Origin of the sequence: Chryseobacterium cucumeris (genome assembly GCF_016775705.1) — a bacterium.
GTDB classification, from domain to species: domain Bacteria; phylum Bacteroidota; class Bacteroidia; order Flavobacteriales; family Weeksellaceae; genus Chryseobacterium; species Chryseobacterium cupriresistens.
On record NZ_CP068760.1, the window covers coordinates 4,729,060 to 4,813,364 of the forward strand.

Below are 84,305 nucleotides of genomic sequence, written 5' to 3' on the forward strand. Positions count from 1 at the left end.
GGTCTACAGATAAATCAAAAAAAATAATTTTGAAGTTTAAAAGTTAATTCCTACTTTTGCAACCTCAAAATTTGGCCTATTCGTCTAGTGGTCAGGACTCAAGATTTTCATTCTTGCAACAGGGGTTCGATTCCCCTATAGGCTACTAAACTACACCACTCAATCCCTGATCAATACAAGGTTCAGGGATTTTTTTATTCCAAAAGTCAACGGAATCTCCACGGATTTTAAAAGAACTCTCATACACGCTTTGTACAGGGCGAATTTCGAAAATCTTTTTTGTTCGCTAAAATTTTTCTTTCCTTTTGTTATCTTTGTATTTATTGAAGTTAATTCGAAAATATCTTGCTCTCAGGGCTGAAAGCCCCTTGAATTTGCTTCTTTTGTTTGAAAAGGAGCTTTTTGAGAAATACAAAAACAGGCTCAAAACAAGCCTGTTCTGTTTATAAAATTTATTTTTAACTTTTTTAATTATTTATTTACTACCTTGTCTTACTTCTGTGAAAATTTCTCCATTATCACTCACTTTATAATATATAAAGCTGTTAAAACTATGTTGTAAATAAATAGGATGACCATTCTCATCATTAATTACAAGTCCAGCTAGTTGATTTTTTCCCCAATCTTCCTCTCCGAAAAATACAGATACATTCCAAGAATTAATTTTTTCTCCATCCAAATAAAAATCTTTATTTTCACGAATAATCATTTTTTCTTTAGTATCATATATGAAATTTGTTTTCTCTAAAACATCTTTGGCAATTTCCTCAATTTGTTCTTTTGTATGCTTCATATCTATTTATTTTAATATTCCTAATTTTTTTAATTTGACTAACTCTTCCATTTCATCAATTACTAATTTTGGCTGTCCCATTGGTATTCTAATCTTATCATTTAAATATTCATAAGAATCAACCAATTCTCTTTTAGTCCATTTTTCTTTTGTTTTCCATATAGCTTCCCAAACCATTGTTTCATCTTCCCAAAGAGGTAATTTGGCATATTCTTCAGGGGATAATCTTTTCCAAGTTTTCATGTGAACCATTTCATGGAAAACTGTCAATTCTGAAACCTCTGAACGTAAAAACATAGTTTTAAGTCTTGGATTGAAAGAACCTACTACACCTCTTGCATTCCAGTCCTTAAGTTTTTGTTTCATTCCAAAGTCCTTATCTACAATTTTCAAATCTACATCATATAACTCCTTTAGCAGCTTTCGGAGCTTTTTTAATTCTTTTAAAGTTAATAATCTCCCTCCATCTAATCCAAAACTATCATCAATTTTTCTGAAAAGCTCTTCAATATCCTCAACTACTTCATCATGAATTCTATTACCACTTCCAAATATAGCATCAATTTTCTTTCTAATCCATTCCGCAACTTTACCACTTTTTATAGCTTCCAGCATTTCAAGAAACTCTTTCTCCAACCATTTGTAAAAGTCTTGTGCAGAATTAGCAATTTTCCCACCTAAATTTTTAGAGAGTTGTATTCCCTTCGCTCCTAACTCTTCTGCCTTAGCTGTTATTCTGCTGATTTTAGCTGACAGGTCTGCCACTAAAGAGCCTCCTCCTGTAAAATATGCAATAATAGCATCTAAGATAAGTTCAAATGCAACAGCACCAATGAAGTATGCCCAAAAATACTCATTATAATCTTTTATTGAAGAAAACTTCTTTTTTAGTACATCAATAACTTTTGATAGTTCTTTCCATATCTTACCTTCACTGAACAGACTTTTAATACCTGCAAGAAATTCTTTAGAATTTTTGGTAAATAAATCTACAAAATCTTCTATGAATTCTAATTTCTCTTGATGTTTTGCCAACTCTAACGGACTCATTTTTTCCATCTCCAAAAAAGGAATTTTATCCGTAACCATTGCTAATAGCATAATAACGGTTTGTGCTAAAGAAATTAAGCTATTGAGCAGACCACATAAAAAAGCGTTAATTTTTGCAACTTCTCGATTGACTTTCTCCACGATAATTGCACCAATACCTGAAAAAACTTCCAATATTTCATTAAAAAAAACTTTGAGCTTGTTATAGACATTTTTTATGCTTTCAGGGATATTATCTTCTATGAAATTCTTTAAATAGAAGACTACAGCAAAGAAAATATCGTCCGCTATTGTTGGGGTTGCTTTAACAACAGTTGAAACTATTGCCAGGGAAATTTCATCAAAATAATCTACAAAGTCTTTGAGCTTGTTAAATCCTTCACTTGCTATTTCAGAAGCATTCTGCATAGTTTTGTATTCTCTGGCAGAAATAGGAACAGGAATGATGGGCTTATATTTTGCTTCTTGTTTTTGAAATCCGCTTGTACCTACTTTATTTTGATAAGTACTGTACATCGGTAATACAAAATACTTCTCGTAATCATAATTTTCTTCCGTGAATTTCCAAGTTTCAACAGTTTCAATACCTCCTCTAAGCCAATCAGCCAATTGATTATTTAAAGAAAATACCTTTTTAAAGGCTTCGTTCAATTGGGTTTGTTCTGCAATTTCTAAATAGATTGCACCTTTCAAAAGAGTTTCGTTTATCTTTTTATCATCAGCAAGCTCTCTAACAAGATTGTCAAACCCACTTACAGTTATTGATTCTGTTGGAGTTACATATGTGGTATTTTGATTATTACTATAAATTCTGTTAAAGAAGTTTTTGGCATCTTTTCCCATTTTTACCCGACAGGCTGTGCCAAAAAAGTTACTTTTTTTAGGGTCATCTTCTTCATAGAAAACTTTAAATTGTTTCTCTTCTACACCCTCTTTTTCGTACCTATCAAACACTTCAACACCACTCTTACATAGTATGAAAGTATATTTTATGCGATCTGTTACTTTAGTTTCGGGGATTTTATCGAAATCTTCGGGAGGAACAACAAATGTTTCAAAAAACACACTGTTTTTTCCATAAGGGCTGTCAATGTCTCTGCTCAAGACGTAATTTAATCTTTGTATCATATCATTTGAATTTACTATGAGCCAAATGTAGATTCGGGTAACGACAGAACCTGACGTATTATATTTATTTTACTTGAGACTTCACCTCATAATATTGCTATTAGCAATATTTGTATTAAGAATTATTTGAAAAAAGCAATCCCTATATGTTATATGTCACAAAAGCATTATATTTGCAAAAAATTTATCCATAGTTGGTTCTACCAATAGGGTAACACTGATGAAAAATATTATTGATAAATCATTGTTTGCAGTTTTCTGCAGACCATCAAATTTTATATCATGCCGGATTTAAAAATACAAGAAGCGAAATTGCTTTTTAAGAAAATCCACTCTAACCCAAAAAGTTACGATTTACAAATCAATGAAGGCGGGATTACAGGCAGAGATGATAAAATCAGTTTCAGGCTTTACAGGACTGGAGAAAGGGTTGCTTTTGAAGTAACAATTGATGAACTTACTTTCACCAATACCACTGGAGAATGGAATAATGCACTGATCATGCTGGGAAATACGATCAAAAAATTAGAGAAAGAACAAGAAAATTTAAAAATAGAACAGGCAATAAATAAACTCAGAAAGTACCTATCAGAAGAAAATTAAAATTTTTAAAAATAAATTTGGTAGTTTAAAAAAAAGTTTATAGTTTTGCACTCACATTTAAACGATATGGCAAATCATAAATCAGCACTAAAGAGAATCAGACAAAACGAAACTAGAAGACTTCGTAACAGATATTACCACAAGACTGCTAGAACAGCTTTAAAAGCTTTAAGAAATGAAGAGAACAAAGCTGCTGCTACAGAACAATTGCCAAAAGTTATCGCTTTATTGGATAAATTAGCTAAGAAAAACATTATCCACAAAAACAAAGCAGCTAACTTGAAAAGCAAATTAACAAAGCACGTTAATAAATTAGCGTAACAATATAGCTGGCCCGTTCGTCTATCGGTTAGGACCTCAGATTTTCATTCTGGTAAGAGGGGTTCGATTCCCCTACGGGCTACTTACATCTTATAAGACCACTGTAACAACGGTGGTTTTATAAAGATTACTGTAGAAAAAGCTATATTAAAATAAATCTAACCGGCCCGTTCGTCTATCGGTTAGGACCTCAGATTTTCATTCTGGTAAGAGGGGTTCGATTCCCCTACGGGCTACAATAAGAGTTGACACTTATAAAAACAAAAGCTAACACATTACTTCGGTAATGGAAGATAGAGGGCCCGTTCGTCTATCGGTTAGGACCTCAGATTTTCATTCTGGTAAGAGGGGTTCGATTCCCCTACGGGCTACAAAAGGACTTTTTCGAAAGTCCTTTTTTTATTTCTATATACAGGATTCCGGTAATTTCTTTTCAACAAGATTAACAGATTTAAGCTTTCAACCGCACCTGGCTTTATCCAACTGAAACAATAATACATCAAACAAAAACATCTCACTGGTAAGATTTGTACATTATTTTCATTCCCAATGATGGAGTCATATTAAATTTCATCAAAAATATCACCATTTATGGAAATATTTTTTTTTACTTCTTCCATTAATCCTTACATTTGAATAAAACTATTCATTTTTAAAAAATATAACATGAAATTCAATTTATTTTCGGGAAGCCGATCCTCTTTAAAGGCCGGATTGATAGCTTTATTTTTATTTTCTACCAGCACAATGTCCTTGGCACAAAACAGAATTTATGCACACGCACAAAGCTCCGGAGTATTCGGAGTAGCCTGCCTGGGATGTCATATCGATAATCCCCTTAATGCCGTAGGAGATAACGAAGATGACTACTCAACAATGGTATTGGGAACAGCTCTGTTGGGAGGAATTCAGCAAACCCTGATTTTCCCTGACCTAAGATCTGACACAAGGCTGGTAGTAGGAATCGGAACAGACAACATACCATTATCTGTACAGTTGTTAAGCGGAGTAACGCTTGAAACAATGAATGGAGGTACATCCAATGATGATCGGAGAACAATTGATGTAAGCCTTCTTAAACTGGGCGCAACCCCAAACAGAGGTACAATAGAATTCAAACCTACAAAGCCTTATGATGGGATAAGAATCGGATTAACAGGCGGTGTTCTAAGCCTTGGCGGTGGTTTCAGAGTTTATTATGCTTACCAGGATCCATTGATGAATATCATGGCTCACAGTCAGAACGGACAGATTACTCTTGGTGGAAATGTTCCTGTAGAAGGTTCCGAAGTTATCCTGTACAATACTTCAGGAAAGGAAGTATTCCGTTCCAAGCTGACCTCAAATACATTTGAGCCGAAACAGCCGGAAGGTGTTTATATCATGAATGTACAAACGAAAGAAGGTAAAATCTATTCAAAAAAAATTGTAATCAAATAATTTAATTGATTACAGAATAAATGCAGTATACTTTTTTCAAGCTTGCCATATTTTTTACATTCATTTTCAAGCAACTACAAGCATTCACCCCATTAAATAATAATAAATCATTAATTGCAAATATCAATAAATTATTAACAAATCACATAATTATGAAATAAAATAAGCAACATAATTATTTTATTTATAAATTTACAAAAAAAACTAAAATCCAAAATTTTCTACATATGAAAACTTATTTATTATTGAGCCAACGCACGATGAAAGCTGCAGTTTTGGCATCATTCCTATTTTTAACCAGCACAATGTCTTTTGCTCAGATCGTAAAAACCTACGCAAGCAGCCAGACCAATCAGGTGCTAGGAGTATGCCTGGGTTGTGGTGTATTGAATCCTCAGAATGCTGTAGGGAGCAACGAGAATGACTATTCTACTCTACAGGTTTCAGTGGGGCTTCTTGCAAGAACAGAACAGACATTGATTTTCCCAACTACCAATATTGCGAACAATACCAATAAACTTGTTCTTGCGATAGGTTCAAACGGAACTCCTCTATCTGCACAGCTATTGGGCGGGGTATCTATTGAAACATTTAATGGAGATGTTTCCAATAACGATTACACAAGTCTTGCCACAAAACTGATCACTCTTGGAAGCGGAGATCCAAGCAAAGGGGAAATAGAGATGACGATGAACATCCCTTTTGACCGCATTAAAATAAATGTGAATTCCGGATTATTGAATATCGGTGGAGAGCTTAGAGTATACTATGCTTACCAGTACAAAGATCCTTTCATCAATTTCATGGCTCACAGCCAGGATGGGCAGTTCACTCTTGACAAAAATGTTTCTGCAGAAGGTTCCGAAGTTACTTTAACCAATACTTCAGGGAAAGAAGTATTCCGTTCCAAGCTGACATCAAATACTTTTGATACCAAACAGCCACAAGGGGTATATATTATGAAACTTCAGACAAAAGAAGGAAAAAAATACTCTAAAAAAGTGATTATCAAATAAAGAAGATATACAACAGAATGAACCCGGCAAGCTTTAAAAGCTTGCCGGGTTTTTTATATCATCCCCTATTGATTGGTCAATAAAAACCCCTGACCAAAATTGATCAGGGGTTAAAATAACAAGATTACTATCTGCAATAGTATTAGTTTTTGATTAATTTCTGCTGATATACCGCTTTATCGGTTACAGCTTTTACAATATAAATACCCTTTGGAAGTGCACTTACATTAATCTGACCATTGTTCAGCTGTACATTGATTACTCTGCCTGAAGCATCGTAAAGAGAAACATTCTGAATTTTCTCCTGCGTTTTAATCGTAAGAATATCTGTTACAGGATTTGGATAGATGCCAAACTCAAGCTTCTTAACCTCAGCAGTTGCTAATGTTGAAGCAGTACTGTTTACTGTAAGTGTTTTTTCAATCAATTTACCGTTTGAGTTAAAGCTGATCACAATATCAGATATACCTGAAACAAGCGGTGTCAGAACCAGCTCATCATTATTATTAATTACAGCAGAGACCGTGGTAGGATTGCTGTTTGATTTTACAGTTTTTACAACAGATACCGTCATATTATCGGCATCAGAAACTATTGATTTCAGATCAATTGTCGTTGTGTTTCCTGCAGTAACCTGTGAAGGGAAAACATTACTTACAACAGGAACTGAGTTATTGGTAAATACCGTCAGCGAAGGGAACCAATAGTAGTCGTTCAGAGTTTTTGTATTGATAAGGGCCCCGGTCATATCGTAGGTATGAACCCAGTTTTTCTGGTAGTGTGCTCCATATCCGCTTTCTGTGGTATTCAGAACCAACTCTCCGGTAACAGGGTTTACACGAAGAGCCGCTCCGTACGGAATTTGTTTAAACTGACCTGTTTGTCCTGGAATTGCAGCAAAGTTTTCGTTAAATGTTTTCGTTGTAACATCAAATCTCACAATCTGTGTTCCTGAGCTCCAGCTGCTTATTGAATTGATCCAATATAAAGCATTTTCTTTGTTACTTGCTGTGAATCTTCCGGCATTCCATGCGCCCCAGTCTCCGATATACTTTGTAGTTGGGATATTGTAGATCTGTGTTGCAAAAGTGGTAGGATTAATGCTGATCAGCTTCTGGTCCTGAATTCCCCATACACTTCCGTCTTTAGCCTGAACCACCGAGTAGAACCCTCCTGCAATAGTACTCACTATCGTATCGGTATTAGGATTAATCACTAAAATTCCTACTCCCTGTTTTACGGCAAAAACATATTGTGAAGTACGGATCATATTTCCGATCTGCCCATTTCCACCTGTTCCGGTAATTAAATTACCAACCTGTAAATTATCAATATTAAAAAGAACGATACCGGTGGAAGTACCGATATATCCTTTATGTTCATTAACGCCTACAAATGATCTTCCGTCACCGCCTCCGATGTTATTAAAACCAGCAATTTTCTGCATAGTCTGTGCATTGGCTACAACCAGTCTTCCGCCGGGAGTATATTGAGTATCTCCCCCATCAGCAGCCTGCTTTGATACGAAGTAAAATTTATCACCATAAATTGTTCCGTACTGTGTCGTTGCCCCGAAAGCCTGATTATTATTGGCATTACTGTACACACGGTAATTGATCTGGCCGTTATTATCAATGAAGTTTACAGAACCGTTGGTATGACCAAACCATTCTTCGTTCACCATAAAATATCCGTTGGTATAATTTGTAGAAGCTACATATGGAGAAACCGGAGTCATGGTAGAAGAAACAGGTGTTTCATTAAATCCTACATTGAAATTCCATACATCCCAGGAACCATTTTGCAATGCACGTGAGGAAGCTCCAACACTGGAATATCCGAAATCTGCATCCGTCGGATTCTTTACCCAGTACGCCCAATATCCGTTCACGGTCCAACCTGACTGCCAGTGATCGTTTGCAGCATCTACAATGGTGTAGCTGTCGAAATCATAAGCTGTCGTATTGACAAAACCATTGACCGGATATAACGGATAAGTGGTATTTCCGCTTTTGATCAGGGCATTGGTCCCCTGACCGTTCAGATCAAATCCAATCCCTCCGACTGCTGATCCAAATTGTGTTCCCTGATAAAGCAACGTATATAATCTGTGGTCTGCTTTAGCAATAGCTTTCAGCATATCTTCTCCGGTAGCACTTCCGTTCCATTTGAATCCCCAAACCACCGCATCAGGATTTTTACCGTCGTTCCACTGTACTACAAAAGCAGCCTGATTGGTTCCCGACCCTACCCAATACTGAATATCAGCAAAACTGATGGTAGTGGTATTAAGCTTGCTGATCCCTGAAATATCATTTCTGGGTACGCCCTGAACTTTTATCTGTGCATTCGATACGCATGCGAACAGAAAAAGCATCATAAAAAGATAAAACTTTTTCATTTTTTATTAATTTAAATAGATTGTATTATTATTTGAAATGTAAATCGTAAGCTCCTGCCACTTCTGTAGAAACTTCTCCCAGCCATCCGGCTTCCTGATTGACTCCTGTATATATTTTCATAAAGTCTACGCCCGGAAGTTTTACATATTTTCCACTTCTGTCTACCGCCCATGAAATATCAATATTGGAAGCTTCATCATTATTCGGAGCATTGTCTGCATATCCGAACTCATATGATTTTCCTACCCAATAGGATCCGTCCCCGTTCTGATCGTAGAAATTATTTGCCAGTCTTGTTCCAGAAAACCCGTAAGAACTTTCGGTAAACCATAAGGGATAATAGCTTTGTACGTGAAATGTATTTTTTGTTTTAAACCCCTGATTTCCGAGGTTGTCACTCCACTTGATATATTCAACATCGGTCTGCCAGAATTCAGTTCCGGCTACAGGTGTTTTATTTTCGTCAGGCTTAAAATAAGTTATGCTGTAATCTTTTACGGTAGCATTTTTAAAATATTCACTGCCTGCAATTTCGTACCATTCATCATTATCCGGCTTTCCATTTTTATTTCTGTCGTAGGCAACCATAATAATTCCCGGTTCGCAAGATCCTGAACGTTGATCCGCAGCATCATTTCCAAAGAATGCATTTCCCAGTACTTTAAAATCACGTCCATTCAGATTGGGAATCGTATGATCAAAACCAAACACTACATATCCGCCATAGCCACCAAGACTGATCATGGTGGAATTACCTCCTACCAACGATTCGTTGGCTTTCTGAAGCATATTCGCGGTAGTATTTCCTGGTAGATATTCCGGAATTTCGTTCATAAACTGCCCTACGGCAGGACGGAACTCTAATACTTTAGAAATATATTTACTGTAAGGTGTTTTTTCTTTGGTAACGATTATTTTAGAATGAAAAACCTGCTCGTTTCCTTTATTGTTAATCTTCAAAGTCAAAGGATAAGCATCTGCAGTAGGACTGATGAATTCAAGTTCTGAATTCTGAGAGATAATAGAGTCATTAATACTCCATGTAACCGATCCTGAAGCATTGGTAGGAATACTCAAAACCTTTAAACGTTCAATGGTATAGGAATCATCAAGTCCATTAAATGTAAATTCATTTTCATCATCATGTTTACAGGCTATCACTCCTACAAGGAAGCAGGATAGAAATCCGATTTTCAAATAAGTAAAGCTATTTCTGTTCATTTTTTAAAGTTTGGTTATTTGTATAAAAAAGCGAAGTGGGCAGGTATATTTCCCCCTTCCGTTTTCCATTTAAAGTGTCCGTTTTTATCAAAGCAATACACAAATCCCATGGATACATAATTTCTGGCATCTGTCATGTAGATATCTTCTGTGATGGGATTTACGGCAATGCCGTAAGGGGTTTTAATGGCATCTTCATATTCTTTATCAAAAATTCTGTTGGCAATGATCTGTTCTGTTTTTACATCAATGATTCCAAATGTCTTTTTATAGCTGTGGGTGTTGTAATTGAATTCATTTCCATAGAAATAGAGTTTATCATTTACGATTGTCATTTCACTCACGGAGAGATGAAAATCTTTCTTGACTGTTCCCGTGGCTGCATCTATGAGATAAAGACTGGAAGGAACATTATAATAATCTCCTCTTGAGGTTACATAGAGATCACCGTAATTATCTTTTTTAATGTGATGAAGATTGATGGCAACATTTATTTTTTTGAGTTCGGTAAAAGTATTCAGATCAATTACCGAAACAGTATTGTCATAATCGGGAGCTTTATATCCTCCGGAATTGGCAACAAATAAGGTATTTCCCACAATTTCTATTTCTTCGGGCTGATATCCTACCACTACCTCACGCTGGATGGAAAGAGAAGCCGTATCAATTTCCACTACTTTCCCCTTCGGTGCTTTCGGGTTAATCGCTACAGGTCCGGCGTAGCTGCTGGCATAAGCTTTTCCGTTTTTGAAAGCAAGGTATCGGCAGTTTTGTAATGGAATAGAAGTAATACGTTTAGCCGTTTTAGCATCCAGCACTTCAATTTTATTGGAAACATTGACTACGATATAGAGCTTGCTTCCATAAACTTTGATATCATTTCCTACATCTCCCAGCTCTTTTACCACATTGGGATTGATTTCTGCATAAATATTTCTAAAATAAGTTCCCTTGGTGTAATCAAAAAAATCCAGGGTACATTTATTACTCCCCATATTCCCTTCATTGAGCATATAGAAGCCTTTTATTGCTGTGTTTTCTGAAGGAAGTCCTTCCACCACTTCCTGACGGACAATAATTTCATCTGTACGGCATGAGGTAAGAAAAGCTAATACCAGAAATAAAAAATAAAAGTTTAGTTTTCTCATAGGGTAAAGTTTAGAATAAGTTTAAAGTTTCTTCCGGGCATCGGATAATTGAGGACCACATCATAGTACTGATTGAAAATATTATTCATCTCAAAGCTTACCTTAAACTGATGATTCGCCCAGTTGAATTTTTTCTGAACAGACAAATCGTGCGTATACCAGGGCTGCACATAATTGTATTGAATGTTATCCTGGTTCACGTCATATCTTTCTCCTACGTACATTGCACTGTAATTGAAACTCCAGTCTTTATAATCCGCCATCAGACTGAACGATCCGCTATGCCATGGGGTATAAGGAATCTGATTGCGGTAAAAAGTATCTTCAGGATCACTCATATCTCTTGCACTTTGATAAGTGTAGGAAAGCAACGGTCTAAGAATAACTTTTCCAAGCTGCATTTCAGTCTGTACATTCACATCAGCTCCAATGATTTCAACCATTCCCAGGTTCATCATCAGCCAGCGGAACATGCTTCCGTTCGGAGCTGCCACAATTTTATCCTGTACTTTGTTGTAGTAACCGTCTACTTTAGCATAAAATGTTTTAAAGAGACGGTTGTTATAATTCTTCTGATAGGTAAATCCTACATCGTACTGATTGGTAAATTCAGGTTTCAGGTAAGTATTTCCGATATTGGTATAATACAGATCATTGAAGGTCGGAAGTCTGAAAATTCTTTTATAGAAAGCCCTTAGAGTAAGCTCCGGAATTTTTTCCGGCTGATAGCTCATAAACACTGCAGGTGTCCACTCTCTGGCATCTCCCGGTCTTTTATTTTTTCTAACTTCTTCAAATGTAAAGGTTCCTAAAAGGCTTCCCAAAATTTTGAATCTGTTCCACTGATACGTTGTTGCTAATGCGACCAATGTAGTGTAGCGGGTAGGATAAGAAAAGTTATCCAGATTCGCGTCCAGATTATTGTACTGAAAATCTCCACTCAGGCTGACATCCCAATTGGGAGTGATTGAGTAAATATTGGAAGAGGAAAGATAAAGTTCCCTTTGAATGTAGGTATTATCGGTATAAATAATAGACTGCGAACGAACCGTGTCCATGAAATGGGTATAATCGTAGGCAAATTTTGCTTTCAGCTGTGTTTCAAATTTCGGGAACAGTTTTTTTCTCAGATTAGCCTGTACAAAATAATTCTCATCGGAAAGTCTCGCTCCTCTTCCTTCAAAGCGCCCGTTAACGATGGGTGCCGGCATTCCGCGGTTTGAAATATAACCGTAGCCACGGATATTCCAGCTTCCGTTATTTAAAGTTCCGTTGAGAGAAGTTTCAAAACGTTTTGCCCGAATATCTGAATCCTGTCTTTTGGCAATGGTATCATAGGCTTGCTGTCCGTCCGGATATTTCTTCGCGTACCGGAACCTGTAAATTCCGTCACTCTGCATAAATTCGCCACTGAAACTGGCAGAAACCCTGTCTGAAATTTTCTGCTCCAGCCGGAATGACGGATTGAAGAGGTCTATGGAAGCACTTTTGGCTCTTATCACAAGATTGGTTTTTCTTGTTCCTTTAAACACAGGAGTTTTAGGCTGTAAATAAATAGATCCTGAAGAACCGAAATCTTTTGCAGGTTGAAAAATTTCACTTTTCTGTCCGTTGTATAATGAAATTTCTTCCAGATCATCCAGAGAATACCTTCCCAGATCCACAAGGCCGTTTTGGGCATTTCCTAATTGAATTCCATCATAGAAAACACCTACATGCTGGCTTCCCATGCTTCGGATGTTGATGGTTTTCAAACCACCCAATCCGCCGTAATCTTTAATCTGCACACCCGAAAAATACCGCAGCGCATCTGCTACAGAATGACTGTTTAATCTTTCCAGCTGCTCTCCCTGCAGGGTTTGTGCAGGTATAATTTCTTTAAAATTCTTTTTGTAAAGATTGATTCCTTTAATAGTCTCTTCCTGAAGACTGTCTTTTTTCTTAGTTTGGGAAAACACAAGTTGAGATGTTAACACTAATATTGTGAAAACAGCTTTATGAATTGCAGAAGTAGTTAGTTTTGCTGCCATTAGCTCATTTAGGGTAATGAAGACGCTAATGGGGTATAAGAATACAACGATAAAGCACAGCTGTCACTGCACAGAATCATTGATGTCCTAAGCTTTATTCCACGAAAGCGTCAAACGATTATTGTCTGGCAGGTCTTCTGACTTACTCCATTTTTGAAATCCTTCCCATTAAAAAACAGTGGATATATTCTTCAAAAACTTGGTGTGGAGCTTACAGCAGCGGGTCTGTCCCGGATTTTCACCGGATTCCCTTTTAAGAGCTTTTTACGGCTCACCAAATTCCGGCAAAGATAAATAATTATTCCTAATCCCCAACTAAAATAATGATTTATAAACAATTAAAGCTCCCGAAGGAGCTTTAACATGATTTCAACAAGGGTTTCTTTTTAAATTCCAATATTCAGAAAAATACTGAATCTTGATTGAGCTTCAATATCTCCTCCCGCCAGGCGTGTGTACATGGGAAGCATGACTTCACTTCCCAGGCTCAGCTTTTTATAAGAGGCTTCAAATCCCAGTTTTCCGTACAAAGCGCTACCAGCAGTATTCGGCAGTGCCTCATCAAACTGTTTGTTCTGAGCGTAGACTTCTCCCTGAACTCCAGTTTTTACAGAGAATATAGATTTTTCATTTCCTGCAACCTGATAAAAACCCGTTGCTGCATAGTTCCATTGGTTTCCAAAACGGTAATTTTTCTTATTCTCTGTTTTGATCATATAGTCTGTATTGACCAATACGGCTACTTTATTTTTCTGAAACTTATAATTCAAAGCGGCCTGATAATCCCAGCTTCCGGTTCCCAGCTGAAAGCTAGGGTTGACACCGGATGCTCCTTTTTCATCAAACTTGCCAAGTGGAATTTTCACGCCCAAACCTCCACTCAGATGATGGAAATTATCTTTAGAGCTCATCAGCTGGTAAATTCCCATCAGGTTTAAATCTCCTATTCCATTGATTCTAATATCTCCCTGCATGGTTTTCTTTTCATGAAAATGGAATGGCAGACTCGCATAAACACTCAGCTTTTTAGTCAGAGGAATTTTCCCCCAAAGTTGCAGCGTATTGAAATACTGATCTTGGGTAAGGTCTTTTACAAACAAGTTCTCTTTAGCTTTGTAATGCTGCGCAAAATACTTAATTCCGACAAACTGTGGATTCAACAATGACTCAAAGCCGGAAGATCCGTTTCCTGCTGCACAGCCGCAAGCATCACAGTCATCATCAAAATTGAATCTGCTGAAAGTTTCCGGAGCAATATAAGCACTGTCTCTGATGATCTTTGCCTGATACTGACTAAACAGGATCAAACTTACTATCACTATAATCTTCTTCATGTCTTTTATAAATTATTCTGCAAATTTTGGATTGGATATAAAATTTTTATCCGATAATGTTTTCAGGAACGCAATGATCGATTGTTTTTCCTGGCTGTTCATAGCAATTCCTATGTGGCCGTTCTGTTTTAGCTGAGGATCAAGATTGGCATTATCTTCTACCTGATCAGAATAGAAATTAAGTACCGCCTCTAACGTGTAAAATCTTCCGTCATGCATATAAGGTGCGGTATATTCTATATTTCTTAAACTGGGAACACGGAATTTCATCCAGTCGACCTGGTTAAGAGTAACTCTGTAACGTCCGGCATCCTTGAATTCTGTATTGTAATACATTCCCGTATTTCTGAAACTCTCATCAGTAAATAATTCTCCGCTATGACAGGAAGCACATTTCTGATTGAATAATGCCATCCCCTGAGATTCTGCCGAAGTCAGCTGCTCTTTTCCCTGTCTGAACCGGTCATATTTTGAATCTGCAGAAATTAAGGAAGCCATAAACTGCGACAATGCTTTCAGAATTCTTTCTCCGGTAATAGTTTCGTCTCCATAAGCTTCCCTGAAAAGTTTTTTATACTTCTGGTCATCTTTTATTTTTGAAATGGCTTCCGGTATGGAACTGTCCATTTCATTCACATCAGTAATCGGGCTGATGGGCTGCTCATTCAGATTGTGAATCACTCCGTCCCACATATATCTTTTCAAAAAAGCCATATTCTGGATGGGCGGTGCATTCCTGATTCCGATTCTGTCGTCTACCCCATGGCTCACCGTATGACCATGATGGGTAAAAGCATTTTCCTGAATATGGCAAAAACCGCATGAAATGGTATTATTTCTTGAAAGCCTGCCTTCATAGAATAATTTTCGTCCTAGCTCCACTCCATTTTTGGTCACCGGATTAATGGATGTATCAAAAGTCATTTCCGGAAAATAAGAAGGAAACTCCAGATTGTAGGCTTCATCTTTTTCCAATGGCTGAATCACCTCATCAGAACATGAAATGCAACTCAATACAAATACAAGCAGAACCAGTATTGTTTTAACAAAAAAATTAATCATTATGAACGTGGTCTACTTTAAACATTTTTGTAAGATTATTGGTAACATCTACCAGGTGCTGGTTTGAACCCATCAGCATATCATTGGCTGTGGTAAGTGTAAGTGTCTTGTCTCCGCTCAAAAATTGGTTCAGATCTGCCAGAATATGGACAGAAGGACGAATTTTTGTCGTTACCCTTGCTGTTGTCGGAAGATTCAGTGTAATTTCGCGATACAGATCAGGTGTATTGTTGGCTGCAGTATTTCCCATATTTCCTGTGTGATTCATAAATTCTTTTGAAGGAGAATCTGTACCGTATTTCCCTTCCAGTTTTACAAATACATAACCGGCAGCCCATGACCAGGACATTCCCTTCTGCTTGGCTTTTGTCCAGAATTCAGCCTGTCCGTCCTGTCCCAGCAAATACGCTTTTTGACTCACGCCTAATCCAAATCTTATTTTTTTGTAATTGTTTTTCGGAACGCCATCCAGATTAAGATAAACAATTCCGGCTACCGCATCTGCCTGGTCTACGATAAAAGCTCCTTTGTCAGGATTATTTTCGTTGTATTTAAATTCGTTTCCGTTTTCGTCTATCAATGCAATATTACTGATGACGTATTTCAAAGCAGAAAAGTTATGTTTCTGTCCGTTAGCAGAAGTCTGAACCGTCTGATTTAGAACGATATCTCCCACATTGTTAAATCCGTTTTCAAATTTGATCTGAAGTTTTCCAGGCGTAGTATCCTGTGGGTTGTCATCATCCCTGCTGCTTCCGCAGGCTGTAAAAGAGAATACAGTAAAGGCAATAAAGAATAGTGATAAAAATTGAGAAATTTTCATTGTTGATTTTTTAAGTTGAATTAATTTGAATGGCTGTAACAGCATCGTTTTTTTACCACAAAAGGCACAAAAGTTCTTACACTTAAGTTGATCAAGTGGTAAATTTTATGCACAATAAGAACACTTAGCTTTTAATTTATATAAGCTTTTGTGACTTTTGTGGTTAATTAGTGATCGTTTAACTTAAAAAACCGGTGGTTTGAAAATATGGGTAAGAAACAGGAAATAATAGGTTGTTTCGTAGGTAAAATTGAAATTGAAAAACGAAATTTTTCCAGTAGTGTTGATCTCTGTAGTCTCCGGCAGAATATAGGTATCCAGAACTTTCTGCCCAGAGTTTTTGAGTTTCTGAAAAGGTGAAGATTCTGAATCATTGGCTTTGGCGAGCTCTTTACTCAGGTAACATTTTCCGTTACAGTGAACCTCCGGCCTGGTTTTATTGATACAGAGAACTTTAACAATATAATCATAATTTACAGCATACTCTACCACGGGCACTAAAGGTCTTAGCACCATATAGAAGGTAAAAAGTATGCTGTACAATATTTTCATCAAATTATTTCTTGCTTATCGCTTCGTCATATCTTCTGCTGATTTCTTTCCAGTTGGTAACATTCCAGATCGCGGTAAGATAATCTGCTCTTTTATTCTGATATTTTAAATAATAAGCATGCTCCCATACATCAATGCCGAAGATTGGAGTTCCTTTTTCTTCTACAACATCCATCAAAGGATTGTCCTGATTAGGAGTAGAGGAAACAAACAGTTTTCCATCTTTCCCTACAGAAAGCCAGGCCCATCCTGAACCAAAACGGTCTGCACCTGCCTTAGACATTTTTTCTTTAAAAGCATCCATACTTCCGAAAGTTTCATTGATGGCTTTTGCTAATTTTGCTGAAGGCTGTGTATTTTTCTGAGGAGTAAGAACCGTCCAGAACAATTCGTGGTTGTAATGTCCTCCTGCATTATTTCTTACTGCAGCAGGCAATTTTGAAACATTGGAAAGAATCTGAAACAAAGTTTCTTTTTCCTGTGGAGTTCCAGCAATGGCTTTATTCAAGTTAGCAGCATATGCTGCACCGTGTTTTGAATAATGAATTTCCATCGTTTGGGCATCAATATTTCCTTCCAAAGCATTATAAGCATAAGGAAGAGGCGTCTGCGAAAACTGAGCCATTGTAAATTGGGCTGCGAAAACTGCAGTTATAGCAGCTATTTTCAAAATCTTCATAATTTTTTTGTTTATGGTTGAACAATGTTTTCTTTTTAAGTGGGAGGTCGGTGATCGATGCTGGAAGTAATTGATGTTATAGCCTAACTTTTTCAACTTCTATTTCCTTTTACAGCCATCTCAAAAAACTGCTAGAGCTTCATAGTCTGGAATAACTTCCAGTTTCAGACATCCGGCTTCCCCCCTTTCCTATTTCAATAATTTTTTAATATCCTCAATAAGAATTTCTCTATCTGGGTGATATTTTCCTGTCAGCATAGGTGTTTTACCTTCCGGATCTCCATAATTCAGTCCTGAATAATAGAGAATAGGCATATTTTCCTTGTTGTATCTGCAACGGATATTCCCCTCCTGATCTACCAGCGCAATCATTCCGCTGTGGTTCAGGCTTTCTCCTTCATCTTCTTTATCACCTACGTAGATATTAAACTGATCCGCAAGTTTTCCAATATAGGTACGGTCTCCGGTCAGGAAGTGCCAGTTCGGAGATTTTGCACCAATTCTTTGGGCATGTTCTTTCAATGCTGCTGGTGTATCGTTTTCCGGATCAATACTGATGGAGATAATGCCAAAGTTGGGATCATTAATCTGGTTCTGAATCGCTTTCATATTGGTATTCATCACCGGGCATATGGTAGGACATTTGCTGAAGAAAAATTCTACGAGATATACTTTTCCCAGCATATCTTTATTGGTAACTTTTTTACTGTTCTGATCTGTAAGTTCAAAGTCCGGAACTTTCATCACAGTATAAAGGTTCTTTTTAAAATACCCCATTCCCACACCTATTCCCAGGAAAAGCAATGCAAATACCGCAATGGGTATGATCACTTTACTTTTATTTGCGGTCTTTTTATTTTTGGGCATATCTTTCAGGACTTTTTTTGAATTCACCTTTGCAGGAGACACTGCAAAAACCGTACGTTTTATTTTTATACACAGCAGTATCTTTTATAGATCCGGCAGTTTTCATGTGGCAGACAGGATCTTCTTCGTTCACTACCTGTACATTTTCTATTTTCTTCCCCGAGGAGTCCATGTGGCTTGCATGCTTTACCTGAGGAGTTTCCTTGGCACACGACAGTAATGATACTGACAGCAAGGCAGTCAAAATTATAGGAGATTTCATTTTAATGTTAAATTGAAATTAATAATGTTAAATAAAGTTATGATACCATATACAAGTCTGAAAAAAGCACAACAATTCTCAAGAAGAACTGATGTATTTCTTATTGCTTACAATGGTTCATTTGAATTATCGAATGCATCTTTAATGGTTTACTAATGAAAGCTTTATAAAGTTCCATCTTACAAACTAAAAATATAGTTTATAATAAAAATTAAACCAACGGAGGATGGAAAATCCTTGAAAAATATTCTGAAGAATGAGAATTAAAATAACTTGAATCGGGAATTTCAGAAAGTGATTCCGAATTCAAATGAGCGGAGAAGGAAAGGATATCGTGAGAAATAAAAACATCTAATCCAGCAATCTTTATGGTTTGGGAGCTGTTGGACTGTTTTTCTGTTTTAGCCAGCTCTTTTTCCACGTAGCATTTTCCTTTACAGGTTGACTGTGGTACATTTCTCTTCTCACAAAGGTTTTTCACAATATAATCATAATTCACGGCATAATTTACCAATGGCAAAACAGGACGTAATGCAACGGTAAAAATGATGAATATGGAAATGAATAACCTCACCGATTTTGTTCTCTGTTACAAATATACTACTTCAAAACTGTTTTATAACAGATTTATGATGAATGTCATTATGCTTATCTACTGTTACCTATAAAAATCACAAAACTGTGCCTGTCACCGGAATAATTTTATCCCGAACTTTGAGTAAGACTTTAGACCTAAATAAAAATTTAGTTCTTTATATACAATTTAATCTTGTTGATAAAAGCTTTGCTGATGTTTTTGGCAGAGCTTTTTTATATTCTTTGTTTTGTTGGAAATCGCAAAGTCTCAAGTTCTTTTTAAAATGCTTACTGTTTTAAGACGCAAGGATTTTATCTGCGATAATTTAATAAGACTAATAATGATTCTGAATGAGACTAATCATTAAGACATCATCTTGCTGAAAATCTTTGATTTTCTTGCGTCCTTAAAAACACCACAATTTTAATCTTCTTTGCGCCTTTGCGCTCATCCAACAAAAAATAGCTCAGCTGGATAGAGCATCTGCCTTCTAAGCAGACGGTCAAAGGTTCGAATCCTTTCGCGCTCACATAAAGACTTACTGGAAACAGTGAGTCTTTTTTGTTTTTATTCCCTCAAACAATAATTACTGAATAGAGCATCCCGATTTGTAATCGGGACGGCAAAACTTCGAATCCTTTCGCGCTCATATAAGACTTTCGGAAACAGTGAGTCTCTTTGTTTTAATACCTACAATTACTCAAACGAAAAAAAAGAAATGGGACATCCGGATTCATCATTATTTATTGAAAATAAAAGTTTATTAACCGGATAACTTATCCTTCCTGTTGAAAAAATCAATGTATAGCTTATATAAGATATCTCATTGTAACCGTATAAGCCCATATGATTCTGATGTATTATTTGATTTATTGTTCATTTTTCATCAGTAAATCTATTTTATATTTATTTTAAAAGTAGGATTTGCAGTATTAATTCTTAGTAAAAAACACAGGTAAAGAATGACTTACTCTTATTAATAAATTATTTTTTATTTCTTGTTAACGTCTTTGCGCAAAAGCAAACACAACAACCACACCATAACAAAGCCTATCTACAGTGCTTACAAACTATTAACATACATCATGCATACAACATAATAAACAACTCTACATATAGCACAAAAACAAAATGATGTATTTATGATGTATTCAATTATTCTTCTTGTTTGTTTTTTTTTTTGAAATTGCAGACAAATTACTGATTCTAAAGCACAAATAGATCAAAAAACCTTTATGATGCCTACAGGTGGGATTAATAGTCCCACCCGTTTTTTTAAATGGCATTATGCTGAATGACAAGAATCAATACACTGCAGATTATATAGATTATATCTTAATGAATTTATTTTATCATGTATCCATCTCATTCCTGTATTATCTTTAATTCTATAGCCATGAACACATTGAAAAACTTTAACAGGATAATCTATTGCCTGATTTTTACATTTTGTTGTTCTAAACTATTTCCACAACGCTATACTATACACCAAATAGATACTTTACTTATAAAAACCAATGAAGAACTCAGGACAAAATTATCTAACAAAGATCTTATCATCTGGAATCAAAAAATTATAAAATCCGCCATTAAGAATAAATATCCTAAGGGAGAAGCATGGGGTTATGCCAATATTGCGAATCGTCTATGGTTGACGGGAGAATTTAAAAAGGCTCTGGAATATCTGAGCTATGCGGAAAAGAAATCGAAAAAGATTAATGATGGCTTTCTTACCGGTAAAATCAATCAGGAGTATTCACAAGTCTATAACAGAATGAATCTACCCAAAATGGCTTTAGATTATAATTTAAAAGCCATGAAATATGCTTTAAGATTAAAAAAAGATAATCAGGACTGCCGTTTTTTCTTACGGTATGTCTATTCAACCCGGGCGGTTTATTTCAGCGGAACCCAACAGCTGGACTCATCACTTATCTATCTCCATAAAGCTATGAAAATTGATCCCAATCCTTTAGATATAGCCCATATAGCAAGGCATTATACAATATACAAGTGGAATTTAGATTCAGCCAACTCTTATTTTAAAAAAGCCTTTGACCTGTTAGAAACCCAAAGGTTTAAGCATAATAAGTACCAAACAGCAGTAGCCTTATATGATTATGGCATTTTTATGCAGGTACAGAAAAAAAATAACGAGGCTATTAATGCTTTCAGCCAATCTGTTAAACTGGCAAAAGAAGTAGACAGACCTCAGCTGGTTTTAAATGATTACAGATTGCTTGCCTCGGTGTACAAGGCGCTAAAAAAAACTGACAAAGAAGTTGAATATTTAAATAAAGCAGCCTCACTAAATGATAGTATATACAATAACCTAAGCAGTGCTATCACATTATCTTTCAATAAAATAGCTAAAGAAGATGAGGAAGAAAAAATGAAAGCTAAAAATCAAGCAGTTTTATGGTATGGAGGGATTTCATTTGTAATCATTACTGTATTGTCTCTTTATTTTTATCAGCAGATTAAAAGAAAGAAAAAAAAGCTTGTAGAAAGCAAACAAATCATTCTTCAGCAGGAAGAAGAAACAAAAATTCTAAAAAGAAAGCTCAGTGAAAATCATGAGCAGATCATCCAGCTGGCAAAGAAAAACAGTGTTGGTTTTTTATCATTATTTCAGAAGACTTATCCTGAAGTCTGCCAGCAGCTTTTAAAAATCAATCCTCGTCTTTCTCATTCCGATTTATCTTTCTGTGCTATGATATGGTTAGGATTCTCTTCAAAAGAAATTGCACAATATTCTTCAATGGAGCATAGATCTGTACAAACAAAAAAATACCGTTTACGCAAAAAATTATACCTTGATGCAGAAAGTGATCTCTATCAATCTATCAAATCAATATCTGAAACCGAATAATTTTAGAGGAACACAAACAGCTGTTTTTACTAATTAATAAATATGATGGTGGTTATCTGCAAACGGGTTTCATCATGACATTATACTAAAAATCCCTCAACCGTAATTGAGGGATTTTAATTACATTCTGATTTTATTTCAGTCTGTATGTATTTCCATTCCAAAGGTAAGTTTTGGAAGAATGTTTTTTCTTCTCTTTGTCTTTCTCGTCTACTTCCATATCTTCCACTTTTAAGATAAATGCATTGGGAATTCCTCCTTTATCATTTGGAAAAATATATTCTTCACTGTGATAAAAAACACCGGCATCCCCTACATTCATTAATTGCGGAAGAGTAATAAGTTTTTTATCCTTAAAAAGAACGTACTGATCATAGCCGGCAATTCCACAGGCTTCTCCGGAAACTGAAGCTTTAAGAGTAAATTCTACATTTTGAAGCTTGTGGCTGCTTTCAATATTAAAAGATGCTGAACTCAGTTCTTCTCCTTTTCCTGTATCAAAATACACCTCATCAAGGAGCATACTTCCTTCCAATACTTTTATTCCGGCAATATTCTGCTTTTCAGTCTCATTGAATTCTTTGTTCTTCCTGTCAATTGTTTTGGAAAGCCCAAAAAGGAAATCGTACCCGTTTTTATTGCGGTATCCTACACAAAGATTACCCCCCCAAATATATCCTTCCACTGTATTTTCACCTTTCTGATATGATATTTTATACCAGTTGGCAGCTCTTTCTCCCAATTTCAGAACGCCTTCTTCTTTTTTCAGAATCATTATCTGCTGATTGGTCTGAAGTGAATCTACAATCTGGGCATTTACTGTGGGATCTAATCTCACCCGGGTCCAATCTGTAAAGATCTTCTGCGTTTTATTTTCTTCGAAACCAAAGATACCATCTGCATATACTTCATTTTCCTGAGCTGTAAAAAACTGCAGCATCAGTAAAAGTAAAGCTGTCCATAAAGCTTTCATATTCGTATTTTGTTTTTTTGTGTGTTATTTTTCAAGCAGAAGACTTACCCATTCTTCACGCTGCAACTTCTTTTTAAGCCCTAGTCCGCTCTCTTTACATACTTCCAGAATATCATCTACATCAAAGAAGCAAAGGCCTGAAAGTAATAATTTTCCACCGTCATTCAATACAGAAACATAGGTTGGGATATCTGAAATCAGGATATTCCTGTTGATATTGGCTAAAATGATATCATAATTTTCTTTCCCTAAGTTTTCTGCAGTTCCCTGTTCAATATCCAGTTCTACATTATTTCTTACTGCATTTTCTTTTGAGTTTTCTACTGACCATTCATCAATATCGATAGCTTTGGTATCTCCGGCGCCCTGCTGTTTTGCATAAATGGCTAATACGGAAGTTCCGCATCCCATATCCAATACTTTTTTACCCTTGAAATCAATATCCATCATTTGCTGGATCATCAAATGGGTTGTAGGGTGATGCCCCGTTCCGAAAGACATTTTAGGCTGAATGATAATTTCATGCATTCCCGGTACAGATTCGTGGAACTCTGCTCTGATCAATACTTTATCATCTATATTAATTGGAGAAAAATTCTTTTCCCATTCTTCGTTCCAGTTGATGTTCGGCATTTCTTCGAAAGAATATTCGATTTTTACGTTTTCGTTTTCAAAGATCGGAAGTCCTTTCAACTGATCTTCGTGAAACAAATCTGTCTGGATATATCCTAAAATTCCGTCAATTTCTTCTGTAAAGCTGTCAAAGCCTATTTCTATAAGCTCTGCCATTAATATCTCATTCCAGGGTTGTAATGGAGAAATTTTGAAATTGAATTCTAAATAATTTTGCATGTGAATAATTTCTGCAAAAATACTAATGTTATTACTGTTAAAAAAATGATGGAGTCATTTTTGGCTGAAACCGGGGAGTTTTATGTTTTTTAAATTGTGGATGTGGTAAAAAAGTTTATTTGTGAATTTTTTCTCCCACAAATTATACGGATGACACAGATGATTGCATCGTATTTTCAATAGAGGCGGGTTTTAGCCCGTCTTCAAAATCATGACAAATTTCCATTGGCTTCAGCCGAAACTTATTTTTTCTATCCTAAAGGCTATGTAGATTTTTTAAAATGCGAAAGATTGTAAGTTTGGGCTAAAGCCTAAGAAACATACAAAATAAAGCGGGCAAAAGCCCGCTCCTATTGAATTTTATTGTTCATGAGAAGAATTCTTGTTAACAGCTTTAGACTTTAAACATTAAACTCTGAACTTTAAATTTTTAAATCTCTTAAGGATTCGTAGAGAAAATAGAACCGTTAGCGATCAGCGCTCTTCTGTTCATTTTGAGAATATCTCTTACCCATTCTGCGAAATCTTCCGGTTGTAATACTTTGTCAGGATTTCCGTCTGTAAGACCGCCCTGGATGCTCATATCTGAAGCAATTGTACTTGGAGTCAAGGTGATGACACGGATATTTTGTTTTCTCCATTCTGCCATCATGGATTGAGAAAGAGATACTACGGCTGCTTTTGAAGCGGCGTATGCAGACATATTCGGTCCCCCTTTCAGCCCTGCAGTAGAAGCTACGTTCACGATATCACCTTCTCCTTTAGCTTTCATAAATGGATAAGCTGCCTTAGCTGCATAATACACCCCGAAAAGATTGGTTTTAATCACCTGCTCCCATGTTTCGGATGGCATTTCTTCGATCGATCCAAAGTCTCCGATTCCCGCATTATTGATCAGAATATCAATTCCTCCCAACTGCTCTGCTAAAGATTCTATTCCAGCTTTTACCTGAATTTCATTGTCTACAGAAAATACGGCATATGCTGAATTTACTCCTGATTTTTTGATTTCTTCAACCGTCATTTTAAGGTTTTCCTCGTTTCTTCCTGTAATGGCAACGTTTACTCCTTCATTAGCCAAAGCAAGTGCAACAGCTTTTCCTAATCCTCTTCCACCACCTGTTATGATGGCATTTTTTCCGTTTATATTCATAGTAATGATACTTTTCTTGATACAAAGTTACGAAAGAACATTTTTACGAAACAGCGAAAACATGGATTTAATAGTTTTTTAATTGTTTATCGTAAAACTCGATAAAAATTAAAACCGGCTCATAAGAACCGGTTTCAAATCTAAAAAAGGTATAGTAAAAAAAATAAAAAGCTTAAGGAATCTGGATGGCGTTCTGAACTTCAAATTCTTCTGAAGCTGAGAATTCATTTCCATACATGTCTACAGCTTTCACCTCAACTTTGTGTTTTCCTAATGCTAATTTCTTAGGAAAATCCGCTTCCCAGATATGTTTTGACATTTCAGGATTGGAAGGTCTTCTTCCCGGAAGAATTTTCTCTGTAGAATCCCATTTGAAAACAGAAAGAGCAAAATTCGGGTCGATGGTTTCATCATATGTCATTTCTTCCCATTTTCCACCGTCTATTCTGTATTCTACCTTGTCTTTTTTGCTTCCCATGAAGAAATTGGCCAGTACTTTGGCAGAAGTTCTTGAGGAAGGAATTACTTTCGGAACATATAATTTGATCTGATAGTCTTCCGGTTTTCCGGCTGTTCTGTATTTTACTTTATACTGATTGTCTGTAAAGCTGATGAAAGAATATCCTTTTGCGGTTCCGTCTCTCATGGTTGAGGTAGGAAGTCCGGCATCATCCGGTGTTCCTGAGTACCAGTCGCCGCAGGTAGTTCCAACATTATATTCGTGTAATTCTTTTATTCCGTTCCAGCCTGCTTTTTTGCCATAGAAAATCTGTTGCTGGATATGGGTATGTGCTGACAAAAGCAATACATTCTGGAAAGGATTTAAGAAATCAAATAATTTCTGACGGTCCGCATTTCTGAAGTTGTCTTCATTATTATGTTCCAATGGAATATGGAAAGAAATGACAATCAGTTTATTCTTATCAACCAGTTTCAGATCGTTTTCAATAAACTGAAGCTGATCTTCGCGGAATCCACCCCAATATCCTTTACCGTCTCTCGGGTCCGGATAAAGAATATCATCCAGAATGATGAAGTGTACATTACCATAGTTGAAAGCGTAATTGGCCGGACCAAAGTTCGATTCAAATGTTTCATCGGAAAGCTTGTCTTCTTTTGCATCATAATTCATATCATGATTTCCCATCACATTATACCAAGGCAGTCCAACTTCTTTCATAACGTCTGCATAAGGTTTCTGAAGGCTTAGATTATCACCTACCAAATCTCCCAGACTGATTCCCAGTACTGCATTTTTCTTGGTATTTTTCACTTCGTTTACGATTCCTCTTTTGAAGTAATCCAGTTCTTTTTCTGTGTAAGGCTGAGGATCACCGAAAACAAGGATGTCAAAATTTTTGTTTTCGTTTTGCTTATAAAGCGGGAAGTTCAGTTCTTTGGGAAGGTCTCCTGTGGGAGCAACTCCTTTGTATTTAAAATCTGCAGGGGATCCATTGGGTTTATGATGATAATAAAACTGTGGAAGATTGTTTGTATTTAAAGCTGTCTGATACCCTGAAGGTTTGATGACAAAAATACTCTGATCTTCCTGAACCGGAAGACTGTATCTACCGTTTTTATCCGTAAGAACTACCTGAACACCATTAGAAACGGCTACTCCTTCAATTCCTTTTTCGCGGTTTTCTTTCTTTTGGTTTTTGTTACTGTCTTCATATACATATCCAGACACAGAAGCTTGTGAGAAAGCCATTGCTGAAACCAGCATACAAGGCATGATGTATTTTATATTGATACTCATTTTTTTAATTTTTAAATTATTTTAATCTTTAAATCACAATTATTTATTCCACCACATTTTCACATTGATATTGTCTCCTCCCATTGATTGTACGGCTGCATTATAGTTATCCGCATTCATTACTTTTGTAGCGGTAGGATACATGAATCTCACAGGCATCTGTCCGCCGTTCTGAAGTCCGCCGTTATTTGGAAGTGCCGGAAGTTTCGTACGTCTGTACTCATACCATTGCTGATGATCAACAAAAAACAGGGAAATGTATTTCTGAAGCATAATTTTTTCCAGAGAACCGTCATACGCCACTTTAGGATTACTGAAGTAATTGGCAGGAACTGTTGCTCCCCATTGTTCGATTATAGATTTCACCCCGGTTTCGTAATAGGTCTGCTGATTTCCTGCAATAATTCCTTTATTAACCAATTCTGCCAGAATAAACTGTACTTCAGAATAGGTCATGATTAAAATCTTTAAAGGTGCTTTCGCCAGGTTCTGGTTCAGGTTGGAAGGCTGATAGTTGAAAGATGTTCCCAACGCATATCCTGATGGAGCTCCTTTATAACCAAGATCTTCTCCTGACGTTGCTTTAGCCTTAGTGAAAAACATGCTCAGTCTTGGATCATTATTATCTTTCATGGCATTAACAAAGAATTCACCTGCTGCCCTGTACGCTGTAAAATCCTGTGGACGGGCGATCGGCGGTAAATAAGGAGATATTCCGGAAAGTGGCAGCACTGCGCTGTCTGTGTTATTCTGGAAAATTGGGTATTGTGCCGGATTATTGATAATTTCCTGAATTCTTTCATACACATTCACTTCTCCGTTCCGGCTTAGAATTCTGGTCAGTAATCTTAATGACAGAGAGTTACAGAATTTTTTCCATCCTAAAATTCCGGTCTGACTATTTGTATTGGCGTTATAAAACAGATCTGTTTCCGTTAATGCCTGATTGGTATTGAATAACGAGTTGGCTGTTTTCAGGTCATTTAACAGCTGGATATAAACATCTTTCTGCTTATCATATTTTGGTTTTAAAATATTTTCTTCAACTCTTAATGCTTCAGATAAAGGGATATCCCCAAAAGCATCAGTAAGATTGGAGGCAATCCATGCGTTCAGGACCATTGAAATCGCCAGATAATTATTATTCTGTTCTTTTGTTGCATATTTTCTAAGATCGCTTACCTGCTTAAGCCATCTGTAAGAAGTATTCCAGTATCCGTTACCACTTTTTTCATCCATATAATATCTGCTGTAGGAATTTCCTTCGTTGGGAAAGTCTAAAGCGATCTGCATGATATCAAATGTAAAATCATCTGCCCTGTTATAGCCATAACTTCCCATTTCATACTGTATCGGAGCGAGAAGGCTGCCAACTGAAGGGTCTTTAACTTTACTGGTATCTGTATTCATTTCATCAAAGGTTCTGTCACAGGATTGAAGCATGAAAACAGAAACTGCCAATGTCAGATGTATGATTATTTTTTTCATTTTTAAAATTTTAGAATTTAAGATTTAACTGAAAACCAACTGTTCTTGCTGTCGGAAGCTGTCCCATTTCCACTCCCGGAGTGATGGTTGCATTGTCCAGTGTAGCCACTTCAGGGTCAAACATCGGGAACTTGGTCCACATCCATAAGTTCTTTCCGAAAATGGCAATGGTAAGATCATCCAGACCTATAGATTTTATGGTTTCTTTCGGGAAGGAATAAGCAATTCTTGCATCTCTGAGTTTAATAAAATCTGTACTGAAGCTGTTGGTCTCCACATTGGCTCTCCTGTAATAATCTCCGTAATAAGAAGATACCAGTACTCCTTTTGTGTTGGGACTGAAGGAGCCATCAGGGTTCTGAACTACTCCGTCTCCTACAATCATTCCGCCAGGGTTGTCTCTTCCCGGAAGTGTCGATTTCAGCTTACCCTGTTCAGACATTTTATGATGTGACTGAGAATATGCAATACCACCATACTGACCGTCAAATGAGAAACTGATCGTAAAGTTTTTGATTTTGAAATCATTCTGAAGACCGGCCCTCCATTTAGGGAATGCATTTCCAACTTTTTCAATATCTGCGGGTCTCGCAGGAAGCCCGTTGTCTCCGTAAATTACTTTTCCTTCCGGGTTTCTTAATAATTTAAATCCATACATATCTCCCAGCGAACCTCCTACTTCCATTTTATAGAATACTACATCTCCTACGTTGGAAACAATGCCATCAAAGCCTTCAGGAAGGGTCATTACCCTGTTTTCGTTGGTAGACCAGTTTCCACCTACTTTCCATGAGAAATCTTTGCCTTTTACAGCTAAGATATCGGCAGAAAGTTCCAAACCTCTGTTTCGGATTTTTCCCGCATTAATGATCCTTTTGGAATATCCAGCTTCGGTGGGTAACGATACAGGGATGATCTGGTTTTCACTGAAATTCTGGTAGGCAGTAAGATTCAGGTTCAATCTGTTTTTGAAAAGGCTGAAATCCATACCGGCTTCTATATTGGTATTTTTCTCAGGTTTAAGGGTAGGATTATTAAAAGTGGTAGGTGCTACTACACTTCCTGTAATGTTGCTTGCTGTATAATAATTGTCCAAAAGATAAGGATCACTGTCAATCCCTACTTTTGCCCATGAAGCTCTCAGTTTCCACAAGTTCAGATTATTGCTTTTCAGATTAAAAATATCTGATAAAATGAAACTGGTACTCACCGAAGGATAAAAGAATGATCTGTTTTGCTTCGGAAGCGTAGAGCTCCAGTCGTTTCTTCCGGTAACGTCCACAAATACTTTATTGTCATATCCCAGGGTAAGTAAACCGTAAACACTGTCTACATGTTTATCTCTGGGTGCCGGATATTTAACCGGAATAGAAAGTGCGTTGGTAAGGCTGTATTCTCCTGCTGTTTTCAGTCCGATGGCCTGATAATCATTAAGCAGGTATTCATTATAACGGATGCTTCCCCCTGCTGACGCTGAAATACTGAATTTATTCCAGTCTGCTTTATAAGAAAATAAAAGATCGTTATTATATTCCTGGTTTTTGATAAACTGCTCTCTATAGAAACCTTTCAGGTAATTGGCAGAACTCCATGGCCTTTTGGTCGTTCTTTTTTCATTCAGGATTTCAATTCCTGACCTCAACATTAAGCTGAAATTTTTATTAAACTGATAATCTGCCGTGATATTCCCTGTAATGGTCTTCTTTCTGACTCCATTCAGCATTTCGTAAGCAATCATGTAAGGGTTGTCTATATAAGAACTGAACGGATGGATCTGATCAACCTGTTCCTGCCCTGGCTTCCAGATCGGCTTATACCACTCCAGATCCACATTGGGATTCTGGAAGATCATGAAATAGGAAATCGACTGATTGTTGTATCCCGTCGCAGGAAGGTTGTCACTGGTAGTAGTGTTATAAGCAAATTTTGTTGATATTTTTAATTTTTGGGTAAGCTGATGGGCAAAAGATAAGGCAAAATTGAACCTGTCAAAACCTGTATTCGGCATCATCCACTCGTTATTAAGGTAAGTAAGTGAAGATCTGAAGCTGGTTTTCTCGTTGGAGCTTTCTACCGAGATACTGTTCGAGTAAGTAGAACCTGTTCTCCAGAAACCTTTAATATTATTTTCATAAGGTCTCCACAATTGTCTTTCCTTGCTCTGCCCCATTACGTTAGGATCGTATTGGAAATAATATTGTCCGGCGAATTTAGGACCAAAAGCACTACTGGTTCCTCCGGTACTTGGTCCATCAGGAGAAAGGCCATAAGAATAGTAAAAGTTTCCTGCTGTATTGGTGGCCAGTGTTCCCTGCCCGTATTCGTATTGCCAGTCCGGCCATTTCAATACGGAATCAAAGCTTGAGGAAGAGTTAAAAGTGACTCTCAGTTTTCCGTTTTTAGTTTTGCCGGATTTTGTAGTGATCATTAAGGCTCCATTGGCAGCGCGTGATCCGTATAATGCGGCTGCAGAAGCTCCTTTCAATACCGTTACGGATTCAATATCATCCGGATTGATGCTGTTCAATCCATTTCCAAGATCGATGGGAACATCGCCGCCGGAACCTGCTCCATAGGCTGCTGTACCGGAACCTGTGGTAGAATTCCCTAATGGCACTCCATCCACTACAATAAGAGCATAGTTGTGATCCATCATAATGGATTTTTCCCCTCTCAAAGTAATTCTGGAAGTTCCCAACGGTCCTGCTCCGGCGGTCTGGATTTTAAGGCCTGCCACCTTCCCTTCCATGGATTGCGCCCAGTTGTTGTTCTGGGTTTCTTCAAATGTTTTGGCATCTACTTTTTCGGCAACATACCCTAAAGCTCTGTCGTGCCTCTTGATTCCCAAAGCAGTTACAACTACTTCATCAATTCCTTTAATGGTGTCCTTTTTAGCTTTCTGCTGAGCTGCCAGATTAACGCTGACTAATCCTAACAGCGACAAAACCAACAGTTTTTGTGTCTCTTTACGCATTTCCTTTTTGTTTGCGCAAAATTAGAACGACATTACCAGGATGATCTTAACATAGTTTTAACGTTTCTTAAAAATTTATTAAACCATATGTTAATCCAGTCTTAACAACACTATTTAAACAACTAATAAACAAACACTTAAGCAATTAAGTATTTTTAATATGGTTTCCAGACTGTATTTATGTACCTTTATTGTCTTGCATTGAGATAATACCAAACAAAACAATCAAACCACTGAATTACAGAATATTAAAATCAAAATTCAATCACCTGTTTCTTCATTCATTATCAAAAAGAAGTTCTCAGCTCCTAAAAAAAACAGCCTGCTTCCTTATAAGGGGCAGACTGTATAAATTTTTGGTTATTTGTGGAGATGGTTAAAAAATTTTGTTTGACCACCCCGTCAAAAATTCTTTGATTTTTGACACTCCTCCGGAGGAGGTCCTTCAGTTGCTATATTTCTGAAGATGTTAAATCTATTTATTCTTCAACTGATCAGGAATATTGGTTGTTACGAACCCGATTCCTTGTTTTTTCAATTCTTCATAAACAGCAACGTCATTTACGGTCCATGAATTGGTAATTAACCCTAATGCTTTTGCATCAGCAATCCATGTTGGGTTTTTCTGGAAGATGCTGTAGTGGTAATCCATACCGTCCAATCCTTCTTTTTTGATCTGCTCAGGAGACAGTTCACCGTTCAGATATTGTACTTTAAAAGACGGAGCCAGTTTTTTGATCTCTTTGCAGATATTAAGGCTGAAAGAAATAAACTCACTTTGAGATTCCAGCTTCATATCTTTAATCATTTTGATCGTTTTCTCCGTGATTTCATTTTCTATTTCCGGAGTTTTCGCTGGCTTGATCTCAACGATCAGCTTCAGAGATTTGTCTTTTTTTCCCTGTTTTAAATAATCTTTTAAGGTCGGGAATTTTTCTCCGTTGGATAATTTCAAGGCTTCCAGTTCTTTGAAAGGAGTTTCTGAAATTTCCATTTTACCATGGTGTTCATCATGATTGATCACCAATACACCATCTTTTGTCATTCTTACATCAAATTCAGACCCATATATTTTTAATTTCTGGGCATTTTCCAATGATTGAATTGAATTCTCTGTTGTTGGAGGCTGAGCCTGGAAATATCCTCTATGGGCAATAATCTGGGTTTGTGCTTTCATCATAACTGTACTTAAAACTGCTAACCCTAAGATAAAATTTTTCATAATATAATTTTAAATTATTAAAATAAAGTCGTGAAACTTCCTGATAAAGGTAGTTATTACAAAATAAAACCCAAAAGACATAAAAGATTTACTGATTAAAGCTAAGTGAGATTTACCATAGCCGGCTCAATTTCTTTTATGTCTTCAGTGGTTAAGAAAGGTAAAAGTTAGAAACTGTATTTCGCACCGATCTGGATCTGGTAAGGATTTCCTGTCAGAGGAACCAAACCGCCTCCACTTACGTTTTTGGTGTATTCGTACTGCATCGTGTCTTTATTAAACTTCGTCACTTTATACAGAGAAGTATTTCCATATGATTTGTTTACACCCCATTCTTTGTTCAGAAGGTTGGCAACATTGAAAATATCTACGGAAAGTTCGAAAGCTCCCACTTTATCGAATTTAATTTTTTTCGCTACACGAACGTCCCAGACTCCATAGAAACCATTTTTACCACCATTACGTTCTGCAATTTTTCCGTTGTATTCAGTGATATAATCTTTCAGAGCCTGCCCTACCTGTGGATCATCCAAAATAGATTGGGTAAGATTCGGGAAGATAAAAGCAAGGTCGTTGGAATCTACGAAGTCTCCGTTGATATTTCCTCCTGTTGTTGCAGAGAAACGGGTTCCTCCAATTCCTGAATACCTGATTCCCAGTGTGAAGCCTGCAATGGTAGGAGAGTTTCCATAGATCACAACTTTATTTCTGAACTGGTTGTCAGAATAGGTCATTCTTAAATCTCTAGGATCACTCTGAATCATCGTAGACAATGTTGCAGAGTTGGCTACATTTCCGTTGTAAGAAGTATTGTCTTTAATATCAGACCATGTATAACTTGCGGTGATTTCTCCATCTTTCCAGTAACGGTAACTTGTATCGATTACGAATGAGAACTGGTTTACTTTACCATCGCTCACCAATTCCAGTACTCTTCCGAAATTATTATTGATTCTTCCCTGTTTCCAGTCGAAACTTACACTGTTATTAGCATTATTGGTAATAGCTCCTGTAGGGATAAATACTCCTCTTCCGCCTTCGTTAGCCAGTGTAAAGAAAGGATTGGCCACCATGTTTCTGTCGTAATAATAGTAATTGTTTCGACCTAAAGCCATATATCCTGCAATTCCTGCTCTGAACCTTTCATTGAAGAAGTGGGTATAAGAAATATTGGCTTTATAAACGATCGGGATCTTTGCATCCTTACCGGTGTAGTTGATCGTTGGAATCTGCTTCTGAGAAAGGGACGGAACCGTATTGTAATCATCTCTATAGCTGTTGAAATCCGGGAACGGAACATCTTTACCCGTTACATCCACAGTAGCCAGATGTTTTCCATCAAATACAAGGTTATTGATGATCATATAATTGTTGATGTCGGAAGAGAAAATTCCGGCACCGAACTTCAGGAAGTCTTTATTTCCTTCATTGATGTTCCAGTCAAACTGGAATCTTGGCTGGATCACAAATGATTTGATCTGATTATCGGTTCTGATTCCCATTTCATCAAACAGTTTCTGGTTGAATTCTGCTTTCGGGTAACCACTGTAATCTAATCTCAAACCAGCCATTAAATCAAGTCCTTTAGCTACTTTGGTCTGGAATTGCCCATAGAGACCAATGTTCCAGATATTTGATCTGACAGACGGATCGGCCACCAAAGGAACTTCTCTATAGAATCGGTAAGGTGTCATGGTCTCAAAATTGCTCATTCCCTGGAAATGGAATCTTCCGTTCACCTCACTTCCGTATACCGATTTTGCTGTTGTATACATAAGGTCAGCCCCAAACGTATATTTTACCTTATCTGTATTATAGTATAGGTTATCTACGATCTGGAACACATTATTTCTGAAGCTTTCCTGAGCAAAGCGGTGTCCGCCGATCTGAATATTCGTAGATCCCGCACTTGAAGAAACTCCTTCAACAATAGCTCTTGGTACAGGTTTTCCTAATTGATTGTTCTGGTAACTGTCCTGGAAAGTATAAAGATACTGCGCCTTTAATTCGTTGGTTAAGTTAGGTCTCAGATTTGATCTTAAGGTCAATAATAAACTGTTATCAAGATTTTTGTCATTTCCGTACGACTCAAAAAAATTGATATTGGTATTATCACCTAATCCGTTTTTGTTAAGATCGTAAGTAAAGTTATTTCTAAGCGTTAATAAATGCTTTTCATTAATCTGCCAGTCTAGACGTAAGAAACCGGCATCAGAGTTTCTCACTTTATCAAAAGTTCCGAATTGCGGGCTGCTTCCTACTCCATATTTAGCTCTTGCAATATCCAGGAACTGATTAAGCGTCTGCGTAGTTGTGTTGAATCTCTTCTCATCATCCGGAGATTTGATATCAGCAATCACTAAAGGTCTTGAATCCAACTGATGATCCCATGCTACGAAGAAGTGCAGTTTATTTTTAATGATCGGACCGCCTAATGAAAATCCGAACTGAGAAGTGGAGAAATCATTATTTCTTTTGTTTCCTCTGATATCATAAGGGCTGGAAAGCCAGTTTGTTCTTAAATATTCCCAGGCACTTCCGGAAAACTTATTGGTTCCTGATTTGGTAACAGCACTTACTGTTCCTCCTCCACTTCTTCCCAATGTAACATCATATTGGTTGGTAGTGATTTTGAATTCACGTACTGCTTCAATGGAGATGGAGAATGGTGCACCGCTTCGGCTCGTTGTTGATCCTGCAGAAGTAGGATTTTTTGCGGTCATCCCATCAATCGTAAAGTTGGTGGAAGATCCAAGCTGACCGGAAAGGTTTCCTCCTTTTCCGCTTAACGGAGACAGTTCCGTAAGATTGGTGAAGTTTCGTCCGTTCACCGGAAGCATGCTGATGTTTTTCGCAGAAATTGCGGTAGCTGCTCCCAGGTTTCCGATCTTGTTTTTAAGGTTTCCTGTAATTTTTACTTCCTCAATAGTCTTTTCGTTTCCCAGATCCATATTCACGGTCACCTGATCTCCGAAGTTGACATTATAACCTTCTTTTTTATCATCATTCACAATGACCGTGTAAGGCCCGCCAAGAGGAATTTCTTTAAAAATATATTCCCCTTTTGAGTTGGTTTCCGTTTCCGTTCTGAATCCTGTGGACTCATTCACGATCGTTACTTTCACTTTTTCCTGAGCCGTACTTCCCGGTCCGGTAACTTTCCCTACAATAGAAGCCTGCGTGGTCTGGGCATAAGCCATTGTCCCAAGCCCTAAAAACAATAATCCCAGTACAATCTTTACTTTTTTCATTTCTTCCGAAGATCTATATTATTAATTTTTTGATGTTAGCCCGGAAACCTCTTTGATTTTCACGATGATAGATCACTATGAGGTTTCTTTCAATCAGATGTGCAAAGGTATTTTGACTTTAAGAGCGGGGTGTTTAAGAAAGTTTTAACATTTTTTTAATTAAATCAGAACGTTAGGTTAAATTAGTTTAAACATATGTTTTATGTTATACAGAACCAATCTGTTAAAGCATATTAAGCATTTTTAATTTTCCTGTACTATTTTATTCTGTTATTTTTTAAATGCAATTACTTTAGTTATTTTTGCTCAAAAGATAGAAAAGCAATGTCTGAAAACATTCAACAAAAGATAGAAAAGCTCCGCAAAGAGCTTCACCAGCATAACGAAAACTACTACCAACTGGATACTCCTACCATTACAGATTATGAATTTGACATGCTTCTGGAGGAGCTACAGGATCTGGAGGCCAGGTACCCAGAGTTTTATGATGAAAATTCTCCTACAGTTCGGGTAGGTGGTGGTGTTACCAAGGTTTTCCCCACGATTCAGCATAAATTCAGAATGTATTCACTGGATAATTCGTATGATTTTGACGATCTGGAAGACTGGGAGAAACGAATCATCAAAACCATTGAAGATCCTGTAGAATTTGTTGCTGAGCTGAAGTATGACGGTGCATCCATTTCTATTCTTTATGAAAACGGAAAACTGTCTCAGGCGGTTACGCGTGGTGATGGTTTCCAGGGTGATGAGATTACCCCAAACGTGAGAACCATTTCAGATATTCCTCTGACTTTAAAAGGTGATTTCCCTGCTCATTTTTTTATGCGTGGTGAAATTTATCTGACCAGAAAAAACTTTGACAAAATCAATAGACTGCGTGAGGAAGAAGGCCTTGATCCCTTCATGAATCCAAGAAATACGGCCAGCGGAAGTTTGAAAATGCAGGACAGCGCTGAGGTAAGAAAACGCGGACTTTCTTCTGTATTGTATCAGTTTATTTCTGATGAAGTTCCTGCGGAAACCCATTGGGAACTGCTTCAGAAAGCTCAGAGCTGGGGCTTCAAAACCTCCCAGCAGGCCAAATTATGTAAAACAATGGCTGAGGTACAGGAGTTTATCACGTTCTGGGACACAGAACGTCATAATCTACCATTTGAAATTGATGGTATTGTTTTAAAAGTCAATTCATTACAACAACAAAGACAGCTTGGCTATACGGCCAAATCTCCCCGTTGGGCAATGGCATACAAATTTAAAGCAGAAAAAGTAGAAACAGAACTTCAGAGTGTCTCTTATCAGGTGGGAAGAACCGGAGCTATTACTCCTGTTGCTAATCTTAAACCTGTATTACTGGCCGGAACCATTGTGAAAAGAGCTTCTCTGCACAATGAAGATATCATCAAAAAGCTGGATCTTCATGAACATGATTTCGTGTACGTAGAAAAAGGAGGTGAAATTATTCCTAAAATTGTAGGGGTAAACACAGATAAAAGAACGGAAGAAAGCAGAGAAATTGAATATATCAAACATTGTCCTGAATGTGGTACCGAGCTGGTAAAAATTGAAGATCAGGCCATCCATTTCTGTCCGAATGAGCTTCACTGTCCGCCACAGGTAGTAGGAAGAATGATTCACTATGTTTCCAGAAAAGCTTTGAATATTGATAATCTTGGAAGTGAAACTATTGAACAGCTGTACAGAGAAAAACTGATTGAAAATCCTGCTGACTTCTATACTTTAACAAAAGAACAGCTCCTTCCGTTGGAAAGAATGGCTGAAAAATCTGCCCAGAATATCATCACAGGAATTGAAAAATCCAAAGAGATTCCTTTTGAAAAGGTATTGTATGGGATTGGGATTAAGCATGTGGGAGAAACGGTTGCCAAGAAACTGGTTAAAAACTTCCCGACGATTGAAGAATTGAAAAATGCAACCGTAGAAGAGCTTTGTCAGGTAGAAGATATCGGAGCTAAAATTGCAGTGAGTATTGTTGATTTCTTCCAGAATTCTGAAAACGTGTTGATGATCGAGCGATTGAAATCTTACGGAGTACAGCTTGAAAAAGGAGAAAGTACCAATGAGGTTCTATCCAATGTTCTGGAAGGAAAAACTTTCCTGTTCACCGGAAAATTGTCATTATTCACCAGAGAATCTGCAGAAGAAATGGTAGAAAAGCATGGTGGGAAAAATATTTCTGCAGTTTCAAAAAACCTCAACTATCTTGTAGTAGGTGAAAAAGCAGGAAGCAAGCTGAAAAAAGCACAGGATATCGGAACAATTGAAATTCTGGATGAGCAGCAGTTTCTGGATCTGATTGAAAAGCAGTAAAATTTAAAAATATTTTCAAAAAAACCATTGATTTTTTTTCAATGGTTTTTTTATATTTTTGAAACATACTCGATGCTTTACTTAAAAACAATAATAGTATACGGAGTACTCTCTCCTGCATTAGGCAAGATCAGCCTGATATGTTCCTTATTCCTGTAGTAATCTGTGTAAGGCTCTTTGGTGATAATCTTTCCTTTCTCGGTTTCTTTATACCCGGCAGTCAATATCAGTTTAAGATACTGCTCATAGTCTTTTTTGTCATTAAACTCAAACTCAATCCGATCTTCATATTTTTCTTCTTTGTATTCAAACTTTCCGATTTTCGAGCTATAGTCTGGAGCTTCGTATTCGGTTAAAAGGAAACCTAAGCCTTCTGTTCTGTCATAAAATTTGAACTGAAGCTGTTTCATTTCCTTTTTAAACTCCTCCATTGTCAGTTTATTGAATCCTTTAAGCTGTTCTACTGTAAAGGTCTGAGCAGAGATCTGAATACTCAGTACAACTGAGAATAATAGGAGTCCTAACGTTTTTCTCATTTCTATTTTTATCGCAAATATAAAATAATCCTTATGAAACCGGCAGTCTGAAATAAAACGTACTTCCATTATTCAGAGAACTCTTCACTCCTATTTCTCCATGTTGTTTTTCAATGAAATTCTTGGAGATTGCTAAGCCCAGCCCCGTCCCGTTCTGATGTTCTCCGGGAACCTGGAAATAGCGGTCAAAGATCTGGCGGTGGTATTGTTCATCAATTCCGCTTCCGGTATCAATAATACTGAACTGAATAAATGCATTGAGTTTTTCTACCACGATCTTAATATTTTCATCCTGAAAAGAGTGCTTCACCGCATTGGTCAGGAAATTATTCATTACCCAGACGGTTTTATCAAAATCTGCGGTCACCGCATCACTGTCTTCCAGAAGATATTCTGTGCTGATGTAGATATTTTTCTGCTCCGCCAGTTTTTCAACATTCTTTACAGCAGTCTGTACAATTTCTTTCGGAGAACATTTCCCAATAGTCAGTCTGATATTTCCGGATTCTACCTGAGAAAGATTCAGCAATTCTCCAGTGATATCCAATAATCGCTGTCCGTCTTCATTGATACTTTTCAATAATTCCTGCTGCTGCTCATTCAGTTCTCCGAACTTTTGGTTTCCAAGAAGCTGAACACCCATTTTGATAGCTGAAATCGGAGTTTTCAATTCATGGGAAATGGTTGCAATGAAGTTGGTTTTGGCAAAATCAAGCTCTTTAAAAGGCGTAATGTTTCTCAACAATATTACCTTTCCTATATTTTTTTTCTCCTTTTCTCCTGTTTTTACAATATTGATGGGAATAATATCCTGTTCAAAATAGTTTTCCTTATTATCGCGGACAATTTTAATCGGATCTTTTACCGGATGATCTATATTTTTCAGCAGTTCACGCATCAGATCATTATTGATGGCTACTTCATGAGCCGTTTTTCCAATAATATCTTCCTTATGGAGATTCGTGATCTTTAAAGCTTCATCATTGATCATGTAGATAAAATGATTCTCATCCAGACCAATTACCGCATCATGCATATTATTGACCAACGTTTCGATCCGTTTTTTATCCATCAGCTGCTTGGAAAGCGTGCTGCTTTCGTACTCCTGAAGTTTCTCCGCCATGGTATTGAAGGAATCTGCCAGACTGTTGAATTCTTCACTTCCTTTAAAATGAACCCTCTCGCTATAGTTTTTATCGGCAATCTGTTTGATACTGAAGGTCAATTGATTGATAGGCTCTGCAATGGTTTGCGGCAAATTGAAAAGCAGGATAAAAGCAATCAGAAAGCATACAGTACCTAAACTTACGATCCAAAAAGTAGCATTTTCTGCTGTTATAATCGCAATGTCACTTTTTCGTTCTATTCCCTTCATATTCAAAGACATGATCTTCGAAAGATCTTCACGGATAAGCTTTTCTTTATTGATATCGGGAGCTTTAAGGTAGCTGTTGAAATGCAGATTCAGATTCTGAGTGGCTTCTTTTTCTCCAAATTCTGTAAGGTTCTTTTCCTGAAGCTTATTATTTTTTCGAAAATCTGCTATGGCAACGGTACTGTCTGTACTGATATTATCCAATGCCAAAAGCATATTTTTGGAAAATTCCAGGCTGTTGTAATTGGCCGTAAGGATCTTTTCAGTATCGGATTTTAATTTATTGATGTATACAGAACCTATCACTGAAAGCAGAACGATCAGTAAAAATAAAAGGCCCACGCCTAAGGTAAGTTTCGTTTTAAGTTTCATTACTTTTAAGATAAAATAATAATATCTATCTGTCTTTCATTCAGCCTGTTCATAAGGGTATAGATCCAGCTGTATCCCAACATTCGCTGCCAGAAACTGGCGTGAGGTTTTCCAATACAGACCGTCGTGATGTTATGAGCAATCACATATTCCAGAATCCCGTTGTGGACACTGCTTTCTTTGATGCGGACTACTTTGGCACCTAATTCCTGTGCTAAATTAAAATTATTAATTAAATACCGTTGTTTGTCCAATGCAATTTTTTCCGGATTTTCAGAGGGCTTCTGAACGTACAAAACAGTCCATGGACTGTTATAGTAGCTGGCTAATCTGGCGGTTTTACGGATAATTGTTTTAGCAATCTTCTCATTACTGCTGATACAGGCCAGGAATTTTATGGGCTTAAAATTTTCGGTTTTGATCTCTGTTTCCACCTTTCTCTCCACGTGGGTGGCCACTTCTTTTAAAGCCAATTCACGAAGCTGCAGAATATGTCCGCTCTGGAAGAAATTACTAAGCGCCGTCTGAATTTTTTCTTTTTTATAGATTTTTCCCTCTTTTAAACGGGTCAGCAGCTCATCAGCCGTAAGGTCAATATTGACTACTTCATCTGCTAGCGCCAGTATTTTATCCGGAACCCGCTCTGTTACTTCTACCCCGGTAATTTTCTTTACCTCTTCATTCAGGCTTTCGATATGCTGGATATTCATAGCACTGATGACGTTGATTCCGTTATCAAGAATTTCCAGTACATCCTGCCATCTTTTTTTATTTTTGGAACCTTCTACGTTGGTATGGGCCAGCTCGTCTACTAACACGACTTCAGGATGTTCATTGATAATGGCCTGAAGATCCATCTCCTCAAGGTTTTTTCCTTTATAAAAAACTGATTTCCTTTCAATTTGAGGAATTCCTTCTACAAGAGCTTCAGTTTCTTCACGGCCATGCGTTTCAATATAGCCAATCTTTACATCAATGCCATTTCGCAAAAGGGAATGCGCTTCCTGGAGCATACGGAAGGTCTTTCCTACACCTGCACTCATCCCTATATAAATTTTGAATTTTCCTTTACGGGATTTTTGAATCAGTTCTAAAAAATCTTTTGCTGATGACATTGATTTTATTCTTTTTAATTTTACTTTAAGCACTATTTTCTGTGGCTAAACCGATTTTAAAACCAGACTGCTAAGCTTGACGTTATAAAGAAATTTCCTTTTTTAAATTCATCATTTTTAGCAAAAATGGCGTCTTTTGAAGTAAAACCTCTCGCTTCTGTGCGGAAAACTACATTTTTGAATATGGCATAGTCTACATTGAGAGAATATCCGAAGGTCTGAAATCCATTGGGAGTTTCTGTACTGATAATCACGCCGTTTTTATCATTATAATATTCCAGTCTTCCCGCTAATGCCCATTTGCTGTCCAATTGATATTTCATCTGAACATTCGGGCTATACCAGATATTATACTGCTCGCTTCCTTTTGATTTCTGCTCAGCGCCAATATCAAATCCCAATATAGCCGAAAACTGATCTGTCAGTTGAAAGCTTCCGTACAAATCATGGAAGTAACGCATTCTTTTATCTTCTTTTGCTTTATCATTTCCTATGAATGAGCTGCTGTTCAAAGTAATTTTATCAGTTGGTTTATAGGTTACCTGGTGACCAAAAGAAATACTCTGGTTTCCCTCAGGTTTGGCTATTCTCTGCCATCCGTTCAATACCAGTCCGCTTAAAAACCATCTCCCATTATCTGAAGTATAGGAAATCTTAGCTCCGGTTTCAAAATACGGAGAGTTCTCTGCAGCTAAGCTTCTTGTCAGATTAACATTGTCTTTTCCTATAGCACTTTCCCATCCAATATGGGAAGGCATGATCCCTGCATCAATCCATAAATTCTTATTCTTTGATAATCTGATTCCTACATTGGCTTCGTTTACATAACGCAGTGCATTTTGTTCTGCTGCCATATTATCCTGGGCATAGGTTCCGGCCATTAAAGCTACATTAGCACGGATATTTTCGCTCTGATAATTGGCTTTAACCAATCCCAGGTTAAGGTTCATTTCATTGTGCCTGTTATAGGAATACAAAAAGTTTTGACGAATATGATTACCAGGCTCATTAAAATCATACGTATAAAAAAGTTCTGCATAAGCGGAAAAGGTCACTTTATTACTTGTTTTTAATGAATCTGATGATTGGGCTTTTGAGAAAAACATTCCCAATACGGCTCCTATAACTAAATATTTTTTCACGTTATTTTTATATTATTTAAGAGTATAAGAAGAATTTAGCTATTAAGAAAAGATAAGGATTTACCAGCGAATTATAAATGAGAAATATTTTAAAATCGTAGATTTTTTTGTGTAGCTCCTTCAATCATCTTAATGGCTTCAATTCTTCTTTTTATCATTGTATGATTTGAATTATTTTAATTGATCTAAAGCAATATTAAGCTTCAGAACATTTACTTTTGACGGTCCGAAAAGTCCTAAGAAAGGCTTTTCAGTCTGATTATTAATTAAGCTTTTGATCTGTTCCTCTGAAATACTTCTCACTTTTGCAATTCTTTTTGCCTGGTATAAAGCCCCTTCTTGAGAAATATCCGGATCCAGTCCGCTTCCGCTGGCGGTTACCAATTCTACAGGAACTTTAGCATTACCCATTTCAGGATTGTCCATTTTTAAAGTATCAATTCTTTTCTGTACAATTTCCAGATATTCTTTATTGCTTGGACCTTTGTTGCTTCCTCCACTTCCCGCTGCGTTATAATCGACAGAGGATGGACGACCGTGGAAATATTTTTCAGACTTAAATTCCTGCCCGATATTGGCATAAAACTTCTGCCCTTTATTGTAAACAATTTCTCCGTTTCCTTTGTTAGGAAGTATTTTAGAACCTCCATAAACCACTGCCAGATAAATACCAGTAACTAGCAACATGACAAGAGTTAATCTGAATGCTGAAACAATATGATTTTTCATTTTTTTAATTTTAATAGAATAAACTGATTACCAGATCAATGATTTTGATTCCGATGAACGGAACGATTACTCCGCCTAACCCATAGATCAAAAGGTTTCTTCTTAATAATGCACTGGCACCGATGGGCTTGTAAGCAACTCCTTTCAACGCCAGCGGAATCAGGAACGGAATAATCACCGCATTGAAAATAACCGCTGATAATATGGCTGTTTCAGGACTGTGAAGGTTCATAATGTTCAGCTTCTGAAGAGAAGGAATAAAAGTGATAAAGAGCGCCGGAATAATGGCAAAATACTTTGCTACGTCGTTTGCAATACTGAAAGTGGTCAACGTTCCTCTGGTCATCAATAGCTGTTTACCGATTTCTACAATTTCGATCAGCTTTGTAGGGTCATTATCCAGGTCTACCATGTTGCCGGCTTCTTTAGCAGCCTGCGTTCCGCTGTTCATCGCAACACCTACATCTGCCTGGGCTAGTGCCGGAGCATCATTGGTTCCGTCTCCCATCATCGCTACCAGCTTACCTTCCTGCTGTTCCTTTTTGATGTAATTCATTTTGTCTTCAGGTTTAGCTTCGGCAATAAAGTCGTCTACCCCTGCTTTTTCAGCAATGAATTTTGCAGTCAGAGGATTATCTCCTGTTACCATTACCGTTTTCACTCCCATTTTTCTCAGTCTCTGGAAACGTTCCTGAATTCCGGTTTTAATAATATCCTGAAGTTCAATAACGCCCCAAACTTTTTCATTAACGGCTACTACTAAAGGAGTTCCTCCGTTTTCAGAAATTTTGGTTACCGCATCCTGGGTTTCCTGTGGGAAGATATTCCCGGCTTTTTCAGTCAGTTTTTTTATTGTATCGTAAGCTCCTTTACGGATTCTTGTTTCGTCAAAATCAATTCCTGAAGTTCTTGTTTCTGCAGTAAAATCGATATACGTAGGATTGGAAACCAATAAATCTTCAGTTTTTAAGGCACTCAGTTCAATGATAGATTTTCCTTCCGGTGTTTCATCCGCTACAGAACTTAATGCTGATGCTTTAATAAATTCTTCAAGCTGAATTCCATTGGCGGGGTGAAATTGAGTTGCTTTTCTGTTTCCGATGGTAATTGTTCCGGTTTTATCCAAAAGCAATACATCAATATCTCCTGCTGTTTCCACTGCTTTTCCACTTTTAGTAATCACATTCGCTCTCAGCGCTCTGTCCATCCCCGCTATCCCGATTGCAGAAAGCAGACCTCCGATGGTTGTCGGAATAAGACAAACGAAAAGAGATATAAATGCCGCTATGGTAATCGGAGTCTGCGCATAATCTGCAAAAGGTTTTAAAGTGAGGGTAACAATAATAAATGTAAGCGTGAATCCTGCTAAAAGTATGGTTAATGCGATTTCGTTGGGTGTTTTCTGTCTTGACGCTCCTTCTACAAGAGCAATCATTTTATCTAAGAAGGATTCTCCGGGTTTTGTGGTTACTCTTACTTTAATTCTGTCTGACAATACTTTCGTTCCTCCTGTTACAGAACTTTTGTCTCCACCCGCTTCACGGATGACAGGTGCACTTTCTCCGGTAATAGCAGACTCATCAATGGTAGCAAGACCTTCAATAATCTCACCATCCATCGGAATCTGATCTCCGGCTTCACAAAGGAAAATATCACCTAAGGTCATTTCAGCAGACATCTTCAGCCTTGTTTCTACCTGAAATCCCGGCTTGTTATCAAGTACCAGTTTGGCCGGAGTTTCTTCCCTTGTTTTTCTAAGGGTATCAGCCTGCGCTTTTCCCCTTGCCTCTGCAATAGCTTCTGCAAAATTGGCAAACAAAACGGTGAAAAATAAAATTATAAATACTAAAAAGTTGTAGGAAAAGCTTCCCTGGGTTTTATCACCGGTAAGGCTGAACATGCTTACGATAAACATGACGATGGTTCCGATTTCTACCAGGAACATTACCGGATTTTTAAACATAATTTTCGGATTCAGCTTTACGAAGGACTGTTTTATCGCTTCGTTGACCAAATCTCTTTGAAACAATGTTTGTGACTGATTTTTCATTTTTTTGAAAGAATTTATATCATTGTAAATCAATAGTAACCATCAAGGTCTGCCGGATAATAAGGATAGATATGGATAATATTAAGTGAACGTTTCGTAAGTGTCAGACTAGTTTCCTTACACTTTTCAGCTTCCTTAATGGTTGAATATTGATTTTAATTTTTAATGTTCAAATTTATTTTGAGAAATATTGAATCTGCTCTGCAATAGGGCCTAAAGTCAATGCAGGGAAGAAAGACAACGCTGCAATCAGTAAAATCACTGCCAGAGTCATGAATCCGAAAGTTGCCGTATCTGTTTTCAATGTTCCTGAACTTTCAGGGATATATTTCTTCTGTGCCAACAGACCTGCAATGGCTACCGGTCCTATGATCGGGATAAATCTTGAGAGTAACAGAACAATTCCCGTTGAGATATTCCACCAGGGTGTATTATCTCCAAGCCCTTCAAATCCGGATCCGTTATTCGCTGCAGAAGAAGTAAACTCATACAGCATTTCACTGAAACCATGGAAGCCGGGATTATTCAATGTTTTTGCCCCAAATTCTGGTAGATAAGCCGTTAAAGCTGTTCCTGCAAGAATTAAGAAAGGATGAAATAAAGCCACAATCATTGCGATTTTCATCTCTTTGGCTTCAATCTTTTTACCCATAAATTCCGGGGTTCTTCCTACCATCAGACCACTGATAAACACCGCCAGAATGATAAAGATGAAATAGTTCAGAATTCCGACTCCACAGCCTCCGTAGAAGCAGTTGATCATCATCGCAAGCAATTCATTCATTCCCGAAAGCGGCATTGTACTGTCATGCATTGAGTTCACAGATCCTGTTGAAATAACTGTGGTTGCAATACTCCAGTAGCCGGACGCTGCACTTCCGAAACGGATTTCTTTACCTTCCATAGCTCCCAGGCTGTTATCTGTTCCCATTTTTGTGATCAAAGGATTTCCTCCTGTTTCATTCACGATATTCGGAATGGTAAGTGCCAGAAAACCGACCGTCATTACCGTAAAAATCACCCATGAAAGTTTTCTTTTATTCAGATAAAAACCCAGTGCAAATACCAATGCAAACGGAATGATCATCTGAGCGATCATCTCTGTCATATTGGTCATATAATTGGGATTTTCAAGCGGGTGCGCAGAGTTGGCTCCGAAAAATCCACCTCCGTTAGTTCCCAAATGTTTGATCGCAACAAATGCAGATACAGGCCCTCTGGAAACATCAGCTTTCTGACCTTCCAGTGTTATAATGTGATCTTTTCCTTCGAATGTCATCGGACTTCCGTTAATAGAAAGTACTAAAGCAACAATTACACTTATCGGAACCAGGATCCTGACCATTGATTTGGTGAAAAAATCGTAGAAGTTCCCAAGTTCGGTACTTGTTTTTTCTTTAAAAGCCTTGAAAAGGACAGCCATTGCCGCCATTCCCGTTGCAGCCGTAACAAACTGTAAAAACATCAGATAAAGCTGGCTCAGATAACTTACTCCTGTTTCTCCTGAATAATGCTGTAAATTACAGTTCACTAAGAATGAAATGGTAGTATTAAAAGCCAGATCGGGTGACATATTTGGATTCCCATCAGGGTTCAAAGGAAGCCATGCCTGATTCAGCAAAAGAAGGAAACCTATGATGAACCAAACCAGATTGATCGCCAGCATGGCATACATATTCTGTTTCCAGTTCATCTGGCGTGTAGGATTAATTCCCGAAACTTTATAAATTAACTTTTCAATGGGTTCAAAAACCGGATCCAGAAAAGTCTTTTTGTATCCGTAGACATTAGCTATATATTTCCCTAAAAATATTCCGATAACTAATGTGATAGCAAACATTGCTATAATGCCTAAAATCTCTGTATTCATGACTAATTAAAATTTTTCAGGTTTCATTAAAACATAACAGATATACACAAAGGCAAGTATTGAGAGGAAAAATAAACTCCACATAATTTATATTCTATCAAAAAATTCAACTGATTTATACAAAAGCCAAAACAATACTGCAAAAAGCAGAATTAAACTTATGAGCATCATATTTTAATCATTAGGGTTAAAAGAGTCAACAATACGTACGATACAATCAGCAGACTAAAAGTCGAGTGCTCCCGTTTTTTAAACGTTTTTCTTGAAATTGTCATTTTTAAATATTTTATTCGAAGACTATATGCCAAAAGAAAGTCCATTCTGAAAAACAAACACCCAAACAATTGAATAACAATATATTAAAACTAAATACTAAACTATATAAAAACAGAAAAGCCTATCAAAATGATAGGCTCTTTATTAAAATGATAAAAGGTTTATTTTAATCCGTATTCTTCAAGTTTACGGTACAATGTGGCAATACCGATTTCCAGTAAACGGGCAGCTTCTGCCTTGTTACCTTTTGTATACTGTAGAACCTTCTGTATGTGAATTTTTTCCAGTGATCTGATACTTAAAGAATCACTTTCAGGAACAGCTTTTTCCGAATAATGGGGAAGACTTTCTGCGTCAAGGATATTGTTATCCATCAAAATCAAGCTGCGTTCCACGGCATTTCTCAGTTCACGGATATTTCCTTTCCAGTCGTTTCGTTCCAGTACTTTATAGTAATCAGGATTTACCTGAACTCCTGTCAGATGAAGTTTATGAGAAAAAATATCTATAAAATGCTTGGCAATAGCTTTCAGGTCTTCTTTTCGTTCTCTTAATGGCGGAAGCATGATCTCAAAGACATTCAGCCTGAAATAAAGGTCTTCTCTGAAATTTCCCTGCTTTATTTCATCTATCAGGTCTCTGTTGGTAGCAGCAATTAACCTGAAGTCAGATTTAGAAACTTTGGTTTCACCCATTTTGATAAATTCCCTGGTTTCTAAAACTCTGAGCAGTTTTGCCTGAAGTTCTATTGGCATCTCACCGATTTCATCCAAAAACAGAGTTCCTCCGTTAGCTTCTTCAATCAATCCTTTCTTATCTTTCAAAGCTCCAGTAAAAGCACCTTGTTTATGACCAAAAAGCTCGCTTTCCAGAATTTCTTTACTGAATGCTGAACAATTAATCGCTACAAAACTGTTTTTCTTCCTGTCACTTCCTTCGTGAATGGCACTCGCAAAAACTTCCTTACCCGTTCCGGTTTCCCCTGTAAGAAGAACAGCAGCATCCGTTAAAGCTACTTTTTCAGCCAGTTTCTTAGCCTGCAAAATAAGTGGTGATTTACCTATTATCTGATTAAACCCTTTCGTCACAGCCTGTTGAACAACCCTCGATTTATTGTCTTTTACCTTATCAAGAGCCTTATACACCAATGGGATTATTTTCTCATTATCATCTCCTTTCACCAGATAATCATAAGCACCATTCTTCATAGCCTGTACAGCATCCGTAATATTACCGAATGCCGTCATCAGGATAATTTCAAGCTGTGGATATTTAGTTTTGATAGCCTTTACCAGCTCTACCCCAAAAGCATCAGGCAGACGAACATCGCTCAGAACAACATCAAATTCATATTGCTCCAGCATCGTCATTGCCGAACGCGCCGTAGAAGCTTCTTTTACATTAAAATTCTCTTGGGAAAGGATCATTCCTAGTAATTTAAGGAGTTTGATCTCATCATCGATGATCAGAATATTTCCTGACATTGTAATTATTTTTGGAAAACTGGTACAAACTTATTGAATTTATTCGAGGAAAACGGGGTAATAGAAGGAAATAGTTTACTGAACACCACTTGAGATTTCAGGAGCTGTTTCCCGCTATCCATTCATACTCCTCGCGCCTGCGCTCCCGCCCTGAGCAAAGCCGCAGGGTCCCACACTCCAACCCATTCACCCTCCAACCCAGCTGCGGGGTAACCATTCCTATCGGGGCTAGGATGGTGAATGAATCATCAATGATAAATTATAAAATGATGTAACGAAGTCCGGGATACCGATTCCGTGGTTATCTTTCAATGGAGTTATTGGTTGCAATGGCGTCTTTCTTTTTATTTGGCCTGCTTCTTTCCTACTGTGTCATTCCGCAGGAATCCAAGCTCTTTTATTAGAGTCTTTATGATTTTTTTAACTCAGACGGTTTGATACTGTAAAATTGTTTGATGATACTTTGTTGAGACTCCTACGGAGTGACAATTGGAGTGTATGCTGTCCAGCATAAGTGATCAATGATAGGTGATAAGTGATAGTTGATCAATCATAGTTGATTGATGTATCGTTTATCAATTATTATTCATTGCTTATTGCTTATAAGCTTAGCTTGGGTATAAAACAAAAAAATCCTTTATCACAATGATAAAGGATTTTTTAAAAATAAAATAAAAACTGGCGGCGGCCTACTCTCCCGCGTTAGCAGTACCATCGGCGCTGGTGGGCTTAACTTCTGTGCATATTCAGAGACAACTTGTCGTTTGAATGCCTCACTGTATTCTTGGACAGGGGACGATGTTTTTTTTAGATTCATAAGGGTGACTAATTTTATGGTTTTTTAGTCAACCTTTTTCAGGACGAGACAGTACATAAAAAAACCTCAGTAAAAACTGAGGTTTTAATTTTTATAAAACGCTTAAATTATGCGTTTGGTTCTACAGATACGAAAGATCTGTTGTTTGCTTTCTTTCTGAAAACTACTTTACCATCTACTAATGCAAACAAAGTGTGATCTTTACCGATTCCCACGTTATCACCTGGGTGGTGCTGAGTACCTCTTTGTCTAACAATAATATTTCCGGCAATAGCTTCTTGTCCTCCGAAAATCTTCACACCTAATCTTTTAGAGTGAGACTCTCTACCGTTCTTGGAACTACCGACTCCTTTCTTGTGTGCCATTTTATTACTGGATTATTTATTAAGTGCTTTAAATTGATCGATGTTCTTAATGATAGCAGCATCAACTTCTTCATGAGTAAGAACATTCTTTTCTAATTCAACTTTAACTGCTTTACCTAAAGTAATTAAAGTTTCTCTGTTCTCTTTAGACTGAGACAAGTTGTTTTTCTTTAAGTGATAGTTCAACTCGTGATCTTCACCAAAGTTAACAGTTGCGTTGTCAGAAAGAACTTCACCTTTCACAGTTTCTTTTTTAGCAGCAGCTTTTTTAGCACCACCTTCAAAACCTGTAATACCAGTGATTACGATTTGAGTTAAAGATTGTCTGTGACCGTTTTTCACTTTGTAACCTTTTCTTCTTTTCTTTTTGAAAACGATTACTTTATCAGCTTTAACGTGGTCAAGGATCTCTGCTTCTACAGTGATTCCGTTTACAGCTGGGGCGCCTACAGTGATTGCACCGTTTACAGTAAGAAGAACTTTATCGAAAGAAACTTTTCCTCCTTTATCTCCTTTTAAACGGTTTACAAACAACTTCTGGTCTTGCTCAACTTTGTATTGAAGCCCTGCTATTTCTACAATTGCAAACATTGTTTATAAATTTTTAGTTATTTCGAGGTGCAAATATACATATAAATTTCTAAATAGCTTACAATCAAAGCAATGTTTTTTTAAATAAAACCTTATTCACTTTATTTTGATTAATTTTTTTTATTAATGTACTCACAATTAAGAGATAATTTCATAAATTCGTTTTACCAAATTGATATTATATATGAAAAGAAACTTTAATCTCTGCTTACTAGCAGGTGCCATTGCTGTAACTTCATTGACAGCATGTAGTGATGACCAAATGGACAACAATGTTCAACCTCAACAAGAAGCACTGAGTGCAAAAGTTGATCAGCCGGGAACTACTGAAAAAGGATGCTCCTATGTAGACAACAACTGGAGCACCAATTCAGTCTTACTGACCGGGCTTCAAAACTCCACAGACACCAATTTTATGAACGGCCAGATGACCAGAATTGCAAGCATGTGGGGAAGAAGCACCCCTACTCTGCGTTTTGTAAATGATCCGTCCAATTTCAATTCAACCTACAATGCTATTTCCTACTCAACAGGAAAGATCTATTATGGGTACGCTATTTATTATGATGCAAAATCAAAAGGCGGCGATATTGTAAACGCAATGATTCTTGCTCATGAATACGGACATCAGCTGCAGTATATTTTCAATCTTCCTTCTGTATCGGAGTCAACGTACAGACCAAACGAGCTTGAGGCAGATGGTTTTGCAGGATATTATCTGAGAAGACCTAACGGGTACAATAAAACCAGCTTCCCGGAAATTGCGGCAGCCTATGAGTTTGCTCAAAGTATCGGTGACTATCAGACAACAAATGTAAACCACCATGGAACACCAGCGCAGAGAAGATCAGCAGTTCGTTTAGGATTCCTTCTGGGCCAGTACGATCTTAATGCCTCCAATTTCGATTACAACTTCTTTTATTATTATCAGGGAGTTTTAAATGGTACTTATAAGATGGCTAAAAACACAGTAAATCCTGAAATTGATGCCTACATGAGTCAATATATAGATGAGCTGAGAAAAATTCAGACAGGAGAAATTTCTGCTGAAGAATTTAAACATCTTCAATAAACGAGAACATTCATTTTTAGCATATTTAAGAAAGGAGGCGGGCAGTATGTTCCGCCCCTTTTTTGTTTAAAAAATCTTTTATGTCTTAAACAATCAATTTGTTTGTATTTTTGAAAAAATTACAAAGAACTTCCAACCCACCTATAATGAACAGAGATCTCTATATTGATTTCGCCAAAGGACTGGCAACACTTTCCATCATATTTATCCATACCGCTTTCTGGTCTGGACAATTTTATATTCCCGCTGAAGTAAGAGTTTTCTCGCTTGTTTTTGACGTAGCTCTTTTTTATGCTTTGAGCGGAATCACTTCGGGAGCGAATATTGAAAAAACATTATATCGTCTTCTGAAACTCCAGATCACCTATATGATTTTTGTGACTTTCCTGTTCTTTTTAGATTACTTCTTTAAAGTGTTTGGCCTGAGTTTCTTTTCCATGGAATGGCTGCAGAACTTTTATTCAACATTTGGATCCAAATACTCCGCAACCAGTGTTTCAGCATACCCTCAATGGGAAAATCTCGGAAACTGGTATCTTCATCAGTACACCAATGCCGACACGTTTCCGGTAGTAATGGGAAGCTTCTGGTATTTAAAAGTCTATTATGTACTTACCGTTTTCGGTGTACTTATTTTAAGGTTCTTCCCGAAACATATCAATTGGTTCATCGGACTTTGTATTGCTCTAACCTTGCTATTCAATATCTTCCCGGAATATTACCCAACAGGACAAGTGGGATATGTTGCTTTCTACCTTGCTGTTTTTTTAACAGGACACAAAATGCGTGGAAAAAAGATCTCCACCAAAGCAATTCCTGTACTATATGCACTTACAGGAATGGCTCTTATATGGATGTTCTGGTACTATGGAGGAGATATTTTCTACAAAATCAATAGAAATAAATTCCCGCCGAAAATCCCTTATATCATCTGGGCATTATTCTCTCTGGTAACCTTATTTGTTCTTTACAACCGGCTGAAGATCACAAAAGAAAACTTTATTACCTATATCGGGAAGAATGCTATTTTCTTCTATTTTGCACAGGGAATAAGCTCTTCGCTCGTTTATTTCCTGGTAGTTCCACTAAAAGAAAATATGCCATGGAGGCTTTTAATGCTCATTATTTATGGGATTAATATTATTTTAGCCTTCATTATTTCAGCAGGATTGAAAAAAGTAGATGAAACAGGCTGGAGACTTTTAGAATACTTCAGGAAAAACACAGCCATTAATAAATCATAATAATTATATCTTTTAAAGGTCAAAATTTTTAATGAAAGTTTTGGAGAGATCAATTTTTAGTCCAAGAGTAAAAACACTTTTTTCTCTTTCTCCCAATGATGTTTTACCCATAGAAATTCTTTGTTCTGAATAAATCTGGACAAAATTAAAGGGGTGATAAGAAACACCAACAATACAATCATTCCTTTTAAAACCCGGATCCAGATGATACTGCCCGGAAATTATTTCTGTATTTTTTATGTCCGGGACATATAAATTATATCCCGCAAGAATAGAAAACTTATCAAGTTTATATTTTCCAAAAAACTCCAGTCCTTTAGCATTGAATACCATAATTGATTGAGCTACCTCCATTCCAGGGTTCTGATAAAAACTCTGTGAAAAATCTCCGTTTTTATGCAGAACAAAAAGAACACTCCAATCCAAAATTTTCCCGGTGTACTTTGCTCCTAAAGAAAAATAAGTGGGTTGGCCGGTAATACCTATTGCCCCGCCATTCTGTATTAGACGGTCACTCAGAAAAGCCCTGTTATAAGCTGCTCCGGCAAAAAAACCATCTGTAATTTTATATTGAACAGAGCCACCAAATCCATCAATAAAATGATCATTATTTCCCCCTCTGGCCTGGATCTGCCCTCCGATATACAGATTTCCAAAGCGGTTACGGTAAATAAGGGCCTGATCCGCACGTCCTGTTCCGGTTTCTCCACCATCAGTACCTCCGACAAATGTAGCAGATGCTCTTGCCCCAAAAACATTAAACCGGTCAGTGTAAGAAGTGATGTCCCGATAAACACCCCATTGCTTCCCAATGGTAAGGATTCCATATTTCCCCAGATCAATTCCCAAATAACCAAGCCTATTACCGAAAACCTGTCTAGATTGTGAGGATTCTATCGAAACAAATCCACTGGAAAGGCTTCCATCCACATTAAATGAGGTACTTCCACGAAACATATTTAACTGCACTTCTCCGCCTGCAATAAAACCCAATGTTCCTTTTTTGATATTCAGCTCCATTCCGATTCTTGATGCATTTTCCTGAAGTTCCATTTTATGGTCATACACTGCCATATGACCGCGAAGACTCGCATAGGGTCTTAGAGATATTTCAACTGAATCTTTTACATTTTGACCATAGACAGGTAGTCCTTTCACCGTAAAAAGTAATGAAAATAGCATGGGCAAATAGTATTGTCTAATCATTGTGATTGAGTCATTAGTTTTTTTATTACCGTAAAATAACAGGATATCATTAATTCATATTTGCAATGCTACAAAAAAGACAGTTCTGATTGTACAAAATTCAATAGAAAATAAAATCTGTCACATCAGAAGCATTAAATATGTCCAATTTGTTTAAATTTACAAAAAATTTACAACATGTTTAAGTTGAAACTACCTACCGACCCAAGGTGGGCAAATATTGCAGAAGGAAACATTGGAGAAATTTTAACGGATCATGCCTGGTGTGAGCAAAAAGCAGCAACCAATGCAATAGGCCTGATCACGATGCTTCCGGAATATCCTGAGATTGTAACAGAACTTCTTGCCATTGCACAGGAAGAACTGGATCATTTCAATCAGGTACATGAAATCATCAAAAAAAGAGGCTTTACTTTTGGAAGAGCAAGAAAAGATGATTACGTGAATGAGCTGGCAAAATTTATCATTCAGGGAAGCAGAGAAGACCTCATCGTAGACAAAATGCTGTTTGCCGCAATGATTGAAGCCAGAAGCTGCGAGAGATTCAAAGTTCTTACCGAAAATATCAAAGACGAAGAGCTTAAAGTTTTTTACAAAGAACTGATGATTTCCGAAGCCAATCATTACACTACTTTTATCGGCTTTGCAAGACAACTGGGAAATCCTGAAAAAGTAAACAAACGTTGGGAAGAATGGCTGGAATATGAGGCCAGCATTATTAAATCCTACGGAAATAAAGAAACGATTCACGGTTAAAATAAAATAGTAAAGAATACACCTTGAAGAAGCCAAGCTTTGAAAATATTGCCAATCTGTTCCTGAAGAATTTTTTTCAGGGGTTGGTTATCATTGGGCCTATCGGGCTTACTATTTTTGTGATCTGGTATATTGTAAGTGCGATTGACAACCTTGTGCCTTCTCTTGCCAAGCAGATTCCGGGGCTTGTATTTGTATCTATCATCCTGTTTACGGCTATTCTGGGGTATTTAGGAAATAAATTCGTAGTCGGAAGATTCTTTTTCGACACGATGGACAGCTTGCTGGAGAAAACTCCGGGAGTAAAACACATCTATACTCCTACGAAAGACGTCATGTCTTCATTTGTAGGCGACAAGAAAAAATTCAACGATCCCGTATGGGTAAAAACCAATGAAAATCCGGAAATCTGGAGAATTGGCTTTTTAACTCAAAAAGAAATGTCGGACGTTGATAAGCATAATTACGTTGCGGTATATCTTCCCCACTCGTATGCCATCTCGGGCTGGGTAATTGTTACTGAAGAAAAAAACATCAAACCTGTAGTAGGAATGACAGCAGCTTCTGCCATGAAATTTGCTGTGAGCGGCGGTGTAGCCGGATTCCATTCTGATGAAAATATATTTAAGGCTCCGGAATAATCCCTTTTCCGACTTATCTATACATTGATGAATTTTGAAAAATTATTTTCAAGCACATTTTCTTTACAAACAATTTAAAACATAATTTAACTCATGAATTTACCGTACGCGGAACCTTTCCGCATTAAAATGGTGGAAGAAATCTATCAATCCACCAGAGAAGAAAGAGAGCAATGGCTTAAAGAAGCTAATTATAACCTTTTCAACCTAAGATCTTCACATGTTTATATTGACCTGCTTACCGATTCAGGAACGGGGGCTATGTCTGATAAACAATGGGCTGCTTTAATGACCGGAGATGAAAGCTATGCCGGATCACGTTCTTTTGAACAATTACAAAAAACTGTTGAAAGAATAACAGGATTCAAATATTTATTACCAACCCACCAGGGAAGAGCTGCTGAAAACGTCCTTTTCTCAGTATTGGTAAAAGAAGGTGATGTAGTTCCTGGGAACTCGCATTTTGATACGACAAAAGGTCATATCGAATTCAGAAAGGCACATGCAATTGACTGTACGATAGACGAAGCTTTTGATATTAATGATCTTCATCCTTTCAAAGGAAATATTAACCTTGAAAAACTGGAAGAAGTTTATAAAAGCCATCCTAAAGAAAACATCCCTTTCTGTTTAATTACCATTACCTGTAATTCTTCAGGAGGACAGCCTGTTTCTTTGGAAAACATGAAGGCAGTAAAAGCCCTTTCCGACCAATATGGAATTCCTGTATTTTTTGATTCAGCGAGATTTGCTGAAAATGCTTACTTCATCAAACAAAGAGAAGCAGGACAGGAAAACAGAAGCATTAAAGATATCTGTAAGGAAATTTTCTCTTACGGAGACGGAATGACTATGAGTTCTAAAAAAGATGGTTTAGTAAACATCGGAGGATTTATAGCTTTGAGTAACGAAGAAGTTTTCAGAAAAGCATCCAATTTCACCATCATTTACGAAGGTTTTATTACTTATGGAGGAATGGCGGGAAGAGATATGGCAGCATTAGCTGTAGGTCTGGATGAAGCTACTGAGTTTGCTTATCTTGAAAGCAGAATCTCTCAGGTTGAATATCTGGGTAATAAATTAATTGAATACGGAATTCCTGTTCAAAAGCCTATCGGAGGACATGCTGTATTCATCGATTCTTTAAACTTTCTTCCAAATGTATCCCGTGAAGAATATCCGGCTCAGACATTAGGGCTGGAAATTTATAAGGAGGCAGGGATCAGAACTGTAGAAATCGGAACATTATTGGCAGACAGAGATCCTGCTACTAGAGAAAACCGTTATCCGAAGTTAGAGCTGGTACGACTGGCTATTCCAAGAAGAACCTACACCAACAACCACATGGATTATATTGCTGCTGCTATCAGAAACGTATATGAAAGACGTGATGAAATAGCAAAAGGATACAAGATTACGTGGGAACCGGAAATCTTAAGACACTTTACTGTTCAGCTTGAAAAAGCTTAATCATAAAACCGGAATTTCTTCCGGTTTTTTTATGCACCAAAACTAAGCGTTTTTAAGCAAAAAACAATCTTAATTTCACATTACCACTTAAATAAATTAAGGCTATTTAAATATTGAAAAAAAATCTTTTTTATAAATAAATATAAACCAAACATATACTTTTATTATCCGGCTTATCTTACTCTTTTTATCTTATTTTTCAGGAAATCAAAATTAAATTAAGCCGTTTTTTGAAATAGTGAATGTTTTTAATTTAATTTTGTATTGATCTAAAGGATTAAAAAAATACTTAAAAAACCAACCTGAAAAATACTTTATTCCGAAAAATGAAGAAAATTGCTGTCGTGGGCGCCGGTATTTCCGGCTTAAGCATGGCGAATTACTTAGAAAAATACAATATTGATTATCATATTTACGAAAGGAGAAAAAAGAAAGATCTGGCAGGTCACGGCTTTCTCATTCCGAAAGAAGGAATGGATTATCTTTATCAGATCATTGATCCTGATCTTCTTCTCCAACATGGAAATTTTCTGAAAAAATACATCCAATATTCACACACCGGAAAAATTCTCGCAGAAAAAGAACTGAACAATGTTTTCGCCATTTCAAGGCATGCATTAATCAGTTTATTGACACAAAACCTCACTCCAGGCAAGATAACTTATGAAGAAACTATTATTCCTGATGAGCTGCAGAATGGAAAACTGAAACTTTCTGACGGAACTGAGATTGACGCTGATATTGCAGTGATCTCTGATGGCTCCAGAAGCCGGATCAGAAGAAATCTTTTTCAAGATGAAATCATGAGAATAGTAAGAGAAAGTGAAGTCGTCAATATCATTCAGAATAAAGAAATTGCGGATGTTATTGATAATGACTTTATGAAGTTTCACCACGAGGAAGGTGGACTGACTTTCGGTATTCTCAAGCTTTCTGAAGATACCATCCTTTGGTATTCACAGTTTGATAATCAAAAATATATGATCAGTGAATGTTCCGCAGAAAACTTAAAGAAATATATGCTTGACATTTTCGAAAACTGGCATCCTTTAGTCCCGGAAATTATACAGAAATCACATTATAAAAATGTACATTTATGGAATGTATATGAACTGGAAGAGTTAAACCCTTTTTACAAAGATAATTTCGTATTCATCGGGGATGCAGCGCACCCACTTATTCCATTTACCAGCCAGGGAGTTACCTCAGCTCTGAAAGATGCCTTTGTATTAACGAAATACTTAGTTGAAGAAGAAAACATGCAGAAAGTCTTCCATAAATATGAGGCAGGCAGAAAGCCCGAAATAGAGATTCACATTCATAATGGAAGAACATTGCTTAAGCAGTTTTTACTCCCGCTCCATCAACAGACTGAAAATATTTTACCTATATCCTATAAATAAATATGTTTACCAATAACGACATCAACTTTGAAGCCCTGAAAAGAAAAGCCTACAACGGAAGATGGGCCACCCTGGCAGACGGAATCATTCCTCTTACGGCAGCCGATCCCGATTTCAGAACAGCTCCTGAAATAGAACAGGGAATTATTGAATACCTGAAAGACGGATATCTAAGCTATGGGCCATTTTCCGGACTTCCTGAGTTTAAGAAAAGCGTTGCAGATCATTTTAATACAGAAAAGCATGGTAATTTCTCCCCAGAAAATGTTTTGGCAGTGAATAGTGCTGCTCAGGGAATGTTTCTCATCGCATCCTATGTTCTTAACCCCGGAGACGAAGCCATTATTCTGGATCCTGTTGATTTCCTTTTCAAAAAATCAGTGGAAACAGTAGGCGGAAAAGTAATGCTTTGCCCAGTAGATACAACAACAGGAGACATTGATTTTGAAAGCCTGGTTTCTTTAATTAACTCCAAAACCAAACTTATCAGCCTATGCAACCCGCACAATCCGCTTGGAAAAGTGTATTCTAAAGAAGTTTTAATACAAGTGGCGGAAATTGCATCGGCTCATGATCTTTGGGTAATGAGTGATGAAATCTGGAGTGATATTATTTATGATGATAAAGACTTCCATACCTATTCTTCCGTTTCAGAGAAGGCAAAGAGAAAGAGCTTTACCGTTTACGGATTTTCAAAATCATTCGGAATAGCAGGATTAAGAATAGGTGCTATCTTATGTAATGACCAAGATATTCTTGAAGACTTCACAGAAAAATCCAATTTCAATTCCACAATAGAAGGTGTTTCTACTTTATCGCAGATTGCAGCAAGCGTAGCTCTGGAGAAAGCGAAACCCTGGTATAAAGAGTTTCTGACGCACTTGCAAAGCAACAGAGATCTTGCGTTCAGACTATTAAGCCGTTCAGAAATTGTAACCCCTAATCTGCCCGAGGCTACGTTTGTATTGTTTCCAAAGATTGAAAACGGAATGTCAAGTGATGAGTTCGCCCAGCATGTTCTGCAGCAGGGAAAAGTAGCCATTGTTCCGGGATCAGAAAGGTGGTTCGGCAAAGGAGCCGAAGGACATATAAGAATTTGCTTTTCTACATCCACGGAAATTTTGGAAGAAGGAATTAACAGAATCATTACCAGCTTTTAACGTTAAAATTTTTAATTAAATTTGGGTAATTAATTATTATTTTTCCGAATTTATCACAAATCAATGCTAAATTAAGATATTCATACTAAATATTTAAATTTAATATGGATATAAAAATAAATATTGATAATTTTGATTAAATCATCACTCAAATTATCAATATGAAGATAAAATACATCAGCATCATTTTACTTGGAGTGTCTACCCTCTCTTATGCCCAGCAGATAAAAGACACGTTGAAAGAATCCAAGATCGACGAAGTAGCCATTACAGGAAGCCGTAACAAAAAGAGAACGGTGATTAATACGCCTGTTCCTATTGACATCATCGACATTAAGCAGGTAAGCCAGTCTACAGGGCAGATAGAAGTCAATCAGCTTTTGCAATTTTCTGCGCCCTCTTTCAACTCCAACAAGCAATCAGGATCTGATGGTGCTGATGCTGTAGATCCAGCAACTTTAAGAGGTCTTGGTCCCGATCAGACCTTACTTTTATTGAATGGAAAAAGATATCACCAGTCTTCACTGATCAACCTTTTTGGAACCAAAGGAAGAGGAAACACCGGATATGACATGAACACCATTCCGATCGGTGCTATAAAAAGAGTGGAAGTTCTTCGTGACGGAGCTTCCGCCCAATACGGTTCTGATGCTATTGCAGGAGTTATCAACGTTATTTTGAATGACAGAGACAAAGGTTTTGAAGGAAATGCTTTTTATGGCATGAACCTTTTTAAAAGCCCCGGAAACAATGATGTTGTTTCTGATCACAAAGTAGACGGAACGACCTTTGATTTCAGTGGAAATTTAGGGACCAAAATAGGCTCAAAAGGCGGTTTTGGAAACTTTACAGTAGAGTTTGTTAATAAAGATTACGCCATACGAAACGCAAATCCGGATATTTACACAGCTCCAAGACAGCGTTTCGGAGATGCCAAGGCTCAAAATATTTACTTTTTCGGAAATATTGAACTTCCTTTGTCTGATGGTCTGAAATTCTATTCCCGCCAGGGTTTTTCACATAGAAATACTAAGGCTTATGCATGGACCAGAACCCCTGATGCAGACGGTAATATCCCTGAAGTTTACCCTACAGGATTTAATCCGATTGAAAACACCAGCATTACGGATTTCACATTTGACAATGGAATAAGGTTCAAAGTTGCTGACTGGGATGTAGATTTTTATAATGCTTTTGGCAACAACAGATTCACTTATCAGATCGATAATACAATTAATGCCACTTTAGGAGTCAAATCTCCAACAAGCTTTAATGCAGGAGGACATTCTCTGCTGCAGAATACAACAGGATTTAATGCCGTGAAACAATTTAAGGTACTGGAAGGACTGAATATTGCTTTCGGATCAGAATTCAGATATGAAAAATTTGATATCATTAAAGGAGAAGAGGCCTCCTATACCATGTATGATAAAAACGGAAATCCTGTTACACCAGACACCCCTGAGAGTTTACTGGTTACCAACCCTTTAAATGACAATAGCGTAAGGCCAGGCGGTTCGCAGGGATTCCCGGGGTATTCTACAGATATTGGTAAAAGCAGAAATAACTTTGCTGCCTACATAGATACTGAACTGGATGTGACTAAAAACTGGATGATAAGCGTTGCCGGAAGGTTTGAAAATTATAATGATTTCGGAAGTACACTGAATGGTAAGTTTGCTACACGATATGCATTTACTCCTCAGTTTGCTTTCCGCGGATCTGTTTCTACGGGGTTCAGGGCTCCTTCTTTGGCTCAAAAATACTACAGCCAGCAGTTTACTAACTTTCAGGAAGGTGAATTGGTGACTATTCAGCTGGCGTCTAATGACAGCAAACTGGCAAGCAGTCTCGGAATTCCTCAATTGAAACAGGAAACATCGGTGAACGGGAGTGCAGGATTCACTTTTAACACAGGAAAATTCACGGCGACAGTGGATGGATATTATATTGAGGTAAAAAACAGAATTGTTCTTACCGGATATTTTACACAGGCAGACCTGCCGGCAGAGGTTCAGGCAGAAAATCCGTTTATTGATCAGGTACAGTTCTTTTCTAACGCAATTGATACGCGCACGAAAGGAGTTGATCTTATCTTAAGCTATAATGAAAATATAGGATCCGGAAAGCTGACGGCTACTTTAGCAGGGAACTATAATGACATGGAAATCACCAAAGTAAACACTTCGGAAAAGCTGGCAGGAAAAGAAGACATTTACCTGAGCGAAAGAGAAAAGGCTTTTATTCTTGCTTCTGCTCCGAAAACAAAAGTGAATTTAAACCTCAATTATAAGATCAGTAAATTCAATGCAAACCTTCAGCTGGTAAGATTTGATAAGGTCACGCTCATTGGTTATGACGGTACAGAACAGGTTTATAATCCAAAAGTAACAACAGACCTTTCTTTTGGTTATGAATTTAGTAAGAATCTCAATGTAACCCTGGGCAGTAAAAATCTGTTCAACAGATATCCTACCCTGCAAACCACTCAGGTAAGTGATGGAAACACAGAAGGTGGAGGTATTTTTGATCCTGTTCAGATGGGATTTTCCGGAAGACAGGTTTTTGCCAGACTAAATTTTAAGTTTTAAGAGAATAAAAAGAAACTGTATCAAAATGTCATTCTGAACACAGACTGAAGGTCTGCGAACGTAGTTCAACAATGTAGTGAAGAATCTTATGTTATTGATTTATAAATGAGATTCTTCCTTCGTCAGAATGACAAAGGTGAAATTATTAACCTTTGATACAGTTTTTTTCCTATTTTTTTGAAATTTTATAAAGTTTACCGCTATCTGTTACGGCATACAGATTTCCATCCATTCCATTTAATACATCCCGGAAACGCTCTTTCTGATCTGCAAGAAGACGTTCTTCTCCTACTACTTTATTGTCTTTCATGACAATTCTGTCAATATGCTCACCGCTTAAACATCCGATAAACAGATTTCCTTTCCATTCGTCTATATTTCCTGTATAAAAAGTTATTCCACTTGGTGAGATCACAGGATCCCAATAATAGACCGGCTGTTCTGTTCCTTCTTTTTGAGTGATACCCTGTCCTACTTTATCTCCGGAATATTCAATTCCATAGGTTACATCTCCCCAACCGTAATTTTTTCCGGGTTGGATCAGATTGATTTCATCACCACCTCTTGGCCCCATTTCAACATCCCAGAGATTGCCATTGGGATCGATAGCCATTCCTTGCGGGTTTCGGACTCCATAAGCATAGATTTCCGGTTTATATCCTGATTTTCCGATAAAAGGATTTCCCGGAGCCGGTTGCCCATCCTTTGTAATTTTTAAAATTTTCCCAAGATAATTATCTGTTTTCTGGGCATATACACGGGTAACTTTATCTGATCTTTCTCCTGTGCTGACAAATAAGTTTCCATCTTTATCAAAAGCAAGACGGCTTCCATAATGTTTATCTCCATCATAAGAAGGTTCTGCACGGAAAATAACTTTTACCTCTGAAATACTTTTAAGATCTGCCGAAAGCTTGCCTTTCGCAACAGATGTTAAGTTTCCTTTTCCAAATGGTTCCGAGAAGCTGAAAAAAATAATACTATTGGTTTTAAAATCAGGATCAAGAGCGACATCCAGCATTCCGCCCTGCCCTTTTGAATCTACTTTTGGAAAGCCTTCTATTTTGGAGACCTGCTTTCCATCTGGTGAAACAATATTCATGTACCCTTTCTTATCGGTGACTAGGAATTTTCCGTCAGGTAAATTGATAATGCCCCAGGGCCTTCCCAAATCTTTATTTAGTATTTCAATATTATAGGCTGTTGTCGACTTTACAGCCTTAATTCTTGTCTGTCCTTTAAATGCCGGCCTGTAATCAGAATTAGGGTTTTCTGTTTCTACACTTCCGTCATTTCCTGTCTTTTGAGCATTCGCATGATTCTCTTTGCACGAAGATAAAAAAAGAAAAAGGCTTACTACAGGAATGTAAAATGAATTGATTTTCATATTATTATGATCAGGTGTAATACAACGAATGGAAAAATAATGCCAATAACCATTTAGGAGAAAATGAAATTCTGAACCGGGAACTTTTAAAAACAGTCACTGAAATCAGTAATGAAACAGTATGGATACCTGCAGTGAAAGATGGAAAAGCCATTGCTTCAGTATTGAAAGTTTCCGCAACGATGACTTTTAACCGACCCTAACAATAAAGCGCTACTTTTAGCGCTTTCAATTTTTCTTAATCAGACAACTTCAAAAAATCAAAAATTAAGGTTTGATAAGTTAAAATTTTATTATCAAAATATTCACCTTCAAAACATTATACAGCCTAATAATTTCTTTCGTATTTTTGTTGTATACATTCTTTTCTATGGATTTTAAGCTTCACTCAGAATATAAACCTACCGGAGACCAGCCTCAGGCAATTGAAAAACTTACTGAAGGAATAGAGATCGGTGAAAAATATCAAACGCTTCTGGGGGTAACAGGTTCCGGAAAAACCTTTACTGTTGCGAATGTTATACAAAAAGTACAACGTCCAACTCTGGTACTGGCACACAATAAAACGCTTGCTGCACAGCTCTTCATGGAGTTTAAAGAATTTTTTCCCGAAAACGCAGTGGAATACTTTGTCAGCTACTATGATTACTACCAGCCCGAGGCCTATATTGCTACCACAGGAACTTATATTGAAAAAGACCTGAGCATCAATGAAGAGGTAGAAAAACTACGTCTTTCTGCAACTGCCAGCCTTCTTTCGGGAAGGAGAGACGTTTTGATTGTAGCTTCTGTTTCATGTATTTATGGTATCGGAAACCCTACGGAATTTCATAAATCTTTGATTTCTATCGCCATTGGTGAGAAAGTGACAAGAACTGCACTTCTCCATTCGCTAGTTAATGCACTGTATGCCAGAACACTGAATGAATTCCAGAGAGGAACATTTCGTGTAAAAGGGGACGTCATTGATGTTTTCCCTGCATATACTGATAATGCAATCAGAATTCAGTTTTTTGGAGATGAAATTGAAAAGATTCAAAGTTTCGATCCTGTTACTGGAAATGTAGAGGATAATTTTGATCAGATCCAGATTTATCCTGCCAATCTTTTTGTAACATCGAAGGAGACCTTAAATGGCGCCATTAAAGAGATTCAGGATGACATGGTAAAACAGGTTGATTTCTTTAGCTCTGTCGGGAAGCCTTTAGAAGCAAAACGCCTTCAGGAAAGAACAGAACTGGATCTTGAAATGATTAAAGAACTGGGCTATTGCTCAGGAATTGAGAACTATTCAAGGTATCTTGACGGCCGTCTTCCGGGAACGAGACCCTTCTGCCTGATTGATTATTTCCCTAAAGACTTTTTAATGGTTATCGACGAAAGCCACGTTACCGTTCCACAGGTTCATGCCATGTACGGAGGAGACCGAAGCAGAAAAGAAGCATTGGTGGAATACGGTTTCAGACTTCCGGCAGCAATGGACAACAGACCTTTAAAGTTTGAAGAATTTGAAGCTATTCAGAATCAGGTTATTTATGTTTCTGCTACACCTGCAGATTATGAACTGGAAAAAACGGGAGGCACTTATATAGAACAGATTATCCGTCCTACAGGGCTTTTAGATCCGATTATCGAAGTAAGACCTTCACTGAACCAGATTGATGATCTGATGGAAGAAATCCAGAAAAGAGCCGATGCGGATGAAAGAGTACTGGTGACTACTTTAACCAAGAAAATGGCGGAAGAACTTACCAAGTACTTCACCAAATTCGGAATCAGAACGAGATATATTCACTCAGATGTAGAGACCCTGGAGCGTATTCAGATTATGCAGGATCTTCGTTTAGGGCTTTTTGATGTATTGATTGGGGTTAACTTATTAAGAGAAGGTCTGGATTTACCTGAAGTTTCTCTGGTTGCCATTCTGGATGCTGATAAAGAAGGAATGCTGAGAAGCAGAAGATCAATGATCCAGACCGTAGGGCGTGCCGCAAGAAACGTGAACGGAAAAGCAATCATGTATGCAGACAAAATCACAAAATCTATGCAGGCTACCCTGGATGAAACCGAATACCGCCGTGCCAAGCAAATGCAGTACAATGAAGAGCACGGTCTGAAGCCAAAAGCATTAAATAAAAAGATATCCGAAAATCTCGTAGGAAGAAGCAAAGACTTCCCTGATGAAAAATATACACAAAAAGAAATCCTTCAGAAAGTTGCCGAAACAAAGGCAACCTACGCTACCGAAGATATCGAGAAAATGATTGCCCAGAAACAAAAAGAAATGGAAGCGGCAGCAAAAAATCTCGACTTTATTAAAGCTGCCAAGCTGAGAGATGAAATTTCAGCATTGAAAGCGTAAAAGGATTAATGATAAAATAATTTCGGCGGCATCTTCGATGCCGCCGAAACTATATACTAAAATGGGTATTTTTTAATTTTTTTATAATCCATTCCTTACTGCTGCCCTGATAGGAGTCAAAAGATCCATCAATCCGTTTAACTTGATTTCGTAAACCGTTGAAAGCTGCATTCCCAATTTTCCTTTTGGCATTCCGTTTTTATTAAACCATTCCAGATAGCTGATGGGAAGATCCACCAGAACCGTTCCTTCATATTTACCGAAAGGCATTTTCATGACACAGATTTCTTTTAATATTTCGGGATTAAGTCCTTCCACTTTTATATAATTAAATTAATTGTTCTTTAATATCATCCTGAGCAGGCAGTTCAAGATCCGGAGGAGTATCTTCATCCGAAAATTCGTTTCTGTATACCTGCACCAGAAGAAGTGTCAATGAGATCAGAATAGGTCCGAAAATCAACCCCATAAACCCAAACAGATTCATTCCCATGATGATTCCGAATACGGTATTCAATGGGTGAATATTTTCCAGTTTCTTTAAAAGGGTAAAACGTAGAAGATTATCAGTAAGTCCTACCACCACAAGGCAGTAGATCGCTAAACCAATTCCTTGTCCGGTATTACCTTCAGCAATCATAAAAATACACACCGGAACGTAGATAATAGCCGTTCCTACCACAGGAATTACAGAAGCGGCAGCCGTTAATGCAAAAAGCAATGCTGCTCCCGGTGCACCAAAAATCAGATAACCGATGAGAGCTACAACCCCCTGCCCTACCGCTACAACCGGAATTCCGATAGCATTTGCCATGATTAATTTTCTCATTTTATCGCCGATCAAAGAGATATTTGCTCTCTTCAGCGGAGCGGAAGAAGTCAGAATCTTTTCAAAGAGCCTCGGTCTTTCCAACATAAAATAGAGAATAAAATACATGGACATCACAACTGTAAGCGTATTGAATGTCCCGCTGACTGCAGAAGTAGAAAATTTTCCTACATTATCTTTCAGTTTTGCCATATTTTCTTTGCTCAGAATATCAAACCCTGTTTTTGAGAAAATATAAGCATGTATTTTATCCAGGAAAACATTGAACTTGGCCATATAAGCCTGTGCATTTCCCAGTTTATCAATAATCAGATCGGCAATAAAATAGATCGGAAGAATAAGAACAATAAGACTTGCAAACATCAATGCAAAAGCAGCCAGTGACGGTTTCCATTTCTTTTCTTCCTGCAGATAAAAATTATACTTTCTGCAGACCACATAAATGGTAATCGCTCCCAGAACCGAGGGAATAAACAATGCCAGATTAAAGCAGATCAATCCGGTCAATACCAGAATGATGGCCAGTAACGACATCTGCTTTATCGCAACACTGCTTATTTGTTTGTCCTTATTCATCATGTATTTTATATTTTATTTGCTGTACATAATCTGTCTTGGTTTTCCTAAGAAAGCGCAATACGTAGAGTACATTACAATCATAATAAACGGAGCAGTCAGGATAATCCCTATTCCACAAAGAATAATTCCTGCAATAGAAATCAAAAATCCTAAAAATCCGGTTAATAAGAAAGTTCCATAATTTTCTTTAGCAATATTGAACGACTTTGATAAAGCCTCTGTAGCTGAAGCATTTTCAAATAACAGAATCGGATATCCTATTAAAAGGAAAGGATATACAAAAATGATAGGCAGAACGCATAATGCCAAAGCAATGGAAGAAATTATCCACGCAAGAAGACTATAAATCAAAATGTTTACAAAATTCTGGCGGTATCCGATAAAAAGATCAGAAAATTCAATCGGACTTTTGGTATTGTATTTATTGACCATATAGATCAATCCTACATACAAGGGAGATAATAAAAGGCCGAAAAGGCTGGATGCTCCCATATATAAAGGAAGTCCCGGAGCACTCCAGTAATTAAAATCTCCTCCTGATTTCATTTCTTCCACCATAGAAGCAGAGTCAAACCCGGTAAGCATTTGAATAACAGAGCCTCCGATCAGGTAGATGATCATAGCTACAATTCCGTAACCGAAAACGCCTTTGTACATTTCAAAAGCATGAGAAATAATTGATCCCGTTTCTCTGTTGGGTACAGAGCCCTGCTGATCAAATTCGTTAAATTCAGACATAGTTTAAATATTTAATGATTTTACCAAATTTACTTTTTTTTAGTAAAAAATCCCATTAAACACGAATGAATTTTAACTTTTCTCTGAAAAAACTGTTTTATACAATGAGTAAATCATTGCATTCCAAAAAGGAAAAGTAAATAATCCTCCAATAAAAAATAAGGCAAAGCCCAAGTACTTAAATAGAAAGGCAACGATTACACATACCGTTATTTCCAGAAAATACATTCTGAGTGCTTTAAAATTCAGGGAAATGGATTCAAAGATTCTTTTATTGGTAAAAAACATCAACGGAGCAACAAATACAGTTGCTATCACCCAAACAATTCCAAGAATAATAGTCTGGGCAGCATTGATATAAATGAAAAACCAGAAAATATAATATCCTATGTACTTAAAAAAGTTAAGTCCATTATATCCCACCAGTAAATCTCCCAGTTCCAGCTTTTCTTTAAGATCAATTTTTCTGTAAATCTGATAAAACCCGATATTGAGAGGATAAAGAAAAATCATAGTTCCCACAATCATCAGAGAAAAATTCTGAAATTCCGGAGTAGAAACCATTTTAGTATATTGTGCAGCATAGGCCTGCATACCATCCTTAAGATACTTGCTAGTTTCCATGTACTGACTCAAAATATTATATTTGAGATCTGCGGCGAAAAATACTGTGAGGAAAATTCCAAAGTAAAAAATGGAAAACATCAACTGAAAAACGAGTGTTTTATTCCAATAAAAAAAAGCCTGCTTCAATATAAAATCTATTCCCGGTTTCTGAGGATATTTGTTCTGCATCATAAAAAATTTATGCAAAAGTAAACATCAATAAGTACTTTTGCAGAATGTTTTCAGTGAATCATCAAAAATTTATGGAAATGGACGAACTTTCCCTTCGGAAAGTTCCCTATTTTTTCATCATCGACTTTCTCTCGGAGAATGTTGAAATCTATCAGGAAAATGAAATTGAAAAACAGGGTTTAATTGTTGATTTTCAAGAATTTTCAACCTCAAAAGAAACTCATGCGCTGAATAAAAAAGTAGTTTGGAAATCCTTTCCTGAAACATTGGAGAGCTTTCAGGCCGGCTTTGATAAAGTTCAGAAAAATATTCTTTTGGGAAACTCTTACTTAGTAAACTACACTAGAAAAACACGTATTGAGACTAATTTAACCCTGGAAGAAATTTTTTATCATTCAAATGCGAAATACAAAGTTTTTTATAAAGATTTTTTTGTATTTTTTTCTCCGGAAACTTTTGTAAAGATCATTGACGGAAAAATTTTCACCTATCCCATGAAAGGAACCATTGATGCATCTATTGAAAATGCAGCAGAAATTCTTAAAAATGATAAAAAGGAGAAGGCAGAACATTACACGGTTGTAGATCTCCTCCGGAATGATCTAAGCATGGTAGCTGACGATGTAAAGGTGGATCAGTTCCAACAGATTGATTTTATCAAAACCCGGCAGAAGGATCTGTATGCAATGAGTTCCGAAATTTCAGGGATGATAAAACCTGAATATGAGGGAAAAGTAGGAAGTATTATGAAGAAACTGCTTCCCGCAGGCTCTATTTTAGGAGCTCCCAAACCTAAAACACTGGAAATTATTCTGGATGCGGAAGGGTACGACAGAGGATATTACACGGGAATCTGTGGTTGGTTTGACGGCCAAAATGTAGACAGCTGTGTAATGATACGCTTTATTGAAAAAGAAGAAGATCAATTGTATTTCAAAAGCGGAGGCGGTATAACGCACATGAGCAAATTAGAAGACGAATATCAGGAAATGAAAAATAAAATCTATGTCCCAATTCATTGAAAGCATTAAAGTAGAAGATCAGGAGGTTTTTCTATTGGATCTACATCAGAAACGTGTCAACCAAACATTTTCCCATTTCGGGAAAGAAGACTGTATTGATCTGGCCAAGATCTATAAAAATCTGCAGCATGATGAAGATGGTCTTTTCAAGCTGAGAATTGCTTATGACCTTGATAAAAAGATCAGAACACAGATGATTCCTTATGCGATTCCCGAAATACAGGACTTTCAGCTGGTGGAAAACAACAGCTTTGATTATTCATTCAAGTTTGAAGACCGCAAAGAGCTTGATAAAATGAAGATGAAAGCAAAAGCAGAAGAAATTATCATTGTTAAAAATAATCATATCACTGAGACCTCTTTCTCCAACATTTTATTTTTAAAAGGAAAAGACTGGTTTACCCCTTCTACTTACCTGTTGAACGGTGTGCAGAGACAACATCTTTTAAAGCATAAAAAGATCAAAGAAACGGAGATCACTTTACAGAATATAAAGCAATTCACCCATTTCCAGATCATTAATGCATTGAATGATTTTGATGATATGTTTATCTATCCTATCGATAGAATTATCAATCTGCCGGGGAGTGAAGAATATCTTGACCTTTAAATTTATTTCATAAATTCAAAATACGATTTCAGTACATCTGCGCTGTTCTTCCCGTGAGTATTTACTTCCAGGATTTTTGGCTGCGCATCAGGTTTGAAAAAATTCTCAAGAACTCTGTCCAGGGTAAGCTCATCCTCTACCCGAATGTAGGAGAAGCCAAAATGTTTCGCCAAAGACTCGGCATTCTTGCGGTGTTTTGTGGCAATAAATTCGTCTAATGTATTCGGGTTGGCATTTCCAGGTCCCGGAATGATTTTAAAGATATTGCCTTCACCATTATTGAAGATCATAATTCTTACAAACGGTGGAATATATTGGTTCCAAAGACCATTGATATCATAGAAAAAACTCAGGTCTCCTGTAATCAATAAAGTTGGGTTTTCATTTTTAATGGCAAATCCCATTGCCGTAGAAGTGGATCCGTCAATACCACTTGTTCCTCTGTTACAGTACATTTTTCTCTTCCCAAAATCAAACAGCTGCGCATATCTGATCCCCGAGGAGTTACTGAAATGAATATTATAATTCTCAGGAATTGTTTGTGACGCTTTATTGAAGAAATAAAAATCTGAGAAATCAATTGTATTTAAAAACTGTTCGTGTTTAGCATCTTTTTTATCCCTTAAGACGTCCCAAAGGTTATAATAAGGCCTTGGTTCCAGATTGATAAATTTCAGCAGTTTTGAGAAGAAAACCTCAGGTTTTACCTCGATCTTTTCTGTGAGTGAGAAATAAGTATCAGGCTGCCACACTTCATCCAGATGCCAATGTTGTTTAGGACGGGCACTTCTGAGGAATTGTTTTACTTTTTTGGAAACCACATTCTGCCCAACTGTAATCAACAGGTCAGGAGCATATGTTTTGTAATCCTCTTCTGTAAAATTGAAAATATAACGGTCTATATGTTTGAAGAATTTTTCATGATGCAGGTTTGAATTGGCTTCACTCAGTACCACAACAGAATGGTTTTTCACCAACTGAGTCAGCTGGTTTTCCAGTTCCGGACTGTAGTCTCTTGTTCCCACCAACAGCATAATTCTTTGTGAAGTATGCCATTCTGCAATCAGATTGGACGGAATTTCATACTCTTTATGCTTAATTGTCTTTTCTACCGTAGGAAAAGTAGGAAGCTCTGAAACCAGCTCATACAAAGGTTCTTCCAGAGGAATATTAATATGTACCGGACCTTGCTTCTCAAAGCAAAGTTCGATAGCTTTTTTAATGATATCGAAATTAATATCTTCTGCATTCTCCTTACTGTCTTCCAAAAGCTGGAAATCACCATAGGAATGCTGATGAAAAACATCCTTCTGCCTGATCGTTTGCCCATCGAATATATCAACAAAATCTGTCGGCCTGTCTGCAGTAAGTACCAAAAGGGGCACATTCTGATAAAATGCTTCCGTAACCGCAGGATAATAATTAACTACCGCAGATCCGCTGGTACACGTAACAGCTACTGGTTTTTTCTCACTTTTCGCCATTCCCATTGCAACAAAAGCAGCACTTCTTTCGTCTACAATGCTGTAACAGTTGAAACTATCTACCTCTGAAAAATGGATGGCCAAAGGAGCATTTCTCGACCCCGGAGAAATTACGATATCTGCAATTCCGTACTGCTGAAGAAGATGTGCAAGTATTTGGATACTTCTCTTAGAAGAATATTTTTTCATACAGCAAATTTAACTTATAAATAATGATTTTAAAATCATTTAATTTAAAAAAAATGTAATTTTGCTGTTCGTAAATTTCTAAAAATGGATAAAATACCTAGTGTAGACCTGCGTGATTTCCTTTCGGGCAACCCGGAACGCAAACAGAAATTTGTAAATGAAATCGGAAAAGCTTATGAAGAAATTGGTTTTGTAGCCTTAAAAGGCCACTTTCTTGATGACAACCTAGTGGATGATTTGTATGGAGAGGTAAAAAACTTTTTTGAACAGCCAGTGGAAACGAAACAAAAGTATGAGATTCCAGGAATTGGTGGCCAGAGAGGTTATGTAGGATTCGGTAAAGAAACTGCAAAAGGTTTCAAAAAAGGAGACTTAAAAGAATTTTGGCACTTTGGACAGTATCTGTCTGATGATTCAAAATACAGAACTGAGTATCCGGACAACGTAATCGTTGAAGAACTTCCAAGATTCAACGAAGTTGGTAAAGAAGCATTCCAGATGCTTGAGAAAACAGGACAGTATGTGTTAAGAGCTTTAGCATTACACCTTGGTTTAGATGAATTTTATTTTGATGACAAGATCGCAGAAGGAAATTCTATTTTAAGACCGATTCACTATCCGCCAATCACTGAAGAACCGGATGATGCGGTAAGAGCAGCTGCTCACGGAGACATCAACCTTATCACTCTTTTAATGGGAGCACAAGGAAAAGGTCTTCAGGTTCAAAATCACAACGGAGAATGGATTGATGCCATTGCAGAACCGGATGAATTGATGATCAATGTTGGTGACATGCTTTCAAGACATACCAACAACAAATTGAAATCTACCATCCACAGAGTGGTAAACCCACCAAGAGAAATGTGGAGCACTTCAAGATATTCAATTCCTTTCTTTATGCATCCAATCAGTGCCATGTCTTTAAATGCACTTGAGAACTGTGTAGATGAAAACAATCCTAAATTATACGAAGATACTACCGCCGGAGAATTCCTGCATGAAAGATTGATCGAACTGGGATTGATTAAAAAATAAAAGAAACGGCTGTCTCTATAGAGGCAGCCGTTATTATTTACATATTCATTTTACTTATTTTTATCCCGTTATACAATAAAATTCGGGGCAAGGAGTGGGTTGTGTAAAAGTTCCCCATGGACAGATACAGGTATAAGTATCGCCGCCACCTCCAGGATTTTGTCCTCCTCCGGGACCCCCAACATAAGGGACACATTTTCCATTTGAACAGATTTCTCCGGCAGAACATCCTCCTTCTCCCGGTCCGCCTCCTTCAAAACAATACGCCGGGAAATTTTCTCCCGCAACAATACATTTTCTGTCTTCTCTTGAAAGTTTTTTAAAATTTTTCATAGTTATTGGTTTTTGGTATTCCTACTCTATAAGCTTTTCGGGTAACGCTAGCTTAAAATTACTATTTATTATATTAATAATTAGTCAATTAAAAACTAAAAAAGTCTTAAACCGTAAAAGAATATAGAAAGCTATATTAAATTTAATTTTTAAATATACCACACATTGTATAATTAAAAATATTTTAATTATTTTTACTTTAACAACAAATTTTTAATTAAAACTATATGAAAAACCTAAAAAAACTACAAAAGAACCAATTAAAGAACATTTCAGGTGGAGCTAATCTTCCGGAAACAGATTTCTGTATGTATTACTGCAACGGAACCATTGTTTGTGCAACCTGCAGCGATGACTTCAAATGCCCGGACACGAACAGTGATATGTAAGATAAAAAATCAAAATGTCATCAATAAGAACCGTTTCTGCAGAGAAGCGGTTTTTTATTTCTTTTGGATTAAAATAAAGCAGATTTCAGCCACGCAGACCTATTTATAATGATAAGGCGATAAGCAATTTATGAGCTTAAAAAGAGGAAAATGATTTCTATCCTACAAATAGCAGACTAAACAGATAAAACTTTTCTTGTAAATAGCGTCTTTCTATTTCATTTGTGCTGCTTCTTTCCACTGTGCCATTTCGTAGGAATCCAGACTCTTTTTATAGAGTTTAAAGCTTCAAAAGGTAGAGAGTTCCAACGGCGTCTTTCTCCTTCATTTGTGTCGCTTCTTTCCTACTGTGTCATTCCGCAGGAATCCAAGCTCTTTTATTAGAGTTTAAAACATTAAAAAGGAAAGAAGGAAGTAATACTTAAGTTATGAGCTAATGCTTTGATGAGACTCCTACGGAGTGACAAATAGTTAGAATAAACGATAGTAAGTGAAAGCAAAGAATGAACAGCCGTAACAATGAATAATTTTAGGCTGAACCGGGGTAATGATCTTTCAATAGTGTCATACATCCCTTTCCAATTGTGCTATGGTTCAACTGGCGTCTTTCTTTTTATTTGGCCTGCTTCTTTCCTACTGTGTCATTCCGCAGGAATCCAGCCTCCTTTATTAGAGTCTTAATGATTTTTTTAACTCAGACGGTTTGATACTGTAAAATTGTTTGATGATACTTTGTTGAGACTCCTACGGAGTGACAATTGGAGTGTATGCTGTCCAGCATAAGTGATCAATGATAGGTGATAAGTGTGGGTATAAAACAAAAAAATCCTTTATCACAATGATAAAGGATTTTTTAAAAATAAAATAAAAACTGGCGGCGGCCTACTCTCCCGCGTTAGCAGTACCATCGGCGCTGGTGGGCTTAACTTCTGTGTTCGGAATGGGAACAGGTGAGCCCCACCGCTAAAACCACCCTAAAGAAGGTATATAGCTTTAAGCATTAGGCCTGAAGCCTTAAGCTTATTGCGTTTTAAGCGATAAAAACTTTCACAAAGACAAAACCTTCGCTGCGCATAAAGAACTTGTCATTTATTATATTATAATTTCATATAGCAACCATAGGCTATAAATCTACGGGTAATTAGTACTACTTGGCTATGACATTACTGTCTTTACACCTATAGCCTATCAACGTCGTCATCTACAACGACCCTTAAAAGATGTCTCATCTTGAGGCGAGTTTCGCACTTATATGCTTTCAGTGCTTATCTCTTCCAAACGTAGCTACTCAGCGGTGCACCTGGCGGTACAACTGATACACCAGAGGTTTGTTCAATTCGGTCCTCTCGTACTAGAATCAAGCCCTCTCAAACATCTAACGCCCGCAATAGATAGAGACCGAACTGTCTCACGACGTTCTGAACCCAGCTCGCGTGCCACTTTAATGGGCGAACAGCCCAACCCTTGGGACCTTCTCCAGCCCCAGGATGTGACGAGCCGACATCGAGGTGCCGAACCTCCCCGTCGATGTGAGCTCTTGGGGGAGACTAGCCTGTTATCCCCGGAGTACCTTTTATCCTATGAGCGATGGCCCTTCCATACGGAACCACCGGATCACTATGTCCTGCTTTCGCACCTGATCGACTTGTTGGTCTCACAGTCAAGCACCCTTATGCCATTACACTCTACGCACGGTTACCAAGCGTGCTGAGGGTACCTTTGAAAGCCTCCGTTACTCTTTTGGAGGCGACCACCCCAGTCAAACTACCCACCACGCAATGTCCTTCTGAAAGAAGTTAGGCTCCAAGTAAGTAAAGGGTGGTATTTCAACGTCGGCTCCACAAACACTAGCGTGCCTGCTTCAAAGCCTCCCACCTATCCTACACATTACTTACTCAAAGTCAATACGAAGTTATAGTAAAGGTTCACAGGGTCTTTTCGTCCCATTGCGGGTAATCGGCATCTTCACCGATACTACAATTTCACCGAGCTCGTGGCTGAGACAGTGCCCAGATCGTTACACCATTCGTGCAGGTCGGAACTTACCCGACAAGGAATTTCGCTACCTTAGGACCGTTATAGTTACGGCCGCCGTTTACTGGGGCTTCAGTTAATGCCTTCGCTTACGCTAAGCACCTTCCTTAACCTTCCAGCACCGGGCAGGTGTCAGACCCTATACAGCATCTTTCGATTTAGCAGAGTCCTGTGTTTTTGATAAACAGTCGCCTGGGCCTCTTCACTGCGGCCACCATTGCTGATGGCGTCTCTTCTTCCGAAGTTACGAGACTATTTTGCCTAGTTCCTTAGCCACGACTCACTCGAGCACCTTAGGATTCTCTCCTCGACCACCTGTGTCGGTTTTGGTACGGGTTGCTTCACTTCGGCTTTTCTTGGATCAGATTACACTACAGCAGCTTCGCCCGAAGGCTAGGCCTTGACTATTCCGTCAGTCTCCAGCAGCTACATCCAACCGTCCCCTTTTATTGTGAGCAAGTATGGGAATATTAACCCATTGTCCATCCACTACCCCTTTCGGGTTCGCGTTAGGTCCCGACTAACCCTCAGCTGATTAGCATGGCTGAGGAAGCCTTGGTCTTTCGGTGAGCAGGTTTCTCGCCTGCTTTATCGTTACTTATGCCTACATTTTCTTTTCTATCCGCTCCACAATACCTCACAGTACTGCTTCGGCGCAAATAGAATGCTCTCCTACCAGATATATAAAATATAAATCCATAGCTTCGGTAATATGTTTATGCCCGATTATTATCCATGCCGGACCGCTCGACTAGTGAGCTGTTACGCACTCTTTAAATGAATGGCTGCTTCCAAGCCAACATCCTAGCTGTCAATGCAGTCCAACCGCGTTGTTTCAACTTAACATATATTTTGGGACCTTAGCTGTTGGTCTGGGTTCTTTCCCTCTCGGACATGGACCTTAGCACCCATGCCCTCACTGCCGTAGAACATTTATTAGCATTCGGAGTTTGTCAGGAATTGGTAGGCGATGAAACCCCCGCATCCAATCAGTAGCTCTACCTCTAATAAACTTATATACGACGCTGCACCTAAATGCATTTCGGAGAGTACGAGCTATCTCCCAGTTTGATTGGCCTTTCACCCCTACCCACAGGTCATCCGAAGACTTTTCAACGTCAACCGGTTCGGTCCTCCACTCTGTGTTACCAGAGCTTCAACCTGCCCATGGGTAGATCACAAGGTTTCGCGTCTAATCCTACTAACTATGCGCCCTATTCAGACTCGCTTTCGCTCCGGCTCCGGTACTTAATACCTTAACCTCGCTAGTAAAATTAACTCGTAGGCTCATTATGCAAAAGGCACGCCGTCACAGCATTACGCTGCTCCGACCGCTTGTAGGCGTACGGTTTCAGGTTCTATTTCACCCTTCTATTCGAAGTGCTTTTCACCTTTCCTTCACAGTACTTGTTCACTATCGGTCTTTCAGGAGTATTTAGCCTTGGAGGATGGTCCCCCCATATTCAGACAGGATTTCACGTGTCCCGCCCTACTCATTTATCATCTTAATATGCCTTTCGAGTACAGGATTATCACCTTCTATGATTGTTCTTTCCAGAACATTCCTCTAAACATAAAAAGACTTTTGGGCTAATCCGCTTTCGCTCGCCACTACTTACGGAATCTCTTCGATTTCTTTTCCTCCGGGTACTTAGATGTTTCAGTTCTCCGGGTTTGCTCCTCTTACGAGGTGACATATCTTCAATATGCCGGGTTGCCCCATTCGGATATCTGCGGATCAATTCGTGTGTGCCAATCCCCGCAGCTTTTCGCAGCTTACCACGTCCTTCGTCGCCTCTGAAAGCCTAGGCATCCGCCATACGCCCTTAACGATTTCTTTCCTATTGGTTACTCAAGCGCTTTATGCGCTCGGTTTTCTCTTTGTGATGTCTTTACCGTTAATGTCAATGATCTTAAATCTATTTCTGATTTAATTCGCAAATATTGTTTTTGGCTCTATTTGCTTTTTTAAAACTAAACCATCTATGATGGTGGAGAATAAGGGAGTCGAACCCTTGACCTCCTGCGTGCAAGGCAGGCGCTCTAGCCAGCTGAGCTAATTCCCCCTCTAGGTGCTGCAGGCCTTACACTATAAGCTTTAGGCGTATCGCCTACTGCTTCCAGCTTAATGCTTACCGCTTTAATTAGTAGTCTCGGGCAGGCTCGAACTGCCGACCTCTACATTATCAGTGTAGCGCTCTAACCAGCTGAGCTACGAGACTGTCTTTTAGACGTAAAAGATGATAGACTGATAGATAATAGACTAATTTCTTCGTCTTTCTCTCTCTGCTTTTATCTTCTTTGCCTCTCTCAATCCCTTTACTAATTTCTAGTGGGTTTTGTATTTTTAATATAAATCAACCAAACAAAAAACTAAAGCTATTGCTTTAAGTAAGTATGATGTACTTGCGTACTGATTTTTGTTTAACGTCTAATGACGCTCTAAAATGAGATGTTCCAGCCGCACCTTCCGGTACGGCTACCTTGTTACGACTTAGCCCTAGTTACCTGTTTTACCCTAGGCAGCTCCTGTTACGGTCACCGACTTCAGGTACCCCAGACTTCCATGGCTTGACGGGCGGTGTGTACAAGGCCCGGGAACGTATTCACCGCGCCATGGCTGATGCGCGATTACTAGCGATTCCAGCTTCATAGAGTCGAGTTGCAGACTCCAATCCGAACTGAGACCGGCTTTCGAGATTTGCATCACTTCGCAGTGTAGCTGCCCTCTGTACCGGCCATTGTATTACGTGTGTGGCCCAAGGCGTAAGGGCCGTGATGATTTGACGTCATCCCCACCTTCCTCTCTACTTGCGTAGGCAGTCTCACTAGAGTCCCCAACTTAATGATGGCAACTAGTGACAGGGGTTGCGCTCGTTGCAGGACTTAACCTAACACCTCACGGCACGAGCTGACGACAACCATGCAGCACCTTGAAAAATGTCCGAAGAAAAGTCTATTTCTAAACCTGTCATTTCCCATTTAAGCCTTGGTAAGGTTCCTCGCGTATCATCGAATTAAACCACATAATCCACCGCTTGTGCGGGCCCCCGTCAATTCCTTTGAGTTTCAAACTTGCGTTCGTACTCCCCAGGTGGCTAACTTATCACTTTCGCTTAGTCTCTGAAACTTACATTCCAAAAACGAGTTAGCATCGTTTACGGCGTGGACTACCAGGGTATCTAATCCTGTTCGCTCCCCACGCTTTCGTCCATCAGCGTCAGTTGTTGCTTAGTAACCTGCCTTCGCAATTGGTGTTCTAAGTAATATCTATGCATTTCACCGCTACACTACTTATTCCAGCTACTTCAACAACACTCAAGACCTGCAGTATCAATGGCAGTTTCACAGTTAAGCTGTGAGATTTCACCACTGACTTACAGATCCGCCTACGGACCCTTTAAACCCAATAAATCCGGATAACGCTTGCACCCTCCGTATTACCGCGGCTGCTGGCACGGAGTTAGCCGGTGCTTATTCGTATAGTACCTTCAGCTACCCTCACGAGGGTAGGTTTATCCCTATACAAAAGAAGTTTACAACCCATAGGGCCGTCGTCCTTCACGCGGGATGGCTGGATCAGGCTCTCACCCATTGTCCAATATTCCTCACTGCTGCCTCCCGTAGGAGTCTGGTCCGTGTCTCAGTACCAGTGTGGGGGATCACCCTCTCAGGCCCCCTAAAGATCGCAGACTTGGTGAGCCGTTACCTCACCAACTATCTAATCTTGCGCGTGCCCATCTCTATCCACCGGAGTTTTCAATACCGAATGATGCCATCCAGTATATTATGGGGTATTAATCTTCCTTTCGAAAGGCTATCCCCCAGATAAAGGCAGGTTGCACACGTGTTCCGCACCCGTACGCCGCTCTCAAGATCCCGAAAGATCTCTACCGCTCGGCTTGCATGTGTTAGGCCTCCCGCTAGCGTTCATCCTGAGCCAGGATCAAACTCTCCATTGTATGTTTGTCTGACTCACTCAAAGTTTTTAACGCTTTAGTTTTTCCTTACTTGGTTGTTATATTGTATGTCAATGATCTTTATATCTTCCGCTTTTCAACGAAGCAATCTCTCTGTCAGTGTCGCTCCGTATTTGCGAGTGCAAAAGTAAAACTTTATTTTTTAATGACCAAATGTTTTTGAAGAAAATTTTAAAGTTTTTTAAGTAACCTTAACCCTTCTCAAAACCTCAATCTCTATACTCCTGCGCTCCCTCTAATTGGGACTGCAAAGATACAAACTCTTTTTAAACTGTGTCTCGTCCTGAAAAAGGTTGACTAAAAAACCATAAAATTAGTCACCCTTATGAATCTAAAAAAAACATCGTCCCCTGTCCAAGAATACAGTGAGGCATTCAAACGACAAGTTGTCTCTGAATATGAACGGGGATTATATACAAAATCCCAATTGCAAACTCGATACAATATTCGGGGTAATTCATGCATTTCTAGTTGGTTAATAAAATATGGTAACTTTACTTATGAAAAACAATTAAGTAAAGGCAGACCTATGAAAGATCCACAGAAACAAAAGATTAAAGAGCTTGAAGCTGCTTTATCCAAAAAGGAAGAAGAGCTCAAAGTGTTTAAGAGATTTATAGAAATCGCAGAGCGTGAGTTGAAGATTGAAATTGTAAAAAAGTCTGGTTCCAATCAATCCAGGAAATAAGGCCGTATACAAATCTTTCACTGGAAGATATCTGCCGATTGTTTGGATACAGTAAACAAGCTTATTATAAAAGGAAGAAACAGCCTGATTCTATCAATAATCAAAAAAGGATTATAGAACTGGTATTATCACTTCGTAAAAAGATGCCTAAAATAGGGACTCGAAAACTTTATGTATTACTTAAAAATGATTTTTCAAAAGAGGACCTTCATATAGGAAGAGATCGGCTGTTTCAACTTTTAAGATCGAATTATCTTTTAATTCCCAGAAGACACAGTTATTTTAAAACAACCAATTCCAGACATTGGATGAAGAAATACCCGAATATTATTAAAGAAAAGGAGTTGAAATGTTCAGAAAAAGTTTGGGTTGCAGATATTACCTATCTGAAGACTAAAGAGAAAAATTATTATCTTCATTTGATTACCGATGCCTATTCAAAGAAAATTGTAGGATATGAACTAAGTGATAATTTACAGACTGCCTCCACATTGAAAGCATTAAAACAAGCCATAAAGAACAGGGTGTATAAACATTCTTTAATTCATCATTCAGACAGAGGATTGCAGTATTGTAGTAAAGAATATACTGAGACGTTAAGGAAAAGTGATATTCTTATCAGTATGACCGAGAACTCGGATCCTTATGAGAATGCTGTAGCAGAGAGGGTAAACGGCATTCTGAAATATGAGTTTGGATTGATTGATACTTTTGAAAACTTTAAGAATCTCTCACAGCAGCTTGACCAATCAATTTATTATTATAATAATTTAAGACCTCATTTTTCCCTAAATTATAACATCCCTAGCCAAGTGCATATGAAAAATAACGTGAAATTAAAAACATACAAAAAACAAAATCAGAATAGGAAAATTCCTACTCTGATTTAAGTATATTTGAAATATTAAACTAGTCAACCTTTTTCAGGACTAGTCAGGGGTGTATCATGAAAGATTTGCTCATTTTCTTTATGCAAAGGAAGAAAAAACAGTCATTGTGCTGCCTAATAAGATCAGTAATTTCATCAGGACTCTGGATATCAAAACCATTACCGATAAAAGCTGTTCCATAGCTATTACACAGTTTGGTTTAAGCAGAAAACTAGAATTATGGCAACCCGCAAACCTTGTGTATAAAGAACTTCAGCAGCTAAGCCGCGAGAAAAACCAGGTTATTCAGGAAAGGGTAAGGTGTATGAATCAGCTGCATGCTGAAAAGACTCAAGCTCTTCCGAATTCAAGAACCATAAAACGGCTGACCGAGCGTATTTCGCTATTGAAAAAACAGGAGAAAGAAATTAATGAGGATATGCTTGCACAGGTAAAGAAAAGTCCTGAGGCTACCAGGGGAGTTAATCTGTTGAGCAGTATTCCGGGTATTGGAAAATCAACGGCAATTGCTGTTTTAGCTGAAACCAATGGTTTTGAGCTAATCAGAAATAAAAAACAACTGGTAAGTTATGCAGGATTAGATATCCGCGAGAAACAGTCCGGAACATCAATAAAAGGTAAGCCAAGAATTAGTAAGAAAGGAAATAAAAATATTCGAAAAACATTACATTTTCCTGCCATGACAGCCGTCAAAATGAATAAAAACCATCAGGATTTGTTTCAAAGAATTACAGAAAAAACAGGAATTAAAATGAAGGGATTGGTTGCTGTACAAAGAAAACTCTTGGAACTGATGTATATTTTATTTAAAAATAAAACTTTTTACTTCTCAAAACCTCAATCTCTATACTCCTGCGCTCCCTCTAATTGGGACTGCAAAGATACAAACTCTTTTTAAACTGGCAACTTTTTTTACAAAAAATTTTAAAGTTTTTTTCGTCCGTCTCTTTTTGGAAGTAATATCGTTTCTGCCCATCTAAAGGCTCTTCTGCGCTACTGTTCTACTCTCGTTTTCAGTGGGGCAAAGATAGGAACTTCCCACAACGCAAAACAAGTTTATTGAACATAAATTTTACATTACGGTGATATTTGTTCCTAAAGGACTGGGTAGCAGGGGGAAAAATTTTAAACATTTGTTTGGAAGATCGGGGTGAGAGCGTGGGAGTGTGGGAGAGTTTGAGTGTTTGAGTGTTTAGGGGGAGAGAGGGATGATTCGGGGTGCGGGATGCGAGGATTTGGGGTAACTATGATCAAATAAGGTATATATTATATAGAGACCAAATTATATAAGAGAGCTGACTTTCTTCGACCACACTCCAACTCCTTCCTTCCATTCCAAACAAATGTTTAAAATTTTTCTCCCTGCCTTCCAGTCCTTTAGGAATAAATATCACTGTAATGTAAAATTTATGTTAAATAAACTTGTTTTGCGTTGTGGGAAGTTCCTATCTTTGCCCCACTGAAAACGAGAGTAGAACAGTAGCGCAGAAGCGCCTTTAGATAGGCAGAGACAATATTACTTCAAAAAAGAGACGGACGAAAAAAACTTTAAAATTTTTTGTAAAAAAAGTTGCCAGTTTAAAAAGAGTTTGTATCTTTGCAGTCCCAATTAGAGGGAGCGCAGGAGTATAGAGATTGAGGTTTTGAGAAGCTGAAAATCTTTGATTTTCCTGCGCCTTACAAAACATATCAATATTGAAAACTTTGCGACCTTGCGTTTAAAACAATAATAAGCCATTGTATTAATCAGTAAGAATAAATACTTTTTTGAGAGCACGCGAAAAACGTGCTTTTTTTATGATGATCCATCTGCTTATTTTTGGTTGGAAATCGCAAAGACGCAAGTTCTTATTATAGGGACGCTGTTTAAGGCGCAAAGATTTTATCTCCGATAAAATTGCTGTACCCAATATACTTACCTGCTGAAAATCTTTGATTTTCCTGCGCCTTACAAAACATATCAATATTGAAAACTTTGCGACCTTTATAGCAATTTTATCGGAGATAAAATCCTTGCGCCTTAAACAGCGTCCCTATAATAAGAACTTGCGCCTTTGCGATTTCCAACCAAAATATGATAAACAGATATCCACAAAAAAGCACGTTTTCACGTGCTCTCAAAAAAGTATTTATTCTTACTGATTAATACAATGGCTTATTATTGTTTTAAACGCAAGGTCGCAAAGTTTTCAATATTGATATGTTTTGTAAGGCGCAGGAAAATCAAAGATTTTCAGCAGGTAAGTATATTGGGTATCTAAGTACAGAAATCAAAGATTATAAAGTTTTTAGCAACAGCGAAAAAGGCTTTGAATCACTTCTTAAATGGGTGTACAGCAAAAAGACACTTAATATAGAGGTTATTTTTGTCATGGAGGCTACAGGGGTGTATCATGAAAGATTTGCTCATTTTCTTTATGCAAAGGAAGAAAAAACAGTCATTGTGCTGCCTAATAAGATCAGTAATTTCATCAGGACTCTGGATATCAAAACCATTACCGATAAAAGCT

At 37.6% G+C, this 84,305-nt stretch carries 63 protein-coding genes, 6 tRNA genes, 3 rRNA genes and 1 riboswitch (1 of these 73 running past the window's edge); of the genes, 27 read left to right on the forward strand and 45 right to left on the reverse strand.

The genetic code is table 11. The features are described from left to right. Both JNG87_RS21265 and JNG87_RS21270 read left to right on the forward strand, forming a co-directional pair. Positions 1-13: the end of an N-acetylmuramoyl-L-alanine amidase gene (locus JNG87_RS21265; protein ID WP_202840895.1), read on the forward strand. It extends 1,274 nt beyond the left edge of the window; only the last 13 of its 1,287 coding nucleotides appear in the window; its start codon lies off the left edge, out of view; it ends in the stop codon at positions 11-13. Positions 14-73: 60 nt separating this feature from the next. Beyond that, positions 74-145: transfer RNA gene (locus tag JNG87_RS21270), tRNA-Glu, on the forward strand. Between the two features lie 330 nt (positions 146-475). On the opposite strand, the gene JNG87_RS21275 is transcribed toward JNG87_RS21270, so the two are convergent. Further along, the gene (locus JNG87_RS21275; protein WP_202840897.1) at positions 476-793 is read right to left on the reverse strand and encodes a hypothetical protein; all 318 of its coding nucleotides are present in this window, start codon (positions 791-793) and stop codon (positions 476-478) included. 6 nt (positions 794-799) lie between these two features. Then, complete coding sequence (locus JNG87_RS21280; RefSeq protein WP_202840899.1) at positions 800-2,971, reverse strand: zincin-like metallopeptidase toxin domain-containing protein; 2,172 nt, start codon at positions 2,969-2,971, stop codon at positions 800-802. Between the two features lie 282 nt (positions 2,972-3,253). On the opposite strand from JNG87_RS21280, the gene JNG87_RS21285 reads away from it, so the two are divergent. The 7 genes from JNG87_RS21285 to JNG87_RS21315 all read left to right on the forward strand — a co-directional run bounded on the left by JNG87_RS21285 (position 3,254) and on the right by JNG87_RS21315 (position 6,351). Then, a complete protein-coding gene (locus JNG87_RS21285) occupies positions 3,254-3,574 on the forward strand; it encodes a hypothetical protein (RefSeq protein ID WP_105683297.1) in 321 nt (106 codons plus the stop codon). Positions 3,575-3,640: 66 nt separating this feature from the next. Continuing rightward, positions 3,641-3,895 carry a 30S ribosomal protein S20 gene (gene rpsT / locus JNG87_RS21290; RefSeq protein WP_002983073.1) on the forward strand — a complete coding sequence of 85 codons (255 nt, stop codon included), beginning with the start codon at positions 3,641-3,643 and terminating at the stop codon, positions 3,893-3,895. Between the two features lie 10 nt (positions 3,896-3,905). Beyond that, positions 3,906-3,977 (forward strand) — tRNA-Glu (locus JNG87_RS21295). Between the two features lie 82 nt (positions 3,978-4,059). Further along, positions 4,060-4,131: transfer RNA gene (locus JNG87_RS21300), tRNA-Glu, on the forward strand. 63 nt (positions 4,132-4,194) lie between these two features. Next, a tRNA-Glu gene (locus JNG87_RS21305) sits at positions 4,195-4,266 on the forward strand. Positions 4,267-4,561: 295 nt separating this feature from the next. Further along, positions 4,562-5,335: a T9SS type A sorting domain-containing protein gene (locus tag JNG87_RS21310; RefSeq protein ID WP_202840901.1), complete on the forward strand. Its 774-nt coding sequence runs from the start codon at positions 4,562-4,564 to the stop codon at positions 5,333-5,335. A 227-nt stretch (positions 5,336-5,562) separates the two neighbouring features. Continuing rightward, positions 5,563-6,351, forward strand: coding sequence for a T9SS type A sorting domain-containing protein (locus JNG87_RS21315; protein ID WP_202840902.1), 789 nt, complete (start codon positions 5,563-5,565; stop codon positions 6,349-6,351). Between the two features lie 142 nt (positions 6,352-6,493). Here JNG87_RS21315 and JNG87_RS21320 read toward each other — a convergent pair whose 3' ends face one another. From JNG87_RS21320 to JNG87_RS21375, 12 genes are all read right to left on the reverse strand, one after another. Then, positions 6,494-8,752, reverse strand: a complete 2,259-nt coding sequence (locus tag JNG87_RS21320; protein WP_202840903.1) for a DUF5074 domain-containing protein — start codon at positions 8,750-8,752, stop codon at positions 6,494-6,496. 28 nt (positions 8,753-8,780) lie between these two features. Beyond that, positions 8,781-9,974 carry a cell surface protein gene (locus JNG87_RS21325; RefSeq protein WP_202840904.1) on the reverse strand — a complete coding sequence of 398 codons (1,194 nt, stop codon included), beginning with the start codon at positions 9,972-9,974 and terminating at the stop codon, positions 8,781-8,783. Positions 9,975-9,988: 14 nt separating this feature from the next. Continuing rightward, the gene (locus tag JNG87_RS21330) at positions 9,989-11,122 is read right to left on the reverse strand and encodes a YncE family protein (protein ID WP_202840905.1); all 1,134 of its coding nucleotides are present in this window, start codon (positions 11,120-11,122) and stop codon (positions 9,989-9,991) included. Next, the gene (locus JNG87_RS21335) at positions 11,119-13,152 is read right to left on the reverse strand and encodes a TonB-dependent receptor plug domain-containing protein (protein ID WP_202840906.1); all 2,034 of its coding nucleotides are present in this window, start codon (positions 13,150-13,152) and stop codon (positions 11,119-11,121) included. The genes JNG87_RS21330 and JNG87_RS21335 overlap by 4 nt, the downstream gene beginning before the upstream one ends. Before the next feature lie 109 nt (positions 13,153-13,261). Then, positions 13,262-13,446: riboswitch (cobalamin riboswitch) on the reverse strand. A gap of 92 nt (positions 13,447-13,538) precedes the next feature. Further along, positions 13,539-14,486, reverse strand: a complete 948-nt coding sequence (locus JNG87_RS21340; protein WP_202840907.1) for a transporter — start codon at positions 14,484-14,486, stop codon at positions 13,539-13,541. Between the two features lie 12 nt (positions 14,487-14,498). Further along, on the reverse strand, positions 14,499-15,548 hold the full coding sequence (locus JNG87_RS21345; RefSeq protein ID WP_202840909.1) for a cytochrome-c peroxidase: 1,050 nt from the start codon (positions 15,546-15,548) through the stop codon (positions 14,499-14,501). Then, a complete protein-coding gene (locus tag JNG87_RS21350) occupies positions 15,541-16,371 on the reverse strand; it encodes an MbnP family protein (protein ID WP_202840911.1) in 831 nt (276 codons plus the stop codon). Before JNG87_RS21350 ends, JNG87_RS21345 begins: the two co-directional genes overlap by 8 nt. 183 nt (positions 16,372-16,554) lie before the next feature. Further along, the gene (locus JNG87_RS21355; RefSeq protein ID WP_238349637.1) at positions 16,555-16,923 is read right to left on the reverse strand and encodes a hypothetical protein; all 369 of its coding nucleotides are present in this window, start codon (positions 16,921-16,923) and stop codon (positions 16,555-16,557) included. A gap of 4 nt (positions 16,924-16,927) precedes the next feature. Next, complete coding sequence (locus JNG87_RS21360; protein WP_317193487.1) at positions 16,928-17,602, reverse strand: superoxide dismutase; 675 nt, start codon at positions 17,600-17,602, stop codon at positions 16,928-16,930. 189 nt (positions 17,603-17,791) lie between these two features. Next, positions 17,792-18,469: an SCO family protein gene (locus JNG87_RS21365; protein WP_202840913.1), complete on the reverse strand. Its 678-nt coding sequence runs from the start codon at positions 18,467-18,469 to the stop codon at positions 17,792-17,794. Further along, entirely contained in the window at positions 18,456-18,731 is a 276-nt protein-coding gene (locus JNG87_RS21370) for a YHS domain-containing protein (protein WP_062673491.1), read from the reverse strand. Before JNG87_RS21370 ends, JNG87_RS21365 begins: the two co-directional genes overlap by 14 nt. 211 nt (positions 18,732-18,942) lie before the next feature. Beyond that, positions 18,943-19,305, reverse strand: coding sequence for a hypothetical protein (locus tag JNG87_RS21375; RefSeq protein ID WP_062673489.1), 363 nt, complete (start codon positions 19,303-19,305; stop codon positions 18,943-18,945). A gap of 1,399 nt (positions 19,306-20,704) precedes the next feature. Here JNG87_RS21375 and JNG87_RS21380 point away from each other — a divergent pair. Further along, positions 20,705-22,180 (forward strand): tetratricopeptide repeat protein, encoded by a 1,476-nt coding sequence (locus JNG87_RS21380; RefSeq protein WP_202840914.1) that lies wholly within the window; start codon positions 20,705-20,707, stop codon positions 22,178-22,180. 133 nt (positions 22,181-22,313) lie between these two features. On the opposite strand, the gene JNG87_RS21385 is transcribed toward JNG87_RS21380, so the two are convergent. The 8 genes from JNG87_RS21385 to JNG87_RS21420 form a co-directional block, all read right to left on the reverse strand. Next, positions 22,314-23,153, reverse strand: coding sequence for an SH3 domain-containing protein (locus JNG87_RS21385; RefSeq protein WP_202840915.1), 840 nt, complete (start codon positions 23,151-23,153; stop codon positions 22,314-22,316). Positions 23,154-23,177: 24 nt separating this feature from the next. After that, the gene (gene prmA / locus JNG87_RS21390; protein ID WP_202840916.1) at positions 23,178-24,005 is read right to left on the reverse strand and encodes a 50S ribosomal protein L11 methyltransferase; all 828 of its coding nucleotides are present in this window, start codon (positions 24,003-24,005) and stop codon (positions 23,178-23,180) included. A 439-nt stretch (positions 24,006-24,444) separates the two neighbouring features. Beyond that, positions 24,445-25,158: a 3-ketoacyl-ACP reductase gene (locus JNG87_RS21395; RefSeq protein WP_110011813.1), complete on the reverse strand. Its 714-nt coding sequence runs from the start codon at positions 25,156-25,158 to the stop codon at positions 24,445-24,447. 172 nt (positions 25,159-25,330) lie between these two features. Beyond that, positions 25,331-26,893: a calcineurin-like phosphoesterase C-terminal domain-containing protein gene (locus JNG87_RS21400; protein ID WP_202844400.1), complete on the reverse strand. Its 1,563-nt coding sequence runs from the start codon at positions 26,891-26,893 to the stop codon at positions 25,331-25,333. Positions 26,894-26,956: 63 nt separating this feature from the next. Beyond that, entirely contained in the window at positions 26,957-28,405 is a 1,449-nt protein-coding gene (locus tag JNG87_RS21405; protein WP_202840917.1) for a SusD/RagB family nutrient-binding outer membrane lipoprotein, read from the reverse strand. Positions 28,406-28,415: 10 nt separating this feature from the next. Then, positions 28,416-31,379 carry a SusC/RagA family TonB-linked outer membrane protein gene (locus JNG87_RS21410; protein WP_202840918.1) on the reverse strand — a complete coding sequence of 988 codons (2,964 nt, stop codon included), beginning with the start codon at positions 31,377-31,379 and terminating at the stop codon, positions 28,416-28,418. Positions 31,380-31,854: 475 nt separating this feature from the next. Continuing rightward, the gene (locus JNG87_RS21415) at positions 31,855-32,601 is read right to left on the reverse strand and encodes a glycerophosphodiester phosphodiesterase family protein (RefSeq protein ID WP_202840920.1); all 747 of its coding nucleotides are present in this window, start codon (positions 32,599-32,601) and stop codon (positions 31,855-31,857) included. 167 nt (positions 32,602-32,768) lie between these two features. Continuing rightward, positions 32,769-35,852 carry a TonB-dependent receptor gene (locus JNG87_RS21420; protein WP_202840923.1) on the reverse strand — a complete coding sequence of 1,028 codons (3,084 nt, stop codon included), beginning with the start codon at positions 35,850-35,852 and terminating at the stop codon, positions 32,769-32,771. 324 nt (positions 35,853-36,176) lie between these two features. On the opposite strand from JNG87_RS21420, the gene ligA reads away from it, so the two are divergent. After that, positions 36,177-38,183 carry an NAD-dependent DNA ligase LigA gene (gene ligA / locus JNG87_RS21425; RefSeq protein ID WP_202840925.1) on the forward strand — a complete coding sequence of 669 codons (2,007 nt, stop codon included), beginning with the start codon at positions 36,177-36,179 and terminating at the stop codon, positions 38,181-38,183. A 77-nt stretch (positions 38,184-38,260) separates the two neighbouring features. On the opposite strand, the gene JNG87_RS21430 is transcribed toward ligA, so the two are convergent. The 10 genes from JNG87_RS21430 to rplU all read right to left on the reverse strand — a co-directional run bounded on the left by JNG87_RS21430 (position 38,261) and on the right by rplU (position 50,905). Continuing rightward, the gene (locus tag JNG87_RS21430; RefSeq protein WP_202840927.1) at positions 38,261-38,719 is read right to left on the reverse strand and encodes a hypothetical protein; all 459 of its coding nucleotides are present in this window, start codon (positions 38,717-38,719) and stop codon (positions 38,261-38,263) included. A gap of 31 nt (positions 38,720-38,750) precedes the next feature. Continuing rightward, positions 38,751-40,466 (reverse strand): ATP-binding protein, encoded by a 1,716-nt coding sequence (locus JNG87_RS21435; protein ID WP_202840929.1) that lies wholly within the window; start codon positions 40,464-40,466, stop codon positions 38,751-38,753. Between the two features lie 5 nt (positions 40,467-40,471). Continuing rightward, a complete protein-coding gene (locus JNG87_RS21440; protein WP_202840931.1) occupies positions 40,472-41,581 on the reverse strand; it encodes a sensor protein KdpD in 1,110 nt (369 codons plus the stop codon). A 56-nt stretch (positions 41,582-41,637) separates the two neighbouring features. Next, positions 41,638-42,687: a porin gene (locus JNG87_RS21445; RefSeq protein WP_410668111.1), complete on the reverse strand. Its 1,050-nt coding sequence runs from the start codon at positions 42,685-42,687 to the stop codon at positions 41,638-41,640. A 207-nt stretch (positions 42,688-42,894) separates the two neighbouring features. Next, positions 42,895-43,452: a potassium-transporting ATPase subunit KdpC gene (gene kdpC, locus JNG87_RS21450; RefSeq protein WP_202840935.1), complete on the reverse strand. Its 558-nt coding sequence runs from the start codon at positions 43,450-43,452 to the stop codon at positions 42,895-42,897. 10 nt (positions 43,453-43,462) lie between these two features. Then, entirely contained in the window at positions 43,463-45,502 is a 2,040-nt protein-coding gene (kdpB, locus tag JNG87_RS21455) for a potassium-transporting ATPase subunit KdpB (RefSeq protein ID WP_202840936.1), read from the reverse strand. A gap of 175 nt (positions 45,503-45,677) precedes the next feature. After that, positions 45,678-47,372 carry a potassium-transporting ATPase subunit KdpA gene (kdpA, locus tag JNG87_RS21460; protein ID WP_202840937.1) on the reverse strand — a complete coding sequence of 565 codons (1,695 nt, stop codon included), beginning with the start codon at positions 47,370-47,372 and terminating at the stop codon, positions 45,678-45,680. Between the two features lie 437 nt (positions 47,373-47,809). Further along, positions 47,810-49,132 (reverse strand): sigma-54-dependent transcriptional regulator, encoded by a 1,323-nt coding sequence (locus tag JNG87_RS21465; RefSeq protein ID WP_202840938.1) that lies wholly within the window; start codon positions 49,130-49,132, stop codon positions 47,810-47,812. Between the two features lie 924 nt (positions 49,133-50,056). Continuing rightward, a complete protein-coding gene (rpmA, locus tag JNG87_RS21470; protein WP_002984034.1) occupies positions 50,057-50,314 on the reverse strand; it encodes a 50S ribosomal protein L27 in 258 nt (85 codons plus the stop codon). 12 nt (positions 50,315-50,326) lie between these two features. Beyond that, positions 50,327-50,905 carry a 50S ribosomal protein L21 gene (rplU, locus tag JNG87_RS21475; RefSeq protein WP_110011737.1) on the reverse strand — a complete coding sequence of 193 codons (579 nt, stop codon included), beginning with the start codon at positions 50,903-50,905 and terminating at the stop codon, positions 50,327-50,329. A gap of 184 nt (positions 50,906-51,089) precedes the next feature. Between rplU and JNG87_RS21480 the strand changes: the two genes are divergently transcribed. Together JNG87_RS21480 and JNG87_RS21485 are read left to right on the forward strand one after the other, a co-directional pair. After that, positions 51,090-51,977 carry a metalloprotease gene (locus JNG87_RS21480; protein WP_137905702.1) on the forward strand — a complete coding sequence of 296 codons (888 nt, stop codon included), beginning with the start codon at positions 51,090-51,092 and terminating at the stop codon, positions 51,975-51,977. 146 nt (positions 51,978-52,123) lie between these two features. After that, positions 52,124-53,221, forward strand: a complete 1,098-nt coding sequence (locus JNG87_RS21485) for an acyltransferase family protein (RefSeq protein ID WP_202840939.1) — start codon at positions 52,124-52,126, stop codon at positions 53,219-53,221. 12 nt (positions 53,222-53,233) lie between these two features. Here JNG87_RS21485 and JNG87_RS21490 read toward each other — a convergent pair whose 3' ends face one another. Beyond that, positions 53,234-54,403, reverse strand: coding sequence for a porin (locus tag JNG87_RS21490; RefSeq protein ID WP_202840940.1), 1,170 nt, complete (start codon positions 54,401-54,403; stop codon positions 53,234-53,236). A 201-nt stretch (positions 54,404-54,604) separates the two neighbouring features. Between JNG87_RS21490 and JNG87_RS21495 the strand changes: the two genes are divergently transcribed. The 6 genes from JNG87_RS21495 to JNG87_RS21520 all read left to right on the forward strand — a co-directional run bounded on the left by JNG87_RS21495 (position 54,605) and on the right by JNG87_RS21520 (position 62,448). Then, on the forward strand, positions 54,605-55,183 hold the full coding sequence (locus JNG87_RS21495; RefSeq protein ID WP_110011741.1) for a tRNA-(ms[2]io[6]A)-hydroxylase: 579 nt from the start codon (positions 54,605-54,607) through the stop codon (positions 55,181-55,183). A gap of 23 nt (positions 55,184-55,206) precedes the next feature. After that, the gene (locus JNG87_RS21500) at positions 55,207-55,824 is read left to right on the forward strand and encodes a DUF502 domain-containing protein (protein ID WP_047377240.1); all 618 of its coding nucleotides are present in this window, start codon (positions 55,207-55,209) and stop codon (positions 55,822-55,824) included. Positions 55,825-55,917: 93 nt separating this feature from the next. Then, a complete protein-coding gene (locus tag JNG87_RS21505; RefSeq protein WP_202840941.1) occupies positions 55,918-57,294 on the forward strand; it encodes a tryptophanase in 1,377 nt (458 codons plus the stop codon). A 326-nt stretch (positions 57,295-57,620) separates the two neighbouring features. Continuing rightward, positions 57,621-58,697: an FAD-dependent monooxygenase gene (locus JNG87_RS21510; RefSeq protein ID WP_202840943.1), complete on the forward strand. Its 1,077-nt coding sequence runs from the start codon at positions 57,621-57,623 to the stop codon at positions 58,695-58,697. Between the two features lie 2 nt (positions 58,698-58,699). Next, entirely contained in the window at positions 58,700-59,857 is a 1,158-nt protein-coding gene (locus JNG87_RS21515; RefSeq protein WP_202840945.1) for a pyridoxal phosphate-dependent aminotransferase, read from the forward strand. A gap of 161 nt (positions 59,858-60,018) precedes the next feature. Next, positions 60,019-62,448, forward strand: coding sequence for a TonB-dependent receptor plug domain-containing protein (locus tag JNG87_RS21520; protein ID WP_202840947.1), 2,430 nt, complete (start codon positions 60,019-60,021; stop codon positions 62,446-62,448). Between the two features lie 169 nt (positions 62,449-62,617). On the opposite strand, the gene JNG87_RS21525 is transcribed toward JNG87_RS21520, so the two are convergent. Continuing rightward, positions 62,618-63,835: a PQQ-dependent sugar dehydrogenase gene (locus JNG87_RS21525; protein WP_202840949.1), complete on the reverse strand. Its 1,218-nt coding sequence runs from the start codon at positions 63,833-63,835 to the stop codon at positions 62,618-62,620. Positions 63,836-64,205: 370 nt separating this feature from the next. Here JNG87_RS21525 and uvrB point away from each other — a divergent pair, with 370 nt between their 5' ends. Beyond that, on the forward strand, positions 64,206-66,197 hold the full coding sequence (uvrB, locus tag JNG87_RS21530) for an excinuclease ABC subunit UvrB (protein ID WP_202840951.1): 1,992 nt from the start codon (positions 64,206-64,208) through the stop codon (positions 66,195-66,197). Positions 66,198-66,278: 81 nt separating this feature from the next. Here uvrB and JNG87_RS21535 read toward each other — a convergent pair whose 3' ends face one another. From JNG87_RS21535 to JNG87_RS21550, 4 genes are all read right to left on the reverse strand, one after another. After that, on the reverse strand, positions 66,279-66,515 hold the full coding sequence (locus JNG87_RS21535; RefSeq protein WP_110011748.1) for a DUF3820 family protein: 237 nt from the start codon (positions 66,513-66,515) through the stop codon (positions 66,279-66,281). 10 nt (positions 66,516-66,525) lie between these two features. Next, positions 66,526-67,605: an AI-2E family transporter gene (locus JNG87_RS21540; RefSeq protein ID WP_202840953.1), complete on the reverse strand. Its 1,080-nt coding sequence runs from the start codon at positions 67,603-67,605 to the stop codon at positions 66,526-66,528. 12 nt (positions 67,606-67,617) lie between these two features. After that, the gene (locus JNG87_RS21545) at positions 67,618-68,343 is read right to left on the reverse strand and encodes a beta-carotene 15,15'-monooxygenase (protein WP_110011750.1); all 726 of its coding nucleotides are present in this window, start codon (positions 68,341-68,343) and stop codon (positions 67,618-67,620) included. A gap of 72 nt (positions 68,344-68,415) precedes the next feature. Beyond that, entirely contained in the window at positions 68,416-68,967 is a 552-nt protein-coding gene (locus JNG87_RS21550; RefSeq protein ID WP_238349638.1) for a hypothetical protein, read from the reverse strand. 218 nt (positions 68,968-69,185) lie between these two features. On the opposite strand from JNG87_RS21550, the gene JNG87_RS21555 reads away from it, so the two are divergent. Together JNG87_RS21555 and JNG87_RS21560 are read left to right on the forward strand one after the other, a co-directional pair. Next, positions 69,186-70,163: an aminodeoxychorismate synthase component I gene (locus JNG87_RS21555; protein ID WP_202840956.1), complete on the forward strand. Its 978-nt coding sequence runs from the start codon at positions 69,186-69,188 to the stop codon at positions 70,161-70,163. Further along, the gene (locus JNG87_RS21560; RefSeq protein ID WP_202840958.1) at positions 70,147-70,773 is read left to right on the forward strand and encodes an aminotransferase class IV; all 627 of its coding nucleotides are present in this window, start codon (positions 70,147-70,149) and stop codon (positions 70,771-70,773) included. Before JNG87_RS21555 ends, JNG87_RS21560 begins: the two co-directional genes overlap by 17 nt. A 2-nt stretch (positions 70,774-70,775) precedes the next feature. Here JNG87_RS21560 and menD read toward each other — a convergent pair whose 3' ends face one another. Further along, positions 70,776-72,446: a 2-succinyl-5-enolpyruvyl-6-hydroxy-3-cyclohexene-1-carboxylic-acid synthase gene (menD, locus tag JNG87_RS21565; RefSeq protein WP_202840959.1), complete on the reverse strand. Its 1,671-nt coding sequence runs from the start codon at positions 72,444-72,446 to the stop codon at positions 70,776-70,778. Between the two features lie 84 nt (positions 72,447-72,530). On the opposite strand from menD, the gene JNG87_RS21570 reads away from it, so the two are divergent. Then, positions 72,531-73,481, forward strand: a complete 951-nt coding sequence (locus JNG87_RS21570; RefSeq protein WP_202840961.1) for an isopenicillin N synthase family dioxygenase — start codon at positions 72,531-72,533, stop codon at positions 73,479-73,481. Between the two features lie 60 nt (positions 73,482-73,541). On the opposite strand, the gene JNG87_RS21575 is transcribed toward JNG87_RS21570, so the two are convergent. Beyond that, positions 73,542-73,814: a hypothetical protein gene (locus JNG87_RS21575; protein WP_202840963.1), complete on the reverse strand. Its 273-nt coding sequence runs from the start codon at positions 73,812-73,814 to the stop codon at positions 73,542-73,544. Between the two features lie 227 nt (positions 73,815-74,041). Between JNG87_RS21575 and JNG87_RS21580 the strand changes: the two genes are divergently transcribed. Further along, complete coding sequence (locus JNG87_RS21580; protein WP_202840965.1) at positions 74,042-74,203, forward strand: bacteriocin-like protein; 162 nt, start codon at positions 74,042-74,044, stop codon at positions 74,201-74,203. 869 nt (positions 74,204-75,072) lie between these two features. Here JNG87_RS21580 and rrf read toward each other — a convergent pair. From rrf to JNG87_RS21605, 5 genes are all read right to left on the reverse strand, one after another. Continuing rightward, positions 75,073-75,180: ribosomal RNA gene (gene rrf, locus JNG87_RS21585) — 5S ribosomal RNA — on the reverse strand. Between the two features lie 144 nt (positions 75,181-75,324). Continuing rightward, positions 75,325-78,077: ribosomal RNA gene (locus tag JNG87_RS21590) — 23S ribosomal RNA — on the reverse strand. A 149-nt stretch (positions 78,078-78,226) separates the two neighbouring features. Further along, positions 78,227-78,303, reverse strand: a tRNA-Ala gene (locus tag JNG87_RS21595). Between the two features lie 82 nt (positions 78,304-78,385). Continuing rightward, a tRNA-Ile gene (locus tag JNG87_RS21600) sits at positions 78,386-78,459 on the reverse strand. 223 nt (positions 78,460-78,682) lie between these two features. After that, positions 78,683-80,199: ribosomal RNA gene (locus JNG87_RS21605) — 16S ribosomal RNA — on the reverse strand. Together the 16S, 23S and 5S rRNA genes with 2 tRNA genes alongside form the textbook arrangement of a ribosomal RNA operon. Positions 80,200-80,542: 343 nt before the next feature. Here JNG87_RS21605 and JNG87_RS21610 point away from each other — a divergent pair. From JNG87_RS21610 to JNG87_RS21620, 3 genes are all read left to right on the forward strand, one after another. Beyond that, a protein-coding gene (locus JNG87_RS21610) for an IS3 family transposase (protein ID WP_202840967.1) occupies positions 80,543-81,795 on the forward strand; the annotation gives its coding sequence in 2 pieces (ribosomal slippage) (positions 80,543-80,870 and positions 80,870-81,795; 1,254 coding nt in all). 49 nt (positions 81,796-81,844) lie between these two features. Beyond that, positions 81,845-82,693, forward strand: a complete 849-nt coding sequence (locus JNG87_RS21615) for a transposase (RefSeq protein ID WP_202840969.1) — start codon at positions 81,845-81,847, stop codon at positions 82,691-82,693. Positions 82,694-83,995: 1,302 nt separating this feature from the next. Further along, a partial coding sequence (locus JNG87_RS21620; RefSeq protein ID WP_202840971.1) for an IS110 family transposase occupies positions 83,996-84,305 on the forward strand: 310 nt, incomplete at its 3' end.

Excerpts from the sequence above, each read along its gene's own strand:
- JNG87_RS21275 (WP_202840897.1), bottom strand. The coding sequence starts at position 793 with ATGAAGCATACAAAAGAACAAATTGAGGAAATTGCCAAAGATGTTTTA.
- JNG87_RS21280 (WP_202840899.1), bottom strand. The coding sequence starts at position 2,971 with ATGATACAAAGATTAAATTACGTCTTGAGCAGAGACATTGACAGCCCT.
- JNG87_RS21285 (WP_105683297.1), top strand. The coding sequence starts at position 3,254 with ATGCCGGATTTAAAAATACAAGAAGCGAAATTGCTTTTTAAGAAAATC.
- rpsT (WP_002983073.1), top strand. The coding sequence starts at position 3,641 with ATGGCAAATCATAAATCAGCACTAAAGAGAATCAGACAAAACGAAACT.
- JNG87_RS21310 (WP_202840901.1), top strand. The coding sequence starts at position 4,562 with ATGAAATTCAATTTATTTTCGGGAAGCCGATCCTCTTTAAAGGCCGGA.
- JNG87_RS21315 (WP_202840902.1), top strand. The coding sequence starts at position 5,563 with ATGAAAACTTATTTATTATTGAGCCAACGCACGATGAAAGCTGCAGTT.
- JNG87_RS21320 (WP_202840903.1), bottom strand. The coding sequence starts at position 8,752 with ATGAAAAAGTTTTATCTTTTTATGATGCTTTTTCTGTTCGCATGCGTA.
- JNG87_RS21325 (WP_202840904.1), bottom strand. The coding sequence starts at position 9,974 with ATGAACAGAAATAGCTTTACTTATTTGAAAATCGGATTTCTATCCTGC.
- JNG87_RS21330 (WP_202840905.1), bottom strand. The coding sequence starts at position 11,122 with ATGAGAAAACTAAACTTTTATTTTTTATTTCTGGTATTAGCTTTTCTT.
- JNG87_RS21335 (WP_202840906.1), bottom strand. The coding sequence starts at position 13,152 with ATGGCAGCAAAACTAACTACTTCTGCAATTCATAAAGCTGTTTTCACA.
- JNG87_RS21340 (WP_202840907.1), bottom strand. The coding sequence starts at position 14,486 with ATGAAGAAGATTATAGTGATAGTAAGTTTGATCCTGTTTAGTCAGTAT.
- JNG87_RS21345 (WP_202840909.1), bottom strand. The coding sequence starts at position 15,548 with ATGATTAATTTTTTTGTTAAAACAATACTGGTTCTGCTTGTATTTGTA.
- JNG87_RS21350 (WP_202840911.1), bottom strand. The coding sequence starts at position 16,371 with ATGAAAATTTCTCAATTTTTATCACTATTCTTTATTGCCTTTACTGTA.
- JNG87_RS21355 (WP_238349637.1), bottom strand. The coding sequence starts at position 16,923 with ATGAAAATATTGTACAGCATACTTTTTACCTTCTATATGGTGCTAAGA.
- JNG87_RS21360 (WP_317193487.1), bottom strand. The coding sequence starts at position 17,602 with ATGAAGATTTTGAAAATAGCTGCTATAACTGCAGTTTTCGCAGCCCAA.
- JNG87_RS21365 (WP_202840913.1), bottom strand. The coding sequence starts at position 18,469 with ATGCCCAAAAATAAAAAGACCGCAAATAAAAGTAAAGTGATCATACCC.
- JNG87_RS21370 (WP_062673491.1), bottom strand. The coding sequence starts at position 18,731 with ATGAAATCTCCTATAATTTTGACTGCCTTGCTGTCAGTATCATTACTG.
- JNG87_RS21380 (WP_202840914.1), top strand. The coding sequence starts at position 20,705 with ATGAACACATTGAAAAACTTTAACAGGATAATCTATTGCCTGATTTTT.
- JNG87_RS21385 (WP_202840915.1), bottom strand. The coding sequence starts at position 23,153 with ATGAAAGCTTTATGGACAGCTTTACTTTTACTGATGCTGCAGTTTTTT.
- prmA (WP_202840916.1), bottom strand. The coding sequence starts at position 24,005 with ATGCAAAATTATTTAGAATTCAATTTCAAAATTTCTCCATTACAACCC.
- JNG87_RS21395 (WP_110011813.1), bottom strand. The coding sequence starts at position 25,158 with ATGAATATAAACGGAAAAAATGCCATCATAACAGGTGGTGGAAGAGGA.
- JNG87_RS21400 (WP_202844400.1), bottom strand. The coding sequence starts at position 26,893 with ATGCCTTGTATGCTGGTTTCAGCAATGGCTTTCTCACAAGCTTCTGTG.
- JNG87_RS21405 (WP_202840917.1), bottom strand. The coding sequence starts at position 28,405 with ATGAAAAAAATAATCATACATCTGACATTGGCAGTTTCTGTTTTCATG.
- JNG87_RS21410 (WP_202840918.1), bottom strand. The coding sequence starts at position 31,379 with ATGCGTAAAGAGACACAAAAACTGTTGGTTTTGTCGCTGTTAGGATTA.
- JNG87_RS21415 (WP_202840920.1), bottom strand. The coding sequence starts at position 32,601 with ATGAAAAATTTTATCTTAGGGTTAGCAGTTTTAAGTACAGTTATGATG.
- JNG87_RS21420 (WP_202840923.1), bottom strand. The coding sequence starts at position 35,852 with ATGAAAAAAGTAAAGATTGTACTGGGATTATTGTTTTTAGGGCTTGGG.
- ligA (WP_202840925.1), top strand. The coding sequence starts at position 36,177 with ATGTCTGAAAACATTCAACAAAAGATAGAAAAGCTCCGCAAAGAGCTT.
- JNG87_RS21430 (WP_202840927.1), bottom strand. The coding sequence starts at position 38,719 with ATGAGAAAAACGTTAGGACTCCTATTATTCTCAGTTGTACTGAGTATT.
- JNG87_RS21435 (WP_202840929.1), bottom strand. The coding sequence starts at position 40,466 with ATGAAACTTAAAACGAAACTTACCTTAGGCGTGGGCCTTTTATTTTTA.
- JNG87_RS21440 (WP_202840931.1), bottom strand. The coding sequence starts at position 41,581 with ATGTCATCAGCAAAAGATTTTTTAGAACTGATTCAAAAATCCCGTAAA.
- JNG87_RS21445 (WP_410668111.1), bottom strand. The coding sequence starts at position 42,687 with ATGTTTTTCTCAAAAGCCCAATCATCAGATTCATTAAAAACAAGTAAT.
- kdpC (WP_202840935.1), bottom strand. The coding sequence starts at position 43,452 with ATGAAAAATCATATTGTTTCAGCATTCAGATTAACTCTTGTCATGTTG.
- kdpB (WP_202840936.1), bottom strand. The coding sequence starts at position 45,502 with ATGAAAAATCAGTCACAAACATTGTTTCAAAGAGATTTGGTCAACGAA.
- kdpA (WP_202840937.1), bottom strand. The coding sequence starts at position 47,372 with ATGAATACAGAGATTTTAGGCATTATAGCAATGTTTGCTATCACATTA.
- JNG87_RS21465 (WP_202840938.1), bottom strand. The coding sequence starts at position 49,132 with ATGTCAGGAAATATTCTGATCATCGATGATGAGATCAAACTCCTTAAA.
- rpmA (WP_002984034.1), bottom strand. The coding sequence starts at position 50,314 with ATGGCACACAAGAAAGGAGTCGGTAGTTCCAAGAACGGTAGAGAGTCT.
- rplU (WP_110011737.1), bottom strand. The coding sequence starts at position 50,905 with ATGTTTGCAATTGTAGAAATAGCAGGGCTTCAATACAAAGTTGAGCAA.
- JNG87_RS21480 (WP_137905702.1), top strand. The coding sequence starts at position 51,090 with ATGAAAAGAAACTTTAATCTCTGCTTACTAGCAGGTGCCATTGCTGTA.
- JNG87_RS21485 (WP_202840939.1), top strand. The coding sequence starts at position 52,124 with ATGAACAGAGATCTCTATATTGATTTCGCCAAAGGACTGGCAACACTT.
- JNG87_RS21490 (WP_202840940.1), bottom strand. The coding sequence starts at position 54,403 with ATGCTATTTTCATTACTTTTTACGGTGAAAGGACTACCTGTCTATGGT.
- JNG87_RS21495 (WP_110011741.1), top strand. The coding sequence starts at position 54,605 with ATGTTTAAGTTGAAACTACCTACCGACCCAAGGTGGGCAAATATTGCA.
- JNG87_RS21505 (WP_202840941.1), top strand. The coding sequence starts at position 55,918 with ATGAATTTACCGTACGCGGAACCTTTCCGCATTAAAATGGTGGAAGAA.
- JNG87_RS21510 (WP_202840943.1), top strand. The coding sequence starts at position 57,621 with ATGAAGAAAATTGCTGTCGTGGGCGCCGGTATTTCCGGCTTAAGCATG.
- JNG87_RS21515 (WP_202840945.1), top strand. The coding sequence starts at position 58,700 with ATGTTTACCAATAACGACATCAACTTTGAAGCCCTGAAAAGAAAAGCC.
- JNG87_RS21520 (WP_202840947.1), top strand. The coding sequence starts at position 60,019 with ATGAAGATAAAATACATCAGCATCATTTTACTTGGAGTGTCTACCCTC.
- JNG87_RS21525 (WP_202840949.1), bottom strand. The coding sequence starts at position 63,835 with ATGAAAATCAATTCATTTTACATTCCTGTAGTAAGCCTTTTTCTTTTT.
- uvrB (WP_202840951.1), top strand. The coding sequence starts at position 64,206 with ATGGATTTTAAGCTTCACTCAGAATATAAACCTACCGGAGACCAGCCT.
- JNG87_RS21540 (WP_202840953.1), bottom strand. The coding sequence starts at position 67,605 with ATGATGAATAAGGACAAACAAATAAGCAGTGTTGCGATAAAGCAGATG.
- JNG87_RS21545 (WP_110011750.1), bottom strand. The coding sequence starts at position 68,343 with ATGTCTGAATTTAACGAATTTGATCAGCAGGGCTCTGTACCCAACAGA.
- JNG87_RS21550 (WP_238349638.1), bottom strand. The coding sequence starts at position 68,967 with ATGGAAACTAGCAAGTATCTTAAGGATGGTATGCAGGCCTATGCTGCA.
- JNG87_RS21555 (WP_202840956.1), top strand. The coding sequence starts at position 69,186 with ATGTTTTCAGTGAATCATCAAAAATTTATGGAAATGGACGAACTTTCC.
- JNG87_RS21560 (WP_202840958.1), top strand. The coding sequence starts at position 70,147 with ATGTCCCAATTCATTGAAAGCATTAAAGTAGAAGATCAGGAGGTTTTT.
- menD (WP_202840959.1), bottom strand. The coding sequence starts at position 72,446 with ATGAAAAAATATTCTTCTAAGAGAAGTATCCAAATACTTGCACATCTT.
- JNG87_RS21570 (WP_202840961.1), top strand. The coding sequence starts at position 72,531 with ATGGATAAAATACCTAGTGTAGACCTGCGTGATTTCCTTTCGGGCAAC.
- JNG87_RS21575 (WP_202840963.1), bottom strand. The coding sequence starts at position 73,814 with ATGAAAAATTTTAAAAAACTTTCAAGAGAAGACAGAAAATGTATTGTT.
- JNG87_RS21580 (WP_202840965.1), top strand. The coding sequence starts at position 74,042 with ATGAAAAACCTAAAAAAACTACAAAAGAACCAATTAAAGAACATTTCA.